This is a genomic window from Burkholderia sp. SJZ089 (assembly GCF_007828315.1).
Taxonomy (GTDB): domain Bacteria; phylum Pseudomonadota; class Gammaproteobacteria; order Burkholderiales; family Burkholderiaceae; genus Burkholderia; species Burkholderia gladioli.
Map to the genome: position 1 here is coordinate 283,868 of NZ_VIUM01000002.1, position 115,343 is coordinate 399,210.

The window sequence follows — 115,343 nt, forward strand, 5'->3', positions numbered from 1 at the left end:
CCCGCAGCCGGGCGAGATCACGCTGGCCCATCTAGGCGTGCTGTTCCTCGACGAGCTTCCCGAATTCGATCGCCACGTGCTGGAGATGCTGCGCGAGCCGCTCGAAGCCGGCCGCATCACGATCTCGCGGGTCGGCCTGCAGGCCGACTTCCCCGCCGCCTGCCAGCTGGTCGCGGCGATGAACCCCTGTCCCTGCGGCTGGCGCGGTGATCCCTCGGGCCGCTGCCGCTGCACGCCCGAGGTGGCCACGCGCTATCTGCGCAAGCTGTCGGGACCGCTGGTGGATCGCATCGACCTGCAGGTCGCCCTGCCCGCGCTGTCGCCCGCCGAGCTGGCCGAGCGCGGCACGCGCCCGGCCGAGGCCAGCGCGACGGTCGCGCGGCGCGTGGCCGCCGCGCGCGATCGACAACTGGCGCGCCAGGGCTGCACCAACCAGATGCTGGGCGGACGCGAGACCGATCGCTTCTGCCGCCCCGGCGCCGAGGGAGAGCGCCTGCTGCGCGAGGCCGGCGAGCGCTTCCACTGGTCGGCGCGAGCCTATTACCGGGTGCTGAAAGTTGCGCGCACGATCGCCGATCTTGCCGGCGATGCGCAGCCGGACGCCGCGCAGATCGGCGAGGCGATCCGTTATCGGCGCGCGATCGAGCTGGTTTGAGCCGAAATGCCTCGCTGTCAAGACTTGACTTATACACATTTACCGGTATCGATCACTCGCGCGCCGACGCATCGCGCGTACCTGCGAGAACGCTCGCAAGCTACTGAATCGTCAAGTGTTTTTTCCTCGCCGAATATCAATGAAACCGATTTGAAAGCGGCGCGAAGCCGTTCTCGGGGCACGATTCGGGGGTTTGTCAACAAAGTTATCCACATCCGCTGTGGATAGCCGAAAAGCCTTGTGAAATCCGACCACTAGCGAGGTTTTCCTCGACCGCACCTTCACTTCGCCCACACATTGCGGCAGTGCGACGCACCCTTCGGTCGCGCGCCGCGAACACGTGCCTCAATCGAGCTTGAAGGAACCGAGGAACTGGTCGAGCGCCTCGGCCGGCAGCGGCGCATCGGCGATCGCCACGGCCTGGTAGACATGCGCGCCGCGCGCGACGAGCCGGGCCACCACGGTCTTGCCGGCGGCCGCGCCCGATGCGCCCGCATGGCCGGATGCGCCGGCCGGCTCGCCGCTGAGCCGCAGCTCGATGCCGGGCGTGCTGCCGCCGGCCGCGAGCGGCACCGCCACCTCGCGCTCGGCCGCCTGCGCGCGCAGGTTGCGCGACAGCCCGGCGCGCAGCGCATCGAGCACCGCGCGCTGCGTGGCCGGCCGCGCGTCGGGCAAGCTCACCGTGCCGACCGCGAACACCGCGCCCTCGACATGCGCGGCCTGCATGCGCATGTCCATGCTGGCGCCGCCGATCTCGACCGGGCGCGCGTCGAGCGTCGGCTTGGCCGGCAGGTCGATGCTGTAGCCGGCGTCGCTGTGCAGGGTCCGCCAGTCGAGCGCCGGCGTGCAGCCGGCCGCGATACCGAGGACCAGCCCGGCGGCGATCGACAGGGCGAGGCGGCGGGCACCCTCGGCGCGACCTCGCGGCGCGGTGGACAGGATGCGGATTCCGGAAAGGAGCATGGCGAACGGGGAACGGAACGAGCCGCCATTATCGTCGCCGAGCCTCTCGGCGCGCACTCGAATAGGCAACATAAGCCGCCCCCGGTGCCCTCGCGCAGCGAGGCCGGAAATCGGGCCCGAAGCACCGCCGGCGCTGATACCGGGCATCGCGAGCGCTGCCCGATGAGCGTCACGATTTGACGCTACAATGGTCGCCGCCCGTGCATGCCGCGCGGGATTCGCCCGATCCGCCGAGGTGTCCTCGATGAGCCCAGCCCCCGCTTCCTCCAGCCGCCGCGCCAGCCCGCTGCGCTATGTCGTGATTGCCGCCGTCGCGGTGGCGATCGCCGTCGCCGGTTATTTCGCGCTGAACGGCAAGTCGAGCGTGCCCGACGCCACCTTCACCCTGCTCTCGGGCCAGAAGGTCTCCACCAGCTCGGACCTGAAGGGCAAGGTCTACCTGGTCAATTTCTGGGCGACCAGCTGCGAGACCTGCATGAAGGAAATGCCGCAGATGGTCCAGACCTACAATCGCTTCAAGGGCCAGGGGCTCGAATTCGTCGCCGTGGCGATGAACTACGATTCGCCGATGTACGTGGCCAACTACACGCAGACGCGCCAGTTGCCGTTCAAGGTCGCCTTCGACGACGGCTCGATCGCCAAGCAGTTCGGCAACGTCCAGCTCACGCCCACCACCTTCGTGGTCGACAAGGACGGCAAGATCCTCAAGCGTTATGTCGGCGAGCCGCAGTTCGCCGAGCTCGACCAGCTGCTGCAGAAGGCGCTCGGCAGCAACGCCTGAACGCCGCCTCCCGAACGAGACAAGGCCGGCCGCGCCTCCAGGCACCGCCGGCCTTGTTGTTTCCGGGGCCGATTTCCCGAGCAGATGACGGCGTGACGGCAAGCTCGCGGGCCGCCTCGAGCGCCCCGCTCAGCGCTCGTTCTCGCCCTTGGTCGACAGCCCGTAGCGCTTGATCTTCTCGTAGAGCGTGGCCTTGCCGACATGCAGCCGGTCGGCCGTGGCGGCCACCGCGCCGCCCGTGAGCGTGAGCGTGTCGGCGATCACCGCGCGCTCGAACTGCTCGACGCGCTCCTTCAGCGACTGCTCGGCGCCGGCCGCCTCGCGCGCCTCGGCGCCGCCGGCCGGCTCCACCACGCCCTCGGTCACGCCCAGCACGAAACGGTCGGCGGCGTTGCGCAGCTCGCGCACGTTGCCGGGCCAGTCGCGCTGCATCAGGCTCTCGCGCTGCCGGTCGGTCAGGTGCGGCGCCGGGCGGCCGTAGCGCACCGCCGCGTCGAGCATGAAGTGCTCGAACAGCGGCACGATGTCCTCGCGGCGCTCGGCCAGCGGCGGCAGCGCGATGGTCACCACGTTCAGGCGATAGAGCAGATCCTGGCGGAAGGTGCCGGCCGCCACGTGCTCGCTCATGTCGCCCTTGGCGGCGGCCACCACGCGGCAGTTGACGCGAATCGGCTGGTTCGAGCCGAGCCGCTCCAGCACGCCGTCCTGCAGCACGCGCAGCAGCTTCACCTGCAGCGCGAGCGGCATGCTCTCGATCTCGTCGAGGAACAGCGTGCCGCCCGAGGCATATTCGAGCTTGCCGACCCGCCGCTTGGCCGCGCCGGTGAAGGCGCCGGGCTCGTAGCCGAACATCTCGGACTCGAACATCGGCTCGGGCAGCGCCCCGCAGTTGACGGCGATGAAGGGCTTGTCGCGGCGCGGCGACATCTCGTGCAGGCTGCGCGCGATCAGTTCCTTGCCGGCGCCGGTGTCGCCGTTGATCAGCACCGAGGCGTCGGTCGGCGCGACGTTGGCGATCAGCCGGCGCACCTGCTCGATCGCCGGGCTGCGGCCGATGATGCGCGGCGCCACCACACCCTGCACCGCCAGCTCGCGACGCAGCGCGAGGTTCTCCAGCACCAGCTCGCGCCGCTCGATGGCGCGGCGCACGGTCTCGATCAGGCGCTCGGTGGCGAAGGGCTTCTCGATGAAGTCGTAGGCGCCGTCGCGCATCGCCTGCACCGCCATGGTGATGTCGCCATGGCCGGTGACCAGGATCACCGGCACCTCGGCGGCTCGCTCGCGGCACTGCGCCAGCAGCTCCAGGCCGCTGGCGCCGGGCAGGCGGATGTCGGACACCACCGCGCCGACGCGCTCGCCGAGGATCGCCTTCTCGGCGGCCTCGGCCGAGCCGAAGCCGGCCACCTCGAAGCCGGCGAGCTGCAGGCTCTGCACGGCGGCGCGGCGCACCAGTTCGTCGTCTTCGATATAGATAACCTGCAGGCGGTTCGCCATCCTGTTTCACCCAATATGGTTCGATGCCGCGACCGGCGCGGATAGTCAAGGGATGGTCAGCGGCCGGTCGCGAAACTCTGCGGATGATGCGTGCGGGCGCGGCGCAGCGTCAAGACGAACACCGCGCCGCCCTCGGGCGCATTGCGCGCCTGCAGCGAGCCGCCCGCGTCGCTGGCGATCGAGGAGGAGATCGCGAGACCCAGGCCGAGCCCGCGCCCCATCTCCTTGGTGGTGAAGAACGGCTCGAACAGGCGCGGCAGCAGCTCGGGCGGCACGCCCGGTCCGTTGTCGGCCACCGTGATCACGATCGTGCCGGGATTCGCCTCGATGCTCACCAGGATGCGCGGCGCCGCCACCCCGGCCACCGCGTCGAGCGCGTTGCCGAGCAGGTTGATCAGGATCTGCTCGAGGCGCAGGTCCTCGCAGATCGCCACCAGGTCGGCGTATTCGAGCGAGGCATCGAGCGGCGCCGGGCCCTGGCCCGGATGCAGTGCATCGTCGAGCTCGACTTCCAGGTTCACCGCCTGCAGCCGCTCGCGCAGCAGCGAGACGACGTTGCGCAGCGCGCGCGCCACCTGGGCACGCTCGTTGCGCGGCCGCGCGCGGCCCACGAACAGCTTGAGCTGGTTGGTGATCTTGCCCATGCGCTCGGTCAGCGAGGCGATCGCCTCCAGGTTGTCGCGCGCGGCGGCCTGCTCGCCGCGTTCGAGCAGCACCCGCGTGTTGTCGGAGAAGCTGCGCAGCGCCGCCAGCGGCTGGTTCAGCTCGTGGGTGATGCCGGCCGCCATCTGGCCGAGCGCCGCCAGCTTGCTGGCCTGCACCAGCTCGTCATGGGCGGCGCGCAGCTCCAGCTCGGCGCGGATCCGGTCGCCGACCTCCTTCTGCAACTGCTCGTTGGCTTGCGAGAGATCGGCGGTGCGCTCGGCCACGCGCTGGTTCAGCTCCGCGTAGGCGTTCTGCAGCAGCGCGCGGCCGCGGATCATCTCCTTGACGCGCGCGCGGCGCATGCGCCAGTAGAAGGCCAGCAGGAAGATCGAGACCACGCCGAAGCCGGTCACCACGGTGGCGTTGCGCGCGTCGGTGTCGACCGGCTCGATCGGCGCGAGCGTGACCAACTGCCAGTCGGGCTCGCCGAGCCGGCGCTGGGTGGCCAGGTAGCGCGGCGCGCGCATGCCGGCGCCGATCCGCACGATCTCGGCGCCCGGGCCGAGCACGCGCTCGACCCGGATCGGCACCGGCGTGACCGGCTGCTGCGCGTACTGGCGCGTGGCGTAGATCGAATCGGCGACGCTGCCGGTGAGCGGCTTGAGCGTGTGGTATTTCCAGGCCGGCACCGAGGACAGGAAGATCACGCCGTGATCGTCGGCCACCACCAGCGGCTCGGAGGCGTCGGCGCCCTGGAACCATTCGAGGTTGAGCTTGACCACCGCCACGCCGACGATGCGCCCCTCGCGCCGCACCGGCTGCGAGATGTAGTAGCCGGGATCGTGCGAGACCGTGCCGATCCCGAAGAAGCGGCCCACCCCGCCCTTGATGGCGTCGATGAAGTAAGGCCGGAAGCGGTATTCCATGCCGACGAAGCTGTCGGGGTCGCGCCAGTTGCTGGCCGCCACGCAGCGCCCGTCGGCGCCGATGATGTAGGTGGTGGTGGCGTGCGCGTGCCGGTTCAGGTCCTCGAGGTAGCGGTTGGCCCGCTCCACGTAGCCCGGCGTGTCGACGTTGGCCAGCACGTCCTGCACGAAGGGATGGCCGCCCAGCAGGTAGGGCAGCGATTCGTAGCGGTCCAGCGTGCTCTTGAGCGCGCTGGTGGTGCGATCGACGCGCACGCCCGCGTTGCGGCGCAGCTCGTCGATGCCGCGCTGCCAGGTGATCGTCCAGGTCAGCGCGCAGGCGGCGGCCAGCAGCGCGACGAGCACGAGCAGAACGAGCAGGCGGCGCTTCACGTTCGCGGTTTCCGGAAAATGGGAATCGCCTATTGTGGCATAGCCGCCCGCGCCAATAGATGCGGGGCCGGCCCGGTCGAACGCTCTCGCGCCGCCGGTGCCGGCCCCGCCGCGCAGCGGCGGCTTCTCGCGCGCCGCTGCTTCCTGCTTCACCTGTTACGCCTTCGCGGTGGTATCGCTGGCCGCCAGTTCGCCGTTGAGCGCGGCGCGCAGCTTGTTGCGGTCCAGTTCCTTCTCCCAGGCCGACACCACGATGGTGGCCACGCCGTTGCCGACGATGTTGGTCAGCGCGCGGCATTCGCTCATGAAGCGGTCGATGCCGAGGATCAGCACCATGCCCGTCAGCGGGATGGTCGGCACCACGGCCAGCGTTGCGGCCAGCGTGATGAAGCCCGCGCCGGTCACGCCGCTGGCGCCCTTCGAGGTCAGCATCGCGACCGCCAGCAGCGTGAGCTGCTGCATCCAGGTCAGTTCGATGTTGGTCGCCTGGGCGATGAACAGCACGGCCATCGTCATGTAGATGTTGGTGCCGTCGAGGTTGAACGAGTAACCGGTCGGCACCACCAGGCCCACCACCGAACGCGAGCAGCCGGCCTTCTCGAGCTTCTCCATCAGCTGCGGCAGGGCCGCTTCCGAGGAGCTGGTGCCCAGCACGATCAGCATCTCTTCCTTGATGTAGGCGACGAAGCGGATCACCGAGAAGCCGGTGAAGCGCGCGATCGCGCCGAGCACCACCACCACGAACACCGCCGAGGTCAGGTAGAAGGTGCCGATCAGCTTGAGCAGCGGGATCAGCGAGCCGACGCCGTACTTGCCGATGGTGAAGGCCATCGCGCCGAACGCGCCGATCGGGGCCAGCTTGGTGATGATGTGGACGATTCCGAACAGCACGCGGCTGGTGCCCTCGATGAAGTCGGTCACCACCTTGCCGCGCTCGCCGAGGTGCGCCAGCACGCTGCCGAACAGCAGCGCGATCAGCAGGATCTGCAGGATCTCGCCCTGGGCGAAGGCATCGAACATGGTGTTCGGGATGATGTGCATCAGGAAGTCGACGGTCGACTGGCCGTGCGCCTTGGCCGCGTAGGAGGCCACTTCCTTGCCGTTGAGCGTGGCCGGATCGATGTTGAAGCCGGCGCCCGGACGCAGCAGGTGGGTGGCCGCCAGGCCCAGCACCAGCGCGAAGGTCGACACGATCTCGAAGTACAGCAGCGCCTTGCCGCCGACCCGGCCGACCTTCTTCATGTCTTCCATGCCGGCGATGCCGGTCACCACCGTGCAGAAGATGATCGGACCGATCACCATCTTGATCAGCTTGATGAAGCCGTCGCCGAGGGGCTTCATGTCGACCGCGAGGGACGGGTAGTAATGGCCGAGGATCACGCCGACGATGATGGCGAAGATCACCTGCACATAGAGCACTTTATAGAAAGGTTTCTTCTTCACGATGAGTCCAGTTTCCAGAGGGGTGAAGTGAGCCTAGAGAACCGGCGTCACGCGCGCGGACGAATGTCAGGGGGAAGCCATTCGCCCGCGCGGCTGCCGTGCCGCAACAAGCGACGGCCTCAGACCATCCGGGGGGAAGGATACGGGTGGGGCGTCATCGGTTGTCTCCTTGCTGCTGTCGTTGTCCGGCCGGGGGATCGGCCTTGCGACAGATATACGCAAGCTCGATGCCAGCTTGGCGACAGCGGGCAAGCCATTGATTCTTATGGTTTTATGAAAATTGGCGCGGCACGCGCAATCCGCTTTTCCGGAAATCCGGAAAGCGGCGCGTCCGGTATTCCGGACGATTGGGAAATAATGTGTCGGGCCATTTACGCGACACGAGCGGCGCGGGGGCGCCGGGGCGGCCCGCCCGCCGCACCGACACCTTCGCCTCAGCCGCGCCCCAGCGCGATATAACGCGCCAGGTGGTGATCCTCGTCGCCGAGCTGGTGGTCGATCATCACCAGCCGTTTCGCGTAGTGCGAGAGCGGCAGCTCCCAGGTCATGCCGATTCCGCCATGCAGCTGGATCGCCTCCTCGGCCACGCGCGTGCCGATACGCCCGATCGTGTACTTGGCGGCAGACAGGGCCCGCTCGCGCTGGGCGCGCGGCGCCTCCAGCGCGGCCGCCGCGTTGATCACCGCCGAGCGCGCCTGCTCGATCTCCAGCAGCAGGTCGGCGACGCGATGCTGCAGCGCCTGGAAGCTGCCGATCGGCAGGCCGAACTGCTTGCGCGTGCGCAGGTAGTCGATGGTCTGCGCCTTCACCACCTCCATCGCGCCGATCGCCTCGGCGGCCAGGGCCAGCAGGCCGAAGCCGGTGACGCGCTCGAGCAGCTCGGCGCCGTCGCCGGCCAGCCGCGCGCCCGCCGCCAGTTGCACGCCGTCGAGGCGCAGCTCGGCCGCGCGGCCGCCGTCGATGCGCGCGTAGTCGCGCAGCGCAAGGCCTGGCGTCTCGCGCGGCACCACGAACAGGGCCAGGCCGTCGGCCGCGTCGTCCTCGCCGGCGAGCCGCGCCGACACCACGAAGAAGCCCGCCTGCGCGCCGTGCTCGACCACCGCCTTCGCGCCGTCCAGCTTCCAGCCTTCGCCCGCCGCCACCGCACGCGTGCGCACCCGGTGCGGCTCGTAGTGGCTGCCCGGCTCGGCATGCGCGAAGGCGGCCGTGGTGCCGCCCTCGATCAGCGCGGCCAGCCGCTCGCGCTGCGCCGCGTCGCCGCCCGCCGCGATCGCGCGGCCGGCCATCAGCGCGCCGAGGAAAGGCTCGACCACCAGGCCACGCCCGAGGCTCTCGAACACCACGGCGAGATCGAACCCGGCGCCGCCGAGACCGCCGTCGGCTTCCTCGAACAGCGCGCCGATCACGCCCAGCTCGGCGAAGCGGCGCCACAGCTCGGCGTCGTAACCCGCCTCTGAGCGCGCGATGCGCTCGCGCACCGGAAAACCATAACGTTCGTCGATGAAGCGGTTCAGCGAATCGGCCAGCATCCGGCGATCGTCGCTCAGCTTGAAATCCATGGGGCCTCCGTCTGCGTCACAGACCAACGATCGTCTTGGCGACGATGTTCTTCTGGATCTCGTTCGAGCCGCCGTAGATCGACAGCTTGCGGTTGTTGAAATACTGCGCGGCCGCGCTGGCCGCCTCGGCCGGGCCGACCTGCTCTTGCTCATGTTTGCCCTCGTGATCGGCCTCGAAGGCCTCGTCGACGAAGGGCATCGCGTAGGGGCCCATCGCGCGCCGCATCAGCGAGGAGATCTCCTGGCGGATCTCGGTGCCGCGGATCTTCAGCATCGAGCTTTCCGCGCCCGGCGCGCCGCCGCCGGCCACCGCCGCCAGCACGCGCAGGTTGGTGGTCTTCATGTTCTCCAGCTCGATCTCGACGCGCGCCAGGCGCGCGGCGAACAGCGGGTCCTCGGCCAGCGGCCGGCCGTTCTTCAGGAGCCGCCCGGCCACCGCGCGCAGCCGCTCCAGCGCGGCCACCGAGAAGCCGATCCCGGCGATGTTGGTGCGCTCGTAGGTCAGCAGGTACTTCGCGTAGGTCCAGCCGCGGTTCTCCTCGCCCACCAGGTTCTCCACCGGCACGCGCACGTCGGTGAAGAACACCTCGTTGACCTCGTGCTCGCCGTCGAGCAGCACGATCGGCCGCACCTCGACGCCCGGCGTGTTCATGTCGACCAGCAGGAAGCTGATGCCCTCCTGCTTGCGCACGTCGGTGGCGGTGCGCACCAGGCAGAAGATCATGTTCGCGTAGTGGCCGAGCGTGGTCCAGGTCTTCTGGCCGTTGACCACGTAGTGATCGCCGTCGCGCACGGCGCTGGTGCGCACCGAGGCCAGGTCGGAGCCGGCGCCCGGCTCCGAGTAACCCTGGCACCACCAGTCCGAGCCGTCGAGGATGCGCGGCAGCCAGTGGCGCTTCTGCGCCTCGCTGCCGTACTTGATCAGCACCGGGCCGAGCATGTTCACGCCGAACGGCACGATGCGCGGCGCGCCGGCGATCGCGCATTCGTTGTCGAACAGGAATTTCTGCGCCACGCTCCAGCCCGGGCCGCCATGCTCCTTCGGCCAGTGGCTCGCCAGCCAGCCCCTGGCGTGCAGGATCGCGTGCCAGCGCTGCATGTCCTCGCGCGTGAGGTGCAGGCCGCTCCTGACCTTGCGCGACAGCTCCGGCGGCAACTGCTCGGCGAGGAAGCGCTGCACCTCGGCGCGGAACGCTTCTTCTTCGGGAGTGAAATCGAGGTTCATCGTATCGGCTCCGGTCGAGACGAAAGGGTTGACGGGATGAGGCGTCGCGCTCAGCGCGCCGGGTTCAGGCTCGCGAAGCTCGCGCCGCGCCCGGCCAGCTCGACCAGCAGCGGCGCCGGGCGCCAGAACACCGGGTCCTCCTCGGCGTAGCGGCGGATCTCGGCCAGCACCTCGGCGAGGCCCAGCGTGTCCGCGTAGTGGAGCGGGCCGCCGCGATGGCGCGGGAAGCCGTAGCCGTGCACCAGCACCACGTCGATATCGAGCGGACGCAGGGCGATGCCCTCCTCCAGCACCTTGGCGGCCTCGTTGATCATCGCGGCCAGGTAGCGGCGCACGATCGCCTCGTCGCTGAATTCGCGCGGCGCGATGCCCTTGGCCGCGCGCTCGGCGGCGATGATCGCCCCCACCTCGGCATCGGGCTCGCCCACGCGCGCGCCTTCCGGGTAGCGATAGAAGCCGCGCTGGGTCTTCTGCCCGAACCAGCCGCGCTCGCAGAGGCGATCGGCGATCGCCACGTAGCGCAGCGCCGGATCGCGCGTGGCCGCGCGGCGCTTGCGGGTGGCCCAGCCGATGTCGCCGCCGGCCAGGTCGATCACCTGGTACGGGCCCATCGGGAAGCCGAAACCGCGGATCGCGCGGTCGATCTGGTAGGGCGAGGCGCCATCCTCCATCAGGTAATCGGCGGCGGCGCGGTAGACCGCGAGCAGCCGGTTGCCGATGAACCCGTCGCAGACACCCGCGCGCACCGCCACCTTGCGCAGCCGCTTGGCGAACGCGAAGGCGGTGGCCACCACCTCGGGCGCGACATGCGCCGGCACCACGATCTCGAGCAGCTTCATCAGGTTGGCCGGCGAGAAGAAGTGCAGGCCGATCACGTCGGCGGCGCGCTCGCCCGCGCTGGCGGCGATCGCGTCGATGTCCAGATAGGAGGTGTTGGTGGCGAGCACCGCGCCCGGCTTGGCGACCTGCGCCAGTTCCTCGAACACGGCCTGCTTGACGGCCAGGTCCTCGAACACCGCCTCGATCACCAGGTCGACCTCGGCCAGCGCGTCGTAGACGGTGCTGCCGGCCAGCCGCGCCATGCGCTCGTCGCGCGCGGCATCCGACAGGCGGCCCTTGGCGACCAGCGCGTCATACACCTTGGCGATGCGCGCGCGGCCCTGCGCGAGCGCGGTATCGTCGCGCTCGACCAGGATCACGGGCAGGCCCGCGTCGAGCACCGCCACCGCGATGCCGGCGCCCATCGTGCCACCGCCGATCACGCCAACGCGCGCGATCTCGCGCGGTTTCGCCCCGCTCGCCCCGGGCACCCGGGCCGCCTCGCGCTCGGCGAAGAAGGCGTGGATCAGGCCGGCGCGCTGCGGGCTGTCCAGGCATTCGACGAACAGTTCGCGCTCGCGCTTCATGCCCTCGTCGAAGGGCAGCGCGAGCGCGGCCTCGACCGCCTCGACGATGCGCTGCGGCGAGAACAGCCCGCGCGAGCGCTTGGCCACCTCGGCGCGCGCGGCGTCGATGGCCGCCTGCGCGGCGGCGCGATCGGCCAGGCCCTGCGCGTCGCGCGTGCGGCGCACCGGCGCGCGCTTCGCCAGCAGTTCCTGCGCATAGGCCAGGCCCTCGGCCAGCGTGTCGTCGCTGGCCGCCACGCGATCGACCAGGCCCAGCTCGCGCGCAACCTCGGCGCCGACATGGCGGCCGCCCAGCATCAGGTCGAGCGCCGCGGCCGCGCCGATCAGGCGCGGTGCGCGCTGTGTGCCGCCGGCGCCGGGCAGCAGGCCCAGCAGCACCTCGGGCAGCCCCAGCGTGGCGCCCGGCAGCGCGAGGCGGTAATGGGCGGCGAGCGCCACCTCCAGGCCGCCGCCCAGCGTCGCGCCGTGCAGCGCGACCACCACCGGCTTGGCGCTGTCCTCGATGCGGCGGCAGACCTCGGGCAGCGCGGGCGGCTGCGGCGGCTTGCCGAATTCGCGGATGTCGGCGCCGGCGATGAAGTTGCGGCCCGCGCCGACGATCAGCACCGCCTCCACCGCCGCGTCGCCGGCGGCGGCCTCGATCGCCTCCAGCAAGCCGCGCCGGACCTCGGTGGACAGCGCATTGACGGGAGCATGGTCGACCGTGACCACCAGCACCTTGTCGCGGCGTTCGCGCGTGACGGTGCCGGCAGCGGCGGCAGCGGGGGGATTCGGGGCGCTCATCGTGTCTCCTCGGATGGAATCGGGCGTGCGGGCGGGTTGCAACTCGCCTCGCGGATTCACGATTCTCGATTGATCGAGCCGAATTGACAATTTCCATATCCCTTTACAAGCTGTCAAAATTCCTTTGACAATCAAGCGATGGATACCGGGATGGACCTCAATGCGCTGACCCTGCTGGTCGAGATCCTCGATGCCGGCAATCTCAGCAATGCCGCGCGCCGGCTCAAGATGAGCCGCGCCAATGTCAGCTACCGGCTCAATCAACTGGAGAAGTCGGTGGGGCTGCAACTGGTGCGGCGCACCACGCGCCGCATCGAGCCCACCGAGGTGGCGCTGCGCCTGGTCGAGCACGGCCGGCGCATCCAGCACGAACTGCTGGCCGCGCAGGAAACCGTCGCCACGCTCGGCCAGGCCCTGCAGGGCCGCGTGCGCTTGTCGGTGCCGAGCGGTTATGGGCAGATCGTGATGTCCGACTGGCTGCTGGCCTTCAAGCGCGACTATCCCGGCATCGTGCTCGACGTGGTGTTCGAGAATCGCGTCGAGGACCTGCTGCGCGACGAGGTCGACATCGCGGTGCGCGTGATGTCCGAGCCGCCGCAGAACCTGGTGGCGCGCGACATGGGCGCGGTGCGCTACGTCGCCTGCGCCTCGCCCGAGTTCGCCGCGCGGCACGGCATGCCGGCCACGCTCGACGCGCTGGCCGATGCGCCGCTGATCACCGCCACGGTGGTCGGCCGGCAGCTGCGCATCGCCGCCTACCTCGACGGCGACCGCCACGAGGTGCTGCTCGCGCCCACCCTGATCTCCGAGAACTTCCTGTTCCTGCGCCAGGCGGTGCTGGCCGGGCTCGGCGTGGGCATCGTGCCGGATTACGTGATCCAGGACGACCTGCGGCGCGGCGCGGTGGTCACCACGCTCGATGCCTACCGGCTCAGCATCTTCGGCACGCGCATGGCGATGCTCTACATGCCGAACCGCCATCACACGCGCGCCACCGCCACCTTCATCGACTTCATCCTGGAGCAGGCGCGCCTGTCGGGGCGGCTGGTCGATTGAGCCGCCGGGAAGGCACGGCCCGCTCCAGCCCGGAGCGGGCGAGCGGCCCCGCGCGCCAAACTGCCTGACGCTCCGGCCGGGCGGCTCGCGCCTCACCGCGCGCCTGGCCGACCGAAGCGCCCGGCAGCCACGGCCGCTCGCGCGACCCGAAAAATTGGAGGGATTCGCCCGATGACAGCGAGCCGCGCGCGCGGTCACAATAGCCGGCCCGCGCCAGGCCCGACCGGCCGCCGCGGGCAACCGCCGCGCGGCAGCCCCGAGACAGCTGCCGCTCCACCCCGCCGCATGCCCCGAGGTACACGATGACCGACCGGCCCAGCCCGCGCCCGTCACCCTCCCGTCGCCAGGCGACGCTCCCCGCCGCGAATCCCGCTCGACGGCTGGCCTCGCTGGCCGCCGCCGGGCTCGGCCTCGCGCTCGCGGCCTGCGGCGGCGCGAACGGGCCCGGCGCGGGCAACGCGGCAGCCGGCGCGGCAGCGGTTTCAGCATCCTCGTCGGCCACGCTCGGTACCACGGCGGCCAGCGGCGCCGCGCAGCGCCCGCCGCAAACGGCCTTCGGCGGCCGCGTCGCCGAGCCGGCCAGCGGCTGGAGCGACAAGCCGGGCTGGTCCTCGGCGCGCTCGATGATCGTCGCCGCGAACCCGCTCGCCGCGCAGGCCGGCGCCGAGATCCTCAAGGCCGGCGGCAGCGCGGTGGATGCCGCGATCGCCGCGCAGCTGGTGCTGACGCTGACCGAGCCGCAATCCTCGGGCCTCGGCGGCGGCGCGCTGCTGCTCTATGCCGACGACAAGACCACCGAGGCCTACGACGGCCTCGAAACCGCGCCGGCCGCCGTCTCCGAGCGCCTGTTCCTGGACCGCGACGGCAAGCTGCTCGGCCCCGCGCAGACCGTGGCCGGCGGCCGGCCGGTGGGCGTGCCGGGCACCCTGCGCATGCTCGAGCTGGCGCATCGGGCGCACGGCAAGCTGCCCTGGAAGCGCCTGTTCCAGCCCGCCATCAAGCTCGCCGACCAGGGTTTCCCGATCAGCCCGCGGCTGGCCGCGCTGATCGCGGGCGATCCCTACCTGCGCGCCGATCCGGCCGCGCGCGCCTATTTCTACGAGCAGGACGGGCGGCCCAAGACCGCCGGCACGCTGCTGCGCAACCCCGCCTACGCGGCCACGCTGCGCCAGCTCGCGGCCGGCGGCGCGAACCCGTTCTACAGCGGCGCGATCGCCCGCGAGATCGCCGCCAAGGTCGGCCAGTCGGCCAATCCGGGCTTGCTCACGCAGCAGGATCTCGGCCGCTACCGCGCGCTGCCGCGCACGCCGTTCTGCGGCGACTATCGCAAGTGGACCTTGTGCGGAATGCCGCCGCCGGCCTCGGGCGGCCTGGCGATCGCGCAGATGTTCGGCCTGTTCGACGGGCTGCCGGACTGGCAGAAGCTGGGCGGGCAAAAGCTGGTGCGCAACGACGGCGGCGGCCTGGAGCCGACGCCGCAGGCCGCGCATCTGTTCAGCGAGGCGGGCCGGCTGGCCTATGCGGACCGCGCGCGCTACCTGGCCGATCCCGAGCGCGTACCGGCGCCGGCCGGCGACTGGCAACGGCTGGTCGCGCCGACCTACCTGGCGCAGCGCCTGCAACGGATCGGCGACACCAGCCTGGGGCATGCCGAAGCCGGCGTGCCGGCCGACTCGACGCTGGCCACCTCGTTCGGCGACGATCCCGATGCGCTGGCGCCGCCGCCCGCCGCCAGCGAACTGGCGGTGGTCGATCACGACGGCGCGGTGGTGGCGATGGCCTCCAGCCTGGGCGACCCGTTCGGCTCGCGGCTGATGGTGCGCGGCTTCCTGCTCAACGATGCGCTGACGGGCTTCTCGCGCACGCCGCGCGATCACGGCCGGCCGATCGCGAACCGCCTGGACGGCGGCAAGCGGCCACGCTCCTCGCTCACGCCCGAGATCGCCTTCGAGCGCGGCACGCGGCGCGTGGCGCTGGTGCTCGGCGGCGCCGACGCGATGCCGGTCGCCAAGACGCTGGCCGGCGTCACCGACTGGGGCCTGACGGTGGCGCAGGCGATCGCCCTGCCGAACTTCGGCTCGCGCAACGGGCCGACCGAGCTGGAAGCGGGACGTGTGTCGGATACGCTGGTCGAGGGCTTGAGGCGGCGCGGGCACGAGGTGCGGCTCGTCCCGATCACCTCGGACCTGGTCGGGCTGCAGCGCGTCGCGCTCGACGGGCAGTCGCTGTGGCTGGGTACCGCCGATCCGCGGCGTGAGGGAGCGGCGGCGGGGGATTGAGCGGAGGAACCTCGGGCGGCACGCCCGCTCCGCCCTAAGCCCGCCCCTTCCACGGCACCCAACGCCGCTCCAGCGCGCGCATCGCCAGGTCGAAACCCCAGGCGATCGCGCCGATCAGCACGATCCCCATCACCACCACGTCGGTACGCAGGAAGCTCGAGGCGTTCAGCACCATCTGCCCGAGCCCGGCGGTGGCGGCCACCATCTCGGCGGCCACCAGGGTGGTCCAGCCGAAGCCGATCGCGATCCGCAGCCCGGTCAGGATCTCGGGCAGCGCGGCGGGCAGCACCACATGGCGCACCACCTGCGCTGGGCTGGCGCCGAGCGACCAGGCCGCGGCGATCTGCTCGCCGGTGGCGCTGCGCACGCCGGCGCGCGCGGCCATCGCGATCGGCGCGAAGCAGGCCAGGAAGATCACCACGATCTTGGCAGTCTCGTCGATGCCGAACCAGATCACCACCAGCGGCAGGTAGGCCAGCGGCGGCAGCGGCCGGTAGAACTCCAGCGGCGGATCGAGCAGGCCGCGCGCGACGCGGCTCACGCCCATCAGGATGCCGGCCGGGATGCCGAACAGGGCCGCCAGCGCGAACGCGCCGAACACGCGCAGCGCGCTCCAGCCGAGATGCTCGGCCAGCGGTACGCCGCCCTGGATATTGCCGTGCCAGGCGTCGACGAAGGCGCGCCAGACCGTGGCCGGCGACGGCAGGAACAACGGCGGCACCCAGCCGAAGTGCGTCGCGGCCCACCAGAGCAGCGCCAGGCCCGCCACCGAGGCCGCGCTCAGCGCGGCGGTCGGCCCCTCGCCGGGGCGCCGCGCACCGCGATGCGCGGCCCGCCGGCGCGAGGCGGCGCGCGGTGCACCCGCGTCCGCGCCATCGCCGGCACCGGCCGGCGCATGCGCGCCAGCCGCCGCAAGCGTCGCACGAGACCCGCGCGCGGCTGCCTCGCCGCCCGCGCTCGCGATCGTCCCGGTCTGCCAGGTCACCGTGCGCGCGCGAACGTCGTCGGTCGTGCTCATGCGGCCTCCCTGGCGGTATCGGTATCGCGCCCATGCAGGCGGCCGATCAGCCGCTCGCGCCACGCGATGAACTCGGGCGAGGACTTCACCGCGCGCGCATCGCGCGTACGCACGTACTGCCGCGCGAACGGCAGTTCATGCGATTCGGCGACGCGCCCCGGCCCCGGCGTCATCACCACCACCCGCGTGCCGAGGAACAGCGCCTCCTCGACGTCGTGCGTGATGAAGAACACGGTCTTGCCGGTGCGGGCCCACAGATCGAGCACCAGCTCCTGCATGGTCTCGCGCGTCATCGCGTCGAGCGCGCCCATCGGCTCGTCCATCAGCAGCACGCGCGGATCGCCCGCCAGCGCCCGCGCGATGCCCACCCGCTGCTGCATGCCGCCCGACAGCTCGTAGACGCGCGCACGCGCGTATCGCTCGAGCCCGACCAGGGCCAGCATCCGGCGCGCGCGCGCCTCGCGCTCGGCCTTCGCGACACGCTGGAAGCGCAGCCCCAGCGCCACGTTGCCGAGCACGTCGAGCCAGGGCAGCAGCGCATATTTCTGGAACACCACGCCGCGATCGGCGCCGGGGCCGGTGACGGGTTCGCCGTCGAGCAGCACCTCGCCGGCGCTGGGCTCGACGAAGCCAGCGATGCAGTTCAGCAGGCTGGTCTTGCCGCAGCCCGAGGCGCCGACCGCGACCACGAATTCGCCGGCCCCGATCGACAGGTCGACCTCGTCGAGCGCGCGCGTGCCTTCACGCCCGCGCTCTCCCGGATAGGCGACCGACAGCCGCCGGATATCGAGCGTGCTCATGCTGATGCCTCCCGGCCGTCGCTCAATGCGCGGCGGCCTTCACGAATTGCGGATCGACGCCGACCGAGTAGTCGGGCAGCACCGTCTGGATGGTGCCCTGCGCCTTCAGGAAGGCCGCGGTGGCCGCCAGCGACTTCGCCGCGCCCGATTGCGCGCCGCCGCCCAGCCAGGTGGCCGAAGCCTGCTCGGCCGGCGAGGGGAAGGCATAGAGCGCGAGGCTGGCCGGCACCTCGTCGGGATTCGCTCCGGACTCCTTGGCAACCGCCGCGGCCTGCGCCGAACCCTTGCCCCAGGCGGCCGGATGCGCGCGGTAGTCGGCATCGGCCGCCGCCAGCACCTTGACGAAGCGCCTCAGGAACTCTGGGTTGTCGCGCGCGAAGGCACGGGTCGCCACGAAGCCGTCGAAGGTGGCCTTGCCGCTGGCCTTGGCGACCTGGCCCGAGGTGATCAGCACCTTGCCGTTCTGCTTGACCTTGGCGAGCACCGGGTCCCAGATGTAGGTCGCGTCGATGTCGCCGCGCGCCCAGGCCGCCGCCACCTCGGGCGGCCGCAGGTTGACGATCTTCACCTGGTTCGGATCGACGCCGGCCTGCTGCAGCGCGACCAGCGCGTGGAAGTGCGAGGTCGAGACGAAGGGCACGCCGAGCTTGTGGCCCTTGAGGCCCGCCACGCTGGTCACGCCCGAGCCGTCGCGGGCGACCAGCGCCTCGGCGTCGTTGATGTTGTCGAGGATCCAGAACAGCGAGAGATCGACGCCCTGCGAGAGGCCCGCGGCAACCGGCGCCGAGCCGGCCTCGCCGACCTGCACCGAGCCCGAGGCCAGCGCGCGGATCACGTCGGCGCCGCTGCCGAGCTTGCGGAACGTCACCTTGTAGCCGGTCGCCTTCTCCACCTCGCCGGTGGCCTGCGCGTAGCGCAAGGGCACCACCATGTCCTGGTAGGCGATCACCACCTCCTTGTCGGCGGCGCGCGCGGGCGCGGCACCCAGGCTGAGCGTGGCGACGGCGCCGGCCAGCGCGGCGGTCAGGACGGAACGGAAACGCGGCATGAATCACCTCTACGAGTCGGATGCGGTGGCACGAAAACGCCCGACTATAGAGATTGCGCGGCGGCACCGTTCCAATCATTTCTGCGATGCAATTGACGCTGCTGGCGCTATGCTTTTCGCGTTCGACCGGATACGGCCGACGATCGGGCGCTCAGCGCGACGCGAGCGCGAAGGCCGCCGGCGCGGGCAGGCGGCCGCAGCCCGCGACAGGCCGCGCCGCCAACAAAAAACCCGCCTCGCGGCGGGTTTTTCATGACGGCCGCCGAAGCGGCCCGGCAGGCAGGGCTGGAAGCAGCCGGCTCAGACCACGCCGGCGCCGTGCGCCTGCAGGTCGGCGTGATAGCTCGAGCGCACCATCGCGCCCACCGCCGCATGCGTGAAGCCCATCTTGTAGGCCTCTTCCTCGTACATCTTGAAGACGTCGGGATGCACGTACTCGCGCACCGGCAGATGGTGCTCGGAAGGCTGCAGGTACTGGCCGATGGTCAGCATGTCGACGTCGTGCTCGCGCAGGTCGCGCATCACCTGCAGGATTTCCTCGGGCGTCTCGCCCAGGCCGACCATCAGGCCCGACTTGGTGGCGACGTCCGGATGCAGCGCCTTGAAGTCCTTCAGCAGCTTCAGCGAATGCGCATAGTCCGAGCCCGGGCGCGCTTCCTTGTAGAGGCGCGGCACGGTTTCGAGGTTGTGGTTCATGACGTCGGGCGGCGCGGCATTGAGGATGCCCAGCGCGCGGTCCAGGCGGCCGCGGAAGTCCGGCGTGAGGATCTCGATGCGCGTTTCCGGCGAATGCTCGCGCACATGGCGGATGCACTCGACGAAGTGGCCGGCGCCGCCGTCGCGCAGGTCGTCGCGGTCGACGCTGGTGATCACCACGTACTTCAGGCGCAGCGCGCCGATCGTCTTGGCCAGGTTGACCGGCTCGTCCGGATCGAGCGGATCGGGGCGACCGTGGCCGACGTCGCAGAACGGGCAGCGCCGCGTGCACTTGTCGCCCATGATCATGAAGGTCGCCGTGCCCTTGCCGAAACACTCGCCGATGTTCGGGCAGCTCGCTTCCTCGCACACCGTGTGCAGGTTGTGCTCGCGCAGGATGGTCTTGATCTCGTTGAAGCGCGAGCTGCCGGTGGCCGCCTTCACGCGGATCCACTCGGGCTTCTTGAGCTTCTCGATCGGCACGATCTTGATCGGGATGCGCGCCGTCTTGGCCTGGGCCTTCTGCTTCGCGCTCGGATCGTAGACGGCGGGTTCGGCCGCGGCGGCCGATGCGGGGGTTGCGGTTACGTCAGTCATTCGTGTGTTCCAGTGCCTGCGGCAATGCGGCGACGGTGGCGCCGTCGAGGTTGGCGGTCAGACGGCGCACGAGCGTGTCGGCCACGTCGCGCCAGTCGGCGAGCACGCCCACGCTCGCCATGTCGACCGTCTCGAGTCCCGCGTAGCCGCACGGATTGATCGCGAGAAACGGGCCGAGGTCCATCCGGACGTTCAGGCTCAACCCGTGATAGCTGCATCCGTTGCGTATCTTCAGACCGAGGGCGGCGATCTTCGCGCCCGCATGCGGCCCTGATTCCACATAGATGCCGGGCGCGCCCGCCTTGCGGACCGACGCGAGATTATACGCCGCGAGGGTATCGATCACGGCCTGCTCGATGCGCTCGACCATGCCGCGCACCGTCAGCTTGCGGCGGCGCAGCTCGACCAGCAGGTAGGCGACGATCTGGCCCGGGCCGTGATAGGTGATCTGCCCGCCCCGGTCCACCTTGACCAGCGGCACGCCGCTGTCGGCCACCAGCAGGTGCGCCGGGTCGCCGGCCAGGCCGAGCGTGTAGACGGGGGGATGTTCGACCAGCCAGATCTCGTCGGCCGTCTCGGGCGTGCGTGAATCGGTGAAGGCGCGCATCGCCTCGAAGGTCGGCTCGTAGGGCGCCGAGCCGAGCCAGCGCACCACGAACGGCGCCGCGGCAGCCGCCTCGGGGGCGGCCGTCGCGGCGGGATCGGGGGAAATCGGGGACGAATTGATGGGGGCCGGCGCTGACATGGACGCTAGTTTACCGAAAACCGACCCGCGCCGCCGGGCAGGCGCGTGTCGGCGAGACCATCGCTCAGACCGTGCGCCAGCCGTCGTGCAGGCGCGCCGAGAGCCAGTTGCCCAGGCGCGTGAGCGCCGTGTGGGCGACCTCCCCGGGCGCCGGCGCACCGACGCTGAACGACACGCGGGCCGCCTCCGGCCCTTCCACGGCCAGCCACAGCCGCTCGCCGCGGCGCAGCCGCAGGTTCGCGCCCGGCGCGAGGAAGTAGTCGTCGACATCCTCGCTGCGCGTGGCCCATACCGTCGCGCCCTGGATGCTGAGCCGCGTGCTGTGCACGACCTTCATCGGCACGGTTTCGCCGGGTTGGATCTCGAAGGTGACGCTTGACGATATTTCTCTCATGATGCGCTCCGGAAACAGCGGGGGAATGGCTACAATCGTAGGCACATCAAGGGTTTACGTAAAACGATACGTTTTCACGTTCTTGTGAGAAAAATTAGCAAGTGGACCTGCGCAAACTCCCCCCGCTGAATGCCCTGCGCGCCTTCGAGGCCGCCGCCCGCCACGAGAGCTTCTCGCGCGCGGCCGACGAGCTGTTCGTCACCCACGGCGCGATCAGCCACCAGGTACGCGCGCTCGAGGAGGAGCTCGGGGTGCCGCTGTTCGTGCGGCACGGCAAGCGCCTGGCGCTGACCGAATCGGGCGAGCGCTACGCGCGCCAGGTGCGCGCCGCGCTGACCATCCTGCTCGACGCCACCCAGGACGTGCGCGCCGCCGACCGCGGCAACCGCCTGGTGGTGTCCTCGCTGCAGTCCTTCGCGGCGCGCTGGATCACGCCGCGCGTCGGCTCCTTCATCGACCGCCATCCCGACATCGACCTCGAACTGCAGTCCACCAACTCGCTGACCGACTTCTCGCGCGACGACGTCGACATCGCGATCCGCTTCGGCAACGGCCACTACCCGGGCCTGCACGTGGAGAAGCTGTTCGACGAGATGTTCTTCCCGGCCTGCGCGCCGAGCCTGAACGGCGGCGTGCTGCCCAGGGAGCCGGCCGACCTGGCCCGCTACCCGCTGCTGCGCTCCGACGACGAGCTCTGGCGCCCCTGGTTCGACGCGGCGGGCCTGGAGACGCTCAGCGAACCCAAGCGCGGCCTGCTGTTCCAGGATTCCTCGCAACTGGTGCAGGCCGCCATCGACGGCCAGGGCATCGCCCTGGTGCGCCGCTCGCTGGCCGCGGCCGAACTCGACGCGGGACGCATCGTGCGCCTGTTCGACATCGACGGGCCGAGCCCCTGGCACTGCTATTTCGTCTGCCTGCCCTCGCGCCTGGCCGCGCCGCGCGTGCAGGCCTTCCGCACCTGGCTGCTGGCGGAACTGGCGCATTTCGAACGGGAATGGCTGCGCATCGATGCCGAGCGCCTGGCCCGGCGGGCCGCGCGAAACGGGGAGGGGGAAACGATCGGGGCAAAGCAGCCGGGCGGGATGCCGGCGCAGGCAGGCCTCGCGGGAGCCGGCACGGCCGACGCGCCCGGGCTGCCCGGCGCGGCCATGGCGGCCGCGCCGAAGCGGGAGGAATGAGGCCGGCCAGGCCGGCCCGCGGCGCGCTCGCGCCTAGAGGACGACCTTCACCATCGGATGGCCGGTCAGCGAGCGATAGATGTCGTCGAGCTGCTGCTGGCTGGTGGCGCGCACGGTGATGGTCAGGCCCGTGTAGTTGCCGCCGCTGGAGGAGCGCTCCTCGATCTTCTCGAGGTCGATCTCGTTGTCGTGCACGGCCACCACCTTGAAGATGGTGTCCTTGAACTCGGGATGCGCCTTCCCCATGATCTTGATCGGGAAGTCGCAGGGGAATTCGAGCAGCGTCTCCTTCCTGGTATCGATCGCGCCAGTCAGTTCGACTGTCTTGGACGGGTCGGTGGTCATAAGCTTCTCCAGAAGGAATCGATGAAAAGCCAGTGGGTGCCGCCAGGCCCCACCGGCAGGCTCAGGCCGCCGCCAGCTCGCTCGCCTTGGCGCGCTGGTAGGCCTCGTAGAGCGCGATGTAGACCGGGCCGGGGCGGCCATCCTGCACCGGCAACTGGTCGAGCGAGGTGACCGGCAGCACTTCCTTGGTCGCCGAGCTGAGCAGGATCTCGTCGGCCGCGCGCAGCTCGGCCTCGTTGATCTCGCGCGCCACGAAGGGGATCCCGCAGGCCTCGGCCAGCTCCTCGAGCAGCGCGTAGCGGATCCCCTCGAGGATCTTGTTGCTGCGCGGCGGCGCGAGCAGTTCGCCGTTCTTCACCACCCAGACGTTCGAGGAGGACCCCTCGGTGAGGTTGCCGTCGCGCAACTGGATGGTCTCGAAGGCCTCGCGCTCGGCCGCATGCTGGGCCATCAGCACGTTGCCCAGCAGTGAGGTGGACTTGATGTCGGCATGCAGCCAGCGGCGATCCTCGGCCGTCACGCAGCGCACGCCGGTGGTGCGCATCTCGTTGCCGGGCAGCTCCATCGGGCTGACCATCATGAACACGGTGGGCGTGACCTCGGCCGGAAACGCGTGGCCGCGCCTGGCGACGCCGCGCGTGATCTGCAGATAGGCCTTGGCATGCCGGCCGTCGCCGAGCCCGGCCGCGTTCGCTTCCAGCAGCTCGTCGAGCAGCGCTTGCCAGCCGGCATCGTCGCGCGGGTTGGGGATGCCGAGCTTCTTCAGGCTGCGGTCCAGCCGCGCCAGGTGCTGCGGCAGCCGGAACGGCTTGCGCCCACCGCCTTCCACCGCGTACAGCGGCACCACCTCGTAGACGCCGTCGCCGAAGATGAAACCGCGATCTAGCACCGGCACGCGCGCCTCGGACAGCGGCACCCGTTGCTCCTGCGAGGACACGCTCAGATAGACGACCGGATCGAACTCTGCTTGGCTCATGGCGATCAAGGAGGAAAAGATGAAGGCGCGGGACAGCGCCCGCGCCGACAGCTTACCGCTTGCGGCGCGCCGGCGTCGTGCCGGGCACGTCGAAGCTTACTTCTTGCTGAACATCAGCAGGATCGAATCCCAGATCCGGCCGAGCAGGCCCGCTTCCGGCACCGCCTGCAGCGCCACCACCGGGAATTGCGCGACGGTCTTGCCGTCGGCCACGAACTGCACCGTGCCGACCTGCTGGCCTTCGGCCAGCGGTGCGATCAGCGGCGTGTTCAGCGTGACCTGCGGCTTGAGCTTGTCGCCCACGCCCTTGGGCAGCGTGACGAACTGGTCCTTCTGCACGCCGACCTGCACGGAATTGGCCTTACCCTTGTAGACGCGCGGCGTCTCGACGGCCTGGCCGCCCTTGTAGAGGCGCACCGCATCGAAGGCGCTGTAGCCGTAGTTCAGCATCTTCATGCTGTCCTGCACGCGGTCGCTTTCCTTGGTCTCGCCCATCATCACCGAGACCAGGCGTCGTGTGCCGCCGTCGGCGCCCGGCAGCGCACGCTTGGCCGAGGCGATCAGGCAGTAGCCGGCCGCCTGGGTGTGGCCGGTCTTCAGGCCGTCGACGGTCGGGTCGATCCACAGCAGCCGGTTGCGGTTCGGCTGGCGGATGTTGTTGTAGCTGAATTCCTTGACCGAGAAGATGTTGTAGTAGTCGGGGAAGTCGCGGATCAGGCGCGCCGACAGCTTGGCCAGGTCGCCCGCCGTGGTGTAGTGCTGCGGGTCGGGCATGCCGTTCACGTCGGCGAAGTGGGTGCCCGACATGCCGAGCTTCTGCGCCTCGGCGTTCATCATGTTGACGAACTGCGATTCGCTGCCGCCCACCAGCTCGGCCAGCGCGATCGCCGCGTCGTTGCCCGACTGGATGATCATGCCGTACACCAGGTCGTGCACCGAGACCGGCTTGTTGGCCTCGATGAACATGCGCGACTCGTCGGTGCCGACGCGGCGCACCGCCTCGCTCGGCGTGACGATCTGCTCCATCGAGATCTTCTTGGTGGAGAGCGCCTCGAACACCAGGTAGGCCGTCATCAGCTTGGTCAGCGAGGCCGGCTCGACGCGCTCGTCCGCGTTGCCGGAAGCCAGCACCTGGTTGCTGCTCGCGTCGACCAGCACCCAGGAGCGCGCGTTGACGCCCGGCGGCGGCACCGCGCCCGGCATGTAGGTGGCCGGCGCGCCGGTCGGCGCCGCGGCCGCGGCGGCAGCCGCTGCCGCCTTCTTGGCGGGCTTGGCCTGCGCGACGGCAACCGTCGTCACGAGCGCGGCGGGCACCACCACGCCGAGCGCGACATTGCGCGCGACGGTGGCGAAGGCGGTGGAGGAAGCGAGAGACTTGAGGCCTACGGAGGACAAACGCATGATCGATTCAGGCTGATGGCAGAAAGTGCTGCGCACGGGGCGCAAGATCGGGGAACCGGGACGGCGAGCGGTCCGGCCGCGGCACCTGGGCGGAGCCTGGCGCGACGCGCGGAGTTGGACAGGCGGCGGCAGCGTCGGTTCGCGGCACGCGGAAAACGCGCGTATTCGCGAGCCGCCGCCGGCGTCGAAGCTGCCGTGCGTAGCGGGCAAACCCGGCCATTATACGGGCGCCGGCCGGGCCCCAAGCCGCGGCGGCGGTTTCTGTCGCGCGCGGCGGACAGATGGTAGACGCGCGGCGCGCGTGGCCGTCACCCGCAATCGATCCGCAAGTCCGGCGTCAGGCAAGCGCAAAGGGAAGCACGGCGGGAGCGCGACGAGATGGCGGCAAGGTCCCCGCGGCAGCGCGACCGGATCGCAGTCCGGCTCAGCGCCAGGCGTCGACGATCACGCGCTTGAGGATGTGCAGCTTGCGGTGGAAGAAGTGCTCGGCGCCCGGGATCACGATCACCGGCAGCTCCTGCGGCCGTGCCCAATCGTAGACCGAGCCGATCGGCACGGTATCGTCGGTTTCGCCGTGGATCACGATGGTGTCCTCGGGCACCTCGGCCACCGCCCAGCGGCTCGCCGCGGTGCCGACGAACACCATCCGCTCGATCGCCTCGCCGCGCTCGCGCATCTGCTTGCCGACCTGCGAGAGCACGAAGGTGCCGAACGAGAAACCCGCCAGCACCAGCGGCAGCTCGGCCTGGCCGGGCTGGGCGCGCATGTGGGCCAGCACCGCCAGCAGGTCGTCGGTCTCGCCGTGGCCGTTGTCGTGCGTGCCCTCGGTGGCGCCGACGCCGCGGAAGTTCGAACGCGTGACGATGTAGCCGAGCTGGGTGAAGATGCGCGCCAGCGTCTGCGCGACCTTGTTGTCCATGGTGCCGCCGAACAGCGGATGCGGATGCGCGACCAGCGCGATGCCGCGCGTGGCGGTGCCGTCGGGCGGCAGGTCGACGGCGATCTCGATGCGGCCGACCGGGCCGTCGATCAGGGACTTCTGCGTTTGGGCGTTCATGCGGCTTGCGGTTTCCTTCGGTTGGCGCGCGGCGCGCTCAGATCTTCAGGCGCTCGACCACCTGGCCGTCGCGCAGGTGCGATTCGACGATCTCGTCGATGTCCTGCTTGTCGACATAGGTGTACCAGGTGCCTTCCGGATAGACCACCATCACCGGGCCTTCCTCGCAGCGGTCCAGGCAGCCCGCCTTGTTGATGCGGACCTTGCCGGCGCCCGCCAGGCCCAGCTCCTTGACGCGCTTCTTGGCGTATTCCTGCATCGATTGCGCATCGCAATTGGCGCAGCTCGGGCGATCCGCGCCCGGGTCGCGCTGGTTCAGACAGAAGAACACGTGATGCTGGTAGTAGCTGCCGTTCATGATATGGGGACCGCCCGCGTGCGCCTGGTCTGTGCCGCGCGCCGCCAGCTGGATTGGGGAGGGTGTCGGGAGGTCCGATTATAGCGAGCGAGCGCGCGGCCCGCTGGCCTGCCGCGCGGGCCTTGCGGCGCGTGGATCGGCGCGCCGGGGCGGCTCGGCGCGTTCACGACCGCCGGCGTGGCGCGACCAATGCCTCGCGTCCCGGCACCACGCTCTGGCCCGCCTGGCAAGGCTGCCGATCAGCCGGTCTCAGCGGCGCCGGTCGTCGCGCCGCTCGCGCGCGGCGACGCCCGCGCGATGCCTCGCGCGCCGCCCGAGCCAGCCATGCTCGGCATGCCAGCCGAGCCAGACCAGGGCCGCGTAGGGCCAGCTCCAGGCCAGCCAGCGCGCGATGCCGTTGAAATGCAGGTAGCGCCCCTGGCTCCAGCCCGACAGCGCGTAGTCGAAGAACGGATTGACCGGCAGCAGGTTGACCAGCGCCAGCGAGACGGCCAGCGCCAGCGCCGCCGCGGTGGCACGCCATACCGCGCGCAGCCGCAGCGCGACCAGCGCGGCGGCCAGGCCCAGCGCGACGCCCGCGCAGGCGCCCGGGGTCGCCCAGTCGAACGACAGGCCGCTGCGCAGTTGCAGGAAGGTGGCGCCGGTCTTCAGCAGCAGCGCGACCACCACGAAGGCGATCGCCAGCCGCGCGCGCGGCGCCTGCGCGCGCATCGTCAGCGAGGCCAGCGCGAGCGCCGCGAACAGGCCCAGCCCCGCCAGCAGCGCCTCCCAGGCGGGATCGGAGAGATGCGCGTCCAGCGCGTCGGGCCAGGCGTCGATGCGCCAGCCGGCCGGCATCCAGGCCAGCAGCGCGTCCTGCATCGAGGTATCGGCGCGGTCCCACAGCTCGCTCGGCCAGCGGCCGATGCCGAACAGGAAGGGCGAGGGAAACAGCACCGCGAACGGCCAGAGCGCCGAGAGCAGCAGCGGCGTGGCGGCCTCGCGATCGAACCAGGCGTCGCGCAGCCGCCGCAGCGCGCCGCGCTCGATCAGCGCGGGCGCGAGCGGCGCGGCCAGCAGGCCGCCCAGGAAGGCGCCGAAGGCATTCGCGCCGAGGTCGAGATTGGAGGCCACGCGCGTCGGCAGGTAGGTCTGCAGCGCCTCCATGGCGCCCGACAGCAGCGTGCCGGCCAGCGTGGCGACCAGCACCGCGGCCGCGCCCTTCACGCGCGGATGCAGCGCGCCCACCGCGCACAGCCCGAGCGGCAGGTAGCCGAGCACGTTGGTGACGACGTCGAACATCGTCCAGTAGCGCGGCATCGGCGCGAACAGGTAGTCGAAGGGGCCGACGCCGAGCGAGCGCCATCCGAGGAAGGGATACAGCGAGGCGTAGACGATCAGCGCCGCGTACGCGCCGAAAAGCCGCCGCGCCAGCAGCGACGGTCCGCGCGGCGGCGCCTCCGGGTTCATCTGGGCGGCTCCGCGCCCGGCCCGCCCGGCACCGCGCCGCTCATTGCGCCGCGGTGTTCTGCACCGCGAGCCAGGCGACGATCTGCGCCACCAGCTCGTTGCTCGCGGCGGCCAGCGCGCTCGCGCCGCCGGCCGCGTCGGGCGTGCTGGCCGGCGCGCGCGCCACGAAGCTGCGCTGGCCGAGCACCGCGCCGTCGTGCGTGAGCGTGGCGCGCACCGCCACCTCGCCGTGGCTCTGCGCCTGGCCGTCGAACACCTGCTCGAAGGTGTTGAGCTCGACATGCAGCACGCTCGCGCGCACCGCGTCGCCCCCTTCCAGCACCGTGCCCCGCGCCGCGAGCGCCGCGCGCAGGCGCTGCGTCAGCAGTTGCGCGGGCGGCGCGGTCCAGCGGCTGTCGCGGTAGGTGGCGATGCGCTGCGCGTCGGCATAAGCGAGCCGGTAGGCGAACTTGTCGGTATCGAAGGCATCGGGCGCGCGCACGTCGAGCACCTTGATCACGGAGCCTGAAGCCGGCGCGAGCGCCAGCGACGAGGTATCGAGCGGCCCGAGGTCGTAGCGGATGTTCGACATCCGGGCCGCGTCGCCCGCGCAGCCGGCGAGCAGCGTGAACAGCAGCATCGCGCCCAGCGCGGCGGCCCGGCGGGCGGAGAGGAAGGACAAGCGTGACATCGCGGATTCCTGCATGGTCGTGAACTCGTGGGCGGTGGCCGCGGCCCGGGGGCCGACCGGCATCGGGTCGATCGCCGGCCCGCGCCGCGGGGCACGGGCCGGCCGGTATCTGTCAGTCATCAGTCAATCGGGCGCGAGCGGCAGGCACCTTGCCCGCCCGCGCTCAGCGCGACCCCGCCCGCGGCCAGGCGAAACCCGCCTCGCCCGGGCCCGGCAGGCCGGCGCTGGTGCCGAACAGCAGGCTGCGCGGGTTGCGGCTGATCTCGCCGGCCACGTCGCGCACGGTCCGCGAGGTATCGCCAAGGTTCGAGCTCAGCGAATTGATCCGCGGCAGCGTCTCGTAGCGCACGCTCGCGTTCAGCTCGGAGAGCGTCTGATCCATCTGCGTGAGCGCAGTTCCCGCCTGTTCGGCGGCCTTGCCGGCGCGGTCCAGGTTGGCGGCGAGCGGCCCGTGCGGCGCCAGCATCGCGTCGGCCGAGGCCAGCGCCTGGTTCACGCGGCGGGTGGTTTCGGGCAGTTGCGCGGTGACCGGCTCGAGCGACCTGGTGAGCGTGCTCACGCCGTCGGCGGCCTGCTGCACGCTGGCGGCGGTGGCCTTCAACTGCTCGCGCATCTCGGGCGAGAGCATCGCGTTGACGCTGGAGGCCGCCACCTCCATCTGCTTGAGCAGCACGTCGCCGCGCTGCTGGAGCTGGTCGAACAGGCTCGGGTGCAGCGGGATCTGCGCCACGTCCTTCATCGAGGTGGGTAGCGGCGAGGGATCGCGGCCGGTATCGTCGAGCTGCACGAAGGCGATCCCGGTCACGCCCTGGAAGCCCAGGCTGCCGTAGGTCGAGCGCGTGATCGGCGCATCCTTGTCGACCAGGATGCGGATCGAGATCTCGCCCGGGTGGGCGCGGTCGAAGTGGATGGTGGCGACCTTGCCGACGTCCAGGCCGCGATAGCGCACCGCCGCGTCGGGGAACAGGCCCGTCACGTTGGTGCGCGCCACCAGGTCGTAAGGGATCCGTACCGTGCGATCGACGTTGAACCAGAACACCGCCGCGATGATCGCGAGCAGCAGGCCGATGGCGAACAGCCCCGCCCAGAACGCATGTGACTTGTTTTCCATTCGCGATTCCTTGCTTTACAGCTCGACGCTGGACAGCGCCGGCTCGAGTGCCGCCTTCGGCAATTTCGCGCGCCGCTCGGGCGGCAGCGCCTGCAGCGCGCGGCGCCCGCGCAGGCCGAGGAAGTATTCCTTGATGAAGGGATGATCGACGCTGGCCGCCTCCTCGACGGGCGCGGCCACCAGCACCTTGCGATCGGCGATCACCGCCACCCGCGTGGAGAGCGCCACCATGGTGTCGAGATCGTGGGTGATCATCACCACCGTCAGGCCCAGGGTGCGGTGCAGGGTGGCGATCAGGTCGACGAATTCGTCCGATGCGCGCGGGTCGAGCCCGGCGGTGGGCTCGTCGAGGAACAGCAGCTCGGGCTCCAGCGCGATCGCGCGGGCGATGCCGACCCGCTTGACCATCCCGCCGGACAGCGCCGAGGGCATCTTCGAGGCGTGCTTGCAGGGCAGCCCGACCATCTCCAGCTTGAGCATCACGATCTCGTGCAGCAGGTCCTCGGGCACGCGCCCGAGCTCGCGCAGCGGCTGGGCGATGTTGTCGAACACGGTCAGCGAGGAGAACAGCGCGCCGTGCTGGAACAGCATGCCGGAGCGGCTGCGCATCACGCGCGCCGAATCGGCGTCGAGGGTGGCGAGATCCTCGCCGAACACGCGCACGGTGCCCGAGCTGGGCTGCTCCAGGCCCAGGATCTGGCGCACCAGGGTGGTCTTGCCCGAGCCCGAGCCGCCCACGATCGAGACGATCTCGCCCTGGCGCACGTCGAAGTCGAGATGCTCGTGGATCACGTTGCGCCCGTAGCGCTTGGTCATGTCGCGCACTTCGATCACGTAGCCGGCCGGGTTCGCCTCGCCCCCGGCGTCGGCCGCGCGCATCGCGGCGGCGGCGGTGCCACCGCCCGTCTGCACCGGCGCGTTCCGATTCTCGTCCATCATCCGAGCCCCACGTTCTGGAACAGGATCGCGAACACCGCGTCGGCCAGGATCACCACCGTGATCGAGGTGACCACCGAGGTGGTGGTGCCCTCGCCCAGGCTCTGCGAATTGGCCTTGATGCGGAATCCGAAATGGCAGCCGACCAGGGCGATCAGCATGCCGAACACCACGCCCTTGCCGAGCCCGATCCACAGGTTGGCGATCGGCACCACGCCCGGCAGCGAGCGGATGAAGAAGTTGACGTCAATGCCCAGCGCCAGCTTGGCGGCCAGCGCCCCGCCCGAGAGCGCGACGATATTGGTCCACATCACCAGCAGCGGCATCGCCACGCCGAGCGCGAGCACGCGCGGCAGCACGATGCGCAGCCCGTGCGGGATGCCCATCACGCGCATCGCGTCGAGCTCCTCGGTGACGCGCATCACGCCGATCTGGGCAGTGATCGCCGAGCCCGAGCGCCCGGCCACCAGGATCGCCGCCAGCACCGGCCCCAGCTCGCGGATCACCGACAGCCCGAGGATGTTGACGATATAGCGGTTGGCGCCGAACTGCTGCAGCTGCTGGGCCGACAGGTAGCTCAGCACGATGCCGATCAGGAAGGCCACCAGGGCCGTGATCGGCAGCGCCTTGGCGCCGGCGTTGTAGACGTTGGCCGAGATCTCGGTCCAGGGCATGGTCTTGGGGCGCCGGGCGATCGAGCCGAGGTCGAGGATCACGCGCCCGAACATGGCGATGCCGCCGAACAGGTGCTCGCCGAACTGCATCAGGGCCAGCCCGAGCCGCGTGACCGGATCGTGGCGGATCACCGGCTCCGGCTCCTCGCGCGCCTCGTCGAGACGCTGGATCCGCTCGAAGATGGTGCGCTGGTTGTCGGTCAGCGTCAGGCCCTCGGGCAGCCGGTGGCCCCAGACACGCCATAGCGCCTGCCCGCCGACATGATCGAGCCGGTCGATCGCCGACAGGTCCCAGCGGCTGACCGGGCCGCCCTGCGCGGCGGCGGAACCGGCGCCCAGCGCCGGCATCCGGCCGCCGGCGCGCGCCGGGCCGCGCGCGAGCTTGTGGACGCGCCGCACCACCACGCCGCGGTCGCGCGCCAGCGCCAGCGCCGTCCATTGCCCGGACAGGCGCACGATCTTGCCGTCGCCGCCGGTATCCACCGACAGGCCCGGAGGTGTCTGGAAGTCCAAGGGAGCCGAGTTTTCGCGAGATTGAGACAGCGGCCATTGTATCGAACCCCATCTGCCTGCGCGCCCAAGCTGTGCTCGGCGCAAACCCGCAAGGCGCCACCGCCTCGCGGCGCGCCCGGCGGCCCCGCGCGCGGGCCGGCAAGTCCCCCCCCGCCCGGCATTTCGAGCCAATCTTCCAAATGCCGGTCGAGCGACTTTCATTTCACCGTCATGTTGGCTTTCGATACTTGCAGGCGGTTCCGGCCGACGACGCCGTCGCCGTGGTTTCTCGCCCGCCATAACAAACAACCAGGACATTCCGATGCGCTTCCCCTCGCCGTTGCGCGTTTTCGCGGCACGCGCGGCCGTGCTCGCGGCCGCCGCCGTTCTTACCGCCGCCGGCCTGTCGGCCTGCGGCAACGACGATGACGCGCCGCCGGCCGCCGGCGCGCCGTCCACCGAGGCCCAGGCGCCGGCCGGCACGCGCGCCACGCTCGCGCTGCTGGAAACCACCGACCTCCACACCAACGTGCTGTCATACGACTACTTCAAGCTGGCGGCCGACAATTCGATCGGCTTCGAGCGCGTCGCCACGCTGATCGCGGCGGCCCGCAAGCAATATCCGAACAACCTGCTGCTCGACGACGGCGACACCATCCAGGGCACCGCGCTGTCCGACTACCAGGCGCTGGTCAAGCCGGTTTCCTGCGACCAGACGCTGGCGATCTACAAGGTGATGAACGCCGCGAAGTTCGACGGCGGCGCGATCGGCAACCACGAATTCAACTACGGCCTGCCCTATCTCTCGCAGGTCACCGGCAATCGTTTCGACATCGACGGGCTGCCCGATCCGGCGCAGCAGCAAAAATGCGCGGGGCCGAACTTCCCGCAGGTGCTGTCCAACGTGATCAGCGCCAGGACCAGGCAGCCGCTGTTCCAGCCCTACACGATCCTCACCAAGACGGTGAGCGCCACCGCGCCCGACGGCAGCACCGTGAGCGCGCCGGTCAAGGTCGGCATCATCGGCTTCACGCCGCCGGCGATCATGAGCTGGGACAAGCGCTGGCTGGACGGCAAGGTCTACACCACCGGCCTCAAGGAAGCCGCCGAGAAGTACATCCCCGAGATGCGCGCCAGGGGCGCCGACCTGGTGGTGGCGATCTCGCACGGCGGCCTCGACAATTCCGCCTACTCGCCGACCATGGAGAACGGCAGCTGGTGGCTGGCCCAGGTGCCCGGCATCGACGCGATGCTGATCGGCCACTCGCATCAGGTGTTCCCGGACGCGAACAGCACGGTCGGCCAGTTCAACCTGCCAGGCGTCGACAAGGTCAAGGGCACCGTCAACGGCGTGCCCACCGTGATGGCCAACTACTGGGGCAAGCACCTCGGCGTGATCAAGCTGGACCTGGCCTGGGACGGCAAGCGCTGGAACGTCGACAAGTCGCGGACCACGGTCGAGGCGCGCTCGATCCAGAACGCCGACAAGCGCTACGTGGCGGCCGACCCGAGCGTGTCGGCGGCGATCGCGGCCGAGCACCAGGCCACCATCGACTACGTGAAGACGCCGGTGGGCAGCACCGACTACCGCATGAGCAGCTACTTCGCCGACGTGGGCGACCCGGGCGCGATCCAGATCGTCAACGAGGCGCAGGCCGACTACGTGGCGAGCTACGTGCAGGCGAACCTGCCGCAATATGCCTCGCTGCCGGTGCTGTCGGTCAGCGCGCCGTTCAAGAGCGGCTTCGGCGGCGGCACCGACTTCACCGACGTGGCGCCGGGCGGCCTGGCGATCAACAACGCCGCCGACCTCTACCTGTACCCGAACACCGTCTACGCGGTGAAGATCAGCGGCGGCGACCTGAAGGCCTGGCTCGAGACGGCCGCCAAGCGCTTCAACACCATCGACCCGAACGCCGCCACCGTGCAGCAGCTGGTCAGCAGCTTCCCCGGCTACAACTTCGACATGTTCACCTCGCCGGACCTGAGCTACGAGATCGACGTCACGCAGCCGGTGGGCAGCCGGATCCGCAAGCTGCTGTACAAGGGCGCGGCACTCGACGCGAACGCGCAGTTCATCGTCGCCACCAACAACTACCGCGCCAGCGGCGGCGGCAACTTCCCGGGCCTGGACGGCAGCAAGACGATCTTCGCCTCGCCGGATGCCAACCGCGACGTGCTGATCGCCTACATCAAGAAGCGCGGCAAGCTCACCCGCGCCACCGACGGCGCGGCGCGCAGCTGGCGCTTCACCCGGCTCGCCGGCTCGGCGGCGCACGTGCGCTTCGCCTCGGCGCCGAACCTGCTGGCCGAGGCCGCCGCGGCGGGCCTGACCGGCATCACCCAGGTGAGCGCCGACGACGGCAGCGGCAAGGGCCTCGCCACCTATGAAATCGACCTGACCCAGTGAGGCCCGCGATGCGCATGTTCGACAGCTTGTCCGCCGGCGCTTCGGCAACCGTCTCCGCGTCGATCTCGGCCCCGGCGCGCGGGCTGGCGCGCCTGGCCCGCACCAACCTGCCGGCCGCCGGCATGCTGGCGGTGGCCGCGCTGCTCGCCGCCGGCGTGGCGGCGGCCGGCTGGGGCGGCGGCGCCACCCGCGCCGACCGGGTCCAGATCGAGCAATGGCGCGCGATGGTGGCCCAGGCCGGCGAGCCGCACGCGATGCAGCAGTTGCGCGAACTCGCGCGCGACGGGCGCGGCGATGCGCAGGTCGCGCTCGGCGGCGCCCTGCTCGACTCGCGCGACAGCGGCCTGCGCGATGAAGGGCTCGGCTGGCTGGAGACGGCCGCCGAGGCCGATCCGGCCGCGCATGCCGGCGCCACCGCGCTGAGCGTGCGCGAGGCACGCCTCGCGCTGGGCCGCGCGCGCTTCTTCGGCAGCGGCGGCGTGGCGCGCGACTACGGCCGCGCGCTGGCCCTGCTGCGGCCCGCCGCCGAGGCCGGCGACGCGGCCGCCGCCTACTACGTCGGGCTGATCTATCGCAGCGGCTACGGCGTGAGCGCCGATCCGGCCGAAGCGGCGCGCTGGTTCACGCGCGCCGCCCGGCAGGAGTTGCCGGCCGCGCAGTTCATGCTGGCCAACGCCTATCGCGACGGCGACGGCGTGCCGCGCGACGAGGCACGCGCGCTGGCGCTCTATCGCGGCGCCGCCGAGCACGAGCTGCCGGAAGCCGTGCAGACGCTGGCGATGGCCTATCGCAGCGGCGAACTGGGCGTGAAGCGCGACGAGGACGCCTATCACGCGCAATGGCTGGAAGCCGCGCATGCGCTGAAGCATCCCGCCAGCGCGCCGTGAGGGCGGGCCAGGGCCGAACGGCGACGCGGACAGGCGCGATCGGCGCGATGGCTGCCCGCCCCGCGGACCCGCTTGCGCGAAGCAAACCGCGACACGGCACGGCGAGAAACTGACCGGTTCGTCGTCAAGGCCCGGCGCTCGCCTGCACGACACCGACCGCAACCGGGCTCGGCGACGCTCGCGGCGGCCAAGCAACGAGGGGCTCGAGCCACTCGCCGCCGCGAGCGCGGCACCCGCGCCTCCAGGCTTGCACGCCCCCGCGCGACGAGCGGCCCCCGGCGCGCCGGCTCTCGTACAATAGCCGCCATGACAGCCTCCCCGCCCCTTCCCGACGACGCGCGGATCGACCCGGCCCGCGCGCACTCGCTTCCCGCCTCGGCGCCCGAGCCCTGGCCGCTCGACATCGTCGAGGCCACCGGCTCGACCAATGCCGACCTCGCCGCGCACCTGAAGACCCTGCCGCGTACGCGCGACGCGCTGCCCAAGCCGATCGTGCGCGTCGCCTACGAGCAGACCGCCGGCCGCGGCCGCCAGGGCCGGCCCTGGTTCGCGCTGCCCGGCAACGCGCTGCTCTGCTCGGTGGGCTGCGTGCTGCCGCGCCCGGTCGACGCGCTCGCGGGCCTGAGCCTGGCGGTCGGCGTGGCGCTGGCCGAGGGGCTCGGCAGCCTGCCGCTGCGCGGCCAGCAGGTGCGCCTCAAATGGCCGAACGACCTGCTGCTGAGCGACGGCGAGCAGCCGCTCGGCAAGCTCGGCGGGATCCTGGTCGAGACCGTCTGGAACACCCCGCAGGCCACCGCGATCGTGATCGGCTTCGGCATCAACGTGCGCGGCGCCGAGGCGGTGGCCGCCGAGGTCGACGCGCTGCGCGCGCGCGACGCGGCGCTGGCCGGCGCCCTGGCGCCCGCCGCGCTGTCCTCGGCCTGCCCGGCGGCGAACCTCACCGACACGCTGGCCGCCGTGCTCGATCCGCTGGCCACCGCGCTGGAGCATTTCGCGGCGGCCGGCCTGGCGCCGTTCCGGCTGCGCTGGGCCGCGCTGCACGCCTACGCGGGCCGCGAGGTGGTGCTGCTCGAACAGGGCCGGGAACTCGCGCGCGGCATCGCCACCGGCATCGACGAACAGGGGCAGTTGCTGCTCGATACCGCCGAGGGCCCGCGCGCGATCGCGGCCGGCGACGTCTCGCTGCGCCCGGGCGCCGCCGCAGGCGGCGAGGCTCGATGAGCGAGCTCGCGCTGCTCGTTGACGCGGGCAACAGCCGCATCAAGTGGGCGCTGGCCGATGCCGGCGGCCAACTGGTCGAGAGCGCCGCTTTCGATCACGGCGCGGATCACGCGGCCGCCGCGATACCCGCCTGGCCGGGCCGGCCCGCGCCGCGCGGCGCCTGGATCTCGAACGTGGCCGGCGCGGACATCGCCGCGCGCATCGAGGCCCTGGTCGAGGCGCGTTGGCCGGGCCTGCCGCGGCGCATCGTCATCGCGCGCGAGGCACAATGCGGCGTCAGCAACGGTTATGCGCAGCCCTCGCAGCTTGGCAGCGACCGCTGGTGCGGGCTGATCGGCGCGCGCGCGGCCTTCCCCGGCGAGGCCCTGCTGATCGCCACCTTCGGCACCGCCACCACGCTCGAATCGCTGGAGGCCGACGGCCGTTTCGTCGGCGGCCTGATCGCGCCGGGCTGGGCGCTGATGATGCGCTCGCTCGGCACGCACACGGCGCAGTTGCCGACGCTCACCACCGACACGGCGCGGCGCCTGGTCGACGAACTCGACCAGGCCGCGGGGCGCATCCCGTTCGCCACCGATACCGCGCATTCACTGTCGGCCGGCTGCCTGCAGGCGCAGGCCGGGCTGGTCGAGCGCGCCTGGCGCGAGCGCTCGGCCGAGGGCACGCGGCCGGTGCGGCTGGTATTGTCGGGCGGTGCCGCCGATGCCGTCGCGCAGGTGCTGACGGTGCCCTACACGCGGCACGACACGCTGGTGCTGTCAGGGCTGGCGCGCATCGCGCACGACGCGGCGCAGGATTGAGGATGGAATGGGGCGTGCCGGCCATCGCCGGGCGCGCGGACGACTGACTTTCGAGGGAGAGGTTCGACGATGCTACGTTGGCTCATCGCGATACTGCTGGTGGCGAACCTGGTCGCGCTGGCCGCGATCCAGGGGCTGTTCGGGCCGCCGCCGGCCGCCGGGGCGCGCGAACCCTGGCACCTGACGCAGCAGATCAGGCCGCAGGCGCTGCACACCACGGCCGTCGCCCAAGCTGCCGAGCAGCCGGTGGTGGGCGGCCCGATCAGCTCGCCGCCGATCGAGTCGCAGCCGCTCGCGGCCTCGTCGGCCGATGCGGGTGCCGAGCCAGGCGCGGCATCGGCCGCGACGCCCGGTTCCGCGCCTGGCTCGGCACCCGCCGTGCCGGCGGCGCCTTCCGCGACTTCCTCGCCATCGGCATCGACCTCGCCCGCGCATCTGGCGCGGCTCGAGCATCTCGCCCCGCTCGCCGCCGCCACGCTGGCGGTCGCGCCGGCCGCCCTGGCCGAGGGCAAGCGCCGCCGCGCGGCTGCCTCGCGACTGGTCAGGCCGCCTCACAAGCTACGCGCCTGAACGCGCCTCGGTGATAAGGCGCCGACCTCGATCCCGAGGTCGACGCCGGTTTTCAGGTCAGTCCTCCGCGCCCTGATGCGCTTGCTCAACGTCAGATACGGCCGAACTGCTCGAATGCGGTCTTCATACCGATACACGGACTACCGCCAGGTAGTCCAAGATTTTGTCCGCCCCCCCTCGACCGCCGTGGGATGCGATAAATAGGGGCAAGCCGTTTTCACTTCGCACATTTATCTGAGTATTGATCAAACCGGCTCGCGATTAGATCAGCGGTTGCGCGCCTGAAGTGGCCGCGCCTCGCGTCAGCTCTTGGCCGGTCTGCGCCGAACGGACAACCAGTTGAACATAGCTGTTCATCGGCGCATAAGGCGCGAAGAACCGTTCAAGCAATTTCGTAAACACGACCAGACTCACTTCCCGCGATGCGGTCTCGTCGAACGACAGCATGATTTCGATGCCGCGCACGAACGACGGGAACTGCCTATCCAACGGCATCCATTTGATCGCCTCCTTGTAGTCCAGGTCGGTGATCGCATCGATGCAGCCCTGCGCGAGCGGCGTCGTGCGCACGGCGTGGAGCCGCAGGAATGCCTTCAGGCCCGATACCCCGTCCCGCACCAGGTCTAGCGGATGCGGCGACAACGTCGACAATACGCGCCACATCGCGCCGTGGCCGCGAGGCAGTTCGGCCGTCAACGTCGGTCGAGTCATCAACTGGATCGGACAATCCAGCGACTTGCTTTCGAGCAGCAAATCGCCCGCCGAATCGCCGATTGGCAAGCGCGCTGGCAAATCGCGATTCGTCACCGTAGTCAACACATCGATTTGCGGCAGCTTCGGCCGGACCGACTGTCCGTCCGGTCCGACGAGCGACAACATCATGGTTTGACGGTCGGATGATCCCGCGTCGCGATCACGAAACGCGACCCAATACACTGTGGTCGACTCCGGGCGTGGATCGTGATTCAGTGCCTGATACGGTCGCACCAGAATTCTGGCGTGGCCACTATCGAGCGGCACGCCCTCGTCTTTGTCGTTTTTCTTTGACAACCCACCCAGATAGACCGCGTCGACCGAATACACACCCAGCGACGAATGTTTCATCAGTCGCATGGGCTGAACCGGATAGGCATCCTGCCCCTTCAAGACAATGGGCTGGGCCGGTTGAGAAAACAGATTCACGACGGGCGTGCAGAACAACTTGAACGCCGACGAGTCAAGCGATGCAAACGCCTGCGCCGCGACCGAATCGGCGGGTGTATCGCGCAATACGACATGCAAGGTCAGCTCACGAGCGTCGGGGTCGCGTGCTGCTCGCCGCACGCGACCCATGTCGAGATCGACGAAATCGAACGACTCGGGAAACGCGAAGTATTCCAGCAAGTAGCGGTAGGCGGTTGTGGTCTGGCTGATGGTTCGGCTGTCGGGCAGCAAGCGTTCGTTATCGGAAAAGCCAACCGGCTCGAACGGCACTTTCGATAGTGCTTGCCAGCGCCCACATTGATCAACTTCAACGTACGCGGCGACCGCGCGCAACAGCAACGCGTCCAGCAGCGACGAGACGAACGGCCGTTCGCCAGCAAGGTAAAGACGTATAAGGCCGTCCGGAACGGCCGCAGTGAACGGACCAGCGGCCGACGCGAAGCTGATCGACAACACCCCAGTCGCGTCGGCCGGTAATCTCACGGCCGACGGCGCCTGCGTCGTCGATGCATAGCGCGCGGCGCGGATTTGCAACGGCGAAATGGTCACGTCATAGATCGACTGGAATCGCACTGGGGCTGTGCGCGAATTCAATGCAACGCCGCGTGGCACGACGAACGGCTCCGTCAGTTGACCGACGATCGCCCGTGGTTCAAATCGAGCAATCGCGCACGATGGCACGGTTCGCAGATAGTGCGGGTAGACAACCTCGAGCAACGCCTCGGTGAACTCGGGATCATCGTCGGCCAGCTTCGAATCGAGGTGCGCCGCAAGAAACGAAAAGGTTTGTATCAGACGCGTCGTATGCGGATCGTCGGTCCGACCACTCTGGATGCCGAGCCGGGCGGCGACCTTCGGATAGCGGATCGCGAAATCGCCCAATGCCCGAGCAAACAACCCGAGTTCGTATTCGTAATGCGGCAGCAAATCATCCATTCAGCTACAGTCCGAGTCGGTCGGGGCGCACAAGCGCCGGACCGACGAAGATAAGTTTGCGCAATGCCGCGTGTGGGCCGCACGGCTGCATCCGGAAGTGCGGCCGCCGCCAGTGGCCGCTGACTTCGCGATGCGTAACGTCCGACGGGACTGATCCGGCCGCTTCGGCATCGAGAATCGCAGGGCCGACGACATGTCGGTCGTAGAGCTGTTCAATTTCCGCGAGCCGTTCCGCACGCTTTCGCTTGCCAAGCCCAGGAAAGTGTCGTGGCGCGTTCGAATAAGCGCGCTCTTGAACGACCTGCGCATCGCGTGCATTGAGGTACAACAACATCTTGATCGCATAGTCCAGAGCGTCACACCAGAACTGCTGAGCGTCAGGCGAATCAGGCATGCCGTCGGCTGCGGGCCGCTGAAACAACTCGTCCACCAATTCACGAATCGTCTTGTCGGGGTCCTCCAGCGGAAGCGTAATCGAATCCATCGCCACGCCGTCGTTAGGGCCGCCGGCCATTAACCATGTGGCAATGCCGATCGACCGCTCATTCCTGAAGATCACAATCGCTTCAATGTCGCCGGCTTGCTTCCAGCGCGTAGGTTCGGGAATGATGCATAGCGTATCGGTCGGCATTTTGAGCATGCCAATCGGCACATCCTCCGCGATATAGGCGGAGTCGAGCAGACGGTGCAGCGGTGGGGTTGGTTCGTAAAACGCGCCTTTACGCAATTCGAAGGCGAGCCACACGCTGCTGTATTGAGCGATCCCGGCAAGTGCGTCGGCCGAGCGGCCATCCGCTCCGTGCGGCAAAAGATCCCGCGTGAAGCGATCGAAATAGCGCGTCAAACGCAGGATGCCGTGAGAGCGCAGCATGTCGGTCAGCGTCGGCGACGCCACGCGGTCTGTTGCTGCCCGCAGAGCGTCCCACGCGGCAAACGCGCCCGTGATCCGATAGCGCACCGGCCCAGGCAAGCGAGCGAGCTTCGGATCGGTGACGGCAGTGGCCGAGCACATCAGTGCAGTCATGAGCCGCTGACGAATATCGGCACGCAGCGCTTGACACCGGGTCTCGGATATCAAGACGGGGGCGCGTGAAGACACATCCTTCAAAGTTACTTTCTCCTCCTGGCCACCGAACCGCTCATGCCCACTACCTTTATTCAAGCGACGAAATCAATCGGGCCCCGCATTCCGTCGGATCGTCGTGGAAGGCGACCGGCGTGCCGTGATGGTTGCGGGTACTCTCTTGCGGAATGATCCTGAACTGCCCGCCACACTTCGGACACCATGTCAGGTGATCCTTCAGCGCAACCGGCACGCCCAGCGCTGTCAAATCGTCGCTCGCGGTGATCACGTCGCCGCCGTGGGTCGTCTTGTCGTGCAGGCGGATCACACCGCGTCCGTGTTCATCCTTCATCTTCCCTTCCCGCATCGTCTACATGTCATGTTGTGGACTCGACGCGATCTGGCCGCATCTGTATGCAAGTCAACCATCGCTCTTCGGAGCGACTCCGCTAAAAGTCTTCGGATGCTGAGCATTAGCGCACACTCGATTCCACCCCGAGAATTCGAACGCGGTCGCATACCTGCCTCGATTGCGCTCATCACGAATTCCGTCGTTTAACTCGGGCCTCTCCAGGTTGAGCGGACCATAGTCGGAAAGTGACGGGTCATCCGAACGGGCTGCATAAATGAAGCGCACCCGTACCGGTTTGCCATCCGGCTTTTTATAGCTGACGTATCCGCAGACGAACGTTCGTTTGTAGTTCGGCGTTGGACTTATCCCATGCAAATCAGGAGTACTTTCGTATAAATCGGCAAATTCGATATCGTGGTCATCGCCCAATGCTGCCTCGACCGCTTTTTCCGCAGCATCGTATTTTGCATAGGCACTTGACATGCCTCCGACGAACAATACATGTGCCGTGGTTAGTGCAACTACGAGGTGCTTTGCGAGCATGCCGGAAACCCTCTTCATCAATAAGCGTTAGCTACGTGCAGCCGCGTGCCTCATGTTGGCACCCGGATTCTCCAGCCAAGCTGCCGCATACAGCCTGCCATCGGGTTCACCGGCCCAGTCTTCGACGCGTGCTTTCGGATCATTCGGATACTCGCCGCGCTGCTGGGCCAGAACCGTGTCGCCCCATCCGACAGGTGTCACTGAGCGGGGTTCCGCGTAGAGGTCGTCGGGCGCAATCACGGAGATTTGCTCGATCGCGGCAGGCCAGAGGGGGTCACGGCAAGTTGCATTTGCAATGATTCGCATGACGGTAAAAATCAGAATCAACGGCATCATCAGCAACCGAATGAAGACCGGCGCACGCATGCCGAAGCTGTACAGAGAAAACAGGAACGACTCGCGCGGCGTCTCGTTCTGCGTGTGGAACAGCATCGGTTTAGGCAAACCGCTCGGGCCGTCGTTCATGTACGCACACCAGTAGTTCCACTGCGCTAGCGCCATTTCAACCTGCCGCCTGCCGGTCCACTCCCGACCGATCGAGAACACACGAGTGACATTGCCGTGATCGTCGACCGTATAGTGCCGAATGTGGAAGATTGTGCCGAAGGACGTGTCCTCGCGATGCAAACAAAAGATCGAATCTTCTGTCCACGGTGCTTCCCAAACGACGTCACCCTCGCCGGACTTGCCGAAGAACCGACGAGTACGCATCGCAAAAAGCTTGCGGGCTTCACGATGAAAGCGGATCGGACGATAGCGCAAACCAAAGAACAGTCCGCGCCCGAGTTTCCAAGCGATCCCGCCAAATACGACCACGAATGACAGGGCCATCAGGTCCGCTATGAACAAGTCAGAAGCGGAAGCGTCGCCAGTGTGAGTGTAGCTATAAAGATATGGCCCATATAAAGCAGCCAAAAATACGACAAACACGCCAGTAATAAACCACTGCTTCTCCAGAAAGGACGGCTCAATCACGTCCATGAAAGTCGAGTTAATGCAGAATGTCGATCCGAAATCCTGAACGTCCGGACCAACGGCTCGGTTGACCGGCAAGCGATGCGCTAGATCCCACTCCGGTACCGGCTTGCCGATACACTTTTTCATGACGCGTTCGTCCATGTGTCAGTCTCCCGCAGCCGAACTAAATGCCTTGAGCTCCGCCTCAAGCGAGTCGTAGTGCTCCCCCTTGCTGAACTTGCAACGTGAGACCCAATCCTTGAGGGCGGACGCCTTAAAAATTGCAATCGCTATTCCCACCAAAATCGACAAAATCAACGCTGGCCAGAAAAGTGGCCAACTGAAGAATGCGGCGGCGGCGACGTATACTCCGAGAGCACCGCTCAAGTTGTAGAGGACCCAAAGCTTGGTTTCTTTGTTCCGATATGCCTCTGGCGCATTTTTGATTAGGTCAAACCCCGCTAGCACGATGCCTGCAAGCGCGCCAAGACCACGACCGACCTTCGCTCCGACCTCGGCCCATTCGCTAGCACCGGCCCACTGCTTCATGATGAACGCCGACAGCGGATGAGCCGGTGCTTTCGCCACGGTTTCCGACGCGGTTTCGATGACGGTCCCGACGATCGAAACGACAGCCCCGACCGCCTTCAGACCGGTTTCGCCTTGGCTGAACTGATCGCTGCCCGCCCAATCCTTTGCCGCGAACGTAAGCGTTGCCATCTGGAAAATCACCGTCACAACGCCGAGATTGAACTCCTGGGCCGAGCCAAGCCACTTCTTGGCAGCATCCACACCCGGAACCTTGACGGCCTTGATGGCACTGGCCTCCAACTTCCCATCCTTGACCAGAGCATCGACGTCCATCTCGTAGGCGACGATATTTGGATCACTGGGTGGTGCCGTCTTCAGCACCTGCTTCCCGACTTGAGTCGCGGACGCGCGCTGTTCAGTCCGGTCGCCATCCAGTTTGACGCCCAATTCCCGAGCCTGCTGCAAAGCCCAGTCGCGAATGGCAAGCTTCGTGACTTGCGACGGCTTGAGTCGAACGCCGGACTGTATCGCCAAACGAATGGTCACGAAGCCCAGTGCGGCGCCCCGCGTGGTCTTCGTAAGTACGCTGACGATCTGATTGGCGGTCGTCACGATAAGCCGATCACGCAGGTTGGCCGCGTTACCGAGTTTTTCGATCTTCTTGAACGCTTCCTTATAGAGGTTCAGGAAGTTCTCATACTGAATATCAGAACCGTGCACCTGTGCATCCGCCGCTTTCATTAGCGTGTCCTGATTGAACATCAGAGCGCGCACGTACAGATTACGGATATCCGAAGCTCGACCGTTCAGCCAGCCATCTAGCACCGTCTTGCAAGCCTCAGTACCGACAGCGGCACCTATGGTCTGCGCGCACGACTCACTGTACGCGTAGCCGCTCCGGAGATCCTGCGAATCGTGAACACCCGCCATCCATTCGGCGAGCAATTGCGACTTGAGCCAATCCGCATGCGCTTGCACCAGCGGCTGCCACTTTGGATTGAAGGCTTCGAGCGCTTGCTGATACTCCTGCGGGAAGCGTTTCAATGCCTCTTCATCGAGCACGCTGGTTCGCTTCCCATCGGGACCGACCTTGAACGTTGCCTCCTCCCACGCCTCGTTCGCCGCCGCTTCCTGCGTTGCCGGAACGTTCTCGGTCTTTTGGTCTTCCTCCTTCATCGCCTGCTCAAGGCTGCCCGTCTTAATCCAAGAGCGCATCACGTGGAAAAAACCAATCGCATCCGGCACGCCTTGCGCGCCGACCTTCATATTGGCGGCATTGGCGTCCGCGATGGTTTTCGAGGTTCCATAGGTCAGCCCGGTAATGGCTTTCGCATTCGCTCGAATTCCCGCTTCAGCACGTTCGAGCAATTGCGCAGATGTCCACTTCCAAAACATCTGTTCGTCGAAACCGTTGTTCAGGTTGGGAACCGTCAGTTCCGCGAGATCGTTAGTGAGACCGACAGGGTCATTGACCGCGACCACAAACCCTTTCTTGTTCGGAGATTCAGCCATCGCGTCGCCGATTCGTTTGGCGACGTTTCGCTGACGCAGGCGAATCTCGTCCTTGGGCGCGCGGTTGCTAAAGCCAAACGCAGCCGCCATTGCCTGAGCGTCCATCGCGAAATGCGCGATCTTGCTCTGAGTGGCTTGAAATTCGCCTGTGTCGGTTGCGCTCCCGGCCAGCATCGCGGGAACGTTGACGCACTGCATATGCTGCTTGCGCCAAGCCGCGTCGTTGATTTTGTTGTACACGAGGTCCTTGGTCCATCGCACGTTCGACCAGCCAATCCAGAGGTTGGTCGCTTCGTCACTTCCGGGCGTGTGTTCGACGCTCACACAACGGCCGAGCGATTCGAAAGCCAAGTCTCCGGCCATCGCGCAGCCTTGGGTCAGCGCGCTTTCCGCGTCGCCCGGCGGTGGCGTCACGTCGGGGGGGAAACTCCACATGATCCCGTCGTCAAGAACCATATAAGCGGCCAGTTTCTTCCGCTTCTCGTCGTAGGTGTACAGATAGCCAGGGCGCAATGCGCGCAATGTGTACTTCGCGGTCGCAACGGTCTGAGGGGCACGCCCGTCGATCCGAAAATTGCCAGATAGGGCCGGCGCTTTGGAAGCGCCTCGCGGGCACGCGATCGCGTATCGGACGGGATAGATCAGCAGCGACTGGCGATCGCAAAGCGGACAGCCTTTAGTGGTCGGCATGGGTTGATCCTCGGAATTTCACAGTATGAAGTGACGGCTTCATTCGGTCAGGAAAGCGTGCTGCATACGTTGAACTGCATCGTCGACAAGCGCATCCATGGTCATCGCGTCCTGGCCGTCCAACGAGCACAAGATCTGATCGAGCGCCGCCGGCGACTGCGCTGCTTGTTCGACAGACAGCGTCGGCAGCCGCCGGCGAATCCGGTCGGCAATCTCGCTGCGGTTGATGCGCGGCCACTGGTCAGGGCGCGGCCAGCCTGACGCTTGATCGTCCAGCGGCACAAAGTCGGCACCCAGGCCGGCGCTACGCCAGCGATGGCCGGCCCAAGCGAAGCACCATTCTCGGACGGGTCCCAAGAGGGCCAGCCGCTGACTCGGATCGAAGACTGCCAGGGTAAGACTCAAGACACGCGGATCGTAGTACCGCCAGAACACGGGCCGCCCGCCCTCGCCGGGACCGACCAGATACCGTGCGACATGTTCGGCGAGCGCATCGATATCCGCAGCACTGTCGATCCACGCGCAAATTGCGGGCGGGCGCTCGACCTCCGGTTCCTCTTGCCACCGTTTGGTCGCAATCCGTTGCCCCTCCATATCAAGGGCGGCAAGGTCGATCAACCGTGGCATCAATTCTTCACGATGTGCCAGCACGCGCGGGGTGCAGGCTCGCATGTCGAGCGAGGCTAGATCAGGCACGTGAGCGAGTGTCGCAGGTTCCACCAGCAGGAAGCCCGTCGTCACCACTTCCTGATGATCAGGGGCAGCCTGCATCGCAGGCGTGAGCGTTTTCATTCCGTCATCCATCAGGCGACTGCGATCGATGCCTGGCCGGTTTCCGCAGCACCGCCAGCCAACTGCGAGCACAGATCCGATCCAGGGAACTGCGCTGGTACGCTCTGCGGGCCCACCGTATCGTGGCTGCCGGCATGAATCTTGTTCTCGCCGGGCGTATAGCCCACGATGCCTTTCGCACTGACCTCTAACTGGCTGTTGCCGGCGGTCAAGCGAATGCCCTGCTTCGCGGTGATGTTGATCCAGTCCGTCGTGCTGATGATCGACAACACCTTCTTCGCCAGCAGTTCCAGCTCATCGTTTTCCGCGTGCACCTGCACCTTGCCGCTCGCCGCGATCAGCTTCATGCCCATTTTGTGCACGAATAGCGAGAACTTGTCCGATACGCTGGCGAAGAACGATTTCCCCGTCGCGACCGACATGCTTTCGCCAGCCGTCACGGCTACGTGCTGGCCGCCCGTGACGTGCGCGGTCGCGGGCGTCGTGACGGCAATGCCGGCCGCGCCGGCCAACAGTAGATGCGCTTCATTGAGTTCAGGGAAGCCGTCTTGACCACTGGTGCCCGTCGCCCCCCCACCCTGAATGCCGTCCACCTGCGATTTCAGTGCGTCAGCAATCGGGGTTTGGTCCGCACCGCTTTCCTGGGCTTGATAGTGCTGCGCCAGCTTGGCTGATTGCGCGTGTAAGGTCTGTGCTTTGGTCAGGCGCGATGTCGGTTCGCTAACGTCGGAGAGATGCCCTTGCGCGGCAGGACGTACCTCCGTGCTGATCACCATGCCCTTGCCGCTGCGGATCGCACCGACCTCATCGGTACGTAGCTCGAAGCCTTCGCCTCGGGCATCCTTGCGCCCCTGCCAGTCCTCAATGCGAGTGATCTTGCCGAGCGAGAGCTGGCTCGCCGCATGGTCAGATCGGAGCTGCGCCTGAATGGCGTTTGCCGTGTCATCGAAAATCAGGTGATTGCTGCGACCTGACGACGCGTTACCGTCTGCACCGTTCAGTTCCCGGCTGCGAATGCCCATCAGCGCATTCTCGTCCGGCAGCTTCCATGACGGCACGTTGCGCGCGTTCATCACGCGGCCCGTAATGATGGGATGGTCCGGATTGCCGTCGAGCCACTGCACGATGACTTCGGAGCCGATGCGGGGCAGCGCGGCCATTCCTTGGCCGCCTCCGGCCCAGCCGCTGGCAACCCGCACCCATGTCGAATACTTGCCGTCGCGATCCCAGTGGAATTGAATCAGGACGCGGCCGTGTTCATCGGTGTGAATGCTTGTACCCGACTGGCCGACGACGGTCGCTGTCTGCGGCGCGAGAATCTTCGTGTCGACGCTGTTGAAGCCTCGTCCGGGCCGCCACGGAGTTGCCTTGGGGACGCACGTGAACTCATTGCGGTATTCCGCCAGTACCCCCGTGTCCTGCAGATAGTTGTTGGTCGCGACATGTCGAACCGAGACGATCAGATATTCGTCGTCGCTCTGATCGCGGCTCAGCGCCGAACCATAACGGTCCGTCAGTCGGAACCAGCGCCCTGGCTGCACAAAACGATTGTTGCCCTTCGCATCGAAGCGTTTGATCGTCGCTTCTATTTCCTCCATTCGACGATTGACGACCTGATAGCCATGCTCCATGTTCCGATAACCGTACGCGCCAGCGTACTCGTTCCATTCAAGCTGCGGCAGGGCAGCTTCCGGACTCGACAGGCTCGTTTGAACATGGGTCGGCGTGGGGGTCTTGAAGTCGAAACGGGACAGTTCCGCGTGCGTCGACGTGGTCTGCTGGAACGGGGACCAGCTCAGAATGCTGTCCGACTCCTCCGCGCCCATGCCATTGTGGAATCGGATTTCGTGCCCCTTGCCGTCGATGGCGGGTGCAGGACGCGTCGGATCGGAAACGGTCAGCTTGTGAGACTTGGCCGTGTGCTCATACCAGTACAAATAGCCCGCGTGTTCCCAGCGCCGATGAAGATAATTGTGATCGTCTTCATCGAACTGACAGGCCATCGTCATGCGCGGATCGTCTTCGCCGACCTGCCACGCCCAATCGGGCAACACACCGTAGTCCTGGAAAACCGTCGCAGTCTGGTCGTGCAGGTTCTGGTCGAGGAACAGGCGATTGTGCTGGCTGTACTTCAGGTAGCGCAGCCAAGGACCGACATGCGCCTCATAGAAGACCCAGCCGCCATCCGTGCGAACGTGCCGGAACGCGAAGATATGACCGTTGAAATATCGGCTGCTCCCATCGCCGCGCGCCAAACTGATCGTGACCCGTTTACCGATAAAGTCCTTCGGCGCAAGCTTGTCTTTGTCCGACAGGAGGTCGATCTTGTAGGTGAAATCCTTGGATAGCGCTTCAACCGCCTCGAATGCGTTAGGCAGCAGGATTGGGTCAGGCGCGTTGCCGTCCGGAAAGCTGATTTGCACTTGCCGGTTGTGCTGCGGCCCCAGCGCAAGGTCTCTCAAGGCTTGTGCCGTGTTCTGCATTGTTCTTATCCCCTGATCCGGGCGCGAAAAGCAGTTGGGCGGCCCGTACGCCCTGGATGCGCCAGCAACGCGGGATTCGATCGTGCTCGTCCCGACGCGCCGCGATAACCTCAGAGGTATACCACAAAGCCCCTCGAACGCCCACGGACCATCAATCGCGGCAAAACCCCTTTAAATAGGACGCAATCGGGACGCCATCGAATCGTACGGCATCTTAACCGCGCACCTTCTTCAGCAGCGCCGTGGTCGAGCGCTCGAACTCGAACGGAATCGCCAGCGCCTTGCCGCCCCAGCCGCGCACCAGGGCCGATTCCGGCAGCGCATCCATGTCGTAGTCGCCGCCCTTCACCAGCACGTCGGGCCGCACGGCGGCGATCAGGTCGATCGGCGTCTGTTCCTCGAAGCCCACCACCCAGTCGACGCATTCGAGCGCGGCGAGCAGCGCCATGCGGTCTTCCTGGCGATTGATCGGCCGATCGTCGCCCTTGCCCAGCATGCGCACCGAGGCGTCGCTGTTGACGCCGACGATCAGGCAGGCGCCGAGCGCCTTCGCGTCGGCCAGGTAGGTGACGTGGCCGCGATGCAGGATGTCGAACACGCCGTTGGTGAACACGACGGGCGAGCTCAGCGTCGGACGCAGGGCGGCGAGCGCCTCGCGGGTGGTGAATTTACGTTCGAAGGCGGCGGGCATCGGTTTCGGTCCGGCTGGAAGAAGGGAAACGGGAATCGGGCGGGCCGCGTAACGGCTCGATCGGCCATGCTACGCGCCGCCCAATAAAAAAGCCCGCGCGAACTTCGGCGGGCTTGGTGTGCTGCAAATCGATTGACGAAGCGGCTACCGCCTCAGGCGGGTTGCGTGGTGCCGCCGCTCTCGGGCGTCTGCAGGCGCCCCGTGACTTCCTTGCGGTAGCGGTTCAGTTCCTGCGCGGTGGCGAAGGTGCGCTCGAACAGGATCGACAGGTTGTGCAGGATCCGATCGACCACCTTCTTCTCCCACTCGCCGTCGAAACGGATCTGCTCGTCGAGCCAGCGCTCGAGCCATTCCGGATCGGGCAGGCGCGACTGCACGGTATCGCGCGGGAACAGCGACTGGTTCACGTGCAGGTTGGTGGGGTGCAGCGGCTTCTCAGTGCGGCGCGCCGAGGCCATCAGCACGCCGATCTTGGCGAAGGCCGAGCGCGCGACGTCGCCGCAGTTCACCAGCGCCTTCTTCATGTAGCGCAGGTAGGCGCCGCCATGACGTGCCTCGTCGCGCGAGATGGTTTCGTAGATGTGCTTGATGACGGGTTCCGTGTGCCACTCGGCGGCGCGGCGGTACCAGTGGTTCAGGCGGATCTCGCCGCAGAAGTGCAGCATCAGGGTTTCCAGCGGCGGCGCCGGGTCGAACTCGAAGCGCACCGCGTGCAGCTCGTCCTCGGTCGGCATCATCTCGGGCTTGAAGCGGCGCAGGTACTCCATCAGCACCAGCGAATGCTTCTGTTCCTCGAAGAACCAGACGCTCATGAAGGCGGAGAAATCGCTGTCGTGGTGGTTGTCGCGCAGGAACATTTCCGTCGCGGGCAGCGCCGACCACTCGGTGATCGCGTTCATCTTGATCGTCTTCGCCTGCTCGTCGGTCAGCAGCGAGGCGTCGAACTTGTCCCAAGGGATGTCCTTCTCCATGTCCCAGCGGACGGCTTCGAGCGATTTGTAGAGTTCCGGATAAAGCATGGTGTTCATGGTCCCACCCCTGTTCTGCGCAATGCGACTGCTAAACGTGACTGTTGCGTCGAGCCCCCACAATCGAGGCGCTCACCTGACGAATCGGTAATTTTACGCGCTAAAACGCGCGCCGGATGCACTTGGCACCGCGACGCGATTGCTGCCGCGCAAGCGCTTGTGGGGGCAAAACGCGCGACGCCCGAAACAGACCGAGCCTCGCACGCACCTGAGAGGGGCCGGCTCGAGGCCGGCTGTCGTTGTCGGGGCCGTGCGCGCGAGCGTCAGGGACGGATCGCGCCGCCAGCACCCGCTTGGATGAATTCGGCGTCGGCGATGATAGCACGCAGCTGTGACGGATCCGCGACACTGGTGCGGCGAACCGTCGCGGTTTTGGCCGCCCAGCCGAGCTGTCTCAATCGGGGCGATTCGGTTCGGATATCGAACCGACGCCCGGCTCGGACGACAGCGGCGCCGGGCGCGCGGCCGCGGCGCCGGAGGCAGGCGCGGGCATCGGCAGCTCGCTTGCCGCGCCCCCGTGCGCCGGCTCGGCGATCGCCCCGGGCGCCGTCGCCGGCCGCACCACCGGCGACACCGGCGGCGGCGAGCCGCCGCCGGGGCTGGCCGAGGCGATCCATTCGGCCAGCGTCTCGCGCTGCCGCATCGCGTCGGCATGGCCGAGCGCGATCAGCTCGCGCGTGAACTCCGCCTCGAACAGCAGGTAGCTCGCGAACGAGGCGCCGGCCGGCTGGTTGCCGCCCATCGCGCCGAGCAGCGCGCGCACCGTGGCCGGCAGCCGCCGCAGGTGCTTGGCGGCGATCAGCTCGATGCGCTCGGAAGGCGCGATCGCCAGCACGTCGACATGGCGCCAGCCGCTCTCGGGCTCGACCTGGCGCGGCAGGTGCTCGACCACGCGGTTGACGTGCTCGATGTGCTCGATGTCGGTGCCGATCGAATCGAGGAACACGCTGGCCAGCACCTGCTGGCCGATCTGCGCCAGCGACGGATAGGCGCTCGCGTGCCCGTTCGCCGCCGGCACCTCCGGACGCGCGGCGGCCGCGCCGATCACCACGATCCGGTCGCCGCCGAAATGGATCGCCGGCGACAGCGGCGCGATCTGGCGGATCGAGCCGTCGCCGAAATACTCGATGCGCCCGTCGATCACCAGCGGCACCGCCGGGAACACGAAGGGGATCGCCGAGGAGGCCAGCAGGTGCGCGGCCGACAGGTCGACCATCCGTGCCGTGCGCTGGGCGCGCCGCCAGGCGTGGATCGGCTCGCTGCCCTCGTAGAAGGTCAGGTGGCGGCCGCTGGTGTAGCTGAGCGCGGTGATCGACAGCGCGTGCAGCTTGCGCGCGGCGAGCATCTGCCCGACCCGGTGGAAGTTCAGCTCGCGCCGCAGCAGGTGGGCCAGCGGCGCGTTGTCGAGCAGCGCGCGCGGCGAACGGCGCGCGGCCCAGCCCAGGCTCATCGCGGCCAGCCAGCGCGCGCCCGCGGCGGCCACGCCGAGCCAGTCGGTGCGGTAGATCATCTCGGCGCGCAGGTGCTCCCAGAACGAGAGCAGGCGCGCGGCGCCGTACGGGAAGTCGTCGGCGTGGCTGGCGATCGCGGCGGCGTTGATGGCGCCGGCCGAGGAGCCGCAGACGATCGCGAAGGGCAGCTCGCGGCGGGTCGGCTCGACCTCGCGCGCGATCTCGGCCAGCGCGGACAGCACGCCGGCCTGATAGGCGGCGCGCGCGCCGCCTCCCATCAGAACGAGCGCGAGCCGCATGCGGGCCTCAGTCGGTGTGGGCGGGGCGCATCACGGGCTGCGCTTGCGCGAGGATTTCGCGGCCGGCGGCGCTGCGTCGTGCGCATCGTCCGGCGCCTCGGGCGCCGCCGCACGCGGCTTGGGCGGCGCGGCGCGGCGCGTGGCCGGCTTGCGTTCGCGCGGCGCGGCGCCGGAAGCCGCGGGCTCGGGGCCTCGCGCGCCACCGCCGGCCGGCTTCGCGGCCGCGGGGGCAGCGCCGGCGGCGCCGGGCTGGGTCATCGCGAAACTGGCGAGCTGATTGAACTGCGACTGCAGCAGGTTCCACCAGCCGGCCGGATCGAAGGCCTCGCCGCCGGGCATCGCGCCGGGCGGCGTTTCGGCGTCCGGCTTGCCGGCGCCGGCCGGGGCGGCCCCGCCGAAGGCTTGCGGCGGCGGCTCGGACGCGGCGCGCGAGGCGGCCGGCCCCGCCGGCGGCGCCGTGTCCTTGGCCATGGCGGCCTCGGCGGCCGACATCGATTCCTTGGCCAGCGCGCCGAACGCGCGCAGCGTCGCCAGCGTGGCGCGCTGCACCTCGAGTGCCTGGATCGCCGACTGAAGCATGCCGAGGTTGAGCTTGAGCCATTGCTCGACGGCACGCAGGTCGGTGATGCGCTTGTCGAGCTCCTCGACGCTCGACAGCGGCGACATCATGTCGGACATCGCCGACAGCGACGGCGGCAGGCCGCTCGGTGCCGCCGCCCCGATTCCGGCGCCGAACGGCGAGAGCCGCATCATGTCCCACATCCGGTCGAGCATGTCGGAGGGCGTGAAGCCGGTGAAGCCGGAGAACGGGTTGGAGCCGGGAGTATCGGTCATGCGGCAATCCTTGGTGACGGGGTCGGTGGGAAGGCACGATGCGCCAGCGCGCGTGATCCGATCATAGCGCGCATGGCCGAGGCGCGAACGATCGCGATGCGCGCCGGCATGGCGCGGGGGAGCCGAGGGGGCGGGCAGCCCGGAGGATGGGAGCGAGCGGTGGGCGACAAGCCGCCGGGCCGCCCCACCCGCCCCGCGCTCAGGCGCCGCCAGCCCCGCCGCTGCCCGTGCCACCCGTGCCGCCGTCGAAATCGGGCGCGCGCCGCTCGCGCAGCGAACTGATCCCTTCGCGCACGTCCGGCCCGGAGAAGCCCATGAATTCGAGCGCCAGCGAGGTATCGAAGCTCGGCCCGGCCAGGCGCAGCCAGTTGTTGAGCGCGTACTTGGTCCAGCGGATCGCGCTTTGCGAGCCGCGCGCGAGCCGCTCGGCCAGCTCGAAGGCCTTCGGCAGCAGCTCGGCCTCGTCCACCGCCAGCGAGACCAGCCCGATGCGCTCGGCCTCCTCGCCGCTGACCGGCTCGCACAGCAGCAGGTGGTACTTGGCCTTGGCCATGCCGCACAAGAGCGGCCAGACGATCGCCGCATGATCGCCGGCGGCCACCCCGAGCCGCGTATGGCCGTCGATGATGCGCGCCGTGTTGGCGGCGATCGAGACGTCGGCCAGCAAACCCGCCACCAGCCCCGCGCCGACCGCCGGCCCGTGCATCGCCGAGACCACCGGCTTGCCGCAGTTGACGAGGTTGTAGACCAGGTCGCGCGCCTCGTGCCAGACCCGCGTGCGCACCTCGAAATCGTCGGCCATCTGCTCGACCAGGCCGAGATCGCCGCCGGCCGAGAAACCCTTGCCCTCGCCGCGGATCAGCGCCACGCGCACCTCGGGATCGCGGTCGAGGTCGCGCCAGATCTCGGCCAGCTCGCGATGCATGCGCGCGTCGGCGGTGGCCAGGTTGCTGCGGTTGGCGCCCGCGCCGCTCATCACGATCTCGAGGATGCCGTGCGGATGGCGCGCGAGGCGCAGCGACTGGTAGCCGGCATAGGCTTCCAGGCCGGCGGATTCACGCTCACTCATGTCTGTCTCCTGGTTCTTCTCGTGACGATCGGGGCAAACCGGCAGGCGGCCGGCCCGCCGCGCGCGTTCAGGCCTGCCCGTCGAGCGGCGACACCGCCTGCTCGATCGCGCCGAAGATCGACTTGCCGGCCGCGTCGAGCATCTCGATCCTGACGCGATCGCCGTAGCGCATGAACTCGGTGCGCGGCGCGCCGTGCTCGATGGTCTCCAGGCAGCGCTTCTCGGCGATGCAGCTGTAGCCGCGCCTGGCATCGCGGTTCGACACCGTGCCCGAGCCGACGATGGCGCCGGCGCGCAGGTTGCGCGTCTTCGCCGCGTGCGCGATCAGCTGGCCGAAATGGAAATTCATGTCGACGCCGGCCTCGGCCTGGCCCACCCGCTTGCCGTTCCAGCTCACCAGCAGCGGCCGCTCCAGGCGCCCGCCGCGCCAGTGCTCGCCGAGCTCGTCGGGCGTCACCGCCAGCGGCGAGAAGGCCGTCGCGGGCTTGCTCTGGAAGAAGCCGAAGCCCTTCGAGAGCTCGGCCGGGATCAGGTTGCGCAGCGACACGTCGTTGACCAGCATCACCAGCCGCACGGCGCGCAGCGCCTCGTCGGCGCTCGCGCCCATCGGCACGTCGCCGGTCACCACCGCCACCTCGGCCTCGAAATCGATGCCCCAGTCCTCCGAGGCGCAGACGATGTCGTCCTGCGGGCCGAGGAAATCGTCGCTGCCGCCCTGGTACATCAGCGGATCGCTGAGGAACTCGGGCGGCATCTCGGCGCCGCGCGCGCGACGCACCAGCTCGACGTGGTTGAGGTAGGCCGAGCCGTCCGCCCATTGGTAGGCGCGCGGCAGCGGCGCCATGCAGTCGGCGGCCGAGAAGGCGAACGCGCGGCGCGCGCGGCCGTGGTTGAGCGCATCGTAGAGCTCGCGAAGCTGCGGCGCGTGGAATGCCCAGTCGTCGAGCGCGCGCTGCAACGTCGGCGCAACCGTCTCGGCGATCGCGGCCGTCTGCAGGTCGCGCGACACCACGATCAGTTGGCCGTCGCGCGTGCCGTCCTTCAGCGAAGCAAGTTTCATGGAGGGGAAGTCCGTGTAGTGACGATGGAGGGAAACTATTTTACGATGGTGAATCCGCGCGGCGAAGCCCGAGGCGACGGCGCCGCGCGGGCCGCTTCATCGCCGCGCCCGGCCGCGCCTGCCTCGCGGCGAACCACGCCGCCTCGCCCGCCACCTTCCTATCGCATTCCATCCATGGTCAACACCGACGATCTCGCCGACCCTCTCGCCGACGACGGCGCCGAGGAAAAGGTCCGCTCCGGCATCCAGTCGATCGAGGTCGGCTTCCGCCTGCTGGAGGTGCTCACCGCCGAGCCGCGCGCGATGATGCTGCGCGATCTCGCCCAGCGCGCGCAGATGAGCCCGGCCAAGGCGCACCGCTACCTGGTCAGCTTCCAGCGGCTCGGCGTGGTGGCGCAGGACCCCGTCTCGGGCCGCTACGAGCTGGGCGGCTTCGCGCTGCAGATGGGCCTGGCCCGGCTGGCCCGCGTCGATGGCGTGAAGCTCGCGCGGCTCGCGCTGTCGGCGCTGCGCGACGAGCTCGACCTCACGCTCGGCATCGCCGTGTGGGGCAACCAGGGGCCGACCGTGGTGCACTGGATGGAATCGAGCCATCCCGCCAAGGCCTCGCTCAAGCTCGGCGACGTGATGCCCCTGCTCGGCTCGGCCACCGGCCTGCTGTTCGCCGCCTACCTGCCGCGCGGCAAGACCGCCGCGATGCTCGAGCGCGAGCTGGCCGACGCACGTCGCGGGCCGCCGCGCGACGGCCCGCGCACGCCGGCCGAGGTGGAGGCGCGGCTCGCCGAGGTGCGCGAGCACCAGGCGGCGCGCGTCGAGGGCATGCTGCTGCCGAGCATCCACGCCTTCTGCATGCCGGTGTTCGATGCGCTCGGCGAACTCTCGCTGGGGCTGATCGCGCTGGGTCACGAGGGCAGCTTCGACGTGTCCTGGGGCGGCGAGATCGACCTCGCGCTGCGCGCCGTGGCACGCAAGCTGTCCTACGAAATCGGCTACAGTGCCGATCCGCGCGAGGCCTGAAACCGGAGCCCCGAACGCCGCGCGCGAACGTTCGGCGCGCGATCGGGTCGGACGGACTGGGCGGTGCCGCCGCGCCTGTCGCGCCGGCGAGCCGGATGCGAACCGGCGTGCTTCCACGCGGAGCGCGAGCCTCATGGCCGGAACGCGGCTTGCTGCTTCTCGCCCTCCCCGGCCCGCGTGCCCGGGACCCGCGGCCGAGGAGCCGGGACGTGCCATCTCGCGCCGAACCCGCCACCGGCATCGCCCGCCGATGATTCAGTCCATCGCCCCAGAACGCCCTGAACACACCGGACCAGCCTCGCTCGATGCCCTCGCCCCTGCCGCCCGAATCGTCCCGCCTCTCGCCGCGCCGCTGGCTGCGCGCGGGGCTGACGCTCGCGCTGGTGCTGGTGTTGCACCTGATCGCCGGCCTGTGGTTCGCGGGATATCGCGCGCCGGCCAATCCCGATGCGCGCGACGATACGCCGGTGCAGGTCGAGCTGCTCGAGCCGCAGCCGATCGAGCGCGCGCCCGCGCCCGCCGCGCCGGCACCGAAACCCGCGCCGAAGCCGGTGCCCAGGCCGGCCGCCAAACCCGCTCCGGCCGCGCCGCGCAACCAGGCGCCGGTGCTGACCAGCACCGCGCCTTCGGCACCGGCCACCGCGCCGCCGGGCGCCGGGCAGGCAGCCGGGGCCGGCACGGGCCAGGGCGCCGCCTCCGCGAGCGCGACGGCCAGCGCGGCCGTGCCGGCCTCGGCCGCCGCCAGCGGCGTGAAGTTCATCGCGCCGCCCTCGGGCGACCTGCGCTACGGCGCCTACTTCAACGGCAACCTGAACGGCACCGCGACCATCCACTGGACCACCGAGGGCGATCGCTATCGCCTGCTGATCGAGATCCCGGTGCCCTTCGTCGGTCCCTTCGTCTACGAGAGCCTGGGCCGCATCGACGCCTACGGCATCGCGCCCGACCGCTACACCGAGCAGCGCGGCCGCAAGCCCGCCGACATCGCGATCTTCAATCGACAGACGAAACAGGTGGTGTTCACCAGGACGCCGAACTCGCTGCCGCTGACCGACGGCATGCAGGACCGCTTCAGCCTGCTGATGCAGTTGTCGGGCCTGGTGCACGGCGCGCCCGACGTCTATCGCCCCGGCGTCGCGCGCGAATTCCGCATCATCGACAACAACAGCGGCGAGACCTGGCCGATCGTCACGATCGGCGACGAGACGATCCGCACCGCCACCAGCTCGCTGGAAACCCGCCACTTCCGCCGCCTGCCGCGCCGCGAGGGCGACACGCGGCGCATCGACATCTGGCTCGCGCCCTCGCTGGACTGGCTGCCGGTGCGCCTGGTGCAGACCGAGCCGAATGGTTCGGAGATCGAATTGCTATGGCAGGGACGCGGCGCGCCGAGCCGCGGGATCGGGTATGACGAATCGGCCGCGATGGATGCGCACGCAAGCATCGCGCCCGCCGCGCCGGCCTCTGCCCCTGCCTCGACCTCTGCCCCGGCAGCCGGCGCGAGCAGCGCGGGCGAGGCTCCCGCGCCGGTATCATCGAACGGCATGCCGGCCGCCTCGGCGGCCGAAGCCGCGAGCCCCGTCGCATCGGCACCACAAGCGGCCTCGCCAGCACGGTAATTTCGACCGATTTCGCGAATGTTTCCCTGCTGTCACCAGAGGCTGCACACAAGCCGGTAAACTTGCGTCACAGTGTTGACAATGTTTGACAACCCTGCCCGTGCACCGGAGGAAAATCGGAAACGTTTCATCGATATCGGTCTCTAACCGATGCGCCCTGATCCACGTGGGCGTGCAGCGCCAACCCCTTGAAACCGGCCAGGCCCGCCCCACCTTCGGAGCATTCGGCCTGACAGCCACAGCAAAGAGGAGTGCCGCCATGCAAATGATCTACAACAGCCCCAACTACTGCGTCGTCGAGTTCGCACCGCAGGTCGGCCATCACGCAATGAACTCCGGTGGCTACGAAATCGTGGACAAGAATGCGCAGCGCGAGATCTTCATCGATGGCGAACTGGCCGAGCGCTTCCGCGAACACGTCAAGCAACTGATCGAGGACGAGCCCTCGCTGGACGAGGTGGACGAATTCCTCGGTCAATTCGACAGCCTGATGACGCAACCGGTGGTCCTGCACTGATCCGCTCGTCGCGCGCCGCCCGCCCCAGGATGGTGCGCGACGGCTCGCTGGCCGGCCCGGCGCCGGCCAGCTTCCTCTTCGGCATTTCCCGATCGAACCCCCGCCCGGCCTGTCGTGCGGGGGTTTTCAATGACAAATCGCGCGCGCGCCGGGTAGCCCGGCGCGGCATGCCGGCACCCGCTACAATGGCGTTTTCCCCGATCCGCCCTCCGTCCGCCATGCCGACCTCCCTGCTCGCCCGCTCCGCCCCCGCCGCGTCCTACACGCGCGGCGCCGACCTGCCCGCGTTGCTGGCGCGCCGGATCCTGATCCTCGACGGCGCGATGGGCACCATGATCCAGCAGTACAAGTTCGACGAGGCCGCCTATCGCGGCGAGCGCTTCGCCGACTTCGGACGCGACATCAAGGGCAACAACGAGCTGCTGTCGATCACGCAGCCGGCCACCATCCGCGAGATCCACGACCAGTACTTCGCGGCCGGCGCCGACATCGTCGAGACCAACACCTTCGGCGCCACCACCATCGCCCAGGCCGACTACGAGATGGAGCACCTGGTGGTCGAGATGAACGTCGAGTCGGCGCGTCTGGCGCGCGAATCGGCGCTCAAGTACTCGACGCCGGACAAGCCGCGCTTCGTGGCTGGCGCGATCGGGCCGACACCGAAGACGGCCAGCATCTCGCCCGACGTGAACGACCCCGGCGCGCGCAACGTCACCTACGACGAGCTGCGCGACGCCTACTACCAGCAGGCCAAGGCCCTGCTCGACGGCGGCGTCGACCTGTTCCTGGTCGAGACCATCTTCGACACGCTCAACGCCAAGGCCGCGCTGTTCGCGCTCGACCAGTTGTTCGAGGACACCGGCGAAAACCTGCCGATCATGATCTCGGGCACCGTCACCGACGCCTCGGGCCGGATCCTCTCGGGCCAGACCGTCGAGGCCTTCTGGAACTCGCTGCGCCACGCCCGGCCGCTCACCTTCGGCCTGAACTGCGCGCTCGGCGCGGCGCTGATGCGCCCGTACATCGCCGAGCTGGCCAAGCTCTGCGATACCTACGTGTCCTGCTACCCGAACGCGGGCCTGCCGAACCCGATGGCCGAAACCGGCTTCGACGAGACCCCCGACGTGACCTCGAGCCTGCTCAAGGAATTCGCCCAGGCCGGCCTGGTGAACCTGGCCGGCGGCTGCTGCGGCACCACGCCCGCGCACATCGCCGAGATCGCCCGCGCGCTGGCCGAGGTCAAGCCGCGCCGCTGGCCCTCGCAGTACAGCGAAGCCGCCTGAGCCCCGAGCCGCCCGCCGCAGCCGTCGCGCCGCCCCCCCCCCAAACCGATACGCATCCGCCCCGCCATGACCGATCACACCATGCGCCTGTCCGGCCTCGAGCCGTTCAACGTCACCGAAGGCACCCTGTTCATCAACGTCGGCGAACGCACCAACGTGACCGGCTCGAAGGCCTTCGCGCGAATGATCCTGAACGGCCAGTACGACGAGGCGCTGGCCGTGGCCCGCCAGCAGGTCGAGAACGGCGCGCAGGTGATCGACATCAACATGGACGAGGCGATGCTCGATTCGAAGGCGGCCATGGTCCGCTTCCTGAACCTGATCGCCTCGGAGCCCGACATCGCGCGCGTGCCGATCATGATCGATTCGTCGAAGTGGGAAGTGATCGAGGCGGGCCTCAAGTGCGTGCAGGGCAAGGCGATCGTCAACTCGATCTCGCTCAAGGAAGGCGAGGAGCCGTTCCGCCATCACGCGCGGCTGATCCGCCGCTACGGCGCGGCCGCGGTGGTGATGGCCTTCGACGAGAAGGGCCAGGCCGATACCTTCGAGCGCAAGATCGAGATCTGCACGCGCTCCTACAAGTTCCTGGTCGAGCAATGCGATTTCCCGCCCGAGGACATCATCTTCGATCCGAACATCTTCGCGGTGGCCACCGGCATCGAGGAGCACAACAACTACGCGGTCGACTTCATCGAGGCGACCCGCTGGATCAAGCAGAACCTGCCGCACGCGAAGATCAGCGGCGGCGTGTCGAACGTGTCCTTCTCGTTCCGCGGCAACGACCCGGTGCGCGAGGCGATCCACACCGTGTTCCTGTATCACGCGATCCAGGCCGGCATGGACATGGGCATCGTCAACGCCGGCCAGCTCGGCGTGTATGCCGACCTGGACCCCGAGCTGCGCGAGCGCGTCGAGGACGTGATCCTGAACCGCCGCGAGGATTCCACCGACCGGCTGCTGGAAGTGGCCGACAAGTTCAAGACCGGCGCGGCCAAGAAGGAAGAGAACCTCGAATGGCGCAACCAGCCGGTCGAGAAGCGCCTGGCCCATGCGCTGGTGCACGGCATCACCAACTTCATCGTCGAGGATACCGAGGAAGCGCGCGCGGCGATCGATGCCGCGGGCGGGCGCCCGATCAACGTGATCGAAGGCCCGCTGATGGACGGCATGAACATCGTCGGCGACCTGTTCGGCCAGGGCAAGATGTTCCTGCCGCAGGTGGTGAAGTCGGCGCGCGTGATGAAGCAGGCGGTGGCCCACCTGATCCCCTTCATCGAGGAGGAGAAGCGGCGCCTGGCCGAGGCCGGCGGCGACGTGCGCGCCAAGGGCAAGATCGTGATCGCCACCGTCAAGGGCGACGTGCACGACATCGGCAAGAACATCGTGTCGGTGGTGCTCCAGTGCAACAACTTCGAGGTCGTCAACATGGGCGTGATGGTGCCCTGCAACGAGATCCTCGCCAAGGCGAAGGTCGAGGGCGCCGACATCATCGGCCTCTCGGGCCTGATCACGCCGAGCCTGGAGGAAATGGCCTACGTCGCCGCGGAAATGCAGCGCGACGACTATTTCCGCATCAAGAAGATCCCGCTGCTGATCGGCGGCGCGACCACCTCGCGCGTGCACACCGCCGTGAAGATCGCGCCGAACTACGAAGGCCCGGTAGTCTACGTGCCGGACGCCTCGCGCTCGGTGTCGGTAGCCTCCAGCCTGCTCTCGGACGAGGGCGCCACGCGCTACCTCGACGACCTGAAGAGCGAATACGACCGGATCCGCGACCAGCACGCCAACAAGAAGAAGACGCCGATGGTCACGCTGGCCGCCGCGCGCGCCAACAAGACGCCGATCGACTGGCGCGCCTACCAGCCGGTCAAGCCGAAGTTCATCGGCCGCCGCGTGTTCAAGAACTACGACCTGACCGAGCTGGCCCAGTACATCGACTGGGGTCCGTTCTTCCAGACCTGGGACCTGGCCGGCCCCTATCCGGCGATCCTCAACGACGAGATCGTCGGCGAGTCGGCGCGGCGCGTGTTCTCGGACGCGAAATCGATGCTCTCGCGCCTGATCCAGGGCCGCTGGCTGAGCGCCAACGGCGTGATCTCGCTGCTGCCCGCCAACACCGTGGGCGACGACGACATCGAGATCTACACCGACGACACGCGCACCGAGGTGGCGATGCGCTGGAGCAACCTGCGCCAGCAGAGCGAGCGCCCGGTGGTGGACGGCGTGATGCGGCCGAACCGCTCGCTGGCCGACTTCATCGCGCCCAAGGATTCGGGCGTGGCCGACTACATCGGCCTGTTCGCGGTCACCGCGGGCCTGGGCGTGGACGCCAAGGAAAAGCAGTTCGAGGCCGACCACGACGACTACAGCGCGATCATGCTCAAGGCCCTGGCCGACCGCTTCGCGGAAGCCTTCGCCGAAGCGATGCACGCGCGCGTGCGGCGCGAACTGTGGGGCTACGCGGCCGGCGAGACGCTCGACAACGAGGCGCTGATCGCCGAGAAGTATCGCGGCATCCGCCCGGCGCCGGGCTACCCGGCCTGCCCGGACCACCTCGTCAAGCGCGCCATGTTCGACGTGCTGCACGCCGAGGAGATCGGCATGAGCGTGACCGAATCGCTGGCGATGCTGCCGGCCGCGAGCGTCTCGGGTTTCTACCTGGCGCACCCCGACAGCACCTACTTCTCGGTCGGCAAGATCGGCGAGGACCAGGTGGCCGATTTCGCGGCGCGCATGTCGCTGTCGGACGCGGACGCCCGCCGCGCGCTGGCGCCGCTGCTCTGAAGCCGGCTGCTGCGGCGGCGGCAATCCTCCGATGAATCGACGGGCCGCGCGCCCGTCGCGCCCCGCCCGCCAAGGCACAAAAAAGCCCGCTTCGAGAAGCGGGCTTTTTGCTGGGCGGCGAGGCCGCCGCCGGGGCTCAGAACCCCCAGTGAACGTCGGCGTTCTGTTCCTTGGCCGCGCGCAGCATGCCGAGGAAGGGGGCCACGCGCTGCGCCACGCTCGGCGCGACCTCGTGGTGGGCGTGGTCGGCTTCTTCCTCGTGGAAGTGGCCGCCGTGCTCGGCGCTGGCGCGGCGCGCCTGGTCGGTCACCGCCTCGAGCCGGGCGATCGCGCCGTCCAGCTCGTCGTGGGTGATGACGCCGCGCTCGCCCAGCGGCTTGCCGACGATGCCCAGCACATACACCGCGAAATCCTTCAGCACGTCGAGGTCCTGTGCCGCCTTGCTCTTGAACGTAATCATGATCGCAATTTCCTTTCAGCTTGTTGTGCGTGCCGGCGCCGGGGCCGGCTGGCGCGCTCGAGTTGGGGTCGCGCCGACGCTTTGCGTCTGAGCGGCAGTTTAGCACCTGTTAAAATTCAGCGATTCCTGAAACGCGCGCCCCGGCGCGCCGCCGGAGCCGCCCGCCCGGGCTGCCGGCAACCACCATTCCCGACAGCATGCTGCCCGCTCAAAAACACATACTCGAAACCCTGCTCGCCGACAGCGTGAAGCAGGTCGTCCAGGCCCTGAAGGGCGAATCCGAGGCCGGTTTCGTCGCGCCGACGATCACCCTGGAGCGCCCCAAGGCGGCCGCCCACGGCGACGTCGCCTGCAACGTCGCGATGCAGCTGGCCAAGCCGCTCGGCACCAACCCGCGCCAGCTGGCCGAGAAGATCGTGGCGGCCGTGACGGCCCACCCGGCCGCGACGGGGCTGGTCGAGGCCGCCGAGATCGCCGGCCCCGGCTTCATCAACCTGCGCCTGACCGCGGCCGCCAAGCAGGCCGTGATCGGCGCGGTGTTCGCCGAGCGCGAGGCCTTCGGCCGCTCCGCCCACGAGGCCGGGCGCCGCGTGCTGCTCGAGTTCGTCTCGGCCAACCCGACCGGCCCGCTGCACGTCGGCCATGGCCGCCAGGCCGCGCTCGGCGACGTGCTGGCCAACGTGCTGGCCAGCCAGGGCTACGCGGTGCACCGCGAGTTCTACTACAACGACGCCGGCGTGCAGATCGGCAACCTGGCGCTGTCGACCCAGGCGCGCGCGCGCGGCCTCAAGCCCGGCGACGCCGACTGGCCCGAGGCCGCCTACAACGGCGAGTACATCGCCGACATCGCGCGCGACTACCTGGCCGGCGCCACGGTCTCGGCCAGCGACGGCGAGCCCGTCACCGGCAAGGGCGACATCGAGGACATCGAGGCGATCCGCAAGTTCGCGGTCGCCTACCTGCGCCGCGAGCAGGACATCGACCTGAAGGCCTTCGGCGTGCGTTTCGACCAGTACTACCTGGAATCCTCGCTGTACCAGGAAGGCCGCGTCGAGAGCACGGTGCAGGCCCTGGTCGACGCCGGCATGACCTACGAGCAGGAAGGCGCGCTGTGGCTGCGCACCACCGACGAGGGCGACGACAAGGACCGCGTGATGCGCAAGACCGACGGCACCTACACCTACTTCGTGCCCGACGTCGCCTACCACGTGGCCAAGTGGCAGCGCGGCTTCACCAAGGTCATCAACATCCAGGGCTCGGACCACCACGGCACCATCGCGCGCGTGCGCGCCGGCCTGCAGGGCCTGCACATCGGCATCCCGAAGGGCTATCCCGACTACGTGCTGCACAAGATGGTGACGGTGATGCGCGACGGCCAGGAGGTGAAGCTCTCCAAGCGCGCCGGCAGCTACGTGACGGTGCGCGACCTGATCGAATGGTCGGGCGGCGCCACGCCGGACGCGGAAGTCTCGCCCGAGCAGCTCGACGAGGCCATCATCACTCGCGGGCGCGACGCGGTGCGTTTCTTCCTGATTTCACGCAAGGCCGACACGGAATTCGTGTTCGATATCGATCTCGCGCTGAAGCAGAACGACGAGAATCCGGTCTACTACGTGCAGTACGCGCATGCGCGGATCTGCTCGGTGCTCAACGAGTGGAAGTCGCGCCACGGCGCCGACGAGGCGATCCTGCCGGGCGCGGACCTCTCCCCGCTCGACAGCAAGCCGGCCGCCTCGCTGCTGCAGAAGCTCGCCGAGTACCCCGAGATGCTCACGCACGCGGCCGGCGAACTCGCGCCGCACGCGGTGGCCTTCTACCTGCGCGAGCTCGCGGGCGAGTTTCACTCGTTCTACAATGCGGAGCGCGTGCTCGTCGACGACGAGGCGCAACGCACCGCGCGCATCGCGCTGCTGGCCGCGACGCGCCAGGTGCTCGCGAACGGTCTCGCGGTGCTCGGCGTGTCCTCGCCGAGCAAGATGTAAAGCCGCCGGGCCGGGCTCCAGACGGTCGCGCCGCCGCGCGCGACCGTGCCACGAATCCCGTTTCACGACTCTTTTAGCAGGTGACTCAAGCAATGGCACAACCGCGCCGCACGTCGAAACCGTCGAAACAAGCCGGAGGAACCTTTCTTGGCATCGTGCTGGGCCTGATCGTCGGCCTCGCGATCGCCGTGGTGGTCGCGCTCTACATCACGCGCGCGCCCTCGCCGTTCGTCTCGAAGGTCGCCCCGCCGGCCGACACCGGCGCGAGCGGCGCCAGCCAGCCGCAGCAGTTCGATCCGAACCGCGCGCTGCAGGGCAAGACGCCGGGCCAGCCGGTGCCGCAGGCCGCGCAGCCGGCTCCGCCCAATACCGCGCCGGGCCAGGCCGCCAACCAGACCCAGCCGCCGCTGCTGCCCGAGCCGCAGATCGTCGAGGTGCCGGGTTCGAACGGCTCGCAGAACAGCAATCCGCAGCCGTCCTCGGACGACAACGGCATCGCCGTGGCGCCCAAGCCCGCCGACAACACGCCGCCTGCGAAGAAGCCGCAAGCCACCGCCGCCACGCCTTCCTCGCAACCGAAGCCGGCCCAGCAGGCCGCCAAGCCGACCTCCTCGGCCCAGGCGGGCAACGCCCCGGCCAAGCCGGGCTCGGGCACGAGCGCGGCCGACGCCAACAGCGGCTACTTCCTGCAGGTGGGCGCCTACAAGACCGAGGCCGACGCCGAGCAGCAGCGCGCGCGCCTGGGCTTCCAGGGCTTCGAGTCGAAGGTCTCCAAGCGCGATGTCAGCGGCGTCACGTACTATCGCGTGCGCGTCGGCCCGTTCAACAAGTTCGACGACATGAACTCCGCGCGCCAGCGGCTGTCCGATGCCGGTGTCGACACCGCGGTGATCCGCTTCACGAAACAGTAAGCCGGCCGGCCCGATCCGGTCCCATGCAACCGTTCGAAATCCCAACATGAAAAAACTGTTCAGCACGCTGTTCCTGTCCCTGAGCCTGGCGGCCGGCATCGTGGCGCAGTCCGCCTCGGCCGCGCCGGTGGCCGGCAAGGACTACGAGGTGATGAAGTCGCCGCAGCCGATCTCGGCGCCGGCCGGCAAGGTCGAGGTGATCGAGTTCTTCTGGTACGGCTGCCCCCACTGCTACGAGTTCGAGCCGACGCTCGAGGCCTGGGTCAAGAAGCAGGGCGACAACATCGTCTTCAAGCGCGTGCCGGTCGCCTTCCGCGACGACTTCCTCCCGCACTCGGCGATGTACTACACGCTCAACGCGCTCGGCGTGGCCGAGAAGGACACGCCGGCCGTGTTCAACGCGATCCACAAGCAGAAGAACTACCTGCTCACGCCGCAGGCGCAGGCCGACTTCCTGGCCACGCAGGGCATCGACAAGCAGAAGTACCTGGCCACCTACAACTCGTTCACGGTGCAGGGGCAGGTCAAGCAGTCGGGCGAACTGGCCAAGACCTACGACATCCAGGGCGTGCCGACCATCGTGATCCAGGGCAAGTACAAGTCGGGTCCGTCCTACACGGGCAGCGAGGCAGGCACGCCGCCGGTGCTTGACTGGATCGTCCAGCAGGTCAAGGACAAGAAGCTGTAATCCCCACGCCCGAGGCGCCGGCATGACCGCTCCCCCGAAGGTCTTCATCACCGGCGCCTCGAGCGGCCTGGGCCTCGCGCTCGCCGAGGCCTATGCCCGCCAGGGCGCCACGCTCGGCCTGGTGGCCCGCCGCGGCGACAGCCTCGCCGAATTCGCGCGGCGCCATCCCGATCTCCCCATCTCGATCCATCCCGCCGACGTGCGCGACGCCGCCGCCCTGCAGGCCGCGGCCGACGCCTTCGTGGCCGCGCACGGCTGGCCCGACGTGGTGATCGCCAATGCCGGCATCAGCAAGGGAGCGATCACCGGCGAGGGCGACCTGGCGGCCTTCCGCGAGATCATGGACGTCAACTACTACGGCATGGTGGCCAGCTTCGAGCCCTTCGTGGCGGCCATGAAGGCCGCGCGGCGCGGCACCCTGGTCGGCGTGGCGAGCGTGGCCGGCGTGCGCGGCCTGCCCGGCTCGGGCGCCTACAGCGCCTCGAAGTCGGCGGCGATCAAGTACCTGGAGGCGCTGCGCGTCGAGCTGCGGCCCTCGCGGGTCGGCGTGGTCACCATCGCGCCCGGCTACATCCGCACGCCGATGACCGAGCACAATCCCTATCCGATGCCCTTCCTGATGGATGCGGAGCGCTTCGCCGAGCGCGCGCTGCGCGCCATCGCGGCGCAGGACGCGTTCCGCGTGATTCCCTGGCAGATGGGCCTGGTCGCGAAGATCCTGCACGTCGCGCCGCGCTGGCTCTACGACCGCCTGTTCGAGAAGGCGCCGCGCAAGCCCCGCGCGCCGGGTCCCAAGGCCGAGGGCTGAGGCCCGGCCGGCTCGTGCGGCTTCGCGACGACGCCGGCTCCGGGGCCGAAGCTCTGCCGGCTCGCGCGACTTCGAGACGACGCCCGCTCCATCACCGAAGCCCGGCCGATCCCACCTCGCAAGCCCGCGGCGACGCCGGCGCCACGTCGATCCGGGCGCCTTCGCGGCGCCCTTCTCCGCCCCCGCAGGCGCCGCGCCGCCATGGCCGACGCCTTTCTGATACGCGCTCACGCCCGGCGCGCTTTGACGGTATGCTAGTCGACCGATGCCCGGGAGCTGCATGGCCGTCGCCGCCCGGCACGCCGATAACAGACACTGCCACGTGGGAGATCTCATGCGTTTCACGACGTTCGCCGCCGCCGCGCTGATTGCGGCCCCGCTCGCCGCCGCCCCCCTCATCGCCCAGGCCAAGCCGCTCACGGTCTGTACCGAAGCGAGCCCGGACGGCTTCGACGTGGTGCAGTACAACTCGCTCGTCACCACCAATGCCTCGGCCGACGTGATCTTCAACACGCTGGTGTCCTACGACGAGGCGAGCAAGAAGGTGGTGCCCTCGCTGGCCGACAAGTGGGACGTCAGCGCCGACGGCCGCACCGTGACCTTCCACCTGCGCCCGAACGTGGCCTTCCAGACCACCGAGGACTTCAAGCCGACGCGCGCCCTGAACGCCGACGACGTGGTGTTCACCTTCAGCCGCATGCTCGACAACGACAATCCCTGGCACAAGGTGGCCGGCGCGAGCGGCTTCCCGCACGCGCAGTCGATGGGCCTGGTGAAGCTGGTGAAGTCGGTCTCGAAGGTGGACGAGCAGACCGTGAAGTTCGAACTGAACGAGCCGAACGCGACCTTCGTGCCGATCCTGACGATGGGCTTCGCCTCGATCTACTCGGCCGAATACGCGGACCAGCTCCTCAAGGCGGGCCGCCAGCAGGACCTCAACGCCAAGCCGGTCGGCACCGGCCCCTTCGTGCTGAAGAGCTACACCAAGGACGCGCTGATCCGCTACGAGGTGAATCCGAGCTACTGGGGCAGCAAGCCCAAGGTCGACCGCCTGATCTACGCGATCACGCCCGATGCCTCGGTGCGCGCGCAGAAGGTCAAGGCCGGCGAATGCCAGATCGCGCTGTCGCCCAAGCCGCAGGACGTGGCCGCCGCCAAGGCCGACAAGGCGCTGAAGGTGGTCGAGACGCCGGCCTTCATGACCGCCTTCGTCGCGCTCAACACCGAGCACAAGCCGCTCGACAACCCGAAGGTGCGCGAGGCGCTGAACCTCGCCTTCGATCGCGCGACCTACCTGAAGGTGGTGTTCGACAATACCGCGACGCCGGCCGTGAACCCGTATCCGCCCAACACCTGGAGCTACGCGAAGTCGATCGCGGCCTATCCCTACGATCCGGCCAAGGCCAAGCAGTTGCTGGCGCAGGCGGGCTTCCCGAACGGCTTCTCGACCACCATCTGGGTGCGCCCGACGGGCAGCGTGCTGAACCCGAACCCGAAGGCCGGCGCGGAACTGCTGCAGGCCGATTTCGCCAAGATCGGCGTGAAGGCCGAGGTCAAGGTGATCGAGTGGGGCGAGCTGATCAAGCAGGCCAAGCTCGGCCAGCATGACATGCTGTTCATGGGCTGGGCCGGCGACAACGGCGATCCGGACAACTACCTGTCGCCGCTGTTCAGCTGCAATGCGGTGAAGTCGGGCATCAACTTCGCGCGCTACTGCGATCCGCAGCTCGACAAGCTGATCGCCGACGGCAAGGAAACGCCGGACCAGGCCAAGCGCACCAAGGCCTATGAAGCCGCGCAGAAGATCATCCACGACCAGGCGCTGTGGATCCCGCTCGGCTACCCGACCGCCTCGGCGATCACGCGGCCGAACGTGAGCGGTTATCACGTCAGCCCGTTCGGGCGCCAGCACTTCGATACCGTCGCGGTGCAGTAAGCCTTCCTGCCGCTGTCGCGGGCGAGCGACGGATTCCGCCGCCTCGCTTGCCCGCTGTCTCGACCCGGCCCGCGCGCGCAATGCGCGGGGCCGCCTGCCTTCAGCCCCGCGTTCAGCCCCGCGCCGGCCGGAAGCGGAACACACCCGCCTCATCCACCTCGCGCCGCAATTCCCCCGCGTGCCAGAGCAAGTGCAGATGCGCGATCGCCTCGCCCAGCGCGAAGGTCAGCTGATGCACGTCCAGCTCGCGGCGGCGGAACATGATCGGCACCACGTCGGCGGCGCTGGCCGGCCGCTCGGCGCAGAGCTGGCGCACCTCGTCGAGCCGCGCCGCATGATGCTCGCGCAACTGCCCGATGCGGGTGCGCACGCCGCGGAACGGCTTGCCGTGCGAGGGCAACACCAGGGTGTCGGCGGCCATCGGCTCGTAGCGGCCGAGCGAGTCGAGATAGAGCTGGAGCGGGTTCGCCTCCGGCTCGAGGTCGAACACCGAGACATTGGTCGAGATGCGCGGCAGCACCATGTCGCCCGAGATCAGCAGCGCCTCGTCGGCGCAGTGCAGCGCGCAATGCTCGGGAGAATGGCCGAAGCCCGTCACCACCTGCCAGCGGCGTGCGCCGATGGTGACCGTGTCGCCCTCGCGCAGGCGCCGGTAGCGCGCCGGCACGGCGGGCACCAGGTCCGAGTAGTAGCTGTTGCGGTTGCGCAGCTTGTCGAGCTTGGCCTGGTCGGTCAGGCCGTGGCGCGCGAAGTGCTCGGCCGCGGCGGCGCCGCCCGCGTTCGAGCCGTTGCCGGCCGCCATCACCTGGCCGAACATGAATTCGCCGAGCGTCATCCACAGCCGCACCTGCCAGCGCCGGCGCTCGCCGCCCTCGCAGATCCAGTTGGCCAACCCGAGGTGGTCGGGATGGCAATGCGTGACCAGCACGCGCAGCACCGGCAGGCCATCGAGGTGCGTGTCGAATACCTGCTCCCAGTGGCGGCGGATCTCGTCCGACGAAATCCCGCAGTCGATCACGGTCCAGCCCGCCTGTCCGTCGATCTCGTCGCGCAGCAGCCACAGGTTGATGTGGTCGAGCGAGAACGGCAACGGCATGCGCAGCCAGCGCACGCCCGGCGCGACCTCCAGGAACTCGCCCGCGGCGGGCAGGGTGTCGGCGAACGGGTAGTCGAGTTGGTGTTCCAATGCGTTCATGGCGTCTCGTCGGTTCTTCATGGGCCGCCTGGCGCGGCGTGGGGGCTCTGCGATTCTAGCGCGTGCGCCGCAACATCGTCGGTGCGCCGCGCAGGGCGCGATCGCGCCCCATCGCGCCGTGGCGGCCGTCGCGCCGCATGACGCGCCGCGGCACCGCGCGGCGCACGAAAAAAGTTCGTGCCACGTTCACGCCCATATCGCACCGCTTGCCGGCAGATGCCCGATTCGTCGCCCTATGTCGCCGAACGTCGGCGATCCGGCCCCGGGCGAGGCACGGCAACACGCTCGCGAGGGCGCGGTTTCGGCGCGGCGCGGCGGTAAAATAGCGCCTCGCCCCCGCCACGAGCCCGGACGGACCATGCACCACTTCCCCAAACTGCTGTCGTCGCAAATCGGCTTCGATCTCGCCCAGGCCATGCTGGAGCATTTCGATCGCCATTACCGGACCTTCCGGGACGCGGCCATCGAGGCGAAGGCGCGGTTCGAGGCGGCCGACTGGCACGGCCTGCAGCGGCTCGGGCGCGAGCGCATCACCTCCTACGACGAGCGCGTGCGCGAATGCGTGGTCTGCCTGGAAGACGAATACGACGCGGCCGGCCTCGACGACGAGGTCTGGCAGCAGATCAAGCTCCATTACATCGGGCTCCTGACTTCGCACCTCCAGCCCGAGTGCGCGGAGACCTTCTTCAATTCGGTGTGCTGCAAGATCCTGCACCGCTCGTATTTCCACAACGACTTCATCTTCGTGCGCCCGGCGATCTCGACCGAGTACCTGGAAAACGCCGCGCCGGCCGCCAAGCCCACCTACCGCGCCTACTACCCGGCGCGCGACGGGCTGCCCGCCACGCTCGAGCGGATCGTCACGAACTTCCAGCTCGGCGTGCCCTTCGAGGATCTCTCGCGCGACACGGCCTGCCTGCTGCAGGCGATCGACGACGAGTTCGGCGCCTTCGACGAGGCCTTCAACTTCCAGATCCACGTGCTGTCCTCGCTGTTCTTCCGCAACAAGGGCGCCTGGATCGTCGGGCGCATCGTCAACGGCGAGCGCACCCTGCCCTTCGCGGTGCCGCTGCGCCATACCGGCGCCGGCACGCTCGCGCTCGACACGGTGCTGCTGCGCCGCGAGCAGTTGCAGGTGATCTTCGGCTTCTCGCATTCCTACTTCCTGGTCGACATGGACGTGCCCTCGGCCTATGTCGAGTTCCTCGGCACCCTGATGCCGGGCAAGCCGAAGGCCGAGATCTACACCTCGCTGGGCCTGCAGAAGCAGGGCAAGAACCTGTTCTATCGCGACCTGCTGCACCATCTCTCGCATTCGAGCGACCGCTTCGTGATCGCGCCCGGCATCAAGGGCATGGTGATGCTGGTGTTCACGCTGCCCTCGTTCCCCTATGTGTTCAAGGCGATCAAGGACCGCTTCCCGCCGCCCAAGGACACCACGCGCGAACGCATCATGGAGAAGTACCAGCTGGTCAAGCGCCACGACCGGCTCGGCCGCATGGCCGACACGCTCGAATACTCGAGCGTCGCGCTGCCGCTGGCGCGGCTCGACGAGACGCTGCTGCGCGAGCTGGAGAAGGAAGCGCCCTCGCTGCTCGAATACGAGGGCGACAGCGTGGTGATCCGGCATCTGTACATCGAGCGCCGCATGACGCCGCTGAACCTGTACCTGCAGCACGGCAGCGACGCCGAGATCGCGCACGGCGTGAAGGAATACGGCAACGCGGTCAAGGAGCTGATCCAGGCCAACATCTTCCCCGGCGACATGCTCTACAAGAATTTCGACGTGACGCGCCACGGCCGCGTGGTGTTCTACGACTACGACGAGATCGAGTACCTGACCGACTGCCAGGTGCGCCGCGTACCGCCGCCGCGCAACGAGGAGGATGAAATGTCGGACGAACCCTGGTACCCGGTCGGCCCGCGCGATATCTTTCCCGAAACCTACGGGCCCTTCCTGCTCGGCGATCCGCGCGTGCGCGAGGCCTTCCTCGCGCAGCATCCGGATTTCTTCGAGCCCGCGCTCTGGCAGGACAGCCAGGCGCGCGTGCTGCGCGGCGAGCTGCCCGACTTTTTCCCGTACGACCCGTCCCTGCGCTTTCGCGCGCGCTACCCGGCGCGCTACGCGCGGCCCGCCGACGCGCAGCGCGCCGCCTGAGCGCGGGACCGAACCACTGAATCCCGGTTTCACGACTTCAACCGATCAATAGTACGCAACAGACCAAATGGACCTCGCGATGAATACCAACGATCACCCGCTCGCCCACCTGTTCGAGAACAACGACGCCTGGGTCAAGCGCAAGCTCGCCGACGACCCGCAATTCTTCGAACGCCTGAAGGACCAGCAGGCGCCCGAATACCTGTGGATCGGCTGCTCCGATTCGCGCGTGCCCGCCAACCAGATCATCGGCCTGCCGCCGGGCGAGGTGTTCGTCCACCGCAACATCGCCAACGTGGTGGTGCACACCGACCTCAACTGCCTGTCGGTGCTGCAGTTCGCGGTCGACATCCTGAAGGTCAAGCACATCATGGTGGTCGGCCACTACGGCTGCTCGGGCGTGAACGCCGCGCTCACCAACCGCCGCGTCGGGCTGGCCGACAACTGGCTGCACCACGTGCAGGACGTGCGCGACAAGCACGCCGAGCTGCTGGACCAGTGGCCGGTGGGCGAGGCGCGCTACCGCCGCCTGATCGAGCTGAACGCGATCGAGCAGGTGGTCAACGTGTGCCGCACCACCATCGTCAACGATGCCTGGACGCGCGGCCAGCCGCTCACCGTGCACGGCCTGGTCTACGGCGTGCACGACGGCCGCATGCGCAACCTCGGCATGGCCGTGTCGGCCGCCGACGAGCTGGCCAGCGTCCACCAGCGCTGCGTCGAGACGCTCTCGGCCGGGCGCGCCAGCTCGAGCGACGACAACGACATGGTGGCGGCCGACGCGGCGCAGTTGGCCGACGTCGCGGAACAGGTCGCGAAAACACTCAAGGAGACGAAACATGACCAATGCTGAACATGATCCGGTAGTGATCGCCGCGGCGGCCCGCACGGCCATCGCGAGCTTCCAGGGCGCCTTCGCCACGCAAGGCGCGCCGCAGCTCGGCAGCGCGGCGATCGCCGCGGCGCTGGCGCGCTCGGGCCTGGCCGCCGAGCAGGTCGACGAGGTGGTGATGGGCTGCGTGCTGCCGGCCGGCCAGGGCCAGGCGCCGGCGCGCCAGGCCGCGCTCGGCGCGCAGCTGCCGCAGGCCACCGGCTGCACCACGGTCAACAAGATGTGCGGCTCGGGCATGCGCGCGGCGATGTTCGCGCACGACATGCTGCTGGCCGGCTCCGCCCAGGTGATCGTGGCCGGCGGCATGGAGAGCATGACCAATGCGCCCTACCTGCTGCCCAAGGCGCGCGGCGGGATGCGCATGGGCCACGGCCAGGTGCTCGACCACATGTTCCTCGACGGCCTGGAGGACGCCTACGACAAGGGCCGCCTGATGGGCAGCTTCGCCGACGAGTGCGCGGCCGAATACGGCTTCACGCGCGAGGCGCAGGATGCCTACGCGATCGAGTCGCTGGCGCGCGCGAAACGCGCCAACGAGGACGGCTCGTTCGGCTGGGAGATCGCGCCGTTGACGATCGCCGGCAGGAAGGGCGAAACCGTGGTGGCGCGCGACGAGCAGCCGTTCAGCGCCAACCCCGACAAGATCCCCACGTTGAAGCCCGCGTTCGGCCCGAACGGCACGGTGACGGCGGCCAATGCCTCGTCGATCTCCGACGGCGCCGCCGCGCTGGTGATGATGCGCGCCTCCACCGCCGAGCGCCTCGGCGCCGCGCCGCTGGCGCGGGTGGTCGGCCACAGCACCTTCGCGCAGGCCCCGGCGCGCTTCGCCACCGCGCCGGTGGGCGCCCTGCAGCGCCTGTTCGAGCGCACCGGCTGGCGGCCTTCCGACATCGACCTGTTCGAGATCAACGAGGCCTTCGCGGTGGTGGCGATGGCCGCCATGAAGGAACACGGGCTGCCGCACGAGCGCGTCAACGTCAACGGCGGCGCCTGTGCGCTGGGCCACCCGATCGGCGCCTCCGGCGCACGCATCCTGGTCACCCTGCTCGGCGCGCTGCGCGCGCGCGGCGGCAAGCGCGGCGTGGCCAGCCTCTGCATCGGCGGCGGCGAGGCCACCGCGATGGCCATCGAGCTGATCTGAGCCCACGGCGCGGCGCGCGGGCGGCGCCATTGCAGCCGCCCGCGCGCCGCGCCGCCCGCTTCAAGCAAGGAGAACGATTCGATGAAAACCGTCCTGATCGTCGGCGCCTCGCGCGGCCTCGGCAGGGAATTCGTGCGCCAGTACCGGCGCGACGGCTGGAACGTGCTGGCCACCGCGCGCGACCCGGCCTCGCTCGACGCGCTGCGCGCGCTCGGCGCGACCGCCCACGCGCTCGACGTGACCGATTCCACCCAGCTCGCCGGCTTCGGCTGGAAGCTCGACGGCGAGCGGCTCGACGCGGCGGTGGTGGTGTCGGGCGTCTACGGCCCGCGCACCCAGGGCGTGGAGACCATCGACGCGGCCGACTTCGACGCCGTGATGCACACCAACGTGCTCGGCCCGATGCAGCTGCTGCCGATCCTGCTGCCGATGGTCGAGGACGCACGGGGCGTGCTGGCCTTCGTGTCGAGCCGGATGGGCAGCACCGGCGGCATCAGCGGCACCACCGGCTGGCTGTACCGCGCCAGCAAGGCCGCCCTCAACAACGTGGTGCGCGTGGCCGCGCTGCAGACGCGCGAGGCCACCTGCCTGTCGCTGCATCCCGGCTGGGTGCGCACCGACATGGGCGGCGGCGACGCCGCGCTCGACGCCGAAACCAGCGTGACCGGCATGCGCCGCGTGCTGGCCAGGGCCGCGGCCGACCGCGCCGCCGCCAACGGCCGCTTCTTCCAGTACGACGGCGCCGAGCTGGATTGGTGAGCGCGATGAACGAACGTTCCAGCGAGGCTTCCCGCCCCACTTCGTCCACAGCCGCCGGTCGGCCGGCACTGTGCCCCTGCGGCGGCGCGCAACCGGGCCGGCGGCCCGAGCGAGCGCCGGCCTACGCGGCCTGCTGCGGCACGCTGATCGACGGCGGCACGCCGGCGCCGAACGCCTGGCAACTGATGCGTTCGCGCTACACCGCCTACGTGCTCGGCGAGACGGCCTACCTGCGCGCCACCTGGGATCCGGCCACCTGCCCGGCCGATCTCGAGGCCGGCGACGGCCCGCGCTGGCTCGGCCTCGACATCAAGCGCTTCGCCGAGCAGGACGCCGCCCACGCCGTGGTGGAGTTCGTGGCGCGCTACAAGGACGGATCTCGCGCGCACCGGCTGCACGAGACCAGCCGCTTCTCGCGCGACGAGCACGGAATCTGGCGCTATATCGACGGCAATGTAAGCGAACGCTGAGTCAACGCCACCGCGGCGGAGGAAGGGTTATTCCCGCATTGCACAAGCTGAATTTGTCGGGCTAGGATGGACCCGGTTTCAAACGAAATGGGTCGCGGGAATCGACATGGTGTTTCGCAAGGTGTTAGCAGCTTGGATGGCGGCGTCTCTGCTGTCGGCCGCCCAGGCCGGCACCTTGTCCGCTGCCGCGGCCTCCCCCGACGCGATCGCGTCGCCCGCCCCGACTTCCTCCACGGCTTCGCTGGCCGGCGCCGAACGGTTCGACTACAACGAACCGGGGCTGCCGCAGATCACGGCCGACATGAACGAGCAGATCATCCGGATCCCCGCCGATCGTGACGGTTCGGTGATGCTCGAGGCCACCGTCTTCAAGCCGAACGGCCCCGGGCCGTTCCCGCTGGTGGTATTCAACCACGGCAAGAACCCCGGCGACCTGCACGACCAGCCGCGCAGCCGGCCTGTCGCCTTCGCGCGCGAGTTCGTGCGCCGCGGTTACGCGGTGGTGGCGCCGAACCGCGAGGGTTTCGCGGGCTCGGGCGGCACCTACGTGCAGGAAGGCTGCGACGTCGAGCGCAACGGCATGGCGCAGGCGCGCGACGTGTCCGCCACGGTCGACTACATGGCGAAGCAGCCCTACGTGGACGCCAACCGCATCGTGGTGGCCGGCACCTCGCACGGCGGGCTGGTCTCGCTGGCCTACGGCACGGTCGCGGCCAAGGGCGTGAAGGGCATCATCAACTTCTCCGGCGGCCTGCGCCAGGATCTCTGCGACGGCTGGCAGAAGAACCTGGTGAGCGCCTTCGACACCTACGGCGAAAAGACCCAGGTGCCCTCGCTGTGGATGTACGGCGACAACGATTCGGTCTGGTCGCCGGCCCTGGTCGAGCGGCTGCGCGAGGCCTATGTCTCGCACGGCGCGAGCACCCTGTTCGTCGACTACGGCAGCTACAAGGACGACGCGCACCGGCTGATCGTCGATCGCGACGGCGTGCCGATCTGGTGGCCCTCGGTCAACGCCTTCCTCAGCGAGCTGCACATGCCGACCACGGTGCTCTATGCCGTGGCCTGCCCGCACATGCCTTCCGCCTCGGGTTACGCCTCGATCGACGCCGTCGACGCGGTGCCCTACCTCGACGCCGCCGGCCGCGAAGGCTACCGCCACTTCCTGAACCAGCATCCGAGCCGCGCCTTCGCGGTGTCGGCCGAAGGCGCCTGGTCCTGGGCCGAGGGCGGCGACGACCCGATGGCGCTCGCGCTCGAGAACTGCCGCAAGCAGGGCACCGGCGCCTGCCGGCTCTATGCCGTCGACAACCACGTGGTCTGGCATGCCAACGAAGGCACGGCCACGGCCGAGGCGGTCGCGCCGGCCGACGGCGCCACCCACGCGCTGGCCAGCCGCTGAGCGGCGCTTCGTAGCACCGCCTTCCTGTCGTCCATCGCGCACGCGGCGAGACCCACCGGGCCTCGCCGTTTTGCCATCTGCGTCACCGTTTCCGCTTCGCGTCCACCTTGCGCCGACCTCGCCCCGTCGCGTCCGTCGACGACACTTCGCCTGATCGCCGACGCTGCCGGGCGCCTTACGCGCGATAGCCGCATCGATCCCTACCTTTTTCACCGCGCGCCTCCCGCGCCGCTTCCGCTCGATTTCCGTCCGTCGGGTGGCGCCACTTTGCCGTCGTCATCTGCACGCTATCCCGGGCATCGCGCCCGAACCGTCGCGAGCCCCCCCAAACCTCGCGCAACTCCATGCCCAGCAAGGCTCCGTGCGTTTGTAACCGATGCTGCGCGAGGCCCGGAATCGCGCTAATCTCTGGCCCGTTTTGGTTTTGCACGCAGGCGCGTCGGTAGCCGGCGCGGGGCGCACGTCGCCCGCCGGCCGCCGCCTCGATGGACCGGCGCGGGGCCGCTGCCGCGGTTCCACCCGAATCTCGTCCGAATCCCGCCGCGCCGCGTCCCGTTCCGGAGCCGTTTTGAGCACACAACCCGACGACTGGGTTGCGCGCAGCCTGCGCGCAGTCTGGCACCCCTGTACGCAGATGAAGCACCACGAGCGCATGCCGCTCGTGCCGGTGGCGCGCGGCGCCGGCCCCTGGCTGTACGAGCGCGACGGCGCGCGCTACCTGGACGCGATCAGCTCCTGGTGGGTGAACCTGTTCGGCCATGCCAACCCGCGCATCAATGCTGCGCTGAAGGACCAGCTCGACACGCTCGAGCACGCCATGCTGGCCGGCTGCACGCACGAGCCCGCCATCGAGCTGGCCGAGCGCCTCGCCGCGCTCACGCAGCACACGCTCGGCCACGCCTTCTTCGCCTCGGACGGCGCCTCGGCCGTCGAGATCGCCCTGAAGATGAGCTTCCACGCCTGGCGCAACGCCGGCCGCGGCGAGAAGCGCGAATTCGTCTGCGTGGCGAACGGCTATCACGGCGAAACCATCGGCGCGCTCGGCGTGACCGACGTCGCGCTGTTCAAGGACGCCTACGACCCGCTGATCCGCCACGCCCACGTGGTGGCCTCGCCCGACGCGCGACAGGCCGCGCCCGGCGAGAGCGCGGCCGAGGTGGCCGCGCGCGCGCTGGCCGCGGTCGAAACGCTGTTCGCCGATCGCGCCGGCGCGATCGCCGCGCTGATCGTCGAGCCGCTGGTGCAGTGCGCGGCCGGCATGGCGATGCACGACGCGTCCTACGTGAGCGGGCTGCGCGCGCTTTGCGACCGCTACCAGGTGCACCTGATCGCCGACGAGATCGCGGTGGGCTGCGGACGCACCGGCACCTTCTTCGCCTGCGAGCAGGCCGGCGTGTGGCCCGACTTCCTGTGCCTGAGCAAGGGCATCAGCGGCGGCTACCTGCCGCTCTCGCTGGTGCTATCGCGCGACGCGATCTACCAGGCCTTCTACGACGACGACACCGCGCGCGGCTTCCTGCATTCGCATTCCTACACGGGCAATCCGCTGGCCTGCCGCGCCGCGCTCGCCACGCTCGAGCTGTTCGACAGCGACGACGTGCTGGCGGCCAATGCGCGCAAGTCGGCGCGCCTGCGCGAGGCGCTCGCGCCGCTCGCCGAGCGCGACGAGGTGCGCCACCTGCGCCAGCGCGGCACCATCCTGGCCTTCGACGTGGCGCTCGACGCCGAGCAGGCGCGCGGCTTCTCGCGCCGCTTCTTCGAGCAGGCGCTCAGGCACGAACTGCTGCTGCGCCCGATCGGCACCAGCGTCTACCTGATGCCGCCCTATGTGCTCGACGACGGCGAGATCGACTGGCTGGCCGCGCAAACGCGCGCCACGCTCGACGCCACGCTGGCGGAGGTGCGCGCATGAGCACGCCGAACCCGCCGAGCCTGCTTGCCGCGCTCGAACGCGGCCTGGCCGAGATCGACGCGCAAGGGCTGCGCCGCGTGCGCCGCACCGCCGACAGCGCCTGCGGCGCGCGCATGACGGTGGACGGCCGCGAGATCGTCAGCTTCGCCAGCAACGACTACCTGGGCCTGGCCGCGCATCCGGCGCTGGTCGAGGCCTTCGCCGAAGGCGCGCGCCGCTACGGCTCCGGCAGCGGCGGCTCGCACCTGCTGGGCGGCCATTCGCGCGCGCACGCGCGGCTCGAGGACGAGCTGGCGGAGTTCTCCGGCGGCTTCTGCGCCGCGCCGCGCGCGCTCTACTTCAGCACCGGCTACATGGCCAACCTGGCCGCGCTGACGGCGCTGACCGGCCGCGGCGCCGAGATCTTCTCCGACTCGCTGAACCATGCCTCGCTGATCGACGGCACGCGCCTGTCGCGCGCCGGGATCAGCGTCTATCCGCATGGCGACATGGACGCGCTGGCCGCGCAGCTGGCCGCCTCGACGGCCGAGACCAGGCTGATCGTGTCAGACACGGTGTTCAGCATGGACGGCACCATCGCCCCGCTGCAGCGGCTGGTGGCACTGGCCGAGGCGCATGGCGCGTGGCTGGTGATCGACGACGCGCACGGCTTCGGCCTGCTCGGCCCGCAAGGGCGCGGCGCGCCGGCCGCCTATGGCCTGCGCTCCGAGCACCTGATCTACGTCGGCACGCTCGGCAAGGCCGCCGGCGTGGCCGGCGCCTTCGTGATCGCGCACGAGACCGTGATCGAGTGGATGATCCAGCGCGCGCGCAGCTACATCTTCACCACCGCCGCCCCGCCCTCGGTGGCGCACGCCGTGTCGGCCAGCCTCGCGCTGATCGGCGGCGAGGAGGGCGAGGCGCGGCGCGCCCACCTGGCCGCGCTGATCGAGCGCACCCGCGAGATCCTGCGCAACACGCGCTGGCAGCCGATCGACTCGCGCACCGCCGTGCAGCCGCTGGTGATCGGCGAGAACGACGCGACCCTGGCCGCGATGCGGGCGATGGACCAGCACGGCCTGTGGGTGCCGGCGATCCGCCCGCCCACCGTGCCGGCCGGCACCTCGCGGCTGCGCGTGTCGCTGTCGGCCGCGCACGACTTCGACGACCTGGCCCGGCTCGAGGCCGCGCTGAGCGCCGCCGGCGCGGCGGAGGCGGCGGCATGAGCGCGTCCCCCACCGCCTCCACGTTGTCCTGCTTCGTCACCGGCACCGATACCGAAATCGGCAAGACCTTCGTGTCGGCCGCGCTGCTGCACGGCTTCGCGCGGCACGGCCTGCGCGCCGCGGCGATGAAGCCGATCGCGGCCGGCGCCGAGGAACGGGATGGCGTGCTGCACAACGAGGATGCCGACCAGCTCGACGCGGCAGCCAACGTCGCGCTGCCGCCCGCGATCCGCACGCCCTTCATGATGAAGGCGCCGGCCGCGCCGCATATCGTGGCCGCGCAGGAAGGCCTGAAGCTGGAGATCGGCACCATCCTGGCCGCGCACGCGCAAGCCTGCCGGGCAGCCGAGGTGGTGGTGGTCGAGGGCGTGGGCGGCTTTCGCGTGCCGCTCGACGACCGGCTCGACACCGCCGACCTGGCGGTGGCGCTGAAGCTGCCGGTGGTGCTGGTGGTCGGCGTGCGGCTCGGCTGCATCAACCACGCGCTGCTCACCGCCGACGCGATCGCCGCGCGCGGGCTGCGCATCGCCGGCTGGGTGGCCAACCGCGTCGACCCGGCCATGCTCTATGCCGACCAGAACATCGCCACCGTCGCGCAATGGCTCGCGCGCGAGCACGATGCGCCGCTGATCGGCGAGATCCCCCACATGACGCCGCCGCGGGCAGAGCAAGCCGCGGCGGCACTCGACATCGAACGGCTGCTGGCGGCGCTTCGCGGCGCGAACGCCGCGCGGCCCTGAACGACAACCGCTGATCCCCGACCCTACCGAGGACCCGACCATGACCCAAGCCCAAACCGTGAGCACCGACGCGAGCATCGCACCCGCAGCCGCGCCCGCAGCCGTTCCCGTGGCCGCGCCGGTATCGCCGCGCTGGCGCGTCGCCGACGTCGTCAAGCTCTACGAACTGCCCTTCAACGACCTGCTGTTCCGCGCCCAGCAGGTGCATCGCGAGCACTTCGACGCGAACGCGATCCAGCTCTCCACCCTGCTGTCGATCAAGACCGGCGGCTGCGAGGAGGATTGCGGCTACTGCTCGCAATCCTCGCATCACGAGACCGAGCTGAAGGCCAGCAAGCTGATGGACGTGAGCGCGGTGCTCGACGCCGCGCGCGCGGCCAAGGCCAACGGCGCGACGCGCTTCTGCATGGGCGCCGCCTGGCGCAGCCCGAAGGAGCGCCATATCGAGCCGCTCACCGAGATGATCCGCGGCGTGAAGGAGATGGGCCTGGAGACCTGCATGACGCTGGGCATGCTGGAGGACGAGCAGGCGCAGGCGCTCTCGGAAGCCGGCCTCGACTACTACAACCACAACCTCGACACCTCGCCCGAGTTCTACGGCCAGGTGATCTCGACGCGCACCTACCAGGACCGGCTCGACACGCTCGACCGGGTGCGCGACGCGGGCATCAACGTCTGCTGCGGCGGCATCATCGGCATGGGCGAATCGCGCCGCGAGCGCGCCGGGCTGATCACCCAGTTGGCCAACATGAACCCGTATCCGGAATCGGTGCCGATCAACAACCTGGTGGCGATCAAGGGCACGCCGCTGGAAGGCACCGCGCCGCTCGACCCGTTCGAGTTCGTGCGCACCATCGCGGTGGCGCGCATCACCATGCCCAAGGCGATGGTGCGGCTGTCGGCCGGGCGCGAGCAGCTCGACGACTCGATGCAGACGCTGTGCTTCCTGGCCGGCGCGAACTCGATGTTCTACGGCGACCAACTGCTGACCACCAGCAATCCGCAGGCGCAGAAGGATCGCGAGCTGCTGGCGCGGCTGGGAATGCGTGCCGAGTCGGCGCAGCAGATGCCGGCGGAAGCCGCGGCCGAGCCGGTGAAGTGCGCGCATGCGCCGGGGCCGGTGGCGAACTGAGCTTCGAACTGGCTTGAATGAGATCGGCGCGCCGCGGTTGGGCGCGCCGATTTTGTTTTCGGGCTTGTGGGGAATTCGTGAGGAGTTCGTTCAGCGCGCCGCGCCGGCCGCCGCGTCGAGAGTGGCGCGAACCTTCGCGACCAGGCGCGCATCGACCGGGCCCCAGGACTCGCCGCGCTCGCGCACGCCGGTGCCGAGGTGGACCGCGCGCACGCCCGTGGCGCGCACGAAATCGCCGATCGAATCGACCGTGAGGCCGGCGCCGGCCAGCACTTCGCAGCCTTGGCCCGCAGCGCGGCGCGCCAGGCGCGCGATCGTATCGCGGCCGTCGAGCGCGGAGGGATGGCCGCCCGAGGTCAGCACGGAGGTGACGGCCGGCGTCTTCAGCAGCGTCTCGAAGGCGGCGTTGAGATCGCGCGAGACGTCGAAGGCGCGATGGAAGGTGATCGGCTTGCCGCCGGCGGCCTCGACGATGCGCGCCAGCGCGGCGGCATCGATGTCGCCATGGGCGTTCAGCGCGCCGAACACGATGCCCGAGGCACCGGCGGCGACGGCCGCCTGCGTGTCGCGTTCGAGGATCGCGAGTTCCTCGGCGGTGTAGACGAAGCCGCGGCTATGCGGACGCACGATCACGTTGACGGGAATCGGCACGGCCCGCGCCACCGCCTCGATCAGGCCGATGCTCGGCGTCAGGCCGCCTTCGGCCAGCCCGGTGACGAGTTCGATGCGATCGGCGCCGGCGCGCGCGGCGGTCTGCGCGTCGGACAGCGTGGTGGCGATGACTTCGAGGAGGATGGACGGAACGGGCATGGGGCGATGGCGGCTTCCGGGGAAAGCTGCATCATAGCCGAGGTGGGATGGGGGTGTTCCGGGGCAGAGATGCCCTAATGCGGAATTGGATTTTTCTGGGGTAATCACATCACGTTGTTGTAGTCGTACATGTATTCCTCGTACTCTTCATAACTCCATACATGGCCATCCAATCTATCAACCAAAATGGCGCCACCGACTTTTTCCTCGCCCCCCACCGCTGACGACTGTCTAAATAAATAATACAACGGCGAAGCTTCAGCTTCACCGTCCGCATCGGCCAACAACGCACAATTGTTTCGCGACATACGCCCATCAAACATACACACAGAAAACATCAGCGCCGGCAACTTACAACACCACCCAAATTCACTACCAACCCGCCTCAAATTCGATTAGCAGTTACGCTTTAATAGCGAGAAATCCATCGCTCATAGATATATCACCAAAATTCTTTCTAAAAAGAGGAATTAATTCATCACAGCCCAAATAAACAACATCCTCAAGACGCTCCCCCTCAGGAGTAAACATAACGGCCCAAAAATCGATCCTGCTCAGAAAATCAATAAACCCAATCTCAAAACCATCACGCCCTTCCGCCCCCACCAAACACCACTTTTGATATTCATCCAACAGGGGACCATCGATACTCACAAACTCCAACTCTTCGCATCGAGGTCCTTCAGGGAGTCTATTTAAAATAAACCGCGTCACGGGATGCACACCAAACTCAACCCCCATCACAATTGACGATACATATCGGGATGGCGAATCAATCTCGACAATTTCATCACCCCACTGCACAGTTTTAGGAGGAAGCATTTTAAAAAAACGCATCCTATCCACTTTCAAAATCACCAATCCAAATTTGGCATTCATAAAATCAATAAATATCCAAAAAATAATTTGACAGACCTACCACCCTAAATAGGAGCACACTCACATTCATAGATATATGATCCCGGATGAAAGGAATCTGGAAAATTGACCTGCGAATTTTTTAGTCGAATCAGCGGCCGATCCAACCGCTGCGCCCTGCATCGCGCCGCCGACACCGCTACCACCCAGCCCCCTCGATCAAGCCGCCGCCCGCCACATACAGCATGGTCCGATTGCTGCCATCTTCAGCCCAGTACTTGGCCTCGTCCAGATAACCTCGCATCGCATCAAGGTCGCCGCGATCCTGCGCGGCCTTAGCCTCCTTGATCGCGTCGTCTCGCTTGCTGTCCGCGTAATCCCCGATCTTCGTGGCGACCGCCTCCCCAGCGGCCGACACCGCGTTCATCAGATCGGCTTGCTGCGCAATGGTGTTGTTCACGTCCGGCAGCTTCGACACGGCGCCATTCGTGCCGGTCGTGTCGCGGCTCAAGTTCGTCACATCTTGCGCTTGATGATTCGGGTCCGTGGCCTGGATCTGGCCGGCGCCCACGGCGCTACGCGTCGTCGAACTTGAACTGCCGCTCTCGTGCGCATAGGTTGGGGTACCGTCTCCGCCTCCTGGCACCGACGCAGTCCCATGAGAAGGATGGCTGCTGCTGGCAATGTCGCTGCTCAGCCCTTCGCTGCAACCGGTGCTCGTCGCCGTGAAATCGGAGTGATTCTGGATATCGCTGAAATTCAGCGTACCAGTCGTCAGCGAGTTCTTGCCTGGATCGGCCACACTCGAAATGACGCCACCCTTCAAATCGGTATGGCCGCTCACGTTGACATCGAATCCCCCCGTGCCCGCGACAATGCAGCTCTGCTCGTTATCGTGCCCAAACTCTTTTTTACTACGGTAGTCCGAACAACAATCGGTGAACCTATTACACGCCTTATGCTCGAATGCTCAGAGGGAAAGGATCACGCTGCGATTCCTCGCTACCGCTTCGCAAAGAAAGTCACGGAGTGTCATCAACTCTGACAGCAACGCTTCTCGCGATACGCTTGCTTTCAAAGGTTTGTGTTTGGCTGTCCAGCGATACACGAATTCAACATCACGCACGTCCAGCTCCTGCAAGGCACGCGCCCGAGCCTCTAGAGCAATAATGACTGTCTTAACCACCGACACGTCGGCCTCGTCTTCTTCATATTGATCGAACATCGTGCTGCATTTCGCATTGAAATCCGACCAGAATTTCGAAGAGAACAACCATTCAGACAGTGAGCCTGACAGGCGTAACTGACCACCTTCTTCCACTGAAAAAAGAGATTCCTGCATCCTCATGACATAGCCTTTACTTGACTGGATCAAGCGCTCGGAAACCGTTTCAATGACGAAAAATCAACCTGCCATATATCAAGCTCATAGAGTTCGCCATACTCATCCAAGTTGACGGCAACCATAATTGGCACGCCATCACTATCGATGAACTCCTTTTCGACCAGCTGCACACCAAGACGGCGAGGGCGCGCATCCGAGGTACAAAAGCGCAGCCCCCCCATTCCACCGTCGTTCATTTCTTCAACTCGAACGTTAGCAAGAGAACCTAGAAGCTCCTCCGCTCGAGGTCTCCCCGCGATCAGCGCGGTTAGCAGCGCTCTTTCATTATCCTTCAACGATCTCACTCTCACTATGCCCATTTTCATCTCGACGATGTAATTCCACCTACGTTAATCGTGCCATTCTGGAACTTGTACGAACTGTAGTTGAAGATCGCTCCATTCACAACAACCGTACCTGTGTGCTGCGCCTGCGGCAATGAAGCCCCAATATTATTGAGGTTGTCGGTAATCGCATTTTTAACTGCGCTTTCATAGTATCCACCAGGCAGTCCAAATCATAAACCAGCAGCATCTAGCATTCCCTGGGCAGTCCAAACTGCTTGAGCAGAGCGAAAATGCTTACCTTTGCCCCTGGAGCGCAATACCAGATTTCAATAATTTATTGCACAAAAAACTCAGAAATCAAAAATTCAAACGAGCAGCAAAGAACATTATTAATATGACTCATCTTAATTGCGATGCTCCTCGCAGAAACTTGATTTGTCAGTACCGAATCGGTCGCGCTCACATCCGATTCGGCGATCATCAGGTTGCCGCTGCCCGCAGTGTCATGGCTGGTCGCAACGAACCTAGCCATGTCGGTCGCTCACGTCAACAAGCCCTTCTCGGTTTCCGAGTCCTCGGATAATGCGCTCGAACTGTGACTTGACCGAAGCTGCCCTGCACCCGGATACTCGGCGGCTGCGCCAGCTCCAGCCTGATTCCAATTAATCAAATCAAACCAGAAAATTGAAATTTCAATGACAAACTATTCTCTGGCGTACGCTTCGAATACCCCCCTTTCGACTTCAAAATACAATCTTCCGCATACGGGACATCGATACACAGTTACACTCGCATCATCGATAAGATCATAAAACTCATCCCCGCTAGGTACTTTTCCGGCATCTAGCTCATCGGCAAAATTACCTACGCGAGACATTGGCACCAAGCGCCACTCGCACTCCGGCCAAACACCCGATAAATTCAGTACGTTCCCGCATTTACATGCAAACTTCGGCATCTTAGCTCCCTTGCACTGGTCGATTAAAGCGAACGATAGTTCCGTCCGATTTTTGGAAAAATAATGTGTGGATGGACTGAGCGCTTGGCTTACCCCATGTGCGATCAGCAATTGACGCCATATCAGAGTTCGAAAGATCAGCTTGAACAAGAACACCGGATGCTTGGTCAGATTTTTTTTCAATAGTTCGAACAATTGCGTTCAAGGATGTCTCGCTTCCCGGGGTGTAGACGTCCACTTGACCAACGCCACTTACTGATAGATCGGCCGTCCGTACGTTTGGTACTCCCTGAGAGGAAGCTGTAGCTTGTTGCACAACATCGTGTCCCAAGCTCGCTAAACCTTGTCCGGCACGAAGCTCATTGGCATCAGGAGTTGCTCCAGCCTCTACGGTCACATTACCCGAGCTGGTGGTACCCCCTCCCCCATCATTAAAAATCGCATGGCTCGGTGCAATCCCCTGGCCCGCCAACGCCTGCGCGGGTAACGCACCGGCTGCCGAGTTTACCAACACCGCACTCGGACTCGCACCTGGAGGAGGCCCACCCTCCATCCCAAGAACTGCGTTCGCAGCCAATGCAATACCTTGCAGGATCCTCTCCAGCGTTGATGTCCGCTTGCCACCATCACTGATACCCGCAGCCTGTTCAAGCGTATCGATATCCGTCGAACCCGAATCTCGCCACTGGTTGTACAGATTAACGTTGGCCGCCGCCGCAGCCCCCGTCGTCCCTCCCACGATCCCGCCGCCGATGCCGGCCAAGGTATTGCCCGCGAGCTTGCCCAACAGGTCCGAACCCGTCTCCGCTCCAATCGCATCGGCGATCTGCTTCGTCGTCCCGGCCAGGGAAGACGCCAGGCCCGCCCCGGCCGCGCCCTGCATCGCACTGCCGACACCGCCGCCACCCAGCCCGCCGATCAAGCCGCCACCCGCCACATGCAGCATGGTCCGATTGCTGCCGCCCTCATCCCAAGACTTGGCCTCGTCCAGATAACCCCGCATCGCATCGAGGTCGCCGCGATCCTGCGCGGCCTTGGCCTCCTTGATCGCGTCGTCTCGCTTGCTGTCCGCGTAATCGCCGATCTTCGTGGCGACCGCTTCCCCAGCGGCCGACACCGCATTCATCAGATCGGCTTGCTGCGCGATGGTGCTGTTCACGTCCGGCAGCTTCGACACCGCACCATTCGTGCCGGCCGTGTCGCGGCTCAAGTTCGCCACATCTTGCGCTTGATGATTTGCGTCCGTGACCTGGATCTGGCCGGCGCCCACGGCGCTACGCGTCGTCGAACTCGAACTGCCGCTGTCGTGCGCATAGGTCGGAATACCGCCTCCGCCTCCCGGCACCGAAGCAGTACCGTGCGAGGGATGGTTGCTGCTGCCAATGTCGCTGCTCAGCCCTTCGCTGAAACCGGTGCTCGTCGCCGTGAAATCGGAGTGATTCTGAATATCGCTGAAACTCAGCGTACCGGTCGTCAGCGAGTTCTTGCCTGGATCGGCCGCACTCGAAATGACGCCGCCCTTCAAATCGGTATTGCCGCTCACGTTGACATCGAATCCCCCCGTGCCCGCGACAATGCCGCTCTGCTCGGTGACGCCAGCGTAATCGCCATGCCCGTTGCCGTTCTGCACGCTGACACTGACGCTAGCCCCCGTCGTGCTCACGCCAAGCCCCCCCCCCACGCTGCTCTGATGCGCCGCGCTCGTCGTCACATCCTGCACGCTCGCCACATTCAGGTTCCCGCCCACGCTCGCGCTCACCTGGTTCGCATTCACGCTCGCGCCGATCAGGTTGGTGTCCCCTCCGCTCACGATGGTCGCCGAATTGCTCGCGTCGATATGCGTGTTGTTCTGCATGGCGGCATCGGAATTCCCGTCGCCGTGCGCCTTCTGCATCGAGGCGGAAACACCGACCCCGGCCGTCGAGATGGAAATCCCGATACTGCCGCCCGACGACGAATTCGTGCTGCGCGTCGAATCGGTATCCGTCGTGTTGACGAGGTTCACCTGGTTCTTGGCGACCAGCACCGCATCGGCCGCGCTCACGTCCGAGCCGGCGATCGTCAGGTTGCCGCTGCCCGCCGTCCCGTCTCCGGTCGCCACCAACGTGGCCGTGCCGCCAGCCCGCGCCGACGAGCCCTTCTGGGTCACCGAGTCCTCGGACGATGCGCTCGAACTGTGGCTCGACCCGAAGCTCACCTGCACCCCGATGCTCGGCGCCTGCGCCGTCTTCGGACCGATCCCCGCCGCCGAGCCGAGCGTGGCGATGTCGCCCGCCGCCGCAATCGCATGCAAGGCGGAAGCGCGCCCGTTGCCGTCCTCGGCCGAGCTGCGCGCGGCCTGCGTCTGGCTGATCGCATTGTTGAGCGCGTCGCCGATCGTCCCCGACAGCCCGATCGTCATGCCACTCTTGCTGATCTGCTGCGTCTGCGACTGATGCGAGGTATCCGTCGCCGCATCGATCGTGACGGTCGCGGCCGTGCCGCTCAGGTTCTGCGCGGCGATCAAGTCGCTGCCGGTCACATGCAGCGTGTCGCCGGCGCGGATCGTCAGGTTCCCCGACAACGAACCCACCGTGCTCGCATTGTTGGTGACGCTCGTCTCGTCGTCGGTGGTCGCGAGCTTGCTGCTGCCCACCGACACCGACAGGCCGCCGCCCGCCATCAGGCCGGAATGCTTCTCCGAGTAGCTGCCCGACGAGCTCATGCTGTCCTGCGACGTGGTGATGTTCACATCGTGCGCGGCAACCAGCGACACGTCGTTGGTCCCGACGATGGTGCTGCCGCGCACGTTGAGATCCTGGCCGCTGACGATCGACACCGCGTCCGCCGAGATCGTGCTGCCATCGGCCGAAGTGGTGGTGGTATTGCGCGAGCTCGAAATCGCCGTCGAGCTCACCACGCCGCTGTGCGTATGCGACTCGTGCGAATCGTCGACGTGCGTTTCGGTCACCTCGCCGATCGTCACGTTGCCGCCCGCCACGAGCTGCGCGGTGCCCTTGTCGAGCGACACCACGCTGCCGAGCACGTTGATGTCCTTGCCGGCCGCGATGGTCAGACTATCGCCGCCCTGCAGCGTGGTCGCGGTGACCGCGTCGTCGGACTTGTGCAGTGTTTCCGCGTAGCTGCGCCCGCCGCCGCTGCCCGAGCTGCTGCTGTCGACGGCCGAGGTTCCGACCGCGGCCTGCAGGTTCAGGCTGCCGCCCACCGCGATGGTCCCGCCGCCGCCGAGATTCAGGTTCGCGCCGGTCGCATCGAGGTTGCCGCCGACCACGATCGACGAAGCGCCCCCCACCTTCACGCTGCTGCCGGTATCGGTCACGAACTGCGTGTCGGATACGCCGCCCATGCGATACACGACCTTGGTCTCGCCGGTCTGCTGCACGCCCAGCGTCCAGTCGCCGCCCACGTCCAGGCCGAGCGTGCCGCCCACGTTCAGGCTGCCGGCGTTCTGCTGGAAGTTGCCGCTGGTGGTGATCGACGCGTCGCCACCCACGTTGATGCTGGCCAGTGGCCCGAGCGTGCTCGACACGCGCGTCGCGCCATTCGGGCCGGTCTGGCTCAGGGTGTTCACGGCCGAGTCGAGCACGAGGTTGCCGCCGGCCTGCAACTGCAGGCTGCCGGCATTCACCGTGGCCGAGCTCAGGTTGACGTCGCCGCTGGAGACGAGCGACATCTTTCCGCCGCTTTCCAGCGTGCCGAACGAACTGTCGATGGTCTGCGCGCGGATCGAGAAATTGTCGGACGCGCGGATCGTGCCGCTGTTGTTGACCGCCACGGCATTTTGCAGATCGATATTGGTGGCCGCGATCAAGGGGCCGTTGCCCATGTTCTCCTGGCTCGCCTGCGCGAGATACACCACCGGCACCAGCACGGTCTGACCGTCGACCACCTGGTCCTGCATGATCACGACATTGCTCGTCAACTGCGCGACCTGCTCGGGTGACAGCCCCGTGCCGGGTGCGAGGTCGAGCGCTTTCGCGAGCTGGGCGCCCGAAGTCATCAGCGCCTGGTACTCCGCCTGCGTGTCGGCATAGTTGGTCAGCACCGACTTGCCGGTCATGGCCATGATCTGGTCCTGCACCAGCTTCTGCTCGTAGAAGCCGTCGCCGAGCCGCAGTTGAACCTTGGCCGGGTCCATGCCCGCCTGCTGGAAGTAATAGTCGCTCGACAGCCACTGCTGGGCGCTGGTGAACGCCGGATTCGTCTCGACCAGGTACGGCGCCTTGGGCGCGGTCGCGACGCTGAACAGCCCGCCCTTGGGCAGGGCGATGTTGTTCAGCACGGAAGGCGCGGTGGCATTGGCCACCACCGTCTGGCTGACCGGTCCCACGCCGCCGCTCGCGACCTGGCCGCCTTGCGCCGACACTGCCGCCGCGGGCAATCCACCGGTCGTCGCGATCGCGCCGCTGGCGGCGCTGGCGCCCACCTGCACGCCGCCCGAGCCGCTGCCGATGCTCCCGCTGACCGTGCCGGCCGCCACCTGCTGGCCGGCCGGCGTGACGCCGATCGAGCCGCTGGCCGTGGAGGCGCCGATCTCCCGGCCGCTCGCGCCGCCGCCGATCTGCCCGCTCGCAGCGCCGGCCGAGATGGTCTGGCCCGACGAGCCGGCCTCGACCGAGCCGCTGGCCGCCCCGGCACCGCTGGCGATCCCACCCGCGCCGCCACCGATGGTGCCGTTCACGGCGCCGACGTCGATCGCATGCGCGGCACCGCCGGAGGCGAGCGAGCCGCTCACCGCGCCGGCGTCGACCGCGTGGCCCGATGTCGACGATCCATCGCCGACCGCGCCGCTCAGAGCGCCCGTGCCGATCGTGGTGGTGCCCCCGGCACCGGCGAGCGAACCGCTCACCGCGCCGGCCTGGACCGCAGCACCCGAGTTACCCGTGGCCACGCTCCCCTGCACCGCTCCTGCGGCAATCGTCTGGCCTGAAGAACCCGCGACGATGGATCCGCTCACGGTACCCGCATGGATGTCGCGTGCCGACGAACTGTCGTCGATCGTGCCGTCGACGGCGCTCGCCGCGATCGAGCGCCCGGGTGCGACGGCGTCGATCGAACCGCTCACGGCGCCGGCCGCCACCGTCGCGCCGCCCTGTCCGGCCGGCACCGAACCGCTCACTGTGGAGACCGCGCCCACCTGCGCGCCGGCGCCGAGCTGCAGCGCCGGCGGCGGCACCAGGCCCGCGTTGCCGGCGGTGTTGTTGATCGTCACACCCGTGCCGCTGAAGGTGCCCCCGGCCGTCAGCGTCGACTCGTAGTTGTAGCCCGCCGGCAGCTGATAGGTGCGCACGTCGGCCGGCGCGGGACAACCGCTGCCGCAGAAGGACTGGCTCCACAGGCCGCCCTTGTAGGTCCTGTAGTTGTAGGTGCCGGTATAGGTCACCTGGATCGCGGGGGCGGCCTGGCCGCGCCAGCTGTCCTGGTCGATCGAGAACGGCGACGCGAGGTTGCCGGTCGATGCCACCTGGCTCCAGTAGTTCTGCAAGGTACCGACGGACGAGGCATTCAGGTTGCCGCCGGAGACGATCTGCGATTTCGGCGTGACGTAGGTGACCAAATTCCCGACCGCCGTCCCCGTGTACGTCGTGTTCAGGTAATCACTGTTCATGCTGCCGCCATGCGGCGGCTCGATGTAGACGCCGCCGATGCTGCTCGGGTCGTGAACGTTCTCGCGACCGGTGGTACCGCTCAGGCTGATGCCGAGCGCCTGGACCCAGCCCGGATCGACCCAGCTCGTGAAGCCCGAGGTACCCATCGCGCGCCGGGTGTTCGTCACCAGGTTGGCGGCGATCTGCATGTCGCCGCCCGACTGGATCAGGCCCGACTGGTTGCGCACCAGGCCGGCGTTGTAGTAGTTGCCGTTGCCGTCCTTGCCGCCGGCGAGCACCACCCGGCCAAGGCCGTAGATCGTGGTCATCGCCGCCATGTCGCCCACGCTCGAATCGTCGCGATTCTCGATGTCGGCCGACAGCAGCTCGAGCGTGCCGGCACTGTTGGTCGCGCCGATCAGGGCGCTGGTGCCGAGGTTCGAGATCGATTGCGAGGCATTGAGCGACACGCTGCCGCCGACGATCGTGCCGCTGTTGTACAGCGTGTTCGACTGGGTGCTGAGCGTGCCGCCGGCCGCCAGCGATCCGGTGTTCCAGATCGCGCCGGCCTGGATCACCAGGTCGTGCGCACTAGCGAAGCCGATGTTGTTGCCGAAGTTGCCCGGCACGATGAAGCGCAGCACCTTGCCGGAGCTGAAGCTGTAGTCGGTGGTGATCGAGAAATCGGCCTGCTGGTTCAGGGTCAGCTCGCCGCCGGCGCTGTACACGCCGCCGCCGACGAAGTTCGCGACCAGCGAGAGGTTGTTCGACGAGCCGATCCGACCGCCGGTATTGGCGATGTTGCCGGTGGTGGTGACGCTGACCCCTTCGCTGGCATTGGCGACGTTGCCGATCAGGCCGCCGCTGTTGTCGAGCGTGCTGCCGCGCACATACAACGCGTTACCGCCGAGCTGGCCGCCCTGCGTGTTCGACAGCGCGGTGGCCATGACCTGCACGTTGCCGTTGCCGCTGATCGCGCCCATGCCCGCGACGCCGCCCGCATGCCGGTTGACGAGCTGGCTGCCGCCGTCGACCCAGGTCTGCCCGGTGCCGGTATTGGTGATCGCGCCGTCGCTGTTGTCGAGCGAGCCGGCCGTGATGCCCAGCGTGCTGTCGGCCACCGCGCCGCCCGCGCCGATCACCCCGCCCGCATTGTTCAGCGCCCCGCCCACTGCAAGACTCAGCGCCGAGCCGGAGGACACGCGCCCGCCCTGGTTGTTCAGGCCCGCCTGCAGCTGGGTGGCCAGCAGTGCCTGGGAAGCGAGCGTGCCGCCGGTGTTGTCGATGCTGGCTGCCTTCACCGACAGTTGCCCGTTGCCGACCAGATGGCCGCCGACGTTGCTGAGCTTGCCGCCGCCCGCGCCGACGTCGATCGTCGTCACGCCGGTCCCGGCGTGCGTGACGGTACCGCCGTCATTGTCGAACGAGGCCGATGCCAGCAGCAGGTTCGCGCCGTTGGTCTGGATCACGCCGCCGGCGGAATTGTCGAGCGCGCCGCTCAGCGTGAAGGCCGTATCGGCCGAGCCAAGCTGGGTCAGCGTGCCTTGCTGGTTGATCAGCGTCACCGCCGTCACGCCCAGCGTATTGGCGGCAATGCGCCCGCCGGTGTTGTCGAGCACGTCCGCCGACACCGACACGCTGTCGCCGCTGATCGTGCCGCTGCCGTTCTTCAGCGAGGCTGCGTGTGTCGTCACGCCTTGCCCGCTGAGCGTGCCCGAGCTGTTGTCGAGCAGGCCGCCGACCTGCGCATCGAGCGCCTGGCCCGCCGTGATGCTGCCGCCATTCGCCAGGGACGCGGCCTGTACCGTGTCGTTGCCCTTGGCGGCGATGGTGCCGGCGGCATTGCTCAGCGCCGCGCCGCTGGACACGGAGAGATCGGCGTTCGAGGCGAGCTGGCCGTGCGTGTTGTCGAGCGCGCCGGCCGCGGTCACGGTCAGGCCGGTGTGCCCGCCGATCGAGCCGCCGCCATTGTCGATGCCGCCGGCCGCGAGCACGGCCCGGCCGTTGCTCAGGATCGTGCCGCCATGGTTGGAGAGTGTGCCGGTGCCCTGGCCCGCGTCGATGTTCAGCGTGCCGTTGCCGGCGTGCGTGATGGTGCCGCCGTCGTTGTCGAGCGAGGCCGGCGCCAGTGTCAGATCCGTCGCGTTGGTCTGGATCAGGCCGCCGTTCGAATTGTCGAGCATGCCGCTGACGTCGAACCGCGTCGTGTCGGTGCCGAGTTGGGTCAGCAAGCCATGCGCGTTCGTCAGGTTGGCCACGGCCAGCGTCAGCGCATTGGCGGTGATGCGCCCGCCGCTGTTGTCGAACCGCGGCACCGTAAACGACAGCGCGTTGCCGCTGACCACACCGGCCGCGTTCGCGAACGCGGCGGCCTGCACGGCCACCGATTGCGCGCTGAGCACGCCGCCGCCGTTGTCGAGCAGACCGGCAACGCTCGCCTGCAGCGCCTGTCCCGAGGTGATGCTGCCGGCACTGCCGTTGCTCAACGACGCCGCCTGCACGGTACCGTTGCCGGTCGCGTCGATCACGCCGCCATCGTTACCCAGTGCCGTGCCGCTGGCGACGCTCAGGTCGGCATTCGAGACGAGCTGGCCGTGCGTGTTATCGAGCGCGCCGCTCACCGTCACGGCGAGACCGGCATGGCCGCCGATCGCGCCGCCGGCATTGGCGAGACTTGCCGCATCCAGCACCGTGAGCCCGTTGCTGACGATGCTGCCGCCGAGATTGCTGGCCATGCCAGCGCCGTTCGCCGCATCGATCGTCAGCGTGCCCTTGCCCGCATGCGTGACGGTACCGCCGTCGTTGTCGAACGAGGCCGGCGCCAGCGTCAGGTCGGTCGCATTGCTCTGGATCAGCCCGCCATTCGAGTTGTCCAGCGTGCCGCCCACGTCGATACGGGTCGACCCCGTGCCGAGCTGGGTCAGCATGCCGTGCGCATTGCTCAGGTTGGTGGCGGAAAGCGCCAGGGCATTGGCGACGATCGTGCCGCCATCATTGTCGAATTGCGGCGCTGTCAGGGACAAGGTCCCGCCGCTCAACTTGCCCCCGGCATTGCGCAGCGAAGCGGCGGAGGCCGTCAGTGCTTGCGCGCTCATCAGGCCGCCGCCGTTGTCGAGCGTGCCGCTCACGCCGGCCGTCAATTGGCCACCGGCCGTGATGCCGCCGCCGCTGCCGTTGCTCAGCGAGGCGGCCTGCACGCGGCTGTTGCCGGCCGCATCGATCACGCCCGCCGTGTTGGTCAGCGCAGCGCCGCTGCTCACGTCGAGATCGGCACTCGAGGCGAGCTGCCCGCGCGTGTTGTCGAGGGCACCCGACACGCTTGCATCGAGGCCCAGATGGCCGCCGATGGCGCCGCCCGTGTTGTCGAGGCTGCCTGCCGTCAGGGCGGTGCGGCCATTGCTGACGATGCTGCCGCCCACATTGCTGGCCGCGCCCGTGCCGCCGGCCGCGCTGATCGTCAGCGTGCCGCTGCCCGCGTGGGTGATGGTGCCGCCGTCGTTGTCGAGCGTGGCCGGCGCCAGCGTCAGGTCGGTCGCGTTGGTCTGGATCAGGCCACCATTCGCGTTGTCCAGCTTGCCGCTCACATCGAAATGGGTTGTATCGGTGCCGAGCTGGGTCAGCGTGCCGTGCTCGTTGCTCAGGTCGGTGGTGCTCAACGTGAGCCGGTTGGCGATGATCCTGCCGCCGCCGTTGTCGAGCTCGGGTACCGTGAACGACACGGCATCGGCGCTGACCAGCCCGCCGTTGTTGGCGAACGAAGCCGCGCCGGTACTCACCGATTGCGCGCTCAGCTTGCCCCCGCCGTTGTCGAAACGGCCGGCGACGTTCACCTGCAGGGCCTGCCCGGCGGTGATGCTGCCGCTACCGCCATTGCTCAGCGAGGCAGCCTGCACCTGGCCGCTGCCGGTCGCGTCGATCACGCCGCCGGCATTCGTCAGCGCGGCGCCGCTCGACACCGACAGCGCCGCATTCGAGGCGAGCTGACCCTGCGTGTTGTTCAGCGCGCCAGCGACCGTGGCTGTCAAGCCATCGTGGCCACCGATCGCGCCATGCGCGTTGTCGACGCTACCCGCCGTCAGCACGGTCCGGCCGTTGCCGACAATCGTGCCGCCCAGATTGGACACGGCACCGGCCTGGCTCGTCGCGACGCTCAGCGTGCCGCCCGTTCCCGCGTGCGTAACCGTGCCGCCGTCGTTGTCGATGGAACCCGCGGACAGGTTCATGTCCGTGCCGGCCGACTGGATCACGCCGCCGTTCGAGTTGTCGAGGCTGCCCGTCAGGCCGATCTCCGTGGTGCCGGTGCCGAGCTGCGTGATCACGCCCTGCTCGTTGGCGAGCGTGGCGGCATCGAGATTCAGCAGGCGGGTGGTGATCCTGCCCTTGCCGTTGTCGAGCGCGCCGCCCGATATCGACACGGCATCGCCGCTCACCAGGCCACCGGCGTTGCTCAGCGAGCCGGCGCCGAGCATCACGGCCTGCGCGCTGATCGTGCCGCCGTCGTTGGCGAGCGCGCCCGCGGTGTTCGCGGTGAGCGTCTGCCCGGCCGTGATGCTGCCGCCTCCATCGTTCTTCAAGGACGCGGCCTGCACCGTGCCCTTGCCGCTCGTGTCGATCACGCCCCCCGTATTGGTGAGCAGACCGCCGCCGGTCACGCCCAGATCGCCGTTCGAGGCAAGCTGGCCCCGGGTGTTGTCGAGCGCGCCGGCGATCGTCAAACCGAGGCTGCCGTGACCGCCGATGGCGCCGCCCGTATTGTCGAGCGAGCCGGCCGACAACACCGCCTGGCCGTTGCTGACGATCTTCCCGCCGAGGTTCGAGACGCTGCCCGCCCCCTTGCCGCTGGTGATCGTCAACGTGCCGGTGCCGGCATGCGTGATGGTGCCGCCATCATTGTCCAGCGAGGCCGGTGCGAGCGTGAAGTCGGTGCTGTTGGTCTGCAGCAGGCCGCCGTTCGCATTGTCGAGCGTGCCGCCGACGTTCAGCGCGATCGCTCCGCTGCCGAGCTGGGTGATCGACCCTTGTTCGTTGACGAGATCGGTCGCCGTCAATGTCAGTGTGTTGGTCGTGACCTTGCCGCCGCGATTGTCGAGCCGCGGCGCGCTCAAGAACACCGCGTTGCCGCTGATCACGCCGCCGGCGTTCTTCAGCACCGCGCCCTGCGCCGATACGGTGTTCGCGCTGAGGGTGCCGCCGCCGTTGTCGAGCGCGCCCGAGCTGCTCGCCGTCAGGTTCTGCCCGGCCGTGATGCTGCCGCCCGCGGCATTGGTCAGGGAGGCGGCCTGCACGACGGCGGAACCGCCGGCATCGATCGCGCCGCCGGCATTGTTCAAGGCATCGCCGCTCGTGATGCCGAGATCCGCATTCGATGCGATCTGGCCGCGTGTGTTGTTCAGCGCCCCCGCGAGCGTCACGTTCAGGCCGGCATGGCCGCCGATCGTGCCGCCCGTGTTGTCGAGGCTGCCGGCAGCCAGGCTGGCCTGTCCATTGCTGACGACGTGCCCGCCCACGTTGCTCGCGGTGCCGTGGCCCGAGCCCGCCCCGATGCTCAGGGTACCGCTGCCCGCATGCGTGACCGCGCCGCCGTCGTTGTCCAGCGAGGCGGCGGCGAGCGTCAGGTCCGCCCCGTTGCTCTGGATCACGCCGCCGTTCGCGTTGTCGATGAGCGCGCCGCCATCGATATGCGTCGCGCCGCTGCCGAACTGCGTGAGCGAGCCGTGCTCGTTCCACAGCGTGCCCGCCGTCACGCCGAGCTGGTTGGCCGTCACCTTGCCGTAGCTGTTGTCGAGCGACGCAGCCGATAAACCGACGGTATCGGCACTGACCAGGCCGCCGGCATTGCGCAACGTGCCGGCCGTCACGTTCACCGATTGCGCGCTCAAGGTACCACCGCCGTTGTCGAGCGTGCCGTCGATCGTGGTCGTCAGGTTCTGCCCGGCCGTGATGCTGCCCTTGCCGGTGTTCGTCAGCGAGGCGGCCTGCACGCTGCCGTTGCCGGCCGCGTCGATCACGCCGCCGTCGTTGCTCAGCGCCGCGCCGCTCGCGAGGTCGAGGTCCTGATCGGAGGCGATCTGCCCGCCCATGTTGTTCACCGCGCCCGACACGCCGGCGGACAGCCCGGCATGCGCGCCGATCGCGCCGCCGGCATTGCCGAGGCTGCCGGCCGACAGGCTCAGGCGGCCGTTGCCGACGATGGTGCCGCCGGCGTTGCTCGCGGCCCCCGAGCCCTGGCCCGCGACAATCGTCAGCGTGCCGGTGCCGACGTGCTTGATCGTGCCGGCGTCGTTGTCGAATGTGCCGGCGTCGAGCGTCAGGTCGGCGCCCTTGGCCTGGATCAGGCCACCCTGCGAGTTGTCCAGCGTGCCGGCGATGTGGAATTGCGTCGCGCCGTCGCCAAGCTGGGTCAGCGTGCCGTGCGCGTTCGTCAGGCTGGCCGCGCTCACCGCGAGCTGGTTCGCGACGATCTTGCCGCCGCTGTTGTCGAGCTGGCCGATATGGAAGGACAGCGCATTGCCGCTGATGAGCCCGCTCGCGTTGGCGAGGGCGGCGGCGGTGGTCGAAACGGCCTGGGCACTCAAGGTGCCCTGGCCGTTGTCGAGACGGCCGGCGACCGTCACCGCGAGCTGGCCGCCCGCCGTCACGCTGCCACCGGCATTGCCCAGGTTCGCGGCCTGCACCGAAACATCGCCGGCCGCGTCGATCGTGCCGCCGGCATTCGTCAGCCCGGCGCCGCTGGTCAACGTCAGGCCGGCATTGGCGGCGATCTGCCCGCCGGTGTTGTCGACGGCACCGCCGAACGACGCGGCGATGCCTGCGTGCGCGCCGATCGCGCCGCCCATGTTGTCGAGGCCGGCGCCCGCCAGCACCTCGTCGCCGTTGCTGGCGATGCGTCCGCCCGCGTTGTCGAGCGCGCCGCTGCCGGTGTCGATGCTCAGCGTGCCGGTGCCCGCGTGCGCGATCGAACCGCCGCGATTGTCGAGCGCGCCGCTCGTGATCCTCGCGTCGCTGCCCTTGGTCTGGATCAGGCCGCCGTGGGTGTTGTCGAGCGCGCCGTCGACGGCAAGCGTGGTGGTGCCGGTTCCCAGCTGCGTGAGCGAACCCTGCTGGTTGACCAGGCTCGCCGCCCTCAGGTCGAGCTGGTTCGCGGTGACGGTGCCGCCGCCGTTGTCGAACTGCTGCGCCACGCCGAACCCCAGCGTGTCGCCGCTGATGCTGCCGCCGGCATTGCGCAGCGCGGCGGCCGTGGTCTGCATCACGGCCGCATCGAGCTTGCCGCCGCTGTTGTCGAGCAACCCCGCGATGCTGGTGTCCAGCGCCTGCCCGGCGCGGACGCTGCCGCCGCCATTGCCCAGCGAGGCCGCTTGGAGCGTGCCCTTGCCCGCTGCGTCGATCACGCCGCCCGCATTGTTCAGCGCGCCGCCGCTGGCGATGCCCAGGTCGGCATTCGAGGCCAGTTCGCCGCGCGTGTTGTCCAGCGTGCCGGCCACCGTGGCGGCCAGCCCCGCGAGGCCGTCGATCGCGCCGCCGGTGTTGTCGACGGAAGCGGCCGTCAAGACGATGCCGCCGTTCCCGGCGATGCTGCCGCCCAGGTTGCTCGCCGCGCCGGCATCGAGCGTCAGCGTGCCGTTGCCGGAATGCGCGATCGTGCCGCCATCGTTATCGAGAGAACCGGCGCTCAAGGCCGCCTGGTCCCCGTTGGCGTGGATCACGCCGCTGTTCGAGTTGTCGAGCACACCCCGCGCGGTCACGGCCAGGCTGGCCGTCGAGCCCTTGCCGAGCTGGGTGATCGAGCCCTGCCGGTTGCTCAGGTCGGTCGCATCGAGCCGCAACTGGTTCGCGGTGATCTGGCCGCCGCTGTTGTCGAGCCGCGCCGCCGTCATCGACAGCGTCTGCGCGCTCACTGCCCCGCCGGCATTCGAGAACGCCGCGGCCGTGGCCGACAGCGCCTGCGCGCCGAGCTTGCCGCCATCATTGTCGAGATTGCCGCCGACGCTGGCCGTCAGCGCCTGGCCGGCCGTGATGCTGCCGCCCGCATCGTTCCTCAGCGAGGCCGCTTGCACCGCGGCGCTGCCGGTCGCGTCGATCACGCCGCCCGTATCGGTCAGCAGGTCGCCGCTGGTCACGCTCAGGTCGGCATTCGAGGCGAGCCTGCCGCGCGTGTTGTCGAGCGCGCCCGCCACCGTCGCGACCAGGCCCGCATGACCGCCGATCGAGCCGCCCGTGTCGTCGAGCCGCCCCGCTGAAAGCAGGACCTGCCCATTGCTCGTGATCGTGCCGCCCACGTTCGTCATCGACCCGGTGCCCCGGGCCGCGTCGATCGTCAGCGTACCCGTGCCGGCGTGCGTGAGCGTGCCGCCGTCGTTGGCGAAGCTGGCCGGCGCCAAGGCCAGGTCGACGGCATTCGCCTGGATTCGGCCTCCATTGGTGTTGTCGATCGCCCCGCTCACGTTCAGGCTCGCGTCCGTGGCCCCCGTGCCGAGCTGAGCGATGCTGCCCTGCTGGTTCGTCAGATTGCCCGCCGTGAGCGTCAGACGGTTCGCGGTGATGGTGCCGCCGCTATTGTCGAACTGCGGCGCCGAAAGCGTCGCCGTGTCTGCGCTGATCACGCCGCCCGCGTTCGCGAGCGCAGCCGCGGATGCCGTCAGCGCCTGCGCGCCGAGCTTGCCACCGCCATTGTCGAGCGTGCCGACGATCGCGGCCGTGAGACTGCCGCCCGCGCTCAGGCTGCCACCCTGGTTGCTCAGGGATGCCGCCCGCACGGCAGCGCCCCCTCCCGCGTCGAGCGTGCCGTCGAGGTTGCGCAGCGCGCCGCCGCTCGTGACGCCGAGGTCCGCGTTCGAGGCCAGCTCGCCGCGCGTGTTGTCGAGGTCGCCCGCGGTCGTCACGCCAAGGCCGGCATGGCCGCCGATCGAGCCGCCGGTATTGTCGAGCGTGCCGGCCGACAGCGTGGTCGTGCCGTTGCTGACAATCGAGCCGCCGACGTTGGTGGCCCGGCCCGTGCCGCCGCCGCTCGTGATCGCGAGCGCGCCGTTGCCGGCATGTTCGATCGTGCCGCCGTCGTTGTGGAGCGTCGCCGGGGCCAGCATCAGGTCGGCCGCGTTGGCCTGGATGCGCCCGCCCGAATTGTCGAGCGTGCCCGCGATATCCAGGCTCGCATCGGTCGCTCCGGTGCCGAGCTGCAAAATCGAGCCCTGCGCATTGCTCAGGTCGCTCGCGTGCAGCGCGAGCCGGTTCGCCGTGATGGTGCCGCCATCGTTGTCGAGCGAGGCGGCGTTCAGCGTCAGCCGGTCGCCGCTGATCACGCCCTGTGCATCAAGCAGCGCGTTCGACGTGAGCGTGAGGGTCTGTCCGTTGAGATTGCCGTGCCCGTTGTCGAGCGTGCCGGCCACCTGCAGGTCGAGCTGCGTCGCCGAGGCGATCGTGCCGCCGTTGGTCAGCGACGCCGCGTTCACCGTCCCCTGGCCGCCAGCGCGAATCGATCCGTCGAGATTGCTCAGCGTGGCGCCGCTCGACACGAGCAGGTCGGCATCCGAACTCAGCGTGCCGCGCGTGTCGTCCAGCGCGCCGGCAACATCCACGCGCAGGCCGGCGTGACCGCCGATCGAGCCGCCCGTGTTGTCGAGACCGCCCGCCGACAGTTGCACCTCGCCATTGCCGACGATCGTGCCGCTCTGGTTCGTGACGGCGCCGGTGCCGGCGCCAGCCGCGATCGCCAGCGTGCCCGAACCCGCGTGCCGGATCGTGCCGCCGTCGTTGTCGAGCGAGGCGGGCGCGAGCGCCATGCCCGAGGCGTTGGCCTGGATCAGACCGCCGTTCGAATTGTCGAGCCTGCCGCTCACCTGGATGCCGGCATCGGCATCGTCGCTGCCGAGCTGGGTGATCGAACCCTGCCCGTTGCTCACATCGGTCGCCGCGACATGGAGATGATTCGCGGTGATCGACCCGCCGCCATTATCGAGCTGCGGTGTCGTCAACGCGACGCTGTCCGCGCTGATCGAGCCGCCGGCATTACGCAACGCGGCCGCCGAGACGGTGATCGCCTGCGCTTTCAGCTGCCCGTTGCCGTCGTCGAGCAGCCCCGCGATGGCGGTATCTAGATGCTGGCCCGCCGTGATGCCGCCGCCATTCGCCAGCGACGCGGCATGCAGGCCGATATCGCCGCTCGCATCGATGGCGCCGCCGAGGTTGGTCAGCGCGCCGCCGCTGGACAGCGTGAGGTCGAGACTCGATGCCAGGCGTCCGCGCGTATTGTCGAGCGTGTCGGCAACCGCGACGTCGAGCCCGGCATGGCCGCCGAGCGAGCCGCCGGTATTGTCGAGTGCGCCCGCCGATACCTGGGTGCGGCCGTTGCTGACGATCGAGCCGCCCTGGTTGCCGATCTGCCCCGTACCGTTGTCGGCCGAGATGGTGAGCGTGCCGTCGCCGGCATGCTCGATCGTGCCGCCATGATTGTCCAGACTCGCGGGTGCGAGCCGCAGGTCGCCGGCATTGGCCTCGATATGGCCGCCGTTCGAATTGTCGAGCGTTCCGCTCACGTTCACGAAGGCGTCCGACGCGCCCTTGCCGAGCTGCGAGATCGAACCCTGCGCATTGTTCAGGTTGGTGGCGTCGAGGCCGAGCCGATTCGCGGTGATCGTGCCGAGGTGGTTGTCGAATTGCGCGGCGCCGAGCGTCACGCCGTCGCCATTGATCGTGCCGCCCGCATTGCGCAAGGCGGCGGCGGAAGCCGTCAGCGTCTGCGCGTTGAGCGTGCCCCCGTCGTTGTCGAGCAGGCCGGCCGTCTGTACCGCCAAGATATGTCCGGCCGTCGCGCTGCCGCTATTGCTCAGCGAGGCTGCCTGCACCGTGGCGTCATGGGCCGCCGCGATCGTGCCGCCTGAATTGTTCAGCGCGGCGCCGACGACGATCGACAGGTCGAGGTTCGATGCCAGCTTGCCCTGCGTATTGTCCAGTTCGCCGGCGAGCTGGGCCGTCAGCCCCGTCTGCGCGCTGATGGTGCCACGCGTGTTGTCGAGACGGCCGGCCGCCAGCGCGATCTGCCCGTTGCTGGCGATCGAGCCACCGAGGTTGCTGAAGCCGCCCGCGCCGCCGCCGGCATCGAGGCCGAGCGTCCCCGCCCCGGCATGCGTGATGGTGCCGCCGTCGTTGTCGAGGTTCGCCGGCGCCAGGCTGAGGTCCGTGCTGTCCGCCTGGATCAGGCCGCCGTTGGCGTTGTCGAGGGTGCCGCTCACGTCGATGCGCGTCGTGCCCGGGCCGACCTGCATCAGCGTGCCGTGCTCGTTGAGCAGGTCCGTCGCTGCCAGGCTCAGCGTATTGGCGCTGATGCGCCCGCCGCTGTTGTCGAGCCGCGGCGCCGTGAGCGACACCTCGGCCGCGCTGATCACGCCGGCGGCATTGCCCAGCGACGCCGCGTGGGCCGCGAGCGTGGCCGCGTTCAGCGAACCGCCGCTATTGTCGAGCGCTCCCGCCACCGTCAGGTCGAGATGGACGGCGGCCGTCACAGTACCGCTGTTGAGCAGCGCGCCGGCCTGCACCACGGCGTTGCCGTTGCTGCCGATCAGGCCGCCTGCCTCGCCTTGGGCGGTGGTGCCCGCGCTGCTCGAGATCCGTCCGCTGGCACGCAGGCTCAGGTCGCCGTCGCGCTGGGCGACGATACGGCCGGCCGCGTTGCTAACGTCGGCTGCCGAGACGTCGAGCGCGCCGCCTGCCTCGACGCGGCCGGCCGTATTGTCGAGGTCGCCTTGCGAGACGATCTGGAGCGCACCCGCCGCCGTGATCGAGCCGGAGGCATTCACGATGCCCGCGGCCGAGATCGTCGCCTGGCCGTTGGTCGCGATGCCACCGCGCGTGTCGTCGAGCGCGCCGCTTCGCAGGCTCAGCGTCCCGCTGCCGGCCTGACTGATCCGGCCATCGACATTGCCGAGGCTACCGGCCTGGATCGCTAGCGCCTGCGCATTGGTGGCGATGGTTCCGCCGCCATTGTCGAAGGCGCCTGCCGCGCTCAGCGCGGTGTCGCCCGCGCCGCTCTGGCTCAGCACGCCACCGCGATTCGACAGCGTGCCTGCATGGATCGTGAGCTGGCTCGCGGCGACGTGCCCCTGGTCGTTGGAGAAGGCGCCGGCCGCGTTCGCGATCAGGGCTCCGTTCGCATTCAGTGTCGAACCGGCAAGGCCGAGCCCGCCGCCGTCGCCAGCCGCGCCCGTCGCGCTCAGCGTCGCATTGCCGGTGACGGCGGTTTGCGCGCCGCGCAGGTCGAGACTGCTGCCCGTCATGACGAGATCGCCGCCCGCCGTCTGATGGCCCGTGGTGCTCGCCTCGCCCGCGGCAGTGATGGACAGCGTGCCCTTGCCGGTCACGTTGCCATTCGTGTCGACGCCCGCGCCGAGCGTCCCGCTGGATTCCACGCTGCCCGCCGTCACGACGGTATTGCCGAGCGCGGCGATGGTGCCGGTGTTGCCGATCTTGCCCTGGCTGTTCACCGTCACGTCCTGCACGGCATAGACGCTGCCGCTGTTCGCGACGCCGCCGACGGCGTCGATCGCCAGCCTGCCGCTCGCGCTGGTGGTACCCGACAGCGTGACCTGGCCCTGACTGTTGACCACCACGTCGCCAGCCTGCGAAGCGATCGTGCCGGCGCTGTTCACGCCGACGCCGGTCTCGGTGCCGACCAGCCGGATCTTGCCGGCATACATGCCGCCCAGTTGCGAGACGTCGATCGCGATTGTCGGGCTGCCGCCATCCGCGCCCAGCGACTGCGCGCCGAGATCGTCATGGCGCACGTCGTTGTTGCCGGCCACCACGTTGAGCGACTGCGCCGCCCAGACCTTGCCGTTGATCGCGACGCTGCGTGCGATCAGGTCGACCTGATCGACCGTGCTGCCGTCGAGCCCGGCCTGGCCGATCTGGATCTGTCCGCCCGTCACATGGAAGGCATCGAGGCTACCGGTGCCGCCGAATACCGGTGTGCCGGTCGTCAGGATGCCGCGGCTCGTGTTGATGAAGCCGCAGCCGTTGCAGAAGATCCCGGCCGGATTGGCGACCACCACCTCGGCCTTCTGGCCCGCCACTTCGGTATAACCGAGCAGTTGGCTGGCACTGCCGCCGATCACCTGATTGACGATCACGCGCGCGCTGCCCGACACGAGGTTGGGGTTGCCCGCCACCAGCCCGGCCTGCTGCGTCTGCACCGTGCCCTGCGAGTTGTTGAGGATCAGCCCCTGCGCGCCGACGTTGTATTGCGTGTAGGCGTTGTTCGACACGCCCGCGGCGTTCGGCGTGGAGATCTGCACGATCGGCAGGCCGTTGGCCGTCACGCCGACCAGCGGCTTGCTGCCCGCCGCGCCCGGCGCGGCGACCACCTGCGCATCGACCGGCACCGCTTGCATGCCGAGCGCGCAGAGCACCGCGAAGGCGAGATGGCGCATCGACAGCATGTCGACGAAGGTCCAGTTCGCGCGCGCGCCGCCGGCGCGCCGCGTCACGCCGGCCGAGCGCCCCTTGCCGGAACCGGTGACGGTTTCTTCCACGACCATCCAGAGGCCGCGAGCCGCATTGAAGATGACACGATGGATATGCTTGTTCATAGCAGGAAACTCAGGCTGAAGCCCGCAACCGGCCAGCGGTTCGGGAAGCCGGCGGGCTGATGGAGCGGGCCGCCGAGGAAGACGTCGTAGCTGACGTGCTGGAGAAGACTGCCGCGCAGGCCGATCACGGCGCCGATCAGGTGGCGGCCGAGCAGGTTGGCGGTTTCATGGCCGAACACCTCGCCGCCATCGAGGCCGAGGTAGATCGCCTGGCCGAAACGCGGCAGGGGCAGTTCGAGCTCGTTGCGCACGAACACGCCTTTTTCGGCGGCCAGCATGGTGTTGCCGTCGAAACCCCGGACCGTGTAGCGGCTGCCGATCGAGAAGAATTCGGTCGGATAGAGCGCATTGCCGGTGTTCTGCGCGCGCACCGTGAGCGAGTAGCGCAGCGGAGTGGACGCGACCGCGAACGGCACGTTCAGCGTCGCGTCGAGCGTCTCCATCCGGTAGTAGTAGGTCGGCGTGCCGCCCGCCGAGGGTGGCAGGTCGGCTTGCGCGCCGAACCAGGGCACGCCCCATCGATAAGCGATGGTGCTGTCGAGCTGCGCGGCCCCCAGGTAGTGCTTGTGCTCCCAGCCGATCTCCGCGTAGCTGTTGTCGCGATGCTGGACGTCGATCGCGGTGCCGTCGATGAAGGCCTCGCTGAAGCGCTTGCCGACGCGGAACTCGACCATGTTCTTCTGCACCTGGTTGCGGTAGAACTGGTATTCCGCCTTCAGGTCGAAGGTCTTCGACTTGCCGCTCGACACGAGCGTGGTAAAGGCGCCGGCGATCTGCTGGTGGTAATCGTATTCGCTGGCGGTCGCGGTGAAGGTCCAGTTGCCCCAGGGAATCGCGTAGTAGGCGCTCGCCCCATGCGTGCCGTACTTGCTCTCGTGCCCGTTGATGTCGTGGGTATAGCCGATGTTGAGCAGGTCGGACAGGCCGAGCGGGTTGTCGATCGAGAGGCTCACGCTGCCCTGCAGGGTGCCGGTCGTCTTGAAACCGCTGTCGTCGGCACCGAGCGTGAGCGACCACGGCTTGGCGCGCTTGACCGCGATCACCACGTCGCTTTCGCCGGCCGAGGCGCCGGGCACGATCTGCATGTCGACGTCCTGGTTCGGCACGCGCTTCATCTGCTCGAGCCCCTGCTCGAGCTTGCGCAGGTTCAACAGATCGCCGGGCCCGGTCGGGAAGGCATTGCGCCAGGTGCCGTAGGTTTTCGGATCGGCGAACCGGATCGCGCCGATCACGCCCGGAATCAATTGCAGCCGCAACTTGCCGCTCGAGAGATCCTGAGGGCCGATCAACACGCGCGTGGTCGAATAGCCGCGCGCGATCAGCAATGCCATCACGCGATGCACGAGCAGGTTGAGCCCGTTCGTGCCGATGCATTGCCCGCGATAGCGCTGCAGGTAGTCGTTCGCGAACATCAGCTCGCCAGGGAACAGCGGATTCGGCAGCAAGGCCCGCGCGCCCGCGGCCTCGACATCCTCGGCGAGGCCGCGCGGCACTTCCAGTGCCAGTTCGTCGATCCGGAAGCAGGGCGATTCGTCGGGCAGCTTGCCATCATCGAGGGCGGCCCGCTCGGCCGGCTGCAGGGCGACGTTCGGCGCATTCGCGGCACGCTCACGTTCGATCGCCTGCTCCTGCGCGCGGCGCCGCTGCTCCTGTTCGGCGAGCGGATCGCTGGACTGCGCCGACGCGAGCGCGAGATGCAGCGCTGCCCATATCGCACCGGCAAACGACACGAGCCGGCGCGACATGCCCCGATGCGCGCGACGCCCGGCCCAGGCATCACGCGTGCGCTTGAGTGACCGGCATTGCCGGTCAATGTTGTTGTTCATTGTGCTGGTCTTTGCCCGGCACGCTCGACTCTCATCGTGCCGGTGCTGCGAATCGATTATCTCGATCCGCTTGTTATCGAATGCTGTCTCGCCTGCGTCCCCGGACGCCGCGCCCCGTATCTCGTGACTCGCGGTTCATCCACGATGTAACGAGCGGCAACATTCAACACGCTCGAAACGTAATGAGCAAGCCTGTCTCGAACGCGCCGAATGGCACCCTGCATGGCACGACATTACGTTTTCTTTTCATCCCTCATGAGACCATCGGTCTCGCCTGCTCAGGCTTTTGGAGAATTTTTCCTAATTTTTCATTACTTGATTTGTCGATCGTAAATCTTTATTTAATGGTTTTATTTTCAAGATTTCCCGATTCGACATCGTCCCACCCATATCACTTACGGCGATTTTTGATCATTCCGACAGCATTCCTGGAAAACGATAGCGGAATTTTATTTCGCCTTTTCGTTTTCCTCGCCGTCGTTGTCGCCACCGTCAAACTTTCTTAATTTTTACAAAATACCTTCAATTTACGAGCAATCGTGTCACCCATCCTTGTCGCTCGGCCGCAACATCGGGTAAGACACGGTAACGCCCGCGCGCGAACGCGGGCGCATGCCCTGCCTCACACCACCCACTCCCCCTCCCGCCAGTCGATATCCCCGCACAGCACGCGCAGCGCATCGCCGACCCGGATCGCGATCGACAGCGTCACGCAGGGCAGCGCCTCGTTGATCGACAGGTAGGGCTTGGTCACGTGCACGCGCTGCGGTTCGGCGATCGCCGCGCGGAAATACGGGCGCCGCAGCCAGTTCGCGCCCTGCGCCTCCACCAGCGGCAGGAAGCGCGTCTCGTGCTGGGCGCGATCGGCGCGCAGCACCACGTTGCTGCCGGCCTGCCGCCCCTGGCCGTCGAGCAGGAAGCAGCGCGCCGCGTCGTCGAGCGCGAGGAAGTTCCAGCACACCTCGTCCATCGATTCGCCGGCCGCGAGCCGCTCGGCCGCGCGCTCGAAGGCACGCAGGTAGGGCGCGATACGCTGCGCGTCGCGCCGCTCGCGCGCCTCGGTCTGCAGGCGGTAGCGCTCGGTCAGCTCGCCGATGCAGGCCGAGGCCGTCACGCCGTCGGACAGCCCCGGCGCCGGCCGCCCGAAGAAATAGCCCTGCACGAAATCGGCCTCGCAGGCCAGCGCCACCTGCGCGTCGTGCTCGGTCTCGATGCCCTCGATCAGCACCAGCTTGCCGGCCTCGTGCAGCAGGGTGACCAGCCCGTGCAGGATCGCCAACTGCCCGCTGCGATGCTGGGCGTGCGAGAGCATGATGCGGTCGAGCTTGACGATGTCGGGATTGAGCTGCCAGATCCGCTCGATGTTCGAGTGCCCGGCGCCGAAATCGTCGAGCGCGATCAGGAAGCCGTGCTCGCGGAAATCGTGCACCGCGTCGGCCAGGCGTTCGAGGTCGTCGGCGCGCTGCTCCAGCACCTCCAGCACCACGCGGCGCGGCGAGATGTCGAGCCGCTTGAGGTTGGCCAGCAGCGCCGCGGCCTGGAACGGGTCGGTCAGCACGCCGGGATGCACGTTGAGGAACAGCCATTCGCGCTCGGCGCCGAGCAGCGAGAAATTCTCCAGGTGCAGGGCCTGGGCCAGCCGGTCGACCTGCATCGCCTCGCCGTGGCGCGCCGCCTCGCCGAACACGTCGAGCGGCGAGACCGGCCGATCCAGCGCGTCGTGCGCGCGCAGCAGGCCCTCGTAGCCGATCGCGCGCTGGTGCGAGAGGCTGAAGATCGGCTGGAACACGCTGGAGAGCGCCAGCTCGCGGTGGCTGGAGGCGACCCGCTCGAAACCCGAGGTGACCTCGCGCTCGAAGCGATAAGGCGAAGCCGCGCCGTGCGTCGACACCGGCGCCGGCCGTTCCTGCTGCATGGTCGTCATCATCATGCGGCGACCCTCCCGAATGCCGGCGCCGGACACGGCGCGCGACGCGTAATCGATCCGATCATCATTGCACCCTCGTTTCATTCCATCGTGTTATCAGTCAGCTACAAGCAAGCTTCGTGCTCACTGCGAGGATCGGCGAAAAAGCTTGCTGGTCGCGGCTTCTTGCCGGATCGCGGTGCCCTGTACGCACCGATTTGGTGCAACTCGGCACGACGCCCTTCGCCCGTGCGCGCTACACTCGCCCGGTCCGCCACCGTCAAGAGAGCCCCCCGTATCGATGGAAATCGTTTTCACCGTCCTCATCCTGTTGCTCGCCGTCGCGCTGTCCGGCATCGCGATCCGGCTGCTGCCCTGGCGCCCGCCCCTGCCGCTGGTGCAGATCGCGATCGGCTCCCTGCTCGCCTGGCCCAGGCTCGGCCTGCACGTGAGTTTCGATCCCGAGATCTTCATGCTGCTGTTCATCCCGCCGCTGCTGTTCGCCGACGGCTGGCGGATCCCCAAGCGCGAGCTCTACCTGCAGCGGCGCGCGATCCTGATGCTGGCCTTCGGGCTGGTGTTCATCACCGTGGTCGGCGTGGGTTATTTCGCGCACTGGCTGATCCCGGGCCTGCCGCTGCCCGTCGCCTTCGCGCTGGCCGCGGTGCTCTCGCCGACCGACGCGGTGGCGCTGTCGGGCATCGCCGGCAAGGGCCGGATTCCGGCGCAACTGACCCACATCCTCGAAGGCGAGGCGCTGATGAACGACGCCTCGGGCCTGGTCGCGCTGAAGTTCGCGATCGCCGCGGCGCTCACCGGCGTGTTCTCGCTGCGCGAGGCCTCGCTCAATTTCGTGATCGTCGCCTCGGGCGGGCTGGCGGTGGGCGCGCTGCTGGCCTGGCTGTTCAGCACGCTGTCGACGCGCTTCCTGAACGCGGCCCAGGAAGGCGATCCGGCGCCGGGCATCGTGATGACCCTGCTGATCCCGTTCGCCTCCTACCTGATCGCCGAGCACTTCGAACTGTCAGGCATCCTCTCGGCCGTGGCGGCCGGGATGATGATGAACTACACCAGCTTCTCGCGCAGCAGCACGGTGGCCGCGCGCGTGCGCGCCGAGAGCACCTGGTCGATGATCGAGTTCGTGTTCAACGGCATGGTGTTCATCATGCTGGGCCTGCAGATGCCGCAGATCATCGGCCGCGCGCTGCTGTCGGCGCATCACGAGAGCGATGCGCTGGTGGCGGCCATGATCGGCGACGTGCTGGCGATGATGGCCGCGCTCTACCTGATCCGCTTCGCCTGGGTCTGGCTGCTGCGCTGGTTCGCCAGCAAGCGCGCCGCGCGGCGCGGCATGACGGGCTCCTGGGCGGGCTTTCGCACCGTGGCGCTGATGACGGTGGGCGGCGTGCGCGGCGCCATCACGCTGGCCGGCGTGCTGTCGCTGCCGGTGGCGCTCGGCGACGGCACGCCGCTGGCCGGGCGCGACACGGCGATCTTCATCGCCTCGGGCGTGATCCTCGGCTCGCTGCTGGTGGCCGTGTTCGGCCTGCCGCTGCTGCTGCGCGGCCTGCGCACCACGCCGAACCCGCATGCGCACGAGGAACGCGCGGCACGCGCGGCCGCCGCCCAGGCCGCGATCCGCGCGATCGACGCGACCCATGACACGCTCACGGAAACGCTCGACGAAGCCGACGCGGCACGCTGCGCCGACCTGACCGCGCGCGTGATGGATCTCTACCGGCGCCGCCTGGTGAGCCTCGACGATGCCGACGACGCGGCCACGCTGCGCGCCGAGGCCAAGCAGGCCGAGAAGATGGAGCTGCAGATGAAGATCGCGGCGGTGCGCGCCGAACGCGCGGCGCTGTACCGGATGCGCGCCGAGCAGAAGATCAACGACGAGACGCTCGGCAAGCTGATGCGCGAGGTCGACCTGTCGGAGACGGCGCTGTCGACGCGCAAGAAAGGGCTGGTCTGAGGGCACGGGCCCGACGATCGACCGATCGGCGGGCAGGTGCGGCGGCGACGGCTCACGCCGGCCGCCGCCGCGCCGTTCACTTCGCTACCACCACCGGGATGCCGCGCAGCGCGCCGCCGCCCTTGATCGACTCGATGGCATGCGCGACCGCCGCGCTGGTGCTCGCCTCGACGCCGGCCGCGAGCGCCAGCGGCCGCTCGGCGCGCTTCATGGCCGCCACGCTGGCCAGCTTCACCGGCCCGTAACCGCGCACGCGGGCAGGTAGCCCCGCCAGCGCGGCCACCGCCTCGGCCACCTCGGCCGACCGCGACTGCAGCGCCGCGAAGGCGCGCGTCATCGTCACTTCGTAATCGTCGGCCAGCGCGCGCTCCATGCGCCGCTCCTCGGTGCGCCCGAACGGATCGAGCAGGCTGCCGCGCAGCGCGCGAAAGCGCGCGAGCATGCCGAGCACGGGCCACATCCAGCCGCCGAAGCTCTGCTTCCTCGGCCGCGCGCCGTCGCGGCTCCTGGCCGTGGTGGGCGGCGCCATGTGGAAGCGCAGGCGGTAGTCGCTGCCGGCGGTGCCCTCGAACTGCGCGGCCAGCGCCGCGCGGAAGCTGCCATCGCTATAGAGCCGCGCCACCTCGTATTCGTCCTTCACGGCCAGCAGGCGATAAAAGGTGGTCGCCACCGCCTCGGCCACGCGCTCGTCGCCAGTGGCGCGCGCGGCGCCGACCAGCGCGCGGTAACGCTCGACGTAGCGGCGCCCGCCATAGGCATCGAGCCGCCCGGCGCGATCCTCGACCAGCTCGTCGAGCGTGCGCGGCGCCGCCACCTGCGGCAGCGGATGCCGCGCGCTCCACAACGCGTCGAGCCCGGCCGGATCGGCGGCGGCCATGCGCCCGATCGCGAAGGCCAGCCGGTTGGCGGCCACCGCCACGCCGTTCAGCTCGATCGCGCGCATCAGCGCGGCCAGCGAGACCGGTACACGCCCCTGCTGCCAGGCGAAACCGAGCATCAGGATGTTCGCGCCGATGCTGTCGCCGAGGAACCTGGCGGCCAGCGCCTGGGCATCGCAGTCGCTCACGAAGTCCTCGCCGGCCGCGTGGCGCATCTTGTCGAGCAGCGCCTCGGCATGCAGGCTCGCGTCGGGGTCGCGCACGAAGGCGGCGTTCGGAATCCGGTGCGTGTTGACCACGATCCGCGTGCGCGCATGGCGCACCGTCTGCAGCGCCTCGGCGCTGGCGCCCACCACCATGTCGCAAGCCAGCAGCACGTCGGCCTGCTGCGTGTCGATGCGCACCTGGTTCAGCCATTCGTCGCGCGCGGCGATCCGCACGTAGGACAGCACCGAGCCGCCCTTCTGCGCGAAGCCCATGAAGTCGAGCACCGAGGCGCTCTTGCCTTCCAGGTGCGCGGCCATGCTGATCAGCGCGCCGACCGTCACCACGCCGGTGCCGCCCACGCCCGTCACCAGCATGTCGTAGGGCGCCGCGTCGAGCCGCGCGGCCGGCAGCGGCAGCGCCTCGACGCTCGCGGCCAGCGCGGCCTCGTCGAAGGCGATGCCGGCCGCCTTCTTCAGCGCCGCGCCCTCCACCGTCACGAAGCTCGGGCAGAAGCCGTTCACGCAGGAATAGTCCTTGTTGCAGGAGGATTGGTCGATGCGGCGCTTGCGGCCCAGCGGCGTCTCCACCGGCTCCACCGACAGGCAGTTCGACTGCACGCCGCAATCGCCGCAACCCTCGCAGACTGCCTCGTTGATGAAGGCGCGCCGCGCCGGGTCGGGATACTCGCCCTTCTTGCGGCGGCGACGCTTCTCGGCCGCGCAGGTCTGGTCGTAGATCAGCACCGTCACGCCGTCGGTGTCGCGCAGCTCGCGCTGCACGGCGTCGAGCTCGTCGCGGTGATGGAAGGTGGTGCCGCGCGGGAACTGGTCGCGATGGCCGTCGTATTTTTCCGGCTCGTCGGATACCACCACGAAGCGCGACACGCCCTCGGCCTCCACCTGCCGCGCGATCTGCGGCACCGACAGGCTGCCGTCGACGGGCTGGCCGCCCGTCATCGCCACCGCGTCGTTGTAGAGGATCTTGTAGGTGAGCGTGGCGCGCGCGGCCACCGCCTGGCGGATCGCCAGGATGCCTGAATGAAAGTAGGTGCCGTCGCCGAGATTCTGGAACACGTGGCGCGTGTTGGTGAACATCGCGTGCGCGGCCCAGTCGACACCCTCGCCGCCCATCTGGATCAGCCCGGTGGTGTCGCGCTCCATCCACGAGGCCATGAAGTGGCAGCCGATTCCCGCCTGCGCGATCGAGCCGTCGGGCACCTTGGTCGAGGTGTTGTGCGGGCAGCCCGAGCAGAAGTAGGGCGTGCGCTTCACCGCGTCGGCCTCGTTGGAGAGGATGTCCGGCGCGATCAGCTCGACCACGCGCTCGCGGCGGTCCAGCGCCGGGCGATGCCGCGCCAGCCAGTCGGCGAACACCGGCAGCACGCGCGAGGGCCGCAGCTCGCCGAGCGCCGAGAGCAGCGGCGCGCCCTGCGCGTCGTGCTTGCCGAGCACGCGCGGACGCGCGCCCTCGACGCGGTTGTAGAGATGGTCCTTGATCTGCTGCTCGATCACCGGGCCCTTCTCCTCGATCACCAGCACTTCCTCCAGCCCCTCGACGAAGCGCTCCAGCCGCGTGGTCTCGAGCGGGAAGGACAGGCCCACCTTGTAGATGCGCACGCCGGCCGCGTCGAGGTCGGCCACCGTCAGGTCGAGCCGCCGCAGCGCTTCCATCAGGTCGAGATGGGCCTTGCCGCAGGTCACGATGCCCACGCTCGCGCGCGGGCTCGGCGCCACCCAGCGGTCGATGCTGTTGTGCTTCGCGAAGTGGCGCACCGCGTCGAGCTTGGCCGCCAGCCGCGCCTCGATCGACAGGCTCGGCAGGTCGGGCCAGCGATTGTGCAGGCCGCCGGCCGGCGCGGCGAAGGCGGGCGGCTCGGGCCAATCGGTGACGAGCGCGTCGAGATCGACGGTCGAGCCCGATTCCACCGTCTCCGAGATCGCCTTGAAGCCGACCCAGGCGCCCGAGAAACGCGACAGCGCCCAGCCGTAGAGACCGAACTCCAGCATGTCGGCGATGTTGGAAGGATTCACCACCGGCATCTGCCAGCCGATCATCGAGAAATCGCTCTGGTGCGGCATCGAGGACGAGACGCAGCCGTGATCGTCGCCGGCCACCACCAGCACGCCGCCATGCGGGGAGGCGCCATAGGCGTTGCCGTGCTTGAGCGCGTCGCCGGCGCGATCGACGCCGGGGCCCTTGCCGTACCACATCGCGAACACGCCCTCGACGGTGCGCTCCGGGTCGGCCTCGACGCGCTGCGTGCCGAGCACCGCCGTGCCGCCCAGCTCCTCGTTGATGGCGGGCAGGAAGCGCACGCGGGCCGCGTCGAGCAGCTTCTTCGCCTTCCACATCTGCTGGTCGACCATGCCCAGCGGCGAGCCGCGGTAGCCGCTGACGAAACCGGCCGAGTCGATCGCGTGCGCGGCATCGCGCTCGCGCTGCATCAGCATCAGGCGCACCAGCGCCTGGGTGCCGGTCAGGAACACGCGACCGCGCGTGGCGGTGAGATTGTCGGCGAGGCGGTAGTCGGCGAGGGCGGGGGTGCCGTCCAGCGGCGGTCGGGCGGTCATGGGGCTTGTCTCCGGGGTTTGGGCTGCGGCTGTCTGTCGCTATCAGTTGGCACTATTTTTCGCCGCCATTAGAAGAATTGTTTTTCTGATCCTGCTCGGGATTTTTTGAATCGAGCAAGTTCCCTCGCCAATTTCACGAATTTCGAGAGAAATCTCGCGCATCTTGATCGACCGCAAATCTCCCTCGCTTCGTTTTTATATTTCAACTATTATCGAAACATGGAAACGAACCAAGCCGTCCGCGCCCTCGGGGCACTCGCCCAGGCATCCCGCCTGGGCATTTTTCGTCTGCTCGTCGAAGCCGGCCCCGTCGGCATGGCCGCCGGGCAGATCGCCGAGCAACTGGGCATCGCGCCCTCCTCGCTGTCGTTCCACATGAAGGAGCTGACGCACGCCGAACTGGTGACGGTCGAGCAGCGCGGCCGCTTCATGATCTACGCGGCCAACTATGCGCAGATGAACGCGCTGATGGGCTTCCTGACCGAGAACTGCTGCGCCGGCCAGGCCTGCGCGGCGACCGAGGCGCCCGCCTGCTGCCCGCCCTCTCCCCCTTCCTGCTGATCCCGCCCGCCATGTCCAGCTCACCCGTCA

Annotated in this window: 84 protein-coding genes and 2 pseudogenes (2 of these 86 running past the window's edge); 35 read left to right on the top strand and 51 right to left on the bottom strand. The window is 68.4% G+C overall.

Annotated features, from left to right (window positions below; genetic code table 11):
* Positions 1-655, top strand: partial view of a YifB family Mg chelatase-like AAA ATPase gene (locus FB600_RS04395; RefSeq protein WP_098181547.1) — the end only. Its footprint begins 1,094 nt before the window's first position; the window shows 655 of its 1,749 coding nt (coding positions 1,095-1,749); the start codon falls outside the window, past its left edge; the stop codon is at positions 653-655.
* 345 nt (positions 656-1,000) lie between these two features.
* Here FB600_RS04395 and FB600_RS04400 read toward each other — a convergent pair whose 3' ends face one another.
* Positions 1,001-1,618, bottom strand: coding sequence for a hypothetical protein (locus tag FB600_RS04400; protein WP_096750151.1), 618 nt, complete (start codon positions 1,616-1,618; stop codon positions 1,001-1,003).
* Positions 1,619-1,862: 244 nt separating this feature from the next.
* On the opposite strand from FB600_RS04400, the gene FB600_RS04405 reads away from it, so the two are divergent.
* Positions 1,863-2,399, top strand: coding sequence for a TlpA disulfide reductase family protein (locus FB600_RS04405; protein ID WP_096750150.1), 537 nt, complete (start codon positions 1,863-1,865; stop codon positions 2,397-2,399).
* A 129-nt stretch (positions 2,400-2,528) separates the two neighbouring features.
* Here the strand turns inward: FB600_RS04405 and FB600_RS04410 are convergent, their stop codons facing one another.
* From FB600_RS04410 to FB600_RS04435, 6 genes are all read right to left on the bottom strand, one after another.
* Positions 2,529-3,893 (bottom strand): sigma-54-dependent transcriptional regulator, encoded by a 1,365-nt coding sequence (locus FB600_RS04410; RefSeq protein ID WP_013699481.1) that lies wholly within the window; start codon positions 3,891-3,893, stop codon positions 2,529-2,531.
* 56 nt (positions 3,894-3,949) lie between these two features.
* The gene (locus tag FB600_RS04415; RefSeq protein WP_186027774.1) at positions 3,950-5,953 is read right to left on the bottom strand and encodes an ATP-binding protein; all 2,004 of its coding nucleotides are present in this window, start codon (positions 5,951-5,953) and stop codon (positions 3,950-3,952) included.
* A 39-nt stretch (positions 5,954-5,992) separates the two neighbouring features.
* Positions 5,993-7,279, bottom strand: a complete 1,287-nt coding sequence (locus FB600_RS04420) for a dicarboxylate/amino acid:cation symporter (RefSeq protein WP_013699483.1) — start codon at positions 7,277-7,279, stop codon at positions 5,993-5,995.
* Between the two features lie 434 nt (positions 7,280-7,713).
* Entirely contained in the window at positions 7,714-8,838 is a 1,125-nt protein-coding gene (locus FB600_RS04425; RefSeq protein ID WP_096750149.1) for an acyl-CoA dehydrogenase family protein, read from the bottom strand.
* A gap of 16 nt (positions 8,839-8,854) precedes the next feature.
* Positions 8,855-10,063, bottom strand: coding sequence for an acyl-CoA dehydrogenase family protein (locus FB600_RS04430; RefSeq protein WP_145756294.1), 1,209 nt, complete (start codon positions 10,061-10,063; stop codon positions 8,855-8,857).
* Between the two features lie 50 nt (positions 10,064-10,113).
* Entirely contained in the window at positions 10,114-12,252 is a 2,139-nt protein-coding gene (locus FB600_RS04435; RefSeq protein ID WP_145756295.1) for a 3-hydroxyacyl-CoA dehydrogenase NAD-binding domain-containing protein, read from the bottom strand.
* A 150-nt stretch (positions 12,253-12,402) separates the two neighbouring features.
* Here FB600_RS04435 and FB600_RS04440 point away from each other — a divergent pair, with 150 nt between their 5' ends.
* Together FB600_RS04440 and FB600_RS04445 are read left to right on the top strand one after the other, a co-directional pair.
* A complete protein-coding gene (locus FB600_RS04440; RefSeq protein ID WP_017922003.1) occupies positions 12,403-13,308 on the top strand; it encodes a LysR family transcriptional regulator in 906 nt (301 codons plus the stop codon).
* Between the two features lie 302 nt (positions 13,309-13,610).
* Positions 13,611-15,587, top strand: coding sequence for a gamma-glutamyltransferase family protein (locus FB600_RS04445; protein WP_145756296.1), 1,977 nt, complete (start codon positions 13,611-13,613; stop codon positions 15,585-15,587).
* A gap of 34 nt (positions 15,588-15,621) precedes the next feature.
* Here FB600_RS04445 and FB600_RS04450 read toward each other — a convergent pair whose 3' ends face one another.
* Genes FB600_RS04450 through tauA form a run of 3 tightly spaced genes read right to left on the bottom strand, consistent with a single transcriptional unit; the run spans position 15,622 to position 18,453 of the window.
* Positions 15,622-16,605 carry an ABC transporter permease subunit gene (locus FB600_RS04450; protein ID WP_096750145.1) on the bottom strand — a complete coding sequence of 328 codons (984 nt, stop codon included), beginning with the start codon at positions 16,603-16,605 and terminating at the stop codon, positions 15,622-15,624.
* Positions 16,602-17,405, bottom strand: a complete 804-nt coding sequence (locus FB600_RS04455) for a taurine ABC transporter ATP-binding protein (protein ID WP_096750144.1) — start codon at positions 17,403-17,405, stop codon at positions 16,602-16,604. Before FB600_RS04455 ends, FB600_RS04450 begins: the two co-directional genes overlap by 4 nt.
* A gap of 22 nt (positions 17,406-17,427) precedes the next feature.
* On the bottom strand, positions 17,428-18,453 hold the full coding sequence (tauA, locus tag FB600_RS04460) for a taurine ABC transporter substrate-binding protein (protein ID WP_145756297.1): 1,026 nt from the start codon (positions 18,451-18,453) through the stop codon (positions 17,428-17,430).
* Here tauA and FB600_RS04465 point away from each other — a divergent pair.
* Positions 18,452-18,709 carry a hypothetical protein gene (locus FB600_RS04465; protein WP_124076546.1) on the top strand — a complete coding sequence of 86 codons (258 nt, stop codon included), beginning with the start codon at positions 18,452-18,454 and terminating at the stop codon, positions 18,707-18,709. The two genes, tauA and FB600_RS04465, sit on opposite strands and share 2 nt — an antisense overlap.
* 44 nt (positions 18,710-18,753) lie before the next feature.
* Here the strand turns inward: FB600_RS04465 and lipA are convergent, their stop codons facing one another.
* The 3 genes from lipA to FB600_RS04480 all read right to left on the bottom strand — a co-directional run bounded on the left by lipA (position 18,754) and on the right by FB600_RS04480 (position 20,885).
* Positions 18,754-19,746, bottom strand: coding sequence for a lipoyl synthase (gene lipA, locus FB600_RS04470; RefSeq protein ID WP_013699492.1), 993 nt, complete (start codon positions 19,744-19,746; stop codon positions 18,754-18,756).
* Positions 19,739-20,491: a lipoyl(octanoyl) transferase LipB gene (lipB, locus tag FB600_RS04475; RefSeq protein WP_060002699.1), complete on the bottom strand. Its 753-nt coding sequence runs from the start codon at positions 20,489-20,491 to the stop codon at positions 19,739-19,741. The genes lipA and lipB overlap by 8 nt, the downstream gene beginning before the upstream one ends.
* A gap of 64 nt (positions 20,492-20,555) precedes the next feature.
* Positions 20,556-20,885 carry a DUF2917 domain-containing protein gene (locus tag FB600_RS04480; protein WP_036036474.1) on the bottom strand — a complete coding sequence of 110 codons (330 nt, stop codon included), beginning with the start codon at positions 20,883-20,885 and terminating at the stop codon, positions 20,556-20,558.
* 101 nt (positions 20,886-20,986) lie between these two features.
* On the opposite strand from FB600_RS04480, the gene FB600_RS04485 reads away from it, so the two are divergent.
* Complete coding sequence (locus FB600_RS04485) at positions 20,987-22,063, top strand: transcriptional regulator GcvA (protein ID WP_096750142.1); 1,077 nt, start codon at positions 20,987-20,989, stop codon at positions 22,061-22,063.
* 33 nt (positions 22,064-22,096) lie between these two features.
* Here the strand turns inward: FB600_RS04485 and FB600_RS04490 are convergent, their stop codons facing one another.
* The 10 genes from FB600_RS04490 to FB600_RS04535 form a co-directional block, all read right to left on the bottom strand.
* Positions 22,097-22,408, bottom strand: coding sequence for a YbeD family protein (locus FB600_RS04490; protein ID WP_013699496.1), 312 nt, complete (start codon positions 22,406-22,408; stop codon positions 22,097-22,099).
* Positions 22,409-22,469: 61 nt separating this feature from the next.
* Entirely contained in the window at positions 22,470-23,384 is a 915-nt protein-coding gene (locus tag FB600_RS04495) for a D-amino acid aminotransferase (RefSeq protein ID WP_096750141.1), read from the bottom strand.
* A gap of 96 nt (positions 23,385-23,480) precedes the next feature.
* A complete protein-coding gene (locus FB600_RS04500; RefSeq protein WP_013699498.1) occupies positions 23,481-24,785 on the bottom strand; it encodes a D-alanyl-D-alanine carboxypeptidase family protein in 1,305 nt (434 codons plus the stop codon).
* 424 nt (positions 24,786-25,209) lie between these two features.
* Positions 25,210-25,842: an alpha/beta hydrolase gene (locus FB600_RS04505; RefSeq protein ID WP_013699499.1), complete on the bottom strand. Its 633-nt coding sequence runs from the start codon at positions 25,840-25,842 to the stop codon at positions 25,210-25,212.
* Between the two features lie 37 nt (positions 25,843-25,879).
* On the bottom strand, positions 25,880-26,200 hold the full coding sequence (locus FB600_RS04510; RefSeq protein ID WP_013699500.1) for a (2Fe-2S) ferredoxin domain-containing protein: 321 nt from the start codon (positions 26,198-26,200) through the stop codon (positions 25,880-25,882).
* 249 nt (positions 26,201-26,449) lie between these two features.
* Positions 26,450-27,649 carry a VanZ family protein gene (locus FB600_RS04515; protein WP_145756298.1) on the bottom strand — a complete coding sequence of 400 codons (1,200 nt, stop codon included), beginning with the start codon at positions 27,647-27,649 and terminating at the stop codon, positions 26,450-26,452.
* Between the two features lie 40 nt (positions 27,650-27,689).
* The gene (locus tag FB600_RS04520; RefSeq protein WP_044274509.1) at positions 27,690-28,319 is read right to left on the bottom strand and encodes an ABC-type transport auxiliary lipoprotein family protein; all 630 of its coding nucleotides are present in this window, start codon (positions 28,317-28,319) and stop codon (positions 27,690-27,692) included.
* Between the two features lie 163 nt (positions 28,320-28,482).
* Positions 28,483-29,430, bottom strand: coding sequence for an MlaD family protein (locus tag FB600_RS04525; RefSeq protein ID WP_046581779.1), 948 nt, complete (start codon positions 29,428-29,430; stop codon positions 28,483-28,485).
* Positions 29,431-29,445: 15 nt separating this feature from the next.
* Positions 29,446-30,309 carry an ABC transporter ATP-binding protein gene (locus FB600_RS04530; protein ID WP_145756377.1) on the bottom strand — a complete coding sequence of 288 codons (864 nt, stop codon included), beginning with the start codon at positions 30,307-30,309 and terminating at the stop codon, positions 29,446-29,448.
* A gap of 56 nt (positions 30,310-30,365) precedes the next feature.
* Positions 30,366-31,553 carry an MlaE family ABC transporter permease gene (locus tag FB600_RS04535; RefSeq protein ID WP_013699505.1) on the bottom strand — a complete coding sequence of 396 codons (1,188 nt, stop codon included), beginning with the start codon at positions 31,551-31,553 and terminating at the stop codon, positions 30,366-30,368.
* Positions 31,554-31,854: 301 nt separating this feature from the next.
* On the opposite strand from FB600_RS04535, the gene FB600_RS04540 reads away from it, so the two are divergent.
* From FB600_RS04540 to FB600_RS37085, 5 genes are all read left to right on the top strand, one after another.
* The gene (locus tag FB600_RS04540) at positions 31,855-33,942 is read left to right on the top strand and encodes a bifunctional 2',3'-cyclic-nucleotide 2'-phosphodiesterase/3'-nucleotidase (RefSeq protein WP_098181536.1); all 2,088 of its coding nucleotides are present in this window, start codon (positions 31,855-31,857) and stop codon (positions 33,940-33,942) included.
* Between the two features lie 14 nt (positions 33,943-33,956).
* Positions 33,957-34,829, top strand: a complete 873-nt coding sequence (locus FB600_RS04545) for a tetratricopeptide repeat protein (protein ID WP_408580134.1) — start codon at positions 33,957-33,959, stop codon at positions 34,827-34,829.
* Between the two features lie 306 nt (positions 34,830-35,135).
* The gene (locus FB600_RS04550) at positions 35,136-36,050 is read left to right on the top strand and encodes a biotin--[acetyl-CoA-carboxylase] ligase (protein WP_098181534.1); all 915 of its coding nucleotides are present in this window, start codon (positions 35,136-35,138) and stop codon (positions 36,048-36,050) included.
* Positions 36,047-36,850, top strand: coding sequence for a type III pantothenate kinase (locus FB600_RS04555; protein WP_098181533.1), 804 nt, complete (start codon positions 36,047-36,049; stop codon positions 36,848-36,850). The genes FB600_RS04550 and FB600_RS04555 overlap by 4 nt, the downstream gene beginning before the upstream one ends.
* 69 nt (positions 36,851-36,919) lie before the next feature.
* Positions 36,920-37,420 carry a hypothetical protein gene (locus tag FB600_RS37085; protein WP_227743871.1) on the top strand — a complete coding sequence of 167 codons (501 nt, stop codon included), beginning with the start codon at positions 36,920-36,922 and terminating at the stop codon, positions 37,418-37,420.
* Between the two features lie 261 nt (positions 37,421-37,681).
* On the opposite strand, the gene tssF is transcribed toward FB600_RS37085, so the two are convergent.
* From tssF to FB600_RS04635, 14 genes are all read right to left on the bottom strand, one after another.
* Positions 37,682-39,559, bottom strand: a complete 1,878-nt coding sequence (gene tssF / locus FB600_RS04570) for a type VI secretion system baseplate subunit TssF (protein WP_145756299.1) — start codon at positions 39,557-39,559, stop codon at positions 37,682-37,684.
* 4 nt (positions 39,560-39,563) lie between these two features.
* A complete protein-coding gene (locus FB600_RS04575) occupies positions 39,564-40,583 on the bottom strand; it encodes a hypothetical protein (protein WP_227742911.1) in 1,020 nt (339 codons plus the stop codon).
* 130 nt (positions 40,584-40,713) lie between these two features.
* Entirely contained in the window at positions 40,714-40,974 is a 261-nt protein-coding gene (locus FB600_RS04580) for a PAAR domain-containing protein (protein ID WP_013699513.1), read from the bottom strand.
* A gap of 69 nt (positions 40,975-41,043) precedes the next feature.
* Complete coding sequence (locus FB600_RS04585; RefSeq protein ID WP_145756300.1) at positions 41,044-41,535, bottom strand: hypothetical protein; 492 nt, start codon at positions 41,533-41,535, stop codon at positions 41,044-41,046.
* Between the two features lie 9 nt (positions 41,536-41,544).
* Entirely contained in the window at positions 41,545-42,636 is a 1,092-nt protein-coding gene (locus FB600_RS04590; RefSeq protein WP_145756301.1) for a DUF6708 domain-containing protein, read from the bottom strand.
* Positions 42,637-42,639: 3 nt separating this feature from the next.
* Entirely contained in the window at positions 42,640-45,207 is a 2,568-nt protein-coding gene (locus tag FB600_RS04595) for a T6SS effector BTH_I2691 family protein (RefSeq protein ID WP_098181529.1), read from the bottom strand.
* A 39-nt stretch (positions 45,208-45,246) separates the two neighbouring features.
* Positions 45,247-45,999, bottom strand: a complete 753-nt coding sequence (locus tag FB600_RS04600) for a DUF4123 domain-containing protein (RefSeq protein WP_244102656.1) — start codon at positions 45,997-45,999, stop codon at positions 45,247-45,249.
* Between the two features lie 11 nt (positions 46,000-46,010).
* Positions 46,011-48,482, bottom strand: coding sequence for a type VI secretion system Vgr family protein (locus tag FB600_RS04605; protein ID WP_145756303.1), 2,472 nt, complete (start codon positions 48,480-48,482; stop codon positions 46,011-46,013).
* 214 nt (positions 48,483-48,696) lie between these two features.
* Entirely contained in the window at positions 48,697-49,173 is a 477-nt protein-coding gene (rfaE2, locus tag FB600_RS04610) for a D-glycero-beta-D-manno-heptose 1-phosphate adenylyltransferase (RefSeq protein ID WP_036049010.1), read from the bottom strand.
* Positions 49,174-49,325: 152 nt separating this feature from the next.
* On the bottom strand, positions 49,326-50,192 hold the full coding sequence (locus FB600_RS04615) for a ferritin-like domain-containing protein (RefSeq protein ID WP_175427790.1): 867 nt from the start codon (positions 50,190-50,192) through the stop codon (positions 49,326-49,328).
* Positions 50,193-50,595: 403 nt separating this feature from the next.
* Positions 50,596-51,951 (bottom strand): patatin-like phospholipase family protein, encoded by a 1,356-nt coding sequence (locus FB600_RS04620; protein WP_227743870.1) that lies wholly within the window; start codon positions 51,949-51,951, stop codon positions 50,596-50,598.
* A 30-nt stretch (positions 51,952-51,981) separates the two neighbouring features.
* On the bottom strand, positions 51,982-52,785 hold the full coding sequence (locus FB600_RS04625) for a PhaM family polyhydroxyalkanoate granule multifunctional regulatory protein (RefSeq protein ID WP_145756304.1): 804 nt from the start codon (positions 52,783-52,785) through the stop codon (positions 51,982-51,984).
* A gap of 199 nt (positions 52,786-52,984) precedes the next feature.
* Positions 52,985-53,854, bottom strand: coding sequence for an enoyl-CoA hydratase/isomerase family protein (locus FB600_RS04630; RefSeq protein ID WP_025101446.1), 870 nt, complete (start codon positions 53,852-53,854; stop codon positions 52,985-52,987).
* A 67-nt stretch (positions 53,855-53,921) separates the two neighbouring features.
* Positions 53,922-54,914, bottom strand: coding sequence for a fumarylacetoacetate hydrolase family protein (locus FB600_RS04635; RefSeq protein ID WP_036049003.1), 993 nt, complete (start codon positions 54,912-54,914; stop codon positions 53,922-53,924).
* A 174-nt stretch (positions 54,915-55,088) separates the two neighbouring features.
* Between FB600_RS04635 and FB600_RS04640 the strand changes: the two genes are divergently transcribed.
* The 5 genes from FB600_RS04640 to metH all read left to right on the top strand — a co-directional run bounded on the left by FB600_RS04640 (position 55,089) and on the right by metH (position 62,134).
* The gene (locus tag FB600_RS04640; protein ID WP_096750126.1) at positions 55,089-55,931 is read left to right on the top strand and encodes an IclR family transcriptional regulator; all 843 of its coding nucleotides are present in this window, start codon (positions 55,089-55,091) and stop codon (positions 55,929-55,931) included.
* 305 nt (positions 55,932-56,236) lie between these two features.
* A complete protein-coding gene (locus FB600_RS04645) occupies positions 56,237-57,550 on the top strand; it encodes a DUF3108 domain-containing protein (protein ID WP_103690681.1) in 1,314 nt (437 codons plus the stop codon).
* Positions 57,551-57,809: 259 nt separating this feature from the next.
* Positions 57,810-58,067 (top strand): DUF3567 domain-containing protein, encoded by a 258-nt coding sequence (locus tag FB600_RS04655; protein ID WP_013699526.1) that lies wholly within the window; start codon positions 57,810-57,812, stop codon positions 58,065-58,067.
* Positions 58,068-58,285: 218 nt separating this feature from the next.
* Positions 58,286-59,350 (top strand): homocysteine S-methyltransferase family protein, encoded by a 1,065-nt coding sequence (locus FB600_RS04660; protein WP_145756306.1) that lies wholly within the window; start codon positions 58,286-58,288, stop codon positions 59,348-59,350.
* A 66-nt stretch (positions 59,351-59,416) separates the two neighbouring features.
* Positions 59,417-62,134, top strand: coding sequence for a methionine synthase (metH, locus tag FB600_RS04665; protein WP_186023583.1), 2,718 nt, complete (start codon positions 59,417-59,419; stop codon positions 62,132-62,134).
* 136 nt (positions 62,135-62,270) lie between these two features.
* Here metH and FB600_RS04670 read toward each other — a convergent pair whose 3' ends face one another.
* Positions 62,271-62,594, bottom strand: coding sequence for a DUF1840 domain-containing protein (locus FB600_RS04670; RefSeq protein ID WP_013699529.1), 324 nt, complete (start codon positions 62,592-62,594; stop codon positions 62,271-62,273).
* Positions 62,595-62,791: 197 nt separating this feature from the next.
* On the opposite strand from FB600_RS04670, the gene argS reads away from it, so the two are divergent.
* The 5 genes from argS (at position 62,792) to FB600_RS04695 (ending at position 68,919) form a co-directional block, all read left to right on the top strand.
* Positions 62,792-64,576, top strand: a complete 1,785-nt coding sequence (argS, locus tag FB600_RS04675) for an arginine--tRNA ligase (RefSeq protein WP_098181525.1) — start codon at positions 62,792-62,794, stop codon at positions 64,574-64,576.
* Positions 64,577-64,668: 92 nt separating this feature from the next.
* Positions 64,669-65,487: an SPOR domain-containing protein gene (locus FB600_RS04680; RefSeq protein ID WP_096750123.1), complete on the top strand. Its 819-nt coding sequence runs from the start codon at positions 64,669-64,671 to the stop codon at positions 65,485-65,487.
* 46 nt (positions 65,488-65,533) lie between these two features.
* A complete protein-coding gene (locus FB600_RS04685) occupies positions 65,534-66,175 on the top strand; it encodes a thiol:disulfide interchange protein DsbA/DsbL (RefSeq protein ID WP_013699532.1) in 642 nt (213 codons plus the stop codon).
* A 22-nt stretch (positions 66,176-66,197) separates the two neighbouring features.
* Positions 66,198-66,983 (top strand): SDR family oxidoreductase, encoded by a 786-nt coding sequence (locus FB600_RS04690; RefSeq protein WP_096750122.1) that lies wholly within the window; start codon positions 66,198-66,200, stop codon positions 66,981-66,983.
* A 334-nt stretch (positions 66,984-67,317) separates the two neighbouring features.
* Positions 67,318-68,919 carry an ABC transporter substrate-binding protein gene (locus tag FB600_RS04695; RefSeq protein ID WP_096750121.1) on the top strand — a complete coding sequence of 534 codons (1,602 nt, stop codon included), beginning with the start codon at positions 67,318-67,320 and terminating at the stop codon, positions 68,917-68,919.
* 112 nt (positions 68,920-69,031) lie between these two features.
* Here FB600_RS04695 and FB600_RS04700 read toward each other — a convergent pair whose 3' ends face one another.
* Positions 69,032-70,114, bottom strand: coding sequence for an MBL fold metallo-hydrolase (locus FB600_RS04700; protein ID WP_013699535.1), 1,083 nt, complete (start codon positions 70,112-70,114; stop codon positions 69,032-69,034).
* Between the two features lie 358 nt (positions 70,115-70,472).
* On the opposite strand from FB600_RS04700, the gene aceK reads away from it, so the two are divergent.
* The 10 genes from aceK to bioB all read left to right on the top strand — a co-directional run bounded on the left by aceK (position 70,473) and on the right by bioB (position 81,925).
* On the top strand, positions 70,473-72,272 hold the full coding sequence (gene aceK, locus FB600_RS04705) for a bifunctional isocitrate dehydrogenase kinase/phosphatase (protein ID WP_145756307.1): 1,800 nt from the start codon (positions 70,473-70,475) through the stop codon (positions 72,270-72,272).
* A gap of 79 nt (positions 72,273-72,351) precedes the next feature.
* Positions 72,352-73,125, top strand: coding sequence for a carbonate dehydratase (can, locus tag FB600_RS04710; protein WP_013699537.1), 774 nt, complete (start codon positions 72,352-72,354; stop codon positions 73,123-73,125).
* Entirely contained in the window at positions 73,112-74,305 is a 1,194-nt protein-coding gene (locus FB600_RS04715) for an acetyl-CoA C-acetyltransferase (RefSeq protein WP_036048989.1), read from the top strand. The genes can and FB600_RS04715 overlap by 14 nt, the downstream gene beginning before the upstream one ends.
* A gap of 81 nt (positions 74,306-74,386) precedes the next feature.
* A complete protein-coding gene (locus FB600_RS04720; RefSeq protein ID WP_013699539.1) occupies positions 74,387-75,064 on the top strand; it encodes an SDR family oxidoreductase in 678 nt (225 codons plus the stop codon).
* A gap of 5 nt (positions 75,065-75,069) precedes the next feature.
* Positions 75,070-75,534, top strand: a complete 465-nt coding sequence (locus FB600_RS04725; RefSeq protein WP_046581809.1) for a YchJ family protein — start codon at positions 75,070-75,072, stop codon at positions 75,532-75,534.
* Between the two features lie 106 nt (positions 75,535-75,640).
* Positions 75,641-76,936 carry a dienelactone hydrolase family protein gene (locus tag FB600_RS04730; RefSeq protein WP_098153564.1) on the top strand — a complete coding sequence of 432 codons (1,296 nt, stop codon included), beginning with the start codon at positions 75,641-75,643 and terminating at the stop codon, positions 76,934-76,936.
* A gap of 568 nt (positions 76,937-77,504) precedes the next feature.
* The gene (bioA, locus tag FB600_RS04735; RefSeq protein ID WP_145756308.1) at positions 77,505-78,848 is read left to right on the top strand and encodes an adenosylmethionine--8-amino-7-oxononanoate transaminase; all 1,344 of its coding nucleotides are present in this window, start codon (positions 77,505-77,507) and stop codon (positions 78,846-78,848) included.
* Positions 78,845-80,053 (top strand): 8-amino-7-oxononanoate synthase, encoded by a 1,209-nt coding sequence (gene bioF / locus FB600_RS04740; protein ID WP_145756309.1) that lies wholly within the window; start codon positions 78,845-78,847, stop codon positions 80,051-80,053. The genes bioA and bioF overlap by 4 nt, the downstream gene beginning before the upstream one ends.
* Complete coding sequence (gene bioD / locus FB600_RS04745) at positions 80,050-80,793, top strand: dethiobiotin synthase (RefSeq protein ID WP_145756310.1); 744 nt, start codon at positions 80,050-80,052, stop codon at positions 80,791-80,793. Before bioF ends, bioD begins: the two co-directional genes overlap by 4 nt.
* Before the next feature lie 40 nt (positions 80,794-80,833).
* Positions 80,834-81,925 (top strand): biotin synthase BioB, encoded by a 1,092-nt coding sequence (gene bioB / locus FB600_RS04750; protein ID WP_025098644.1) that lies wholly within the window; start codon positions 80,834-80,836, stop codon positions 81,923-81,925.
* A gap of 90 nt (positions 81,926-82,015) precedes the next feature.
* On the opposite strand, the gene FB600_RS04755 is transcribed toward bioB, so the two are convergent.
* The 10 genes and pseudogenes from FB600_RS04755 to FB600_RS04795 all read right to left on the bottom strand — a co-directional run bounded on the left by FB600_RS04755 (position 82,016) and on the right by FB600_RS04795 (position 107,216).
* On the bottom strand, positions 82,016-82,735 hold the full coding sequence (locus FB600_RS04755; protein ID WP_096750113.1) for a copper homeostasis protein CutC: 720 nt from the start codon (positions 82,733-82,735) through the stop codon (positions 82,016-82,018).
* Positions 82,736-82,839: 104 nt separating this feature from the next.
* Entirely contained in the window at positions 82,840-83,085 is a 246-nt protein-coding gene (locus tag FB600_RS04760) for a hypothetical protein (RefSeq protein WP_145756311.1), read from the bottom strand.
* A gap of 52 nt (positions 83,086-83,137) precedes the next feature.
* Positions 83,138-83,614 (bottom strand): hypothetical protein, encoded by a 477-nt coding sequence (locus FB600_RS04765; RefSeq protein ID WP_145756312.1) that lies wholly within the window; start codon positions 83,612-83,614, stop codon positions 83,138-83,140.
* Positions 83,615-83,792: 178 nt separating this feature from the next.
* Entirely contained in the window at positions 83,793-84,437 is a 645-nt protein-coding gene (locus FB600_RS04770; protein WP_145756313.1) for a hypothetical protein, read from the bottom strand.
* Between the two features lie 126 nt (positions 84,438-84,563).
* A complete protein-coding gene (locus FB600_RS04775) occupies positions 84,564-84,941 on the bottom strand; it encodes a hypothetical protein (protein ID WP_145756314.1) in 378 nt (125 codons plus the stop codon).
* Positions 84,942-84,964: 23 nt separating this feature from the next.
* Positions 84,965-85,297: a DUF6984 family protein gene (locus FB600_RS38120; RefSeq protein ID WP_409995210.1), complete on the bottom strand. Its 333-nt coding sequence runs from the start codon at positions 85,295-85,297 to the stop codon at positions 84,965-84,967.
* Between the two features lie 926 nt (positions 85,298-86,223).
* Positions 86,224-87,168 (bottom strand): hypothetical protein, encoded by a 945-nt coding sequence (locus FB600_RS38125; RefSeq protein ID WP_409995211.1) that lies wholly within the window; start codon positions 87,166-87,168, stop codon positions 86,224-86,226.
* Positions 87,169-87,180: 12 nt separating this feature from the next.
* Positions 87,181-90,699: pseudogene (locus FB600_RS38130) on the bottom strand (hemagglutinin repeat-containing protein); the annotation flags it as partial.
* Between the two features lie 2,784 nt (positions 90,700-93,483).
* Positions 93,484-105,390: pseudogene (locus tag FB600_RS38135) on the bottom strand (filamentous hemagglutinin N-terminal domain-containing protein); the annotation flags it as partial.
* Positions 105,387-107,216 carry a ShlB/FhaC/HecB family hemolysin secretion/activation protein gene (locus FB600_RS04795; protein ID WP_098181517.1) on the bottom strand — a complete coding sequence of 610 codons (1,830 nt, stop codon included), beginning with the start codon at positions 107,214-107,216 and terminating at the stop codon, positions 105,387-105,389. The gene FB600_RS04795 and the pseudogene FB600_RS38135, both read right to left, overlap by 4 nt.
* 182 nt (positions 107,217-107,398) lie before the next feature.
* Here FB600_RS04795 and FB600_RS04800 point away from each other — a divergent pair, with 182 nt between their 5' ends.
* Positions 107,399-107,722 carry a hypothetical protein gene (locus FB600_RS04800; RefSeq protein WP_127837652.1) on the top strand — a complete coding sequence of 108 codons (324 nt, stop codon included), beginning with the start codon at positions 107,399-107,401 and terminating at the stop codon, positions 107,720-107,722.
* A 116-nt stretch (positions 107,723-107,838) separates the two neighbouring features.
* Here FB600_RS04800 and FB600_RS04805 read toward each other — a convergent pair whose 3' ends face one another.
* Positions 107,839-109,140, bottom strand: a complete 1,302-nt coding sequence (locus FB600_RS04805; protein WP_098154721.1) for an EAL domain-containing protein — start codon at positions 109,138-109,140, stop codon at positions 107,839-107,841.
* Positions 109,141-109,423: 283 nt separating this feature from the next.
* Here FB600_RS04805 and FB600_RS04810 point away from each other — a divergent pair, with 283 nt between their 5' ends.
* Positions 109,424-111,097: a Na+/H+ antiporter gene (locus tag FB600_RS04810; protein WP_047836619.1), complete on the top strand. Its 1,674-nt coding sequence runs from the start codon at positions 109,424-109,426 to the stop codon at positions 111,095-111,097.
* Positions 111,098-111,173: 76 nt separating this feature from the next.
* Here FB600_RS04810 and FB600_RS04815 read toward each other — a convergent pair whose 3' ends face one another.
* A complete protein-coding gene (locus FB600_RS04815) occupies positions 111,174-114,752 on the bottom strand; it encodes an indolepyruvate ferredoxin oxidoreductase family protein (protein ID WP_105821491.1) in 3,579 nt (1,192 codons plus the stop codon).
* 219 nt (positions 114,753-114,971) lie between these two features.
* Here FB600_RS04815 and FB600_RS04820 point away from each other — a divergent pair, with 219 nt between their 5' ends.
* Together FB600_RS04820 and arsB are read left to right on the top strand one after the other, a co-directional pair.
* Positions 114,972-115,313 (top strand): ArsR/SmtB family transcription factor, encoded by a 342-nt coding sequence (locus tag FB600_RS04820; protein ID WP_036037712.1) that lies wholly within the window; start codon positions 114,972-114,974, stop codon positions 115,311-115,313.
* 11 nt (positions 115,314-115,324) lie between these two features.
* On the top strand, positions 115,325-115,343 hold the beginning of the coding sequence (arsB, locus tag FB600_RS04825; protein WP_046581819.1) for an ACR3 family arsenite efflux transporter. It continues 1,049 nt past the right edge of the window; only the first 19 of its 1,068 coding nucleotides appear in the window; the start codon lies at positions 115,325-115,327; its stop codon lies beyond the right edge, outside the window.

What these genes read in the sequence shown, in the direction of transcription:
- FB600_RS04500 (WP_013699498.1), bottom strand. Translation starts at nt 24,785, where the DNA reads ATGCGTTTGTCCTCCGTAGGCCTCAAGTCTCTCGCTTCCTCCACCGCC.
- FB600_RS04700 (WP_013699535.1), bottom strand. Translation starts at nt 70,114, where the DNA reads ATGAACGCATTGGAACACCAACTCGACTACCCGTTCGCCGACACCCTG.
- FB600_RS04660 (WP_145756306.1), top strand. Translation starts at nt 58,286, where the DNA reads ATGCCGACCTCCCTGCTCGCCCGCTCCGCCCCCGCCGCGTCCTACACG.
- FB600_RS04435 (WP_145756295.1), bottom strand. Translation starts at nt 12,252, where the DNA reads ATGAGCGCCCCGAATCCCCCCGCTGCCGCCGCTGCCGGCACCGTCACG.
- FB600_RS04640 (WP_096750126.1), top strand. Translation starts at nt 55,089, where the DNA reads ATGGTCAACACCGACGATCTCGCCGACCCTCTCGCCGACGACGGCGCC.
- FB600_RS04775 (WP_145756314.1), bottom strand. Translation starts at nt 84,941, where the DNA reads ATGAGGATGCAGGAATCTCTTTTTTCAGTGGAAGAAGGTGGTCAGTTA.
- FB600_RS04480 (WP_036036474.1), bottom strand. Translation starts at nt 20,885, where the DNA reads ATGAGAGAAATATCGTCAAGCGTCACCTTCGAGATCCAACCCGGCGAA.
- FB600_RS04635 (WP_036049003.1), bottom strand. Translation starts at nt 54,914, where the DNA reads ATGAAACTTGCTTCGCTGAAGGACGGCACGCGCGACGGCCAACTGATC.
- FB600_RS04620 (WP_227743870.1), bottom strand. Translation starts at nt 51,951, where the DNA reads ATGCGGCTCGCGCTCGTTCTGATGGGAGGCGGCGCGCGCGCCGCCTAT.
- bioD (WP_145756310.1), top strand. Translation starts at nt 80,050, where the DNA reads ATGAGCGCGTCCCCCACCGCCTCCACGTTGTCCTGCTTCGTCACCGGC.
- FB600_RS04590 (WP_145756301.1), bottom strand. Translation starts at nt 42,636, where the DNA reads ATGGACGAACGCGTCATGAAAAAGTGTATCGGCAAGCCGGTACCGGAG.
- FB600_RS04580 (WP_013699513.1), bottom strand. Translation starts at nt 40,974, where the DNA reads ATGAAGGATGAACACGGACGCGGTGTGATCCGCCTGCACGACAAGACG.
- FB600_RS04450 (WP_096750145.1), bottom strand. Translation starts at nt 16,605, where the DNA reads ATGAGCACGACCGACGACGTTCGCGCGCGCACGGTGACCTGGCAGACC.
- FB600_RS04405 (WP_096750150.1), top strand. Translation starts at nt 1,863, where the DNA reads ATGAGCCCAGCCCCCGCTTCCTCCAGCCGCCGCGCCAGCCCGCTGCGC.
- FB600_RS04585 (WP_145756300.1), bottom strand. Translation starts at nt 41,535, where the DNA reads ATGAAGAGGGTTTCCGGCATGCTCGCAAAGCACCTCGTAGTTGCACTA.
- FB600_RS04600 (WP_244102656.1), bottom strand. Translation starts at nt 45,999, where the DNA reads ATGAAAACGCTCACGCCTGCGATGCAGGCTGCCCCTGATCATCAGGAA.
- FB600_RS04680 (WP_096750123.1), top strand. Translation starts at nt 64,669, where the DNA reads ATGGCACAACCGCGCCGCACGTCGAAACCGTCGAAACAAGCCGGAGGA.
- FB600_RS04820 (WP_036037712.1), top strand. Translation starts at nt 114,972, where the DNA reads ATGGAAACGAACCAAGCCGTCCGCGCCCTCGGGGCACTCGCCCAGGCA.
- FB600_RS37085 (WP_227743871.1), top strand. Translation starts at nt 36,920, where the DNA reads ATGCTACGTTGGCTCATCGCGATACTGCTGGTGGCGAACCTGGTCGCG.
- FB600_RS04720 (WP_013699539.1), top strand. Translation starts at nt 74,387, where the DNA reads ATGAAAACCGTCCTGATCGTCGGCGCCTCGCGCGGCCTCGGCAGGGAA.
- FB600_RS04550 (WP_098181534.1), top strand. Translation starts at nt 35,136, where the DNA reads ATGACAGCCTCCCCGCCCCTTCCCGACGACGCGCGGATCGACCCGGCC.
- FB600_RS04525 (WP_046581779.1), bottom strand. Translation starts at nt 29,430, where the DNA reads ATGGAAAACAAGTCACATGCGTTCTGGGCGGGGCTGTTCGCCATCGGC.
- FB600_RS04575 (WP_227742911.1), bottom strand. Translation starts at nt 40,583, where the DNA reads ATGACTGCACTGATGTGCTCGGCCACTGCCGTCACCGATCCGAAGCTC.
- FB600_RS04755 (WP_096750113.1), bottom strand. Translation starts at nt 82,735, where the DNA reads ATGCCCGTTCCGTCCATCCTCCTCGAAGTCATCGCCACCACGCTGTCC.
- tauA (WP_145756297.1), bottom strand. Translation starts at nt 18,453, where the DNA reads ATGCCGCGTTTCCGTTCCGTCCTGACCGCCGCGCTGGCCGGCGCCGTC.
- FB600_RS04425 (WP_096750149.1), bottom strand. Translation starts at nt 8,838, where the DNA reads ATGGATTTCAAGCTGAGCGACGATCGCCGGATGCTGGCCGATTCGCTG.
- FB600_RS04815 (WP_105821491.1), bottom strand. Translation starts at nt 114,752, where the DNA reads ATGACCGCCCGACCGCCGCTGGACGGCACCCCCGCCCTCGCCGACTAC.
- metH (WP_186023583.1), top strand. Translation starts at nt 59,417, where the DNA reads ATGACCGATCACACCATGCGCCTGTCCGGCCTCGAGCCGTTCAACGTC.
- FB600_RS04645 (WP_103690681.1), top strand. Translation starts at nt 56,237, where the DNA reads ATGCCCTCGCCCCTGCCGCCCGAATCGTCCCGCCTCTCGCCGCGCCGC.
- FB600_RS04530 (WP_145756377.1), bottom strand. Translation starts at nt 30,309, where the DNA reads ATGCGCGCGGCCGACGCCGGGGGCGAGGCGAACCCGGCCGGCTACGTG.
- FB600_RS04655 (WP_013699526.1), top strand. Translation starts at nt 57,810, where the DNA reads ATGCAAATGATCTACAACAGCCCCAACTACTGCGTCGTCGAGTTCGCA.
- aceK (WP_145756307.1), top strand. Translation starts at nt 70,473, where the DNA reads ATGCACCACTTCCCCAAACTGCTGTCGTCGCAAATCGGCTTCGATCTC.
- bioF (WP_145756309.1), top strand. Translation starts at nt 78,845, where the DNA reads ATGAGCACGCCGAACCCGCCGAGCCTGCTTGCCGCGCTCGAACGCGGC.
- FB600_RS04540 (WP_098181536.1), top strand. Translation starts at nt 31,855, where the DNA reads ATGCGCTTCCCCTCGCCGTTGCGCGTTTTCGCGGCACGCGCGGCCGTG.
- FB600_RS04545 (WP_408580134.1), top strand. Translation starts at nt 33,957, where the DNA reads ATGTTCGACAGCTTGTCCGCCGGCGCTTCGGCAACCGTCTCCGCGTCG.
- FB600_RS04730 (WP_098153564.1), top strand. Translation starts at nt 75,641, where the DNA reads ATGGTGTTTCGCAAGGTGTTAGCAGCTTGGATGGCGGCGTCTCTGCTG.
- FB600_RS04800 (WP_127837652.1), top strand. Translation starts at nt 107,399, where the DNA reads ATGAGCAAGCCTGTCTCGAACGCGCCGAATGGCACCCTGCATGGCACG.
- FB600_RS04765 (WP_145756312.1), bottom strand. Translation starts at nt 83,614, where the DNA reads ATGAATGCCAAATTTGGATTGGTGATTTTGAAAGTGGATAGGATGCGT.
- FB600_RS04455 (WP_096750144.1), bottom strand. Translation starts at nt 17,405, where the DNA reads ATGAGCACGCTCGATATCCGGCGGCTGTCGGTCGCCTATCCGGGAGAG.
- FB600_RS04520 (WP_044274509.1), bottom strand. Translation starts at nt 28,319, where the DNA reads ATGTCACGCTTGTCCTTCCTCTCCGCCCGCCGGGCCGCCGCGCTGGGC.
- tssF (WP_145756299.1), bottom strand. Translation starts at nt 39,559, where the DNA reads ATGGATGATTTGCTGCCGCATTACGAATACGAACTCGGGTTGTTTGCT.
- lipB (WP_060002699.1), bottom strand. Translation starts at nt 20,491, where the DNA reads ATGTCAGCGCCGGCCCCCATCAATTCGTCCCCGATTTCCCCCGATCCC.
- FB600_RS04510 (WP_013699500.1), bottom strand. Translation starts at nt 26,200, where the DNA reads ATGAACGGCAGCTACTACCAGCATCACGTGTTCTTCTGTCTGAACCAG.
- FB600_RS04715 (WP_036048989.1), top strand. Translation starts at nt 73,112, where the DNA reads ATGACCAATGCTGAACATGATCCGGTAGTGATCGCCGCGGCGGCCCGC.
- argS (WP_098181525.1), top strand. Translation starts at nt 62,792, where the DNA reads ATGCTGCCCGCTCAAAAACACATACTCGAAACCCTGCTCGCCGACAGC.
- rfaE2 (WP_036049010.1), bottom strand. Translation starts at nt 49,173, where the DNA reads ATGCCCGCCGCCTTCGAACGTAAATTCACCACCCGCGAGGCGCTCGCC.
- FB600_RS04810 (WP_047836619.1), top strand. Translation starts at nt 109,424, where the DNA reads ATGGAAATCGTTTTCACCGTCCTCATCCTGTTGCTCGCCGTCGCGCTG.
- can (WP_013699537.1), top strand. Translation starts at nt 72,352, where the DNA reads ATGAATACCAACGATCACCCGCTCGCCCACCTGTTCGAGAACAACGAC.
- FB600_RS04805 (WP_098154721.1), bottom strand. Translation starts at nt 109,140, where the DNA reads ATGACGACCATGCAGCAGGAACGGCCGGCGCCGGTGTCGACGCACGGC.
- FB600_RS04505 (WP_013699499.1), bottom strand. Translation starts at nt 25,842, where the DNA reads ATGAACGCCCAAACGCAGAAGTCCCTGATCGACGGCCCGGTCGGCCGC.
- FB600_RS04430 (WP_145756294.1), bottom strand. Translation starts at nt 10,063, where the DNA reads ATGAACCTCGATTTCACTCCCGAAGAAGAAGCGTTCCGCGCCGAGGTG.
- FB600_RS04515 (WP_145756298.1), bottom strand. Translation starts at nt 27,649, where the DNA reads ATGAACCCGGAGGCGCCGCCGCGCGGACCGTCGCTGCTGGCGCGGCGG.
- FB600_RS04615 (WP_175427790.1), bottom strand. Translation starts at nt 50,192, where the DNA reads ATGCTTTATCCGGAACTCTACAAATCGCTCGAAGCCGTCCGCTGGGAC.
- FB600_RS04595 (WP_098181529.1), bottom strand. Translation starts at nt 45,207, where the DNA reads ATGCCGACCACTAAAGGCTGTCCGCTTTGCGATCGCCAGTCGCTGCTG.
- FB600_RS04495 (WP_096750141.1), bottom strand. Translation starts at nt 23,384, where the DNA reads ATGAGCCAAGCAGAGTTCGATCCGGTCGTCTATCTGAGCGTGTCCTCG.
- FB600_RS04685 (WP_013699532.1), top strand. Translation starts at nt 65,534, where the DNA reads ATGAAAAAACTGTTCAGCACGCTGTTCCTGTCCCTGAGCCTGGCGGCC.
- FB600_RS38120 (WP_409995210.1), bottom strand. Translation starts at nt 85,297, where the DNA reads ATGGGCATAGTGAGAGTGAGATCGTTGAAGGATAATGAAAGAGCGCTG.
- FB600_RS04555 (WP_098181533.1), top strand. Translation starts at nt 36,047, where the DNA reads ATGAGCGAGCTCGCGCTGCTCGTTGACGCGGGCAACAGCCGCATCAAG.
- FB600_RS04670 (WP_013699529.1), bottom strand. Translation starts at nt 62,594, where the DNA reads ATGATTACGTTCAAGAGCAAGGCGGCACAGGACCTCGACGTGCTGAAG.
- FB600_RS04465 (WP_124076546.1), top strand. Translation starts at nt 18,452, where the DNA reads ATGAATCACCTCTACGAGTCGGATGCGGTGGCACGAAAACGCCCGACT.
- FB600_RS04440 (WP_017922003.1), top strand. Translation starts at nt 12,403, where the DNA reads ATGGACCTCAATGCGCTGACCCTGCTGGTCGAGATCCTCGATGCCGGC.
- FB600_RS04445 (WP_145756296.1), top strand. Translation starts at nt 13,611, where the DNA reads ATGACCGACCGGCCCAGCCCGCGCCCGTCACCCTCCCGTCGCCAGGCG.
- FB600_RS04690 (WP_096750122.1), top strand. Translation starts at nt 66,198, where the DNA reads ATGACCGCTCCCCCGAAGGTCTTCATCACCGGCGCCTCGAGCGGCCTG.
- FB600_RS04490 (WP_013699496.1), bottom strand. Translation starts at nt 22,408, where the DNA reads ATGACCACCGACCCGTCCAAGACAGTCGAACTGACTGGCGCGATCGAT.
- lipA (WP_013699492.1), bottom strand. Translation starts at nt 19,746, where the DNA reads ATGACTGACGTAACCGCAACCCCCGCATCGGCCGCCGCGGCCGAACCC.
- FB600_RS04725 (WP_046581809.1), top strand. Translation starts at nt 75,070, where the DNA reads ATGAACGAACGTTCCAGCGAGGCTTCCCGCCCCACTTCGTCCACAGCC.
- FB600_RS38125 (WP_409995211.1), bottom strand. Translation starts at nt 87,168, where the DNA reads ATGCTGCATGTGGCGGGTGGCGGCTTGATCGGCGGGCTGGGTGGCGGC.
- FB600_RS04695 (WP_096750121.1), top strand. Translation starts at nt 67,318, where the DNA reads ATGCGTTTCACGACGTTCGCCGCCGCCGCGCTGATTGCGGCCCCGCTC.
- bioB (WP_025098644.1), top strand. Translation starts at nt 80,834, where the DNA reads ATGACCCAAGCCCAAACCGTGAGCACCGACGCGAGCATCGCACCCGCA.
- FB600_RS04795 (WP_098181517.1), bottom strand. Translation starts at nt 107,216, where the DNA reads ATGAACAACAACATTGACCGGCAATGCCGGTCACTCAAGCGCACGCGT.
- FB600_RS04630 (WP_025101446.1), bottom strand. Translation starts at nt 53,854, where the DNA reads ATGAGTGAGCGTGAATCCGCCGGCCTGGAAGCCTATGCCGGCTACCAG.
- FB600_RS04410 (WP_013699481.1), bottom strand. Translation starts at nt 3,893, where the DNA reads ATGGCGAACCGCCTGCAGGTTATCTATATCGAAGACGACGAACTGGTG.
- FB600_RS04625 (WP_145756304.1), bottom strand. Translation starts at nt 52,785, where the DNA reads ATGACCGATACTCCCGGCTCCAACCCGTTCTCCGGCTTCACCGGCTTC.
- FB600_RS04605 (WP_145756303.1), bottom strand. Translation starts at nt 48,482, where the DNA reads ATGCAGAACACGGCACAAGCCTTGAGAGACCTTGCGCTGGGGCCGCAG.
- FB600_RS04400 (WP_096750151.1), bottom strand. Translation starts at nt 1,618, where the DNA reads ATGCTCCTTTCCGGAATCCGCATCCTGTCCACCGCGCCGCGAGGTCGC.